107 protein-coding genes (1 of these 107 cut by a window edge) are annotated in these 111,853 nt (G+C 66.3%); 45 read left to right on the top strand and 62 right to left on the bottom strand.

What is annotated here, in order from left to right; genetic code table 11:
* The 3 genes from DBY63_RS00545 to DBY63_RS00535 form a co-directional block, all read right to left on the bottom strand.
* Positions 1–941, bottom strand: partial view of an amidohydrolase gene (locus tag DBY63_RS00545; protein WP_108581023.1) — the 5' portion only. 898 nt of this gene lie to the left of the window's left edge; the window shows 941 of its 1,839 coding nt (coding positions 1–941); its start codon is at positions 939–941; its stop codon lies beyond the left edge, outside the window.
* A 73-nt stretch (positions 942–1,014) separates the two neighbouring features.
* Entirely contained in the window at positions 1,015–1,578 is a 564-nt protein-coding gene (locus DBY63_RS00540; protein ID WP_077172561.1) for an antibiotic biosynthesis monooxygenase, read from the bottom strand.
* 66 nt (positions 1,579–1,644) lie between these two features.
* Positions 1,645–2,331 carry a hydrolase gene (locus tag DBY63_RS00535; RefSeq protein WP_027601982.1) on the bottom strand — a complete coding sequence of 229 codons (687 nt, stop codon included), beginning with the start codon at positions 2,329–2,331 and terminating at the stop codon, positions 1,645–1,647.
* Positions 2,332–2,600: 269 nt separating this feature from the next.
* Between DBY63_RS00535 and DBY63_RS00530 the strand changes: the two genes are divergently transcribed.
* Complete coding sequence (locus tag DBY63_RS00530) at positions 2,601–3,062, top strand: Rid family hydrolase (RefSeq protein WP_027599740.1); 462 nt, start codon at positions 2,601–2,603, stop codon at positions 3,060–3,062.
* On the opposite strand, the gene DBY63_RS00525 is transcribed toward DBY63_RS00530, so the two are convergent.
* Positions 3,059–3,997, bottom strand: coding sequence for a LysR family transcriptional regulator (locus DBY63_RS00525; protein WP_223855448.1), 939 nt, complete (start codon positions 3,995–3,997; stop codon positions 3,059–3,061). The two genes, DBY63_RS00530 and DBY63_RS00525, sit on opposite strands and share 4 nt — an antisense overlap.
* Before the next feature lie 336 nt (positions 3,998–4,333).
* Here DBY63_RS00525 and DBY63_RS00520 point away from each other — a divergent pair, with 336 nt between their 5' ends.
* On the top strand, positions 4,334–4,555 hold the full coding sequence (locus DBY63_RS00520) for a hypothetical protein (protein ID WP_108581022.1): 222 nt from the start codon (positions 4,334–4,336) through the stop codon (positions 4,553–4,555).
* Positions 4,556–4,684: 129 nt separating this feature from the next.
* Here the strand turns inward: DBY63_RS00520 and DBY63_RS00515 are convergent, their stop codons facing one another.
* The 11 genes from DBY63_RS00515 to DBY63_RS00460 form a co-directional block, all read right to left on the bottom strand.
* Complete coding sequence (locus tag DBY63_RS00515) at positions 4,685–4,930, bottom strand: hypothetical protein (protein WP_108581021.1); 246 nt, start codon at positions 4,928–4,930, stop codon at positions 4,685–4,687.
* 270 nt (positions 4,931–5,200) lie between these two features.
* Positions 5,201–6,790 carry a gamma-glutamyltransferase family protein gene (locus tag DBY63_RS00510; protein ID WP_108581020.1) on the bottom strand — a complete coding sequence of 530 codons (1,590 nt, stop codon included), beginning with the start codon at positions 6,788–6,790 and terminating at the stop codon, positions 5,201–5,203.
* A gap of 11 nt (positions 6,791–6,801) precedes the next feature.
* On the bottom strand, positions 6,802–7,674 hold the full coding sequence (locus DBY63_RS00505) for an ABC transporter permease (protein ID WP_042133579.1): 873 nt from the start codon (positions 7,672–7,674) through the stop codon (positions 6,802–6,804).
* Positions 7,671–8,618 carry an ABC transporter permease gene (locus tag DBY63_RS00500; RefSeq protein ID WP_027599735.1) on the bottom strand — a complete coding sequence of 316 codons (948 nt, stop codon included), beginning with the start codon at positions 8,616–8,618 and terminating at the stop codon, positions 7,671–7,673. The genes DBY63_RS00505 and DBY63_RS00500 overlap by 4 nt, the downstream gene beginning before the upstream one ends.
* Before the next feature lie 2 nt (positions 8,619–8,620).
* On the bottom strand, positions 8,621–10,123 hold the full coding sequence (locus DBY63_RS00495; protein ID WP_027599734.1) for an ABC transporter substrate-binding protein: 1,503 nt from the start codon (positions 10,121–10,123) through the stop codon (positions 8,621–8,623).
* Positions 10,120–11,208 carry an oligopeptide/dipeptide ABC transporter ATP-binding protein gene (locus tag DBY63_RS00490; protein WP_108581019.1) on the bottom strand — a complete coding sequence of 363 codons (1,089 nt, stop codon included), beginning with the start codon at positions 11,206–11,208 and terminating at the stop codon, positions 10,120–10,122. Before DBY63_RS00490 ends, DBY63_RS00495 begins: the two co-directional genes overlap by 4 nt.
* Complete coding sequence (locus DBY63_RS00485; RefSeq protein ID WP_108581018.1) at positions 11,205–12,191, bottom strand: ABC transporter ATP-binding protein; 987 nt, start codon at positions 12,189–12,191, stop codon at positions 11,205–11,207. The genes DBY63_RS00490 and DBY63_RS00485 overlap by 4 nt, the downstream gene beginning before the upstream one ends.
* Positions 12,188–12,910, bottom strand: coding sequence for an FCD domain-containing protein (locus tag DBY63_RS00480; RefSeq protein ID WP_027599731.1), 723 nt, complete (start codon positions 12,908–12,910; stop codon positions 12,188–12,190). Before DBY63_RS00480 ends, DBY63_RS00485 begins: the two co-directional genes overlap by 4 nt.
* Before the next feature lie 990 nt (positions 12,911–13,900).
* The gene (locus DBY63_RS00470; RefSeq protein ID WP_108581017.1) at positions 13,901–15,124 is read right to left on the bottom strand and encodes an MFS transporter; all 1,224 of its coding nucleotides are present in this window, start codon (positions 15,122–15,124) and stop codon (positions 13,901–13,903) included.
* 387 nt (positions 15,125–15,511) lie between these two features.
* The gene (locus DBY63_RS00465) at positions 15,512–16,426 is read right to left on the bottom strand and encodes an EthD domain-containing protein (RefSeq protein WP_108581016.1); all 915 of its coding nucleotides are present in this window, start codon (positions 16,424–16,426) and stop codon (positions 15,512–15,514) included.
* 168 nt (positions 16,427–16,594) lie between these two features.
* Positions 16,595–17,320 (bottom strand): SDR family oxidoreductase, encoded by a 726-nt coding sequence (locus DBY63_RS00460; RefSeq protein ID WP_108581015.1) that lies wholly within the window; start codon positions 17,318–17,320, stop codon positions 16,595–16,597.
* A 103-nt stretch (positions 17,321–17,423) separates the two neighbouring features.
* On the opposite strand from DBY63_RS00460, the gene DBY63_RS00455 reads away from it, so the two are divergent.
* Positions 17,424–17,816, top strand: coding sequence for a helix-turn-helix domain-containing protein (locus DBY63_RS00455; protein ID WP_027599725.1), 393 nt, complete (start codon positions 17,424–17,426; stop codon positions 17,814–17,816).
* Positions 17,817–17,998: 182 nt separating this feature from the next.
* Here DBY63_RS00455 and DBY63_RS00450 read toward each other — a convergent pair whose 3' ends face one another.
* Both DBY63_RS00450 and DBY63_RS00445 read right to left on the bottom strand, forming a co-directional pair.
* On the bottom strand, positions 17,999–18,724 hold the full coding sequence (locus DBY63_RS00450) for an RNA methyltransferase (RefSeq protein ID WP_108581014.1): 726 nt from the start codon (positions 18,722–18,724) through the stop codon (positions 17,999–18,001).
* Positions 18,724–20,373 (bottom strand): NAD(P)/FAD-dependent oxidoreductase, encoded by a 1,650-nt coding sequence (locus DBY63_RS00445; protein ID WP_108581013.1) that lies wholly within the window; start codon positions 20,371–20,373, stop codon positions 18,724–18,726. The genes DBY63_RS00450 and DBY63_RS00445 overlap by 1 nt, the downstream gene beginning before the upstream one ends.
* A 244-nt stretch (positions 20,374–20,617) precedes the next feature.
* Here DBY63_RS00445 and rlmE point away from each other — a divergent pair, with 244 nt between their 5' ends.
* Together rlmE and DBY63_RS00430 are read left to right on the top strand one after the other, a co-directional pair.
* Complete coding sequence (gene rlmE, locus DBY63_RS00435; protein WP_007158737.1) at positions 20,618–21,238, top strand: 23S rRNA (uridine(2552)-2'-O)-methyltransferase RlmE; 621 nt, start codon at positions 20,618–20,620, stop codon at positions 21,236–21,238.
* 351 nt (positions 21,239–21,589) lie between these two features.
* Complete coding sequence (locus DBY63_RS00430) at positions 21,590–21,961, top strand: hypothetical protein (protein WP_027599722.1); 372 nt, start codon at positions 21,590–21,592, stop codon at positions 21,959–21,961.
* Positions 21,962–22,083: 122 nt separating this feature from the next.
* On the opposite strand, the gene DBY63_RS00425 is transcribed toward DBY63_RS00430, so the two are convergent.
* Entirely contained in the window at positions 22,084–23,742 is a 1,659-nt protein-coding gene (locus tag DBY63_RS00425; protein ID WP_108581011.1) for a methyl-accepting chemotaxis protein, read from the bottom strand.
* A 297-nt stretch (positions 23,743–24,039) separates the two neighbouring features.
* Positions 24,040–24,936: a LysR family transcriptional regulator gene (locus DBY63_RS00420; RefSeq protein ID WP_058790529.1), complete on the bottom strand. Its 897-nt coding sequence runs from the start codon at positions 24,934–24,936 to the stop codon at positions 24,040–24,042.
* A gap of 107 nt (positions 24,937–25,043) precedes the next feature.
* Here DBY63_RS00420 and DBY63_RS00415 point away from each other — a divergent pair, with 107 nt between their 5' ends.
* Together DBY63_RS00415 and DBY63_RS00410 are read left to right on the top strand one after the other, a co-directional pair.
* Positions 25,044–26,519, top strand: coding sequence for an MmgE/PrpD family protein (locus DBY63_RS00415; protein WP_108581010.1), 1,476 nt, complete (start codon positions 25,044–25,046; stop codon positions 26,517–26,519).
* Between the two features lie 72 nt (positions 26,520–26,591).
* Entirely contained in the window at positions 26,592–27,203 is a 612-nt protein-coding gene (locus tag DBY63_RS00410) for an NIPSNAP family protein (protein ID WP_108581009.1), read from the top strand.
* A gap of 24 nt (positions 27,204–27,227) precedes the next feature.
* Here the strand turns inward: DBY63_RS00410 and DBY63_RS00405 are convergent, their stop codons facing one another.
* Together DBY63_RS00405 and DBY63_RS00400 are read right to left on the bottom strand one after the other, a co-directional pair.
* On the bottom strand, positions 27,228–27,977 hold the full coding sequence (locus DBY63_RS00405) for a BPL-N domain-containing protein (protein ID WP_108581008.1): 750 nt from the start codon (positions 27,975–27,977) through the stop codon (positions 27,228–27,230).
* Positions 27,978–28,110: 133 nt separating this feature from the next.
* Positions 28,111–28,863 carry a DeoR/GlpR family DNA-binding transcription regulator gene (locus tag DBY63_RS00400; RefSeq protein ID WP_108581007.1) on the bottom strand — a complete coding sequence of 251 codons (753 nt, stop codon included), beginning with the start codon at positions 28,861–28,863 and terminating at the stop codon, positions 28,111–28,113.
* 104 nt (positions 28,864–28,967) lie between these two features.
* Here DBY63_RS00400 and DBY63_RS00395 point away from each other — a divergent pair, with 104 nt between their 5' ends.
* Positions 28,968–29,564 (top strand): NUDIX domain-containing protein, encoded by a 597-nt coding sequence (locus DBY63_RS00395; protein ID WP_027599718.1) that lies wholly within the window; start codon positions 28,968–28,970, stop codon positions 29,562–29,564.
* 80 nt (positions 29,565–29,644) lie between these two features.
* Here DBY63_RS00395 and DBY63_RS00390 read toward each other — a convergent pair whose 3' ends face one another.
* The 7 genes from DBY63_RS00390 to DBY63_RS00360 all read right to left on the bottom strand — a co-directional run bounded on the left by DBY63_RS00390 (position 29,645) and on the right by DBY63_RS00360 (position 35,741).
* Positions 29,645–30,205 (bottom strand): DUF1993 domain-containing protein, encoded by a 561-nt coding sequence (locus DBY63_RS00390; RefSeq protein ID WP_108581006.1) that lies wholly within the window; start codon positions 30,203–30,205, stop codon positions 29,645–29,647.
* Positions 30,206–30,246: 41 nt separating this feature from the next.
* Positions 30,247–30,879: a pyridoxamine 5'-phosphate oxidase family protein gene (locus tag DBY63_RS00385; RefSeq protein ID WP_027602000.1), complete on the bottom strand. Its 633-nt coding sequence runs from the start codon at positions 30,877–30,879 to the stop codon at positions 30,247–30,249.
* A 367-nt stretch (positions 30,880–31,246) separates the two neighbouring features.
* Entirely contained in the window at positions 31,247–31,717 is a 471-nt protein-coding gene (locus tag DBY63_RS00380; protein WP_044342831.1) for an Lrp/AsnC family transcriptional regulator, read from the bottom strand.
* A gap of 15 nt (positions 31,718–31,732) precedes the next feature.
* Positions 31,733–33,028 carry an FAD-binding oxidoreductase gene (locus DBY63_RS00375; RefSeq protein ID WP_108581005.1) on the bottom strand — a complete coding sequence of 432 codons (1,296 nt, stop codon included), beginning with the start codon at positions 33,026–33,028 and terminating at the stop codon, positions 31,733–31,735.
* A 75-nt stretch (positions 33,029–33,103) separates the two neighbouring features.
* Positions 33,104–33,883, bottom strand: a complete 780-nt coding sequence (locus DBY63_RS00370; protein ID WP_256326379.1) for a transporter substrate-binding domain-containing protein — start codon at positions 33,881–33,883, stop codon at positions 33,104–33,106.
* A 114-nt stretch (positions 33,884–33,997) separates the two neighbouring features.
* Positions 33,998–34,762: an amino acid ABC transporter ATP-binding protein gene (locus tag DBY63_RS00365; protein WP_044342828.1), complete on the bottom strand. Its 765-nt coding sequence runs from the start codon at positions 34,760–34,762 to the stop codon at positions 33,998–34,000.
* Between the two features lie 13 nt (positions 34,763–34,775).
* On the bottom strand, positions 34,776–35,741 hold the full coding sequence (locus tag DBY63_RS00360) for an amino acid ABC transporter permease (protein ID WP_044342827.1): 966 nt from the start codon (positions 35,739–35,741) through the stop codon (positions 34,776–34,778).
* 476 nt (positions 35,742–36,217) lie between these two features.
* Between DBY63_RS00360 and DBY63_RS00355 the strand changes: the two genes are divergently transcribed.
* Positions 36,218–36,922 carry a glutathione S-transferase family protein gene (locus tag DBY63_RS00355; RefSeq protein ID WP_074582955.1) on the top strand — a complete coding sequence of 235 codons (705 nt, stop codon included), beginning with the start codon at positions 36,218–36,220 and terminating at the stop codon, positions 36,920–36,922.
* Between the two features lie 58 nt (positions 36,923–36,980).
* Here the strand turns inward: DBY63_RS00355 and DBY63_RS00350 are convergent, their stop codons facing one another.
* On the bottom strand, positions 36,981–38,996 hold the full coding sequence (locus DBY63_RS00350; RefSeq protein ID WP_108581004.1) for a U32 family peptidase: 2,016 nt from the start codon (positions 38,994–38,996) through the stop codon (positions 36,981–36,983).
* 358 nt (positions 38,997–39,354) lie between these two features.
* Here DBY63_RS00350 and DBY63_RS00345 point away from each other — a divergent pair, with 358 nt between their 5' ends.
* Positions 39,355–40,728, top strand: coding sequence for an MFS transporter (locus tag DBY63_RS00345; RefSeq protein WP_108581003.1), 1,374 nt, complete (start codon positions 39,355–39,357; stop codon positions 40,726–40,728).
* Between the two features lie 81 nt (positions 40,729–40,809).
* On the opposite strand, the gene DBY63_RS00340 is transcribed toward DBY63_RS00345, so the two are convergent.
* Positions 40,810–41,709: a LysR family transcriptional regulator gene (locus DBY63_RS00340; RefSeq protein WP_027602003.1), complete on the bottom strand. Its 900-nt coding sequence runs from the start codon at positions 41,707–41,709 to the stop codon at positions 40,810–40,812.
* Positions 41,710–41,806: 97 nt separating this feature from the next.
* Here DBY63_RS00340 and DBY63_RS00335 point away from each other — a divergent pair, with 97 nt between their 5' ends.
* Together DBY63_RS00335 and DBY63_RS00330 are read left to right on the top strand one after the other, a co-directional pair.
* Positions 41,807–42,427 carry an RraA family protein gene (locus tag DBY63_RS00335; RefSeq protein WP_027599711.1) on the top strand — a complete coding sequence of 207 codons (621 nt, stop codon included), beginning with the start codon at positions 41,807–41,809 and terminating at the stop codon, positions 42,425–42,427.
* Positions 42,428–42,442: 15 nt separating this feature from the next.
* On the top strand, positions 42,443–43,312 hold the full coding sequence (locus DBY63_RS00330; protein ID WP_108581002.1) for an NAD(P)-binding domain-containing protein: 870 nt from the start codon (positions 42,443–42,445) through the stop codon (positions 43,310–43,312).
* 59 nt (positions 43,313–43,371) lie between these two features.
* Here the strand turns inward: DBY63_RS00330 and DBY63_RS00325 are convergent, their stop codons facing one another.
* Positions 43,372–44,280 (bottom strand): LysR family transcriptional regulator, encoded by a 909-nt coding sequence (locus DBY63_RS00325; RefSeq protein ID WP_108581001.1) that lies wholly within the window; start codon positions 44,278–44,280, stop codon positions 43,372–43,374.
* Positions 44,281–44,383: 103 nt separating this feature from the next.
* On the opposite strand from DBY63_RS00325, the gene DBY63_RS00320 reads away from it, so the two are divergent.
* Both DBY63_RS00320 and DBY63_RS00315 read left to right on the top strand, forming a co-directional pair.
* Complete coding sequence (locus DBY63_RS00320) at positions 44,384–45,910, top strand: NADH-quinone oxidoreductase subunit L (RefSeq protein WP_108581000.1); 1,527 nt, start codon at positions 44,384–44,386, stop codon at positions 45,908–45,910.
* Positions 45,907–48,354: a DUF2309 domain-containing protein gene (locus DBY63_RS00315; RefSeq protein ID WP_108580999.1), complete on the top strand. Its 2,448-nt coding sequence runs from the start codon at positions 45,907–45,909 to the stop codon at positions 48,352–48,354. Before DBY63_RS00320 ends, DBY63_RS00315 begins: the two co-directional genes overlap by 4 nt.
* Positions 48,355–48,440: 86 nt before the next feature.
* Here the strand turns inward: DBY63_RS00315 and DBY63_RS00310 are convergent, their stop codons facing one another.
* From DBY63_RS00310 to DBY63_RS00220, 19 genes are all read right to left on the bottom strand, one after another.
* Positions 48,441–48,857: an NUDIX domain-containing protein gene (locus DBY63_RS00310; RefSeq protein ID WP_108580998.1), complete on the bottom strand. Its 417-nt coding sequence runs from the start codon at positions 48,855–48,857 to the stop codon at positions 48,441–48,443.
* A 120-nt stretch (positions 48,858–48,977) separates the two neighbouring features.
* A complete protein-coding gene (locus DBY63_RS00305) occupies positions 48,978–49,247 on the bottom strand; it encodes a hypothetical protein (RefSeq protein WP_223855445.1) in 270 nt (89 codons plus the stop codon).
* Between the two features lie 140 nt (positions 49,248–49,387).
* Positions 49,388–50,071 carry an urea carboxylase-associated family protein gene (locus DBY63_RS00300; RefSeq protein WP_108580997.1) on the bottom strand — a complete coding sequence of 228 codons (684 nt, stop codon included), beginning with the start codon at positions 50,069–50,071 and terminating at the stop codon, positions 49,388–49,390.
* Between the two features lie 19 nt (positions 50,072–50,090).
* A complete protein-coding gene (locus DBY63_RS00295; RefSeq protein ID WP_074582922.1) occupies positions 50,091–50,750 on the bottom strand; it encodes an amino acid ABC transporter permease in 660 nt (219 codons plus the stop codon).
* Positions 50,750–51,403 carry an amino acid ABC transporter permease gene (locus DBY63_RS00290; RefSeq protein ID WP_218125371.1) on the bottom strand — a complete coding sequence of 218 codons (654 nt, stop codon included), beginning with the start codon at positions 51,401–51,403 and terminating at the stop codon, positions 50,750–50,752. The genes DBY63_RS00295 and DBY63_RS00290 overlap by 1 nt, the downstream gene beginning before the upstream one ends.
* Before the next feature lie 3 nt (positions 51,404–51,406).
* Positions 51,407–52,048, bottom strand: a complete 642-nt coding sequence (locus DBY63_RS00285) for an urea carboxylase-associated family protein (RefSeq protein ID WP_108580996.1) — start codon at positions 52,046–52,048, stop codon at positions 51,407–51,409.
* Positions 52,049–52,058: 10 nt separating this feature from the next.
* The gene (locus tag DBY63_RS00280; protein ID WP_108580995.1) at positions 52,059–52,676 is read right to left on the bottom strand and encodes an urea carboxylase-associated family protein; all 618 of its coding nucleotides are present in this window, start codon (positions 52,674–52,676) and stop codon (positions 52,059–52,061) included.
* Positions 52,677–52,684: 8 nt separating this feature from the next.
* Positions 52,685–53,533, bottom strand: coding sequence for a transporter substrate-binding domain-containing protein (locus tag DBY63_RS00275; RefSeq protein WP_108580994.1), 849 nt, complete (start codon positions 53,531–53,533; stop codon positions 52,685–52,687).
* A gap of 201 nt (positions 53,534–53,734) precedes the next feature.
* Positions 53,735–54,619 carry a MurR/RpiR family transcriptional regulator gene (locus DBY63_RS00270; RefSeq protein ID WP_108580993.1) on the bottom strand — a complete coding sequence of 295 codons (885 nt, stop codon included), beginning with the start codon at positions 54,617–54,619 and terminating at the stop codon, positions 53,735–53,737.
* Between the two features lie 156 nt (positions 54,620–54,775).
* The gene (locus DBY63_RS00265; protein ID WP_108580992.1) at positions 54,776–55,483 is read right to left on the bottom strand and encodes a FadR/GntR family transcriptional regulator; all 708 of its coding nucleotides are present in this window, start codon (positions 55,481–55,483) and stop codon (positions 54,776–54,778) included.
* Positions 55,484–55,547: 64 nt separating this feature from the next.
* Positions 55,548–55,886, bottom strand: coding sequence for an L-rhamnose mutarotase (locus DBY63_RS00260; protein WP_027602017.1), 339 nt, complete (start codon positions 55,884–55,886; stop codon positions 55,548–55,550).
* 29 nt (positions 55,887–55,915) lie between these two features.
* The gene (locus DBY63_RS00255) at positions 55,916–56,926 is read right to left on the bottom strand and encodes a zinc-binding alcohol dehydrogenase family protein (RefSeq protein ID WP_108580991.1); all 1,011 of its coding nucleotides are present in this window, start codon (positions 56,924–56,926) and stop codon (positions 55,916–55,918) included.
* A 112-nt stretch (positions 56,927–57,038) separates the two neighbouring features.
* Positions 57,039–58,055 (bottom strand): aldo/keto reductase, encoded by a 1,017-nt coding sequence (locus DBY63_RS00250; protein WP_108580990.1) that lies wholly within the window; start codon positions 58,053–58,055, stop codon positions 57,039–57,041.
* Positions 58,056–58,069: 14 nt separating this feature from the next.
* Positions 58,070–59,014, bottom strand: coding sequence for an ABC transporter substrate-binding protein (locus DBY63_RS00245; RefSeq protein WP_044342583.1), 945 nt, complete (start codon positions 59,012–59,014; stop codon positions 58,070–58,072).
* Between the two features lie 30 nt (positions 59,015–59,044).
* The gene (locus DBY63_RS00240; RefSeq protein WP_027599698.1) at positions 59,045–60,031 is read right to left on the bottom strand and encodes an ABC transporter permease; all 987 of its coding nucleotides are present in this window, start codon (positions 60,029–60,031) and stop codon (positions 59,045–59,047) included.
* Positions 60,032–60,068: 37 nt separating this feature from the next.
* Positions 60,069–61,619: a sugar ABC transporter ATP-binding protein gene (locus DBY63_RS00235; RefSeq protein WP_108580989.1), complete on the bottom strand. Its 1,551-nt coding sequence runs from the start codon at positions 61,617–61,619 to the stop codon at positions 60,069–60,071.
* Positions 61,620–61,973: 354 nt separating this feature from the next.
* Positions 61,974–63,209 carry a nucleoside permease gene (locus DBY63_RS00230; RefSeq protein ID WP_074582887.1) on the bottom strand — a complete coding sequence of 412 codons (1,236 nt, stop codon included), beginning with the start codon at positions 63,207–63,209 and terminating at the stop codon, positions 61,974–61,976.
* 48 nt (positions 63,210–63,257) lie between these two features.
* On the bottom strand, positions 63,258–64,328 hold the full coding sequence (locus DBY63_RS00225) for a sugar phosphate isomerase/epimerase family protein (protein ID WP_108580988.1): 1,071 nt from the start codon (positions 64,326–64,328) through the stop codon (positions 63,258–63,260).
* A 2-nt stretch (positions 64,329–64,330) separates the two neighbouring features.
* The gene (locus DBY63_RS00220; RefSeq protein WP_108580987.1) at positions 64,331–65,503 is read right to left on the bottom strand and encodes a Gfo/Idh/MocA family oxidoreductase; all 1,173 of its coding nucleotides are present in this window, start codon (positions 65,501–65,503) and stop codon (positions 64,331–64,333) included.
* A 163-nt stretch (positions 65,504–65,666) separates the two neighbouring features.
* On the opposite strand from DBY63_RS00220, the gene DBY63_RS00215 reads away from it, so the two are divergent.
* Complete coding sequence (locus DBY63_RS00215) at positions 65,667–66,662, top strand: LacI family DNA-binding transcriptional regulator (RefSeq protein WP_108580986.1); 996 nt, start codon at positions 65,667–65,669, stop codon at positions 66,660–66,662.
* 24 nt (positions 66,663–66,686) lie between these two features.
* Here DBY63_RS00215 and DBY63_RS00210 read toward each other — a convergent pair whose 3' ends face one another.
* From DBY63_RS00210 to DBY63_RS00200, 3 genes are all read right to left on the bottom strand, one after another.
* A complete protein-coding gene (locus DBY63_RS00210; RefSeq protein ID WP_108580985.1) occupies positions 66,687–66,923 on the bottom strand; it encodes a hypothetical protein in 237 nt (78 codons plus the stop codon).
* 398 nt (positions 66,924–67,321) lie between these two features.
* A complete protein-coding gene (locus DBY63_RS00205) occupies positions 67,322–67,534 on the bottom strand; it encodes a hypothetical protein (protein ID WP_169742406.1) in 213 nt (70 codons plus the stop codon).
* 294 nt (positions 67,535–67,828) lie between these two features.
* Positions 67,829–68,716, bottom strand: coding sequence for a LysR family transcriptional regulator (locus tag DBY63_RS00200; RefSeq protein ID WP_108580984.1), 888 nt, complete (start codon positions 68,714–68,716; stop codon positions 67,829–67,831).
* Between the two features lie 202 nt (positions 68,717–68,918).
* Between DBY63_RS00200 and DBY63_RS00195 the strand changes: the two genes are divergently transcribed.
* The 5 genes from DBY63_RS00195 (at position 68,919) to DBY63_RS00175 (ending at position 75,531) form a co-directional block, all read left to right on the top strand.
* Positions 68,919–70,301, top strand: coding sequence for a glutamine synthetase family protein (locus tag DBY63_RS00195; RefSeq protein WP_027599688.1), 1,383 nt, complete (start codon positions 68,919–68,921; stop codon positions 70,299–70,301).
* Between the two features lie 11 nt (positions 70,302–70,312).
* Complete coding sequence (locus DBY63_RS00190) at positions 70,313–71,806, top strand: aldehyde dehydrogenase (protein ID WP_108580983.1); 1,494 nt, start codon at positions 70,313–70,315, stop codon at positions 71,804–71,806.
* 55 nt (positions 71,807–71,861) lie between these two features.
* The gene (locus DBY63_RS00185) at positions 71,862–73,139 is read left to right on the top strand and encodes an FAD-binding oxidoreductase (protein WP_108580982.1); all 1,278 of its coding nucleotides are present in this window, start codon (positions 71,862–71,864) and stop codon (positions 73,137–73,139) included.
* A gap of 45 nt (positions 73,140–73,184) precedes the next feature.
* Complete coding sequence (locus DBY63_RS00180) at positions 73,185–73,931, top strand: gamma-glutamyl-gamma-aminobutyrate hydrolase family protein (protein WP_108580981.1); 747 nt, start codon at positions 73,185–73,187, stop codon at positions 73,929–73,931.
* 79 nt (positions 73,932–74,010) lie between these two features.
* On the top strand, positions 74,011–75,531 hold the full coding sequence (locus tag DBY63_RS00175; protein ID WP_256594338.1) for an APC family permease: 1,521 nt from the start codon (positions 74,011–74,013) through the stop codon (positions 75,529–75,531).
* Positions 75,532–75,561: 30 nt separating this feature from the next.
* Here the strand turns inward: DBY63_RS00175 and DBY63_RS00170 are convergent, their stop codons facing one another.
* Positions 75,562–76,707, bottom strand: a complete 1,146-nt coding sequence (locus DBY63_RS00170) for an MFS transporter (RefSeq protein WP_177411420.1) — start codon at positions 76,705–76,707, stop codon at positions 75,562–75,564.
* Between the two features lie 173 nt (positions 76,708–76,880).
* Between DBY63_RS00170 and DBY63_RS00165 the strand changes: the two genes are divergently transcribed.
* Positions 76,881–77,492, top strand: a complete 612-nt coding sequence (locus tag DBY63_RS00165; RefSeq protein ID WP_108580978.1) for a TetR/AcrR family transcriptional regulator — start codon at positions 76,881–76,883, stop codon at positions 77,490–77,492.
* Positions 77,493–77,508: 16 nt separating this feature from the next.
* Here DBY63_RS00165 and DBY63_RS00160 read toward each other — a convergent pair whose 3' ends face one another.
* Both DBY63_RS00160 and DBY63_RS00155 read right to left on the bottom strand, forming a co-directional pair.
* Complete coding sequence (locus tag DBY63_RS00160) at positions 77,509–78,048, bottom strand: nuclear transport factor 2 family protein (RefSeq protein WP_108580977.1); 540 nt, start codon at positions 78,046–78,048, stop codon at positions 77,509–77,511.
* A 204-nt stretch (positions 78,049–78,252) separates the two neighbouring features.
* The gene (locus tag DBY63_RS00155) at positions 78,253–79,959 is read right to left on the bottom strand and encodes an amidase (RefSeq protein ID WP_108580976.1); all 1,707 of its coding nucleotides are present in this window, start codon (positions 79,957–79,959) and stop codon (positions 78,253–78,255) included.
* 228 nt (positions 79,960–80,187) lie between these two features.
* On the opposite strand from DBY63_RS00155, the gene DBY63_RS00150 reads away from it, so the two are divergent.
* On the top strand, positions 80,188–81,126 hold the full coding sequence (locus DBY63_RS00150; RefSeq protein ID WP_044342573.1) for a cation transporter: 939 nt from the start codon (positions 80,188–80,190) through the stop codon (positions 81,124–81,126).
* A 7-nt stretch (positions 81,127–81,133) separates the two neighbouring features.
* Here the strand turns inward: DBY63_RS00150 and DBY63_RS00145 are convergent, their stop codons facing one another.
* Together DBY63_RS00145 and DBY63_RS00140 are read right to left on the bottom strand one after the other, a co-directional pair.
* On the bottom strand, positions 81,134–82,390 hold the full coding sequence (locus tag DBY63_RS00145; RefSeq protein ID WP_108580975.1) for a DUF2254 domain-containing protein: 1,257 nt from the start codon (positions 82,388–82,390) through the stop codon (positions 81,134–81,136).
* Positions 82,391–82,396: 6 nt separating this feature from the next.
* Positions 82,397–83,029: a cyclodeaminase/cyclohydrolase family protein gene (locus tag DBY63_RS00140; RefSeq protein WP_027599677.1), complete on the bottom strand. Its 633-nt coding sequence runs from the start codon at positions 83,027–83,029 to the stop codon at positions 82,397–82,399.
* A gap of 184 nt (positions 83,030–83,213) precedes the next feature.
* Here DBY63_RS00140 and DBY63_RS00135 point away from each other — a divergent pair, with 184 nt between their 5' ends.
* The 4 genes from DBY63_RS00135 (at position 83,214) to DBY63_RS00120 (ending at position 86,650) form a co-directional block, all read left to right on the top strand.
* The gene (locus DBY63_RS00135) at positions 83,214–84,581 is read left to right on the top strand and encodes a gluconate:H+ symporter (RefSeq protein ID WP_108580974.1); all 1,368 of its coding nucleotides are present in this window, start codon (positions 83,214–83,216) and stop codon (positions 84,579–84,581) included.
* Between the two features lie 13 nt (positions 84,582–84,594).
* Complete coding sequence (locus tag DBY63_RS00130) at positions 84,595–85,146, top strand: chromate transporter (protein ID WP_027602041.1); 552 nt, start codon at positions 84,595–84,597, stop codon at positions 85,144–85,146.
* Positions 85,143–85,667, top strand: a complete 525-nt coding sequence (locus tag DBY63_RS00125; protein WP_007158686.1) for a chromate transporter — start codon at positions 85,143–85,145, stop codon at positions 85,665–85,667. The genes DBY63_RS00130 and DBY63_RS00125 overlap by 4 nt, the downstream gene beginning before the upstream one ends.
* Positions 85,668–85,738: 71 nt before the next feature.
* The gene (locus DBY63_RS00120) at positions 85,739–86,650 is read left to right on the top strand and encodes a bestrophin family ion channel (protein ID WP_074582849.1); all 912 of its coding nucleotides are present in this window, start codon (positions 85,739–85,741) and stop codon (positions 86,648–86,650) included.
* 409 nt (positions 86,651–87,059) lie between these two features.
* Here DBY63_RS00120 and DBY63_RS00115 read toward each other — a convergent pair whose 3' ends face one another.
* Together DBY63_RS00115 and DBY63_RS00110 are read right to left on the bottom strand one after the other, a co-directional pair.
* On the bottom strand, positions 87,060–87,245 hold the full coding sequence (locus tag DBY63_RS00115; protein ID WP_256594337.1) for a DUF1272 domain-containing protein: 186 nt from the start codon (positions 87,243–87,245) through the stop codon (positions 87,060–87,062).
* A gap of 25 nt (positions 87,246–87,270) precedes the next feature.
* Positions 87,271–88,257 (bottom strand): DJ-1/PfpI family protein, encoded by a 987-nt coding sequence (locus DBY63_RS00110; protein ID WP_007158683.1) that lies wholly within the window; start codon positions 88,255–88,257, stop codon positions 87,271–87,273.
* A 137-nt stretch (positions 88,258–88,394) separates the two neighbouring features.
* On the opposite strand from DBY63_RS00110, the gene scpB reads away from it, so the two are divergent.
* Complete coding sequence (gene scpB, locus DBY63_RS00105) at positions 88,395–89,141, top strand: SMC-Scp complex subunit ScpB (RefSeq protein ID WP_108580972.1); 747 nt, start codon at positions 88,395–88,397, stop codon at positions 89,139–89,141.
* 631 nt (positions 89,142–89,772) lie between these two features.
* Here scpB and gap read toward each other — a convergent pair.
* Positions 89,773–90,777, bottom strand: a complete 1,005-nt coding sequence (gap, locus tag DBY63_RS00100) for a type I glyceraldehyde-3-phosphate dehydrogenase (RefSeq protein ID WP_007158681.1) — start codon at positions 90,775–90,777, stop codon at positions 89,773–89,775.
* Positions 90,778–90,913: 136 nt separating this feature from the next.
* Between gap and edd the strand changes: the two genes are divergently transcribed.
* The 12 genes from edd (at position 90,914) to DBY63_RS00040 (ending at position 104,421) form a co-directional block, all read left to right on the top strand.
* Entirely contained in the window at positions 90,914–92,743 is a 1,830-nt protein-coding gene (gene edd / locus DBY63_RS00095) for a phosphogluconate dehydratase (RefSeq protein WP_007158680.1), read from the top strand.
* Positions 92,740–93,717, top strand: a complete 978-nt coding sequence (locus DBY63_RS00090) for a glucokinase (protein WP_007158679.1) — start codon at positions 92,740–92,742, stop codon at positions 93,715–93,717. The genes edd and DBY63_RS00090 overlap by 4 nt, the downstream gene beginning before the upstream one ends.
* A 105-nt stretch (positions 93,718–93,822) precedes the next feature.
* Positions 93,823–94,563, top strand: a complete 741-nt coding sequence (locus DBY63_RS00085) for a response regulator transcription factor (RefSeq protein WP_007158678.1) — start codon at positions 93,823–93,825, stop codon at positions 94,561–94,563.
* Entirely contained in the window at positions 94,553–96,001 is a 1,449-nt protein-coding gene (locus tag DBY63_RS00080) for an ATP-binding protein (protein WP_108580971.1), read from the top strand. Before DBY63_RS00085 ends, DBY63_RS00080 begins: the two co-directional genes overlap by 11 nt.
* 124 nt (positions 96,002–96,125) lie before the next feature.
* Positions 96,126–97,388 carry an ABC transporter substrate-binding protein gene (locus tag DBY63_RS00075; RefSeq protein WP_027599668.1) on the top strand — a complete coding sequence of 421 codons (1,263 nt, stop codon included), beginning with the start codon at positions 96,126–96,128 and terminating at the stop codon, positions 97,386–97,388.
* Positions 97,389–97,551: 163 nt separating this feature from the next.
* On the top strand, positions 97,552–98,469 hold the full coding sequence (locus tag DBY63_RS00070) for a sugar ABC transporter permease (RefSeq protein ID WP_027599667.1): 918 nt from the start codon (positions 97,552–97,554) through the stop codon (positions 98,467–98,469).
* Positions 98,462–99,292, top strand: coding sequence for a carbohydrate ABC transporter permease (locus tag DBY63_RS00065; RefSeq protein WP_108580970.1), 831 nt, complete (start codon positions 98,462–98,464; stop codon positions 99,290–99,292). The genes DBY63_RS00070 and DBY63_RS00065 overlap by 8 nt, the downstream gene beginning before the upstream one ends.
* A gap of 11 nt (positions 99,293–99,303) precedes the next feature.
* The gene (gene ugpC, locus DBY63_RS00060; RefSeq protein WP_042133683.1) at positions 99,304–100,404 is read left to right on the top strand and encodes a sn-glycerol-3-phosphate ABC transporter ATP-binding protein UgpC; all 1,101 of its coding nucleotides are present in this window, start codon (positions 99,304–99,306) and stop codon (positions 100,402–100,404) included.
* A gap of 128 nt (positions 100,405–100,532) precedes the next feature.
* Positions 100,533–101,438 (top strand): carbohydrate kinase, encoded by a 906-nt coding sequence (locus DBY63_RS00055; protein WP_007158672.1) that lies wholly within the window; start codon positions 100,533–100,535, stop codon positions 101,436–101,438.
* Positions 101,439–101,478: 40 nt separating this feature from the next.
* A complete protein-coding gene (locus tag DBY63_RS00050; protein WP_108580969.1) occupies positions 101,479–102,690 on the top strand; it encodes an AGE family epimerase/isomerase in 1,212 nt (403 codons plus the stop codon).
* 64 nt (positions 102,691–102,754) lie between these two features.
* Positions 102,755–104,155 carry a carbohydrate porin gene (locus DBY63_RS00045; RefSeq protein WP_007158670.1) on the top strand — a complete coding sequence of 467 codons (1,401 nt, stop codon included), beginning with the start codon at positions 102,755–102,757 and terminating at the stop codon, positions 104,153–104,155.
* A gap of 92 nt (positions 104,156–104,247) precedes the next feature.
* Positions 104,248–104,421, top strand: a complete 174-nt coding sequence (locus DBY63_RS00040) for a DUF1289 domain-containing protein (protein WP_007158669.1) — start codon at positions 104,248–104,250, stop codon at positions 104,419–104,421.
* Positions 104,422–104,745: 324 nt separating this feature from the next.
* On the opposite strand, the gene DBY63_RS00035 is transcribed toward DBY63_RS00040, so the two are convergent.
* Positions 104,746–105,615, bottom strand: a complete 870-nt coding sequence (locus DBY63_RS00035; RefSeq protein WP_108580968.1) for a LysR family transcriptional regulator — start codon at positions 105,613–105,615, stop codon at positions 104,746–104,748.
* 141 nt (positions 105,616–105,756) lie between these two features.
* On the opposite strand from DBY63_RS00035, the gene leuC reads away from it, so the two are divergent.
* From leuC to DBY63_RS00005, 6 genes are all read left to right on the top strand, one after another.
* Positions 105,757–107,181, top strand: a complete 1,425-nt coding sequence (gene leuC, locus DBY63_RS00030; protein WP_027602049.1) for a 3-isopropylmalate dehydratase large subunit — start codon at positions 105,757–105,759, stop codon at positions 107,179–107,181.
* Between the two features lie 11 nt (positions 107,182–107,192).
* Positions 107,193–107,837 carry a 3-isopropylmalate dehydratase small subunit gene (leuD, locus tag DBY63_RS00025; protein WP_027599661.1) on the top strand — a complete coding sequence of 215 codons (645 nt, stop codon included), beginning with the start codon at positions 107,193–107,195 and terminating at the stop codon, positions 107,835–107,837.
* Positions 107,838–107,882: 45 nt separating this feature from the next.
* Positions 107,883–108,647, top strand: coding sequence for a methyltransferase domain-containing protein (locus DBY63_RS00020; RefSeq protein WP_027599660.1), 765 nt, complete (start codon positions 107,883–107,885; stop codon positions 108,645–108,647).
* Positions 108,648–108,666: 19 nt separating this feature from the next.
* Positions 108,667–109,749 (top strand): 3-isopropylmalate dehydrogenase, encoded by a 1,083-nt coding sequence (gene leuB, locus DBY63_RS00015; RefSeq protein ID WP_027599659.1) that lies wholly within the window; start codon positions 108,667–108,669, stop codon positions 109,747–109,749.
* A gap of 56 nt (positions 109,750–109,805) precedes the next feature.
* A complete protein-coding gene (gene asd, locus DBY63_RS00010; protein WP_007158663.1) occupies positions 109,806–110,918 on the top strand; it encodes an aspartate-semialdehyde dehydrogenase in 1,113 nt (370 codons plus the stop codon).
* Positions 110,919–110,994: 76 nt separating this feature from the next.
* Positions 110,995–111,853, top strand: an 859-nt coding sequence (locus DBY63_RS00005) for an aspartate-semialdehyde dehydrogenase (protein WP_112298111.1), incomplete at its 3' end; no start/stop codon positions are given.

Genomic DNA, 111,853 nt, shown 5'->3' with positions numbered 1-111,853 from the left:
GGCCGGGGTTCGAGAAAGTCCTCGAAGTCGGCGGCGGAAAACACTAGCATCTCGCCGGCGCCGTTGTGTCGGAGAAAGTCGGTGCCCTGGTGCAGGGTGACGCTGCTCGTCCAGTGCTTGAAGTCGTTCAGCTCCTCCTTGGGCTTCTGCGTGAAGAGGTTGTAGGCGATGCGCACGGTGAGCTGGTCGTTGTCGGCCAGCTGCTGGATCACCTGGTAGTCCTCCGGGTAGTTCTGGAAGCCGCCGCCGGCATCGATGGCGCTGGTGACGCCCAGGCGATTGAGTTCGCGCATGAATTGCCGGGTGGAGTTGACCTGGTATTCCAGCGGCAGCGTGGGCCCTTTGGCCAGGGTCGCGTAGAGGATGAGGGCGTTGGGCCGGGCGATCAGCATGCCGGTGGGATCGCCCTTGGCATCGCGCTGGATCTCGCCGCCGGGTGGGTTGGGGGTGTGACGGTCATAGCCCACCGCCCGGAGCGCCGCTCGATTCAACAACGCGCGATCGTAGAGGTGCAGCACGAAGACCGGCGTGTCCGGCGCGGCCCGATTCAGTTCCTCGACGGTAGGCATGCGCTTTTCGGCGAACTGGAATTCCGTCCAGCCACCCACCACCCGCACCCACTGCGGCGTGGGCGTGCGCTCGGCCTGCTCCTTGAGCATACGCAGGGCATCCGCCAGCGACGGAACACCCTCCCAGCGCAGCTCCAGGTTGTAGTTGAGGCCGCCGCGGATCAGGTGCAGGTGCGAGTCATTGAGGCCGGGGATCACACAACGCTGCCGCAGATCGATCAGCCGCGTCGCCGTGCCACGAAAGGCCATGGCCTCGGCATCGGTGCCCACCGCGATGAAGCGGCCATCCCTGATCGCCACGGCGGTGGCCTGGGGTTGCTGGGGATCGACGGTGTGCAGGCGGCCATTGAACAGAATCAGATCGGCGCTCATGGGTAGGGTCCTTGTGAACGAACGGAAGGGTTGTAGAGGGCGAAAGGGTGAGGGCAGGGGCCGGGGCCACGCCCTAGGCGGGGTCGGCGGTCAGCCAGGGATCCAGCATCCGCGTGGCCAGCGGCATGAACAGGTACACCACCAGCACCACGATGCTCAGGGTGATCAGCAGGTTGCTCATCAGGTAGCCGGCCAACCAGGGCGCCACGCCGAATACCGGTTGCCAGAGCGCGGGTACCAGCAGGCTCAGGGGCAGAATGACCAGGAAGCTGACGACCACCTGCTTCCACCGCGGCGGTGCCTGCTCGGCCGGCCGGGGCGCGAACCAGAAGTCCTTGCCGAGCCGGACCTCGGTGTTGTCGCCGTCCTGCAGCCATCCCTGTGCCTGGCTGACCAGCCACTGCCGGGCGGAGGACGCGAGCCATTCCTGCAGGTGCTGCATCTCGTCGAAGCGCAGCACCGAGGTGAACTGCAGGGCATCGCCATGGCGCTCCCGGCCGACGTCCACCCCGAGGTGCCCCGGGAATTGACTGGCGGCCTCGATGGTCTGGTGCAGCCAGGTTTCGTAGCGCTGTTCGTGCTGCGGATGGACCTGGTGGCGGACGACCAGGGTCGCGGTAGTAAGAGCGGGGTTCATGAGCAGGACTCCTGCCTGGACTGGGGAAGCGCCAGCCCCGCCTGATACGGTGGGGCTGGCAGGGGCTCAGACGGCGGCGGCGACCGGGGCCAGGGTGGGGCCGTGGGCGATACGCTCGGGGGCCTTGTGCACCATGGTGTAGGCGTAGTCGACGCCCATGCCGTAGGCGCCGGAATGCTCCTTCACCAGGGCCATGACGGCGTCGTAGGTGTCGCGGTTCTTCCAGTCGCGCTGCCATTCCAGCAGGACCTGCTGCCAGGTCACCGGAATCACGCCGGCCTGGATCATGCGCTGCATGGCGTAGTCGTGAGCGGCCTGGGTGGTGCCACCCGAGGCGTCGGCGACCATGTAGATCTCGTAGCCGGCATCGTGCATGGCGGAGAGGGCGAAGGTGGTGTTGCAGACTTCCGTCCAGAGGCCGGAAACGATGATCTTGTTGCGGCCATTGCGCTTGAGCGCATCGCGCACCTTCTGGTCGTCCCAGGAGTTCATGGAGGTGCGCTCCAGCAGCGGCGCCTCGGGGAACACGGCGAGCAGCTCGGGATAGGTGTGGCCGGAGAAGCTTTCGGTTTCGACCGTGGTGATGATGGTCGGCACGTTGAAGATCTTGGCGGCCTTGGCCAGGCCGACGGTGTTGTTCTTCAGGGTCTGGCGATCGATGCTCTGGACGCCAAAGGCCATCTGCGGCTGCTGGTCGATAAAGATCAGCTGGCTGTTCAGGGGGGTCAGGACTTCGGTTTTGGAGTTGTTCATGGCTTCACCTATCGATTGAGTGTGGTTTGGGATGTGCTCCGGGCGGCGATCTGGGCGGCTCGCCTTCAAGGGGGCGATGGCCTCGGTCGCAGCGGTTGTGACCGGAACTGCTATCCAAGGTAAGGGATCAATCGAGGCTGTGCTTGTGCACTTTTGCGCCTTTGAAAGCGCAAATTTGCGCCATTGGATTCGCCTGGGGGCTGCTAGGGTGTGGCCTTCCAATCACCCGGATTCCACAGCGCGAATCCACTTTCCGCGAGGAACAGGCAATGGCAGCAGCACAGTTGAGGGACAAGGACACGGCGTACTGGGGCGTACCCTGGGAGCAGGCCTACGGCTATCCGCAGGCCCGTCGGGTGGGTGACGAAATCTTCGTCTCGGGGCAGTTCAATCACGACGCGGACGGCAATCTGGTAGCGCCGGCACCGCTGGACAGCGAGGGCCGCCCCAGCGACTTTTCCACCATGGGCGAGCAGATGCGCACCGCCTACGACAACATCGCCACACTGCTCGCGCTCTATGGCGCCACCCTGCAGGACGTCGTCGAGGAAACCCTCTATGTGCTGGACATGGACGCCGCCTTCGCCGTCGTCGGCAAGGTGCGCAAGGCAGCCTACGGCTGCGAGGCACCGCGCTGCGCCAGCAACATCATAGGTGTTTCGCGGCTGGCCCAGCGCCCGCAGCTGATCGAGATCGCCTGCCGGGCGGTGATTGGCAGTCGCGCGCGCTAGGCAGAGGCTTCGCGCTCTTCGGGCGCAGTGGCAAACGGGCGCTGACCTTCCACCAGCGCCTTCTGCTCGGCCACCGCCGCCGCACAGAACGCCATGAAGGCCTTAACACGCCAGGACTTGCGGATGTCCTGATGGGTCAGCAGCCAGAGTTCGTCGTTGAGCTCCGGCACCACCGGCCCCACGCGCACCAGGCCGGGCGTGGTATCGCCCAGCATGCAGGGCAGAAAGCCGAAACCCAGCCCCGCCACGATGGCCGCACTGGCGGCGGCGACCGAATCGGTACGGTAGGAGACATCCTCAGGCGCCACCCGGCATTCCAGATAGGCAGCCGCCTTGAGGTTGGCCAGGGCGGAGGTGTAGGACACCCAGGCCTGACCGGCCGCATAGGGATCCTCCTGCCGCGCACCGCCACGACTGCCATAGGCGGCCCAGGCGATGGTGGCCAGCTTGCGCCCGACCAGGCTGTCGGCGGGCTTTCTAGTGGCCCGGATCGCGATGTCTGACTCGTCGCGGGCCAGACTCAAGGTCTGATTCCCCACCAGCACCTCGATGGTCATGCCATCGTTCGCCGCCTTGAAATCGGCGATGATGGGGGTCAGGAAGTACAGCAGCAGCGAGTCGCTGGTGGTGATGCGCAGCTTGCCCAATGGCCCCTGGGCGGCGCGGGATACCCGTCGGGCGACGCTGACGATATCCAGTTCGACCCGCTCGCCCAGGGCGCGGAGCTCTTCGCCTTCGACGGTCAGCTGGTAGCCGGAGCGACGATGGTCGAACAGGGCGACACCCAGGGTTTTCTCCACCTGTGCGACCCGTCGGGAGACGGTGGAGACGTTGATGCCCAGTTTCTTGGCGGTCGCCGCCCGATTGCCGGACTCGCTGAGGGCCTTGATGATGCGCAGGTCGTCCCAGGACAGCTGGCTGACCGCCGCCCCCACATCCCAGCGCGCTGCAGCCTGATCAGGTTGGCTTGGAGAAGCCGGTTTTGCTGAGGCGTCCACACCTGAGGTTCCGTCGGTTGTTGTCGGGCATCATACGAAAAAGGCCATGGCAGAACCACGGTCGGGCAAGGGCGCTGGCGGTACCTGCAGCCATGCGGGCCTTCCACGGGCGTATTTGGTGGGCGGTCACTGGCGATTCCCCCCGGCCAAGTGCCGCTCAGTCATCAATATGGACAGTTCATGCGATAACTGATGTATTCATCAGGCCATCACGAAAGATGATGGCAATAAGCCAGTCGGCAATCGACAGCAGTGCTTTCAGGTAAGACCACCATGGGCATCGACGACACCGAATTTCCACCTCGCTTCACCCTGACCAGTCCGCTGGACCTGAACCGGGTCATGGATCAGGCCCGCCTCGATCAGGGCTTCATGCGCCGGGTCATCACGGTGCTGGAAGAGTGTGGTGTGGACGATCGTACCGACGACGAAAATGCCCTGCTCGAATGGGCACGCAGCTTCCAGCGCCGGCAGCCGGGCGAGGTTGAAGGTTAGGGGACCAGAGGTGCCCGCGCCGGGCGTTGGCCCGCCTGGTTCAGGCATTGCGCCTGGTCCGAGCCTTTCCGCGGCCGACCGATCCTTGGAGGGGCAGCCACGGCCTCCCGATCCGGCGTAGACGTGGCGTCAGCCCTGATCCGGGCTTCCCGTGGGAGCCGTTTCCGCCACCAATCCCAGAGGCACAGGCGCCAGCAGCGCCGTCTCGGCCACCATGTCGGCCACCCGTTCGTTGAGATCCTGTACGGCCTGGAGCACAGCCTGGACGTTCGGATCGTCGCAATCGACCTTGCCCAGCCGCCTGGCATTTTCCTGTAGCTGACGATGGAGGCCGAGCAGGGCCTCCCGGGCTTGGCTCTGGGGATCAGGATGCATGGCGAGGTCTCAGGCTCTTGTTTGGTTGATGGCGCCTGGCCACTATGTCCACATTGCTTTGGTATCGCAATAAACATTAAGGCGATTCCGCTACCTTTCGACGGGTGGCGGCAGGAGCAGGGGAGCGGATAGCCACGGTGTGGCTGAAACGTTCTGGCCAGATTTCCAACCACACCCTGGCACGCCCAAGCCCGACCAATCTCGGCGCCTCAAGCTAAGGTCGAACAGCCTGAGCCGCCGTGCCTGGCCTGGGGGCCGCCGCTTTCGGCTTCAGTAGCCGGCCACCAGGCCATCCTTGCGCGGATCGGAGCCGCCCACGTAGCCACCGGCGACGCGCTGGATGATCTGGGCGCCGCCGAAGGCGAACACGCCGGAGGGCTCCTCCACCGTCACCTCGTGGCCCAGGGCCCGCAGTGCTTCCAGGGTGGCCGGGTCCAGGCTGCTTTCCACCGCGACCCGGCGGCCGCCTTCGAGGCGCCAGCGTGGTGCGTCGGCGGCGGCCTGGGGATTCTGCCGGTACTTGAGGATGCGCAGCATCAGTTGCAGGTGCCCCTGGGCCTGCATGGGGCCACCCATCAGGCCGAAGGCCATCAGCGGGGTGCCGTCGGCATTCATGGCGAAGCCGGGGATGATGGTGTGGAAGGGCCGCTTGCCCGGAGCCACGCTGTTGACGTGGTCCGGTGCCAGGGTGAAGCCGGCGCCGCGATTCTGCAGGCTGATGCCGGTGCCCGGCACCACCACGCCCGAGCCGAAGCCCATGTAGTTGGACTGGATGAAGGAAATCATCATGCCGCTCTCATCAGCCGCCGACAGGCAGACGGTGCCGCCGGGGCGTGGGGCGCCATAGCCGGGATCGCCGGCACGCGACCCGACCAGCCCGGCGCGTTCGCGCAGGTAGGCCGGGTCCAGCAGGTGTTCGGCCTGGATGCGCATGTGCGCGGAGTCGGTGACGTGCTGGTAGAGATCGGCCAGTCCCAGCTTCATGGCCTCGATCGAGCGGTGCAGGGTGGCGGGGCTGTCCACGGGATCCGCGCCGATGCCGGCGGCTTCAAGGATGCCCAGGCCGGCGAGGGTGGCGATGCCCTGGCCGTTGGGCGGCAGCTCGTGCACCACGGCGCCGGCGAAGGGTACCGAGAGGGTGTCGATCCAGTCGGCCCGGTGGGCGCGCAGATCCTCTTCGTCCAGCACCGCTCCGTGCTCGCGGGCATGGCGGGCCATGGCCTGGGCCAGTTCGCCCTGGTAGAAGGCAGCACCGTTGCTTTCAGCGATGGCCTCCAGGGTTCGCGCGTGGTCGGGCAGGCGCACCAGGGTGCCGGCCCGGGGTACGCCGTTGGCCAGGAAGCAGGCGGCGAAACCGGGTTGGTCCTTGAGCTGCTCGGCCCCGCGGCGCCAGAGTTCTGCGATCACCGGGGTGAGCAGGAAGCCATCGCGGGCATAGTGGATCGCCGGGGCGGCGAGGGTGGTCAGCGGCAGCTTGCCGTAGCGCTGGGCCAGGGCGACCCAGGCCGAGACAGCCCCGGGCACCGTGACCGCGCCCCAGCCGCGGGCCGGCATGGCGCTCTGGCCGGCGAAGTATTCCGGCGTCCAACCGCGCGGTGCGCGGCCGGAGGCATTGAGGCCCTGCACCTTCTCGCCGTCCCAGACGATGGCGAAGGCGTCGCTGCCGATGCCGCAGCCGGTGGGTTCCACCACGGTGAGCACCATGGCGGCGGCCACCGCGGCGTCCACCGCGTTGCCGCCGCGGCGCAGCATCTCCACGCCGGCCTGGGCGGCCAGCGGCTGCGAGCAGGCCACCAGGTTGCGGCCCATGACCGGCGAGCGAGCCGAGGAATAGGGGTTGTGATAGTCCAGATCGGGCATGGCGAAGGGTCTCATTGGTGACGAGGATCAAGGGCGTCGCGCAGGCCGTCGCCCAGCAGGTTGAAGCCGAGGACGGTGAGGTAGATGCAGACGCCCGGGGCGATGGACATCCAGGGCGCCTGCTCCATGAAATTCTTGGCGGTGTTCAGCATGGAGCCCCAGGAGGGCATCGGCGGTTGCTGGCCGAGGCCGAGAAACGACAGGCTGGCCTCGGCGAGGATGGCGGCGGCGATGGTCAGGGTGGCCTGGACCACCAGCGGCGAGAGGATGTTGGGCAGGACGTAGCGCCAGAGAATCCAGCGATCCGGCAGGCCGATGGCGCGCGCTCCCTCCAGATAGTCCTCGTGGCGGATGGCGAGCACCTGGCCACGGGTCAGGCGGGCGAACACCGGCATGGCGGACAGGCCGATGGCGATCATGGCGTTGCCCAGACTCGGGCCGAGAAAGGCGCCCAGGGCGATGGCGAGGACCAGGAAGGGACAGGACAGCAGGGCTTCGACCAGGCGTGAGACCACGGCGTCCAGCCAGCCGCCGAAGTAGCCGGCGACCAGGCCCAGGGGCACCCCCACCAGCAGGGCGATGGCCACCGAGACCACGCCCGCCAGCAGGGAACTGCGCGCGCCCCACAGCAGGCGCGAGAGCAGGTCGCGCCCGAGTTCGTCGGTGCCCAGCCAGTTCAGCGCCGAGGGCGCCTTGCGTACCGCCAGGAAGCTGGTCTTGAGCGGATCGAAGGGGGCCAGCCAGGGTGCCAGCAGGGCGGCCAGGGCGAAGGTCAGGATCAAGGCGGCGCCGAGCAGCGCGCCGCGATTGGCGCTGAACTTGCGCCAGAAGGGCGAGCGCGCGGGTCTCAGGGTGGCCGGGCGGGGCAGGGTCAGGGCGTTCATGCGGCGTGCCTCAGGCGCGGGTTGATCAGGCGGTAGAGCAGGTCGGCCACCAGGTTGAGCAGCACGAAGCCCACCGCCACGCAGAGCACCACCCCCTGGACCACCGCGTAGTCGCGGTTGAACACGGCGTCGACGATCATCTTGCCGAAGCCGGGGATGCTGAAGACCTGCTCGGTGAGCACCGCACCGCCAAGCAGTTCGCCGAACAGCAGGGTGGTGAGAGTGACGATGGGCATCAAGGCATTGCGCAGGGCATGGCGCAGGATCACCACGCGCTCGCGCAGGCCCTTGGCTCGGGCGGTGCGTACGTAGTCGGCGCGCAGCACCTCCAGCATGGCCGCTCGGGTATGGCGCATCAGGGTGCCGGAGAGGCCGGCGCCCAAAACGAAGGCCGGCAGGATCAGGGTGCGCAGGTTGCGCAGCGGGTCCTCGTGGAAGGGCACGAAACCGGAGGCCGGCAGCCACTGCAACTTCACCGCGAAGAGCAGGATCAGGAGTATGCCGAGCCAGAAGTGCGGGATGGAGATGCCGGACAGGGCCACCAGGTTGGCGCCGTAGTCGACCGCCGTGCCCCGGCGTACCGCGGCGAGGATGCCGGTGGGGATGCCGATGAGCAGCGCGATGACGATGGCCAGCAGCGACAGCTCCAGGGTCACCGGCAGCTTTTCGGCGATCAGCGCCGTCACCGGCTGGTCGGTGCGCAGCGAGATGCCCAGGTCACCCCGCAGCACCCCGCCCATCCAGTGCAGGTACTGCACCGGTACGGGATCGTTCAGCCGGTATTTCTCGCGCAGGAATTCCAGCACCTGGGGATCACGCTCCTCGCCGGCCATGGCCAGCACCGGATCGCCCGGCAGCAGTTGCTGCAGGGTGAAGACGAACAGCGACACCAGCAGCAGGGTGGGCAGGGCACTCAGCAGGCCACGCAGGAAGAGGCGCAGCATGGCTATTGCCCGCGGGTGACGCCGGCCAGGCGAATCAGGCCGTCGGGATTGGGGACGAAGCCCTTGAGATCGGCGCGGGTGGCGATGATGCGCGGATCGAAATAGAGATAGAACACCGGCAGCTCCTCGCGCAGCAGGGTCAGGGCCTGGGCATAGAGCGCCTGACGCTGGGCCTGGTCATTGATGGTGCGAGCCTGGTCGAGCAGTTGATCCAGCGCGGCGTTGCAGTAGCGGCCGTCGTTCTGGTTGCCCTTGCAGGTGACGAATTGATGCACGTTGCCATCCGGATCGGGGCGGCCGGACCAGGCGCTCAGGCCGAGCTGGAAGTTGCCGGCGTGCTGTTCGGCCAGCAGGGTGGCGTATTCGGTGGCGACCAGGTTGACCTCGAAGCCGGCCTCGGCGGCCATGGCCTGGATCAGCTGGCCCACCTGCTGGGCGATGGGGTTGTTGGCGATCTTCAGCTCCACCTTGACCGGCAGGCTGACGCCGGCGGCCTTGAGCAGCGCCTGGCTGCGCGCCACGTCGCGGGCCGGCACGGCGAAGGCCTTGTCGTAGTAGGGGCTGCTCTGCGGGAAGGGCTGCACGCTCGGCGCATAGAGGCCTTCGAACACCACCTGGTTGAGCGCCTCGCGATCCAGCGCCAGGTCGAAGGCCTGACGCACGCGCTTGTCGCCGGCGAAGGGATTCTTCGCCCGGTCGCCATTGGCCATGTTCACCATCAGCTGCATGTAGCCCAGGCCCGGGGTGTTGTAGAGGGTGAAGCCGGCCTGGCCCTGCAGGCCCTTGACGTCGGTGGGCGCGACCCGCTCGACGATGTCCAGGTCGCCCGAGCGCAGGTTGGCGAGGCGCACCGAGGTGTCCGGGATGGGCAGGAAGATCAGCCGGTCGAAGTGGTAGGCGCTGGCGTTCCAGTACTGGGGGAAGCGCTCCAGCACGATGCGGTCCTGCTGCACCCGCTGCACGAAGCGATAGGGACCGGAACAGACCGGCTTGCTGCCCACGTCGCCGGTGGACGCCTTGGGCGCCAGCATCATGCCGGCGCGGTCGGAGAGCTGGGCGAGCAGGGTGGCGTCGGGTTGCTTGAGGCGGATGCGCACGGTCTGGGGATCGACCACCTCGACGGTATCCACCGAAGCCAGTTCGCTCTTGCGCAGCGAGTCGGGCAGGCTGCGGGCGCGGTCCAGGTTGAATTTCACCGCGGCGGCGTCGAAGGTCTCGCCGTCATGGAAGGTCACGCCCTGGCGCAATTGCAGCGTCAGGCTGCGGTTGTCGTCGCTCCACTGCCAGGCGGTGGCCAGTTGGGGCACCAGCTCCAGCTGTGGCGAGACGTCTACCAGCTTGTCGCACAGGGCGGTGTAGACCAGCCGCCCCGAATAGGTCCGCGAGCGGTGCGGATCGAGCACGTCGGGATCGTCCTGGATGCCGATGCGCAAGGTGGTCTCGGCCAGGGCGGAGCCGCCGGCCAGGAGCAGAAGGGTGGCGGTGAGCCAGGCGGAGGCTTTCATGGGGTGGACTCCAGAAGGGATTGATGACGGTTGAACAGGGCCAGGCGGCGCGTGAAGGCGGCGCTGGTGGCGATCAGCGGCGGCGGTGAGGAGCCCGCGCCGGCGATCTCGCGCCAGAAGTGGCAGGCCACCCGGCCTTCGCCGGCGGCGGATTCCAGCAGCGGCTTGGCCTCGCGGCACAGCGGCCGGGCGTGGGGGCAGCGGGTGTGGAAGCGGCAGCCGCTGGGCGGCGCCGTGGGGCTGGGCAGGTCGCCGCCGAGCAGGGTGCGTGGCCGCCGCGCCCGCGGATGGTTGACCGGCACCGCGGCCAGCAGCGCCTGGGTGTAGGGATGCAGGGGCGACTCGAACAGCGCCTCCACCGGCGCCAGTTCGACGATCTCGCCCAGGTACATCACCGCCACCCGGTCGCTCATGTGGCGGATCACGCCGAGGCCGTGGGCGACGATGATCAGGGTCAGCCCGAAGCGCGCCTTGAGGTCTTCCAGGAGGTTCACCACCTGGGCCTGCACCGAGACGTCCAGCGCCGACACCGGCTCGTCGCCGAGCAGCAGCCGCGGCTCGGCGGCCAGGGCGCGGGCGATGCCGATGCGCTGGCGCTGGCCGCCGGAGAATTCATGGGGATAGCGCCCCGCCAGTTCCGGCGCCAGGCCCACGGTGCGCAGCAGCTCGGCCACCCGCTCGGCGCGCTGGCCCCGATTCAGCGGCTGGTGCAGCCACACGGGCTCGCCAACGATGTCGGCCACGCTCATGCGCGGATTCAGCGAAGCGAAGGGGTCCTGGAAGATGATCTGCAATTCCTGGCGGACCTGGCGCAGCGCCGCCGGGCTGAGATTGCCCAGGTTGCGGCCTTCGTATATGACATCGCCGGCGGTAGGGGCGAGCAGGTTGAGCAGTAGCCGGCCGAGGGTCGACTTGCCCGAACCGGACTCGCCCACCAGCGCCAGGGTCTCGCCGCGGCGCACCGCGAAGGAGACATCGCTGACCGCCTGCACCGGTGGTCGTGGGCGTTGCAGGAAACCGGCCTGGCCACCGAAGTGCTTGGTCAGGCCGATGGCTTCGAGGATGGGGCGTTCCACGGCGGTCATGCAGGGGTCTCCAGGTGCTGTTCCAGGGGCGCGCGCAGGCAGGCCACCTGCTGCCCGGGAGCGAGTTCCACCAGGGGTGGCGGCGCGACGCGACAGGCATCGAGGACGAAGGGGCAGCGGCTGGCGAAGCGGCAGCCGGCGGGCATCTCGGCGGGCGTCGGCACCCGGCCGGCGATGGTCGCCAGGCGTCCCGTGCGCGGTCCCAGCGAGGGCATGGAGCCCATCAGGCCGAGGGTGTAGGGATGCTGCGGATCGTCGAACAGCTGGGCGACCGGGCCGGATTCCACCACCCGGCCGGCGTACATCACTGTCATCTCGTCGGCGACCTCGGCGACCACGCCGAGGTCGTGGGTGATGAGGATCATGGCGCTGCCGGTCTCGGCCTGCAGACTGGCGATGAGTTCGAGGATCTGCGCCTGGATGGTCACGTCCAGCGCCGTGGTGGGCTCGTCGGCGATGATCAGCGCCGGGTCGTTGGCCAGCGCCATGGCGATCATCACCCGCTGGCGCATGCCGCCGGAGAGTTCGTGGGGATAGGCCGCCAGTCGCTGGGTCGCCGCCGGCACCCGCACCTTCTCCAGCATCTCCAGGGCGCGCTGCCGGGCAGCCGACTGACTGCCACCACGATGGCGCAGCACGGTTTCCATCAACTGTTCGCCGACGGTGAAGGCCGGATTCAGCGAGGTCATCGGCTCCTGGAACACCATGGCCAGGCGATCGCCGCGCAGGTCGCGGCGGCGCGCCTCGGGCATGCCCAGCAGGTCCTCACCCATGAAGCTGGCTTGATGAGCGCGGACCTCGGCGGTGGCCGGCAACAGCCCCATCAGCGCCATGGAGGTCACGCTCTTGCCACAGCCTGATTCGCCCACCAGGGCCAGGGTGCGGCCCGGCTGCACGGTAAAGCTCAGCCCTTCCACCACCGCCGCCGGGGCGCCGGCGAAACGCACGCTGAGATCGTCCACCACCAGCACCGGGGCACTCATAGGGCCTGCTCCAGGGTCTGTTGCAGCACGCTGTCCAGTGCCAGTTGCAGGGCGCGCAGATGGGCGCGCATCACCGCCGCGGCGCGGACCGGATCGCGGGCATCGAGGGCTTCCACCAGGGCCTGGTGGTCATCGTGGTAGGCCAGCAGGCGCTGGGCATTGCGCGCCCGGTGGCGCAGGTCGCGCCAGATCGGGTCCAGGCGGATGGCGTCGAGCATCTCGAACAGGTCCAGCAGCAGGCGATTGCCGGCGGCCTCGGCGATGCTGCGGTGGAAGGCGCTGTCCCACAGCTCGATGGCATCTGCATCCTCGCTGCTGCCCAGGCGTTCGAAGGCGGTGCGCTCGGCCATGCGGCGAATCAGGGCGCGCTGTTCGCCACTGGCGCGCTGGGCGGCCAGGGCGGCGAGATTCGGCTCCAGGTGCAGCCGTGCCTCCATCACCTCGCTGAAATTGGTGCGCGCCGACAGCTGGGTCAGGGTGAGGGCTGCGCTCGGCGGCGTGGGCCCGACGTAGGTGCCCTTGCCCTGGCGGCGCCACACCTGGCCCTCGGCTTCGAGCACCGCCAGGGCGCGGCGGATGGAACGCCGGCTGACGCCGAATTCACTGGCCAGCTCGCGCTCCGGCGGCAGGGGTTTGTCTGGTAGGTTGCTCTGCTGGGCCACCAGGTTGCGCAAGGCATCCAGGGCCAGGCGGGCACTGTCGTCGGTGTGGATCTGCATCGAACCTTTGCCTCTTAGGTCTGGGCCGTCTCCCGCTGCGAAACGCGCTAACAACGCGATCGCAGGGGAGATGCGAATACCTGAGGCGGGTGCAAGGCCGATGCCATTTGAAATTGGTTCGCTGGACCTTTCAGCGCGAGGCTCTGGGGCGATGCCTGGATTCCGGTCGCGGTCCGGACCCGCAGCATTGGTTCGCGTCTGGGCGAACCTTTGTCCGGCTACTCACGAGACGCTGCGCCAGGATGGAGCCCGGTTGCACCGGAGCGGCGCGTTGGGAATGTCACTCAGCGCCTGCCCCGATACTCCGCCTCCCACGCTGAGCGGATCGATGCAAGGGATAGCCAGATCTTCCTCGTGCTGCCGGACCCTACGTAAATGTTCGGTCCCGCTGCCGAGCGCTGAATGGACAAAGCCGCGGAAGAGTCTTCGTGGCGGTCAGTGTCCAGGCCTCGCCCAGGAGAGCGTCGATAAGGACCATTAAAGGGCTACATGTCTCGCCACTGCACATGGCTGTGCCGAATGCCTGGATGGTCTACTCGGCATTCGGCTGCATGCGCTTCTACGTCTGGTCCAACACCACCCGCGGGGACGTCGCCGCTCGCCTTATCAAATGACGGCCGACTGGCATCAGGGCGTCAGCCGATGGGCAGTTCACCGGGCACGATGACGATGAACAGGCCGAACATCGGTAGCGATCTTGAAGAATTCCTTCTGGTACTTGCCGAAGGTCATTTCCGTTCGATTCATCAGCAGGAACAGCCAGGCGACTGTAGGACTCGGATAACGCTGAGGTAGAGAGTCATTTCACCATTTTCGGCGGCGAACACTGTTCAAGTGGGTAACGCGGATGGCGATGGGCTCCGCCATCATGAGGTGAGGGTGCTGCCTATCCTGACGCCCTTCTGGCACGCGACTACCACTTTCTCGCTACTTCGATTCAGCGCTCAGAGGGGTGTTGATCGTGGTAAGCCTTACCTGCGAATCGGCATTTCATTCCTTTTTGGCATTGAGATGGCTTTCCACTGCACGGAACGTAAGCAACAGCAGACCGGCAATGCCGAGCGTGAGGGGGGCGCCTAGGGCGCTGGCGAGCAAGCCGGCGAGCAGGCCACCCACCGCCTCGAAGCCGAAGCGCATGGCGATGTACAGGGCGATCACGCGGCCACGCAGCGCTGCCGGGGCATCGCCCTGCAACAGCATGTTGGTGCTGACGTTGTTGGCGGTGATGCCGAAGCCCAGCAGGGCCAGCAACAGTAGCGCCAAGGGAAGCGGCAGCTGGAACGCCAGCAGGCACAGGGCCAGGGCACAGCACAACTCGGCGATGAAGATCACGCGCCTCAGGCGGTGCAAGGCGCCGGCGAGGGCGAGCATGATCGTGGCGACGAAGGCACCCGCACCGGCGGCTCCCCATAGCCACCCCAGCATCCGGGCATCGCCGAGGTAGAGCGTCTTGGCCAGTACCGGCAGCAAGACGCTGTAGTTGGAGGCCAGCAGGTTGACGGCGACCACCCCCAGCATCAGGCGCCGGACCGAGAAGGTATTCCAGACGTAGTCCAGGCCTTCACGAAACATCTGACTGGTCGAACCGCTGGCTTTGGCGGTCGCGCTGCCCTGAACCTTCGTCAGGCCCAGCAGCAAGGTAGCAAAGGCGATCGCCGTGATCAGGAAGCACAGCGCTTCGCTACTGGCGGCGATCAGGGCGCCGGCCAACGGCGGGCCGATGAAGCGCGCGGCGTTGATCAGCATGGCATTGAGGGCGAGGGCGTTGGGCAAATCGCTGGCGTCGGCCACGAAGCTACCGATGAGTGCCTGTCTGAGCGGTGTTTCCAGGGCATTCAGCAAGCCCAGGAATAGAGCCATGGCGATCAGGATCGGCGCGTCGATCCAGCCTTGCCAGCTCAAGAGCGCGAGCAACAGCGATTGGATGGCCAGCAGCGACTGCGCCGCGATCAGGCAACGGCGTTTGTCGTGGCGGTCGATCCAGGCGCCGGCGATCGGACCTACCAGCAATTGCGGGGCGAGCGTCAGAAAGGTGATGACGCCCAGTAGGGTGGCGGAAGCGGTGACGTGATAGGCCATCCACGACAGCGCGACCTGTTGCACCCATTTGCCCAGGGTCGACACGCCCTGGCAGGCGAAATAGATCTGGAAGTCACGATGGGCGAGCGCCCGTACAGCGGTGGGCCAACGGGAGGGCTGTGCAGGTTTCGCCAAGAAGGCTGTCTCCAGATTGACTCGGCAGGCAGCGGCCGGTCCGGCAGGTCAAGTGCGGCACCGCGACAACCAGCACGGCGATGCTTGGGACAAGAGCGGCTACCCCCTGGCGCTCATGCCATACAGGGCGGGCAGTGCGCAGAACCCGTCATCAGGCCGGCCGTTTAAGTTGCGGGGTAACAACCAGCTATGAGCTGGCTTTTTAGAATGTCATTTCGTTTTGTTGTTTGCAATGGCAAGCCCGCCAGCCCGAGCAGCCGGGCTGGCAGACATTTGCCTGACGTGGGCGAGACGGAAGTCTCCTCGTCCGGCCCTAGCGGCCGGCACGGCGCCGTTGTCGAGCATGGGGTGAACAATCAAGCCGGCCGGAAGTAGGACCGATGGCCTTCAGTCTTGGAGTGGGGTCGATGCCGAGGAGGGCGCATCGTTTTCCGGTAACGCGCCGTGACGAAGCAGATGCACGACTTCGTCCTGCGTCTGGTTGACCGCCCCGAGGCGTTCGATCAGTTCGGCCGCGCGACTGCCGCGCAGGCCGGCGGTGGTGAGCTGGCCGGCATGGACGTAGGTGTAAACCCCGGACACGGCGAATGCCTTAAGGCAGGCGATGTGCCGCGCCTGTTCGAGCAGGCTGCTGCGAAAAGCTTCGCTGGCGAAGAAACGTCGGCGTTCCAGTGGCGAGGCGAAGACGATCTCCACCATCGACAGCGCCGCGCGGATGGCATCGGCCCGGTGCGCCACGTCGGGCGACGGCGGATGCTGACCGTCGTTGACGAAGGGCACGCACGGGTGGACGCGCACTTTCAGGACGGCCGCTTGGGTGGCCAGCCACGGGCCCAGGTGGCTCAGCAGATAATTGTTCAGGTCCTCGAGGCTGTCGCGGGGATGCAGATGGAGCTGCAGGCGATCCAGCTGGTCGGGACCGTTGTGCTGCTCGTCCGCCAGCGTGTTCTTGAAGGCGTGGGAGCCATGGGGCAGATCATAGGCAAGCGTCTCGGCGAACATGTTCTGCTCGTCGCTGAACAGCACGGGGCTGGCGGCCTGGAAGATACGCTGATGCGCCTCGTCAGCGAAGCCGATCTCGACCATTCCATCCAGTTCGTAGTCGGGAATCTCGCGGATGCCCTCGGCCAGCGGCCACAGATGGGCGTCCTGCTCTCGGTCGAAGTGGTATTGGACGTAGTGACCGAGCCCCGGCAGACGGGCGCACAGGGGACCGTGGACATCACGCCAGTATTGCGCGAACAGGTCATGGGGCACGCGTTCGCGACGCTTGACCGTGGTGTAGCTGTTGAGAGTGATCATGGGGGCGCATTCCTGGACGCGAGGCTTGGAAAGTGGACCCCTGATGTTGGCGATAAGCTCCGGACGTTCGCGAGCGAGATCCCGGGCCATGGTGCGTACCTACCCGCCCGGACCCGGACGCGCTCGATCCGTGGAGCGCGTCCTGCTCGTCCAGGCGCGAAACGGCTGTCAGACCTGCGCCATGCCACCGTCGACCGGCAACTCGGCGCCGGTGATGAAGCTGCTCTGGTCGCTGGCGAGAAAGAGCGCGGCCGCGGCCACTTCCTCGACGCGTGCCATCCGGCCAAGTGGGATCAGCCTGTTCAGCTGCTCCCGTACCTCCGCCGAGGTCGCCGCCATCATGGCGGTGTCCGTGGGGCCCGGCGCGACGACGTTGACGCGGATGTTGCGGGGCGCCAGTTCATTGGCCCAGGTCCGCGCGAAGGAGCGTACCGCCGCCTTGCTCGCCCCATAGACGCCATAGCCCGGGGTGCCGATCGCGGCGGCGATGGAGCCGATCAATACGATGGTGCCGCCAGCGGGCATGATCGCCGTCGCCGCCTGGGTGGCGAAGAGCAGGGCGCGTACGTTGAGCGCGAAGGTGCGGTCGAAGTGCTCTGCGGTGAGGGTCTCGAGCGGTGCGAACTCCGAGAGGCCGGCGTTCACCACCAGCACATCCACCCGCCCGGCTTCGCGCCGCACGCTGTCGAAGAAGGCATCAAGGGCCGTCACATCGGACGCATCGAGGCTGCGCTCGAGCAACCTGCCCGCGCCGCGTTCGACGTCGCGGGCCTGGGTGCGTCGACTGCTGGCGTACACCGTGGCGCCCTCGGTCGCGAAGCGTTCCGCGATGGCCCCACCGATCCCGCCATGACCACCGATCACGACGGCGACTTTTGCTGAAAGTATGCTCATGGATCCTCACCCGGTTGCTGTGGCTGTCCAGGAGCACGGTATCATTCGTATATCTGATCGCAAGAACGCACCTGAGGGTGCCTAGATATCCAGGCGGATACCCATGTCCAGCAACGAGCTCGAACTCCCGCTCGACGTCAGCGCGACGCGTCCCATCCTCGAACACATCGGCAACAAGTGGGCCGTGCTGATCCTGAGCGTCCTGTGCACGCAGCCGGCGCGCTTCAACGATCTCAAGCGCCGCCTCCACGGCATCACCCACAAATCCCTTTCCGAGGCCCTGAAGCGGCTCGAGCGCAACGGCCTGATCAGTCGCAAGGTACTGCCGACACAGCCGATCGGCGTCGAATACACCATCACCCCGCTTGGCAGCTCGCTGCGCGAACCCTTCGCCGCGCTTTATAGCTGGGCCCTGGCCCATGGCGCCGCCATGGAAGAGGCGCAACGGGTCTACGACGAGTCGCGAAAGGGAGAAGGGCAGGACGAGGACCTCTAGCGCCCGTCATCTGGGTTCGCCGCTCTTGCCAGCGTAGCGGACGGGCGTGGCGCTTCAGGGACTGCCGGTGAATCCCCGGCAAGAGGCTTGCTGAGTCATGAGCGCGGGCGGGACGGACTCTCCCTCGCCTGGGAGGCGCCTCGCCGCCCTCTGGAACGGCCACCACGCGGCGTGCGTCAGCGCTAGCGACTCAACTCATAGGCGCACATGTTCACCGTGGCCGCCAGATTCAGGGACTCGATGGCGCCCGAGCCGCCGATGGTGAAGGGCTGGGCGTTCAGCGCCGCCAGCTGCTCGCGCGGAACGCCGCGGGCTTCGTTGCCGAACAGGTAGCAGTCGAAGGCTGCGAAATCAGCGGACTGCACCGGCGTGCCCTGCATGTCCAGGCAGGCGATGCGAGGGAAACGCTCGGCCAGCCCGTCGAGTTCGACGTCGAGTTCCAGCGGGGTGTGGAAGATGGCGCCCATGCTGGCGCGGACCACCTTGGGGTTATAGGGATCGACGCTGCCCGGGCTGAGCAGGCAGCGGAAGCGCCCGAACCAGGCCAGGGTACGCAGGATGGTGCCCAGGTTGCCTGGATCCTGGATCTCGTGCAGATAGACGGCGCGCTCGCCCTCGACCGCTGCTGCCACGGGCTCCCGGGGCATGGGTACCACCGCAAGGATGCCCTGCGGGGTCTTGGTGTCGGCGAGCTGCGCCATCTGGCGGTCGCTGATCAGGTGCGTGCGGAACGGACTCTGCCAGTGTTCGTAGGCGCCCGTCACATAGAGTTCGGCGCGCTGCAGCGGGGGATGCTGCAGCGCGGCCTTTTGCAGTTCCAGCGCCAGGTGCTCGCCCTCCACCAGGAAGTGGCCGAATTCGGCGCGGTACTTCTTCTGGTGGAGCTTCTTGATGTCGTCGAGCTTCATCAACCCGCGGCCCGAACCAGCGGCGCGTCTTGCGCGTCGCCTTCCGCGAGCATCGCCTTGGCCAGGGCCTCGGCGACCTTGATGCCGTCCACGCCGGCAGAGAGGATGCCGCCCGCGTAGCCGGCGCCTTCCCCGGCCGGATACAGGCCGCGTAGATTCAAACTCTGCAGGCTGTCGTTGTCGCGGGTGATGCGCACTGGCGAAGAGGTGCGGGTCTCGATGCCGGTCAGGATGGCGTCATGGCGGTCGAAGCCGCGGATCTGCTTGCCGAAGGCGGGCAGGGCTTCGCGAATGGCCTCGATGGCATAGGCGGGCAACGACGGCGCCAGATCGCCCAGGCGCACGCCGGGCTTGTAGGAGGGCTCGACTTCACCGAATTCGGTGGAGGGCACGCCGCGAATGAAGTCGCCGACCAGTTGGCCGGGCGCGCAATAGTCGCTGCCGCCCAGTTCGTAGGCGCGCGATTCCAGGCGCTCCTGCAACTCGACGCCGGCCAGCGGATCGCCGGGGAAGTCCTGCTCGGGATTGATGCCCACCACGATGCCGGAGTTGGCATTGCGCTCGTTGCGCGAGTACTGGCTCATGCCGTTGGTGACCACCCGGCCCGGCTCGGAGGTTGCGGCCACCACGGTGCCGCCCGGGCACATGCAGAAGCTGTAGACGGCGCGGCCGTTCCTGGCGTGATGGACCAGCTTGTAGTCGGCGGCGCCCAGTTCCGGGTGGCCGGCGTACTTGCCCAGGCGGGCCTGGTCGATCATGCCCTGGGGGTGTTCGATGCGGAAGCCGACGGCGAACGGCTTGGCTTCGATGTACACGCCCTGGCGGTGCAGCATGCGGAAGGTGTCGCGCGAGCTGTGGCCCAGGGCGAGCACCACATGGCGGCTGTGCAGGGTTTCGCCGCTGGCGAGCACCACGCCCTCGAGCTGGCCGTCATTGATCACCAAGTCGGTCACCTTGCTCTCGAAGCGGACTTCGCCGCCGAGGGCGATGATCTCTTCGCGCATGGCGGCGACCACGCCGGTCAGGCGGAAGGTGCCGATGTGCGGCTTGCTGACGTATAGGATCTCTTCCGGCGCGCCGGCGCGGACGAATTCGTGCATCACCTTGCGGGCGTAGAACTTCGGATCCTTGATCTGGCTGTAGAGCTTGCCGTCGGAAAACAGTCCCGCACCGCCTTCACCGAATTGCACGTTGGATTCGGGACTCAGCACCTTCTTGCGCCACAGCGCCCAGGTGTCCTTGGTGCGGCTGCGCACGTCCTTGCCGCGCTCGAGCACGATGGGCTTGAAGCCCATCTGGGCCAGCAGCAGGGCGGCGAACAGGCCGCAGGGACCGAAACCCACCACCAGCGGGCGCTCGGTCAGGTTGGCCGGCGCCTGGCCGACTGGGTAATAGCCGGTGTCCGGCGCCGGACGCACGTGCAGGTCATTGGCGAAGCGCGCCAGTACCGTCGTCTCGTCGCGCACTTCCAGGTCGATGATGTAGATGAACAGGATGACGCTGTTCTTCTTGCGCGCATCGTAGCTGCGCTTGAACACGGTGAAATCGAGGAGGTCGGCGTCGCTCAGCTTCAGGCGTTCCAGGATGGCCTGGCGCAGCTCGGCGGGGGTGTGGTCAAGCGGCAGAGACAGTTCGTTGATGCGAATCATGACAATAATCCTGGCCGGTGACTCCGGCAAAGGAAGGGATGAGGGGGGTAGGGCGGCGATTGTACCCGGCGGCTCCAGCGCTGTCAGGCCGGGACGATGGGCGCTCCACTGGGCGGCCTGGCGGTCGCTCGGGCGATCCCCGATTCGTCCCCGGGCGTTATCGGCTTATAATCGCCGCCACTTTGCGGCCGGCCAGACCTGGCGCGCGTCCGCTCCTCACCCGCTTTCCCGTGGTAGCTCCAACATGAAAAGATCCAAAAGCAGCCGTCGCTGGCTGGATGAACACGTCAACGATCCCTATGTAAAACGCGCTCAGAAAGACGGCCTGCGCTCGCGCTCCAGCTACAAGCTGATCGAGCTCAACGAGAAGGACAAGCTGATCCGTCCCGGCATGCTGGTCATGGACCTGGGCTCCGCGCCCGGCGGCTGGTCGCAGGTGGCCGGCGGCATCGTTGGCGACAAGGGCCGCGTGGTGGCCACCGACATCCTGCCGATGGGAGCCCTCGACAACGTCGACTTCGTCCAGGGCGACTTCACCGACGATGCCGTCTTCCAGAAGATCCTCGGCGTGCTCGATGGCCGCCAGCCCGATCTGATCGTCTCCGACATCGCGCCCAACATCAGCGGGGTCGCGGCCGCCGACCAGGCCGCCGCCATGTACCTGGTGGAACTGACCCTCGACATGGTGCGCCAGGTGCTCAAGCCCGGTGGCAACTACGTGGTCAAGGTGTTCCAGGGCGAAGGCTCCGATGTCTTCCTGAAAGACGTACGCACCTCCTTCGAGAAGGTGTCGATCCGCAAGCCCGAAGCCTCGCGTCCCCGCTCGCGCGAGGTCTATCTGGTGGGCAAGGGTTTCAAGGGCTAGTTCTGGCCCTTGCCGCCGGCGCGGGCCTGCCAGATGGCCCGCCGAGATGATCTTCCGCCGTGCTGTTTCGTCATTAATACCTGCCGCTACCCGCCGAGTGTCTGCGCCAGCTCCTGAAGCTGCTGCAGCGCATCCGCGCGTCTTTCGAAGAGCCGCTTCCTTGCTCAGGAGACGCTGAGACCCCCGTAACCAGGGACAAGGCGAACTGACGTTGCTCTTCAGCGCTATCCCGCAACTGTTAAGGGATGTTTCCGGCAGGAGTTAATTCCTGCGCGGCTGCTAGGGTTCCTATTCATCTGCGCTCAAGCAGTTGTTGCGGCGATTTTGTGCCGAAGACTGGGAGCGGGAGAGATGAATACCTATGTGTTCGAGACGGCCAGAAGATTGCTGACGGACATCTATGGCGCCTTGTACGAGATGGAAAGCGGGCATGGTTTCAGATGCGTGAAGGCCGAGCGAGGTCAGATCTTCCTGTATCGGCCCGTGGCGGGTCTGGCCGAGGGCAATCTGGGCGAGATCGCCTTCGAGATCGAATCCCATGCCAGGCGCGCAGGCCGAGGGGTCGTCGAAACCCGACACTTCTTCAGGCAGTTGAAAGTCGCCAGCGGCCACCCCACCGAGCGTGACAGTCGCTATGACTGGCCGCGGATCGGCTTCACCGATAAGGAAGAGGTCACGGCTATCGTGCTCGAGCTCAAAGCCTTTCTCGGCGTGGGCCGCTGAGGCTTTCCAGCAGACAGCCTGGCCAGGGATCCTGACCAGCGTCCATCCGGTGTCTTGCAGGCAGAGGTGCTCACCCTGGGGTGAGCACCTCTGCCGAAGGGGACCATGTTGCCGGACCGGTCTCAGGCCGGCTCTTCGAAACGGGCATAGCCGACGGGGATGCCGCCTTGGCTGGCGTGCCGCGAGTTGTCGACGAGAGCGGCCGCCCGCTTGGCCAGCCCCGGTCCCGAGCGCTTGGTAGCGGGGCGCGACAGATCTTGGCCGGTCAGGGTGCTGTTCAGGGTGAAGAACTCCATCAGTTGCTGGAGCAATTCGGCCTGGCTGCTCATCTCTTCGGCGGTGGCGGCCAGTTCCTCGGAGGCCGAGGCGTTCTGCTGGGTGACCTGGCTCAGCTGCAGCATGGCGCTGTTGATCTGCTCGACGCCGGAGGTCTGTTCTTCCGAAGCGGCAGTGATCTCCTGCACCAGGTCGGAGGTCTTGCTGATGGAGGGCACCATCTCGTCCAGCAGCGAGCCGGCGCGCTCGGCCAGGGCCACGCTGCCCTGGGCGACGTTGCTGATCTCCTGGGCGGCGACCTGGCTGCGCTCAGCCAGCTTGCGCACCTCGGACGCCACCACGGCGAAGCCCTTGCCATGCTCGCCGGCACGGGCCGCCTCGATGGCGGCGTTGAGGGCCAGCAGGTTGGTCTGGTAGGCGATGTCGTCGATGATGCTGATCTTGGCCGCGATGGTCTTCATCGCCACCAGGGTGTCCCTGACGGCCTGGCCGCCTTCGTTGGCCTCGCGATTGGCCTTGCCGGCCATGCCATCGGTGACCTTGGCGTTCTCGGTGTTCTGGGCGATGGAGGCCGACATCTGCTCGACGCTGGCACTGGTCTCCTCGACCGAGGCGGCCTGCTCGGTGCTGGCCTGACTGATGCTCTGGGCAGTAGCAGAGATCTCTTCCGACGCGCTAGCCAGCCCATCGGAGGCACTGCGGACATCGCTGATGATCTGCGACAGGCGCTGGTTCATGCCGTCCATGGCGCGCAGCAGGGCGGCGGTCTCGTCACGGCCCTCGGCGTCGATGCGCTGGGTGAGGTCGCCGGCGGCCAGGCGATCGGCGATCTCGACGGCGGCGCGCAGGGGCCGGGTGATGCTGCGGCTCATGAGGAAGCCCAGCAGGATGCCAAAGGCCACGCCCCCCGCGATGATGCCGATCAGCATGACCCGGCTGCGGGCATAGATCTGGTCGGTGAGGTCGTTGGCGTCGCTGGCGTTTTGCTCCTTGCGCTTGGACAGTTCGGTCATCAGCACGCCCACCTGGTCGCCATAACGGCGGACACTGACCAGCTGGTTGTCCAGCTCCGGATCGGCGTCACGGAGCGTCCGCTTGCCCGCGATCGCCATGGCCTGGTCCAGTTGAGAGGTGTAGCTGCCGAGCAACTCGTCGATCTGCCGGAAATTGGCGGCCGACGCCTCGCTGCTGAACAGGGGGCGGGCCTTGGCGAGATTGTCCCGCACGTTGGCCAGGCCCAGCTTGACCTCCGCCTTGGCCCGATTGCGATCCTCTTCGGAAGTTGCCAGCAGGTAGTTGCTGCGCGCGCGGCCGATAAAGACCAGGTTCAGATTGGCCTCCTTGATATAGGACAGCCCGAGCAACTCGTTCTGATAGAGCTGAGTCGCCAGATCGTTGATCTGACTGCTGTTGCTCAGACCTGCCAACCCCACGACCAGGCTGATGGACGCCACGGCGATCAAGGACACGATGAGGCGGGTGCCAATCCGGAAATTCTTGAACATCTGAAAGCTCCTGCTGAAAGGACCAGTGAACGACACCAGTCACAAGCGACGACGGGATAGTGACGTCAATAGTTAGGCTTTCGGATCGAATATCTGGAAGTTTATGGTGGCCCTTTGCCGTGTTTACAAATGACAGCCAATTCGCCGAATTTTCCTGAAGTTTTGCCAATAAACGTTGTTGCGATAGGTTTTTCGTGCCGGTCGATCAAGCCGGGTGGACGTCTCCAGCCCCTGAATCGAGATTCTGGCTCGCTTCGTCGTAATTAACTTCTCTGCATTGCGCAGCAAAACGGAGCGCTAGATTGCAGCCACCTGCTGTTTGAGCAGCTCGCGCAAACGCTGGGCGGCCGGGCTAAGCAACTGGCCATGCCGGGTGACGATACCCAGTGATCGGGTGATCGAGGGTTCAACCAGGGGCACGGCGACCAGGCAGGTGTCGAGCGCAATGCCGGGAATGGCCAGACGCGGTACCGTGGCTACCCCTAGTCCGGCAGCTACCAGATCGATCACGGTTCTAACGTGTCGCGCTTCCAGAACCGGTTTGGGCAGGTTGGGGATCTTGGCGAGGGCCAGATCCAGCAGCATACGGTTGCCACTGGCCTTGTTGACCGAGATATATCTGTGACCCTTGAGCTCCGCCCAGTGCACTGCAGCGCGCGCAGCCAAGGGATGAGTGCGCTGGCAGACCAGCACGAAGTCGTCCTCGTGCAGAGGTTCGAACACCAGATTGCCTTCCTGGGCACCCAGGTAGTTGATGCCGAAATCCGCCTCGCCACGCGTCACTCGGGTCAGTACATCGCTGGCGCCTTCGTCCAGAAGCCGGACCAGGATGCCTGGGTATAGCTGTTGATATCGATCAAGGACCTGGGGCATGAGCTGATTGACGGCCGTGGGGACGCAAGCCAGGGTGACCTCACCGGTCAAACGGTTCGCCGCATCGGTTACGTCCAGCAGCGACTCATCGAAATCATTGAGCACCTGCCGAGCGCGACCGAGAAAGGCGCGGCCAGGCGCGCTGAGTTCGATACGCCGCGTGGTTCGGTTGAGGAGGCGCACGCCCAGGCTGGTCTCCAGCTTGATGATGCGTCGGGACAGCGCAGGCTGTGAGAGATGAAGCTCCCGCGCAGCTGCCGCGAAGCTGCCCAGCTCTGCCACGGCGACAAAGGCGCGCAGATCTCCCATCTCCACATTCATGTTTTTCATGCATGGGTCCATTTGATAAATGCAGTTAAGTTTAGCGGGCGACTCGCTCATGCTGTGAGGGCGCGCAACGCCCAGCAATCACAACATCGGAGCCTTGCATGATTCCCCTGAACCGTCGCAGCTTGCTAAAGATCAGCGCCGTCGCCTCGGCGGCCGCCGCCGCGCCCCGCCTTGCTCTGGCCGCCGATGCTGCCCCGGCCGCCACCTCGGCATCGGTGGTGGCGGAAGGCAAGGACACCACTCGCATCCTTGCGGCCTATCTGGTCAAGGCTCGCTATGAAGACCTGCCGGCGAACGTACGCAAGGAGGGGGTGCGCACGCTGCTCAACTGGGTGGGCGTCGCCGTGGGTGGGTCCCAACATGAAACGGTCGTTCGCGCCTTGCGCGCACTCCAGCCATTCTCCGGCCCCGAACAGGCCAGCCTGCTCGGCCGGAACGAGCGACTCGACATCATGAATGCCGCCTTTCTCAATGGCGTGGCGAGTCATATCTTCGACTACGACGACACTCATCTGAAAACCATCATCCATCCCGCCGGGCCGGTGGTGTCGGCCATCCTGGCGCTGGCCGAATACCGGCCGGTGAAGGGAGCGGATTTTCTGAACGCCCTGATCCTCGGTGTGGAAACCGAGTGCCGCATCGGCAATGCGGTCTATCCCGATCATTATGATGTGGGTTGGCATATCACCGGCACGGCGGGGGTATTCGGCGCGGCGGCAGCGGCCGGCAAGCTGTTGGGGCTCAATGAGCAGCAGATGGTCTGGGCGCTGGGTCTGGCCGCCTCTCAGCCGGTAGGCCTGCGGGAATCCTTTGGCTCCATGAACAAGAGTTTCAATCCCGGGCGGGCCGCCAGCAACGGCCTCTTCGCCGCCTTGCTGGCGGCGCAGGATTTCACCAGTTCCCAGGGCATGCTCGAAGCCAAGCGCGGCTGGGCCCATACCATCAGCACCAAGCAGGATTTCACCCAGATCACCGAAGGGCTGGGGACTCGCTACGAAGCAGCGCTCAACACCTATAAACCCTTCGCCTGCGGCATCGTCATCCATCCGGCGCTGGATGCGGCCATCCAGCTCCGCAACAGATACCAGCTCAAGCCCGAGCAGATCGCCGAGGTGCGCCTGCGGGTCCATCCCCTGGTGCTGGAGCTGACTGGCAAGAAGACGCCCACCACGGGCTTGGAAGGCAAGTTCAGCATCTACCATTCGGTGGCCATCGCGCTGATCCAGGGCGCCGCAGGAGAACGGCAATACAGTGATCAGGCGGTTCAGGATCCCGCTGTGGTCGCTCTGCGAGGCAAGGTGATAGCCACGGTTGATCCTGAGATCAAGCCGCAGCAGGTGGACATGACCGTCGTATTGACCGACGGTCGTCAGGTGCACCAGTACATCCAGCACGCCATCGGCAGCGTTGAATTGCCCATGACCGATGAGCAACTGGAAGCCAAGTTCAGTGATCTGGCCGAAGGCATCCTGCGCAGGCAGCAAACCCAGGCGCTTCTGAAAGCCTGTTGGCAGGTGGAGCAACTGGCGGATGCGGGCCAGATCGCCCGAGCCGCCAGGCGCAGTCCCGCCTAAGGGAGCGGCGCTAGGTTGCGCCGCGAAAGCCACGCCAGCTCGAACCCGTGATTCGTACGAGGAGGAATCGCCATGCGCTATGAGCTGACCAAGCTGACCGGCCCACTACTGAAGCTGTCCGAGATCTCGGCTGCCGCCACGAGCTGGATGGCGGGCGCAGATGTCGGGCGTGTCCTCGGTCTGTGGCATTCCGAAATCGGGGAACTCGGTGCTGTCCCGATCCTGCGGAGTTTCGCTTCGTGCGAGGAGTTGGCGGCGGAGCGCCAGCGCTGTCACCGGAGCGCCAATCCCTTCAACGGCGCTGGCCTGGTGCGGTCCCTGCAGCAGGAGAGCTACCGGGGGTTCGACTTTCTGCCGGACATCGAACCCCGCGTCTATGGCGGTCTCTACGAGTTCCGCACCTACTGGCTGAAACCCGGTGGCCTGCCCCCCACGCTCACCGCGTGGCAGGCTGCGCTGGAGCTGGCAAAGTCTTACACCGAACATCTGGTGATCAATATGATCGCCCTCGATGGACCACCGCGTATCACGCACATCTGGGGCTTCGAATCCATTCAGCAGCGCTTCGATTTGCGCGCTGAGCACTATGCCGCAGGGTTGTGGCCGCCCAAGGGCGCTCCCGAGCAGATCGAGCAGGCGACGTCCATGATCGCCCTGGCCAGTGAGCATTCGCCTCTGCGTTGACCACGAACCGCGACGTGGCCGGTCTCAGCGCAGGGTTGCATCGATGAGGTTGCGGAACAGGGCGCTCCGAGGTCTTTCTTCCGGTGGGATACCTGCCTGGTCGAACCAGCTGGTGTCGGCCTCCGGATGCGGTCCGCTCAGGGCCACCACGCCACGGCCGAAGGGATAGCGGGCCGCGGCGATGTCCCCGTTGGCATAGGTCGCCAGCACCCGAACGCCAGGCGCCTGACTGGGCGGTAGATAGGGACCGTCTTGGTAGAAGACGTTATCGTCGCGACCGGCCCAGCGTACGGCGACCGCGGCGTCGTCGATGGTGGTCACGGGAAAGCCGGGGCGTCCCACCTCCGAGTCCAGATCGTCGGGTATGAGTCTGAGATTTCCGGCATCGGCTAGGTAGGCGCCCATGCACAGTCCCAGATAGCGTCCGCCCTGAGCGACGTAGTCACGCAGCGCGGCGCTGCGCGCATCCCCAAGGCTGGCCAGGGCGGCGGGAATGTCCTGGCCGCCGCCCGGCTGTACATAGAGGCTGTAGCGGCGCAGGTTGGCGGGCGTGATATCGATGCGTTCCGCCGGGCCGACGAAGTCGACGCGATAGCGCGGGTCCAGCCGTTCGATGGCCGTCCGGACCGTTTCGGAGCAGTCGTCGCATCCCGCAGGGCCGCGGTAGACGGCCACGGCCACGGTGGGCGCCTGGGCAGCCTGGGCCAGTGGCAAGGGACCGGCCAGACAGAGGAGCGCCAGCGCGGCGCGTCTTACTCCAGTTGAAAGCGTCATCCGCGGGACTCTCTTGCAGGGGGCTCTGGGATTGGCAAGCGGCGTCAGGCTTTGGCCCCATCCATTCAAGGGCCGAAACACGCCGTTACGGGTCAGCTTAACAGGCGAAGGGCGTGCCAGGGCGGTAGGGGCGTCAGGCGTGGATCACGGAAAGCGCCGAACGCAGCGCCCCGAGCGCCTCGTCGTCAAGTGCCGCGTCCGTTACCAGGGTGCTGACATCGGCCAGCGGGATGATGCCGTAGGGAGAGGCCGCGCCGAGTTTTTCCCGCGTCGCCAGCACAAAGGTCTCCGCCGCCTGGCGGCTGATGATGCGCTTGATCGCGGCTTCCTCGGCATTGCCGGTGGTGGCGCCCGTCTCGGGATGCAGCCCGGTCACGCCCATGAAGTAGCTGTCGACCCGCACCCGGGCGATGGCCTCCGCACAGGCCGCGCCCAGGGTCACGATGGAATGCTTGAACAGGCGGCCACCCATGAGCTCGACCTCGATCAGCGGATGCTCGACCAGTTCCACCGCGATGTTCGGGCTATGGGTTACCACGGTGATCTCAAGCTCCTTGGGCAGGTGGCGGACGAGTTGGACATTGGTCGTGCCGCCATCGATAAAGACGATCTGTCCCGGTTGGATCAGGCGGATGCCCGCCTGGCCGAGCGCCACCTTGCTGGCCGTGGACGTCTCTTCACGCCTGGCGTAGTCCGCGACGGCAGCCGACGCCGGCAAGGCGCCGCCATGCACGCGTTGCAGCACACCTTCCGCCGCCAGTTCCCGCAGATCGCGTCGAATGGTGTCTTCCGACACCCCCAGCTGCTGGCTGAAGGCCTTGGCCACTAGTCGGCCTTCCTGGCGCAGCACCTGCTGGATAAGCGCCTTGCGTTCACGGGTCAGCATCGGAGACTCCTGCACGAAAATTCTTGACGTTGCACGAAACTGCACGAATTCTAGCGCGAAGGCCCAGAGCGGTAAACACCGTTCGCCAACCCAGAGGATCGCCCATGAGCATCGCCCCGCGTATTCGTGTCGAAGAGGTCGAGGTGTTGTCTGACGACTGGTTCGTCCTGAAGAAGACCACCTTCGCCTTCCTGCGCAGTGATGGCACCTGGCAGCGGCAATCGCGAGAGACCTACGATCGCGGCAATGGCGCGACCATCCTGCTCTACGATCCCCGGCGGCGCACCGTGGTGCTGACGCGCCAGCTGCGTTATCCGGCCTTCGTGAACGGGCACGACGACCTGCTGATCGAGGCGCCCGCCGGCCTGCTGGACGCGGCCGAGCCCGAGGTGCGCATCCGTGCCGAGGTCGAGGAGGAGACGGGCTTTCAGGTGCGGGAAGTGCGGCAGGTGTTCGATGCCTTCATGAGCCCCGGCTCGGTGACCGAGCGGCTGCATTTCTTCGTCGGCGAATACGCGCCAGGCGATCGCAAGTCGGCCGGGGGTGGCAATGTCGCGGAAGGCGAGGACATCGCCGTGCTCGAGGTGGACCTGGACGAGGCGCTGGCGATGATCGATGCCGGGACCATTCGTGACGGCAAGACCATCATGCTGCTGCAGTACGCGGCCCTGAAGCTCAGGCCACACCTGGCGGTCAGCTGATCGCCAAGGCTGACGACCAGGGCTCCGGCAGCCCCTCTCGAATCCGGGAGACGTGGCTCCGGGCGCTGACCGCCTGGCAACTAGGAGGACGCGCCGGGCCTCAGGAAGGGCAGTACATGGGCGACGTAGTCGGCCTTGCCCAGCTCGACGCCTTGCGCCCGGAGGATGGCGTAGGCGGTCATCACGTGAAAGTAGAACTGCGGCAGCGCCCAGTCGCGGACGTACTGTTCGGCGGTGAAGTCGAACACCAGTCCTTGGGGTAGTTCGTGAGCGACCGGCGCGCCCTCCTTGATGGGCGATCCTTCGCCGGCGATGGCCTGTACCCGGTCCAGGGTTTCGCGGATGCGGGCCTGCGCCTGGGCGAGGGTGCCCGGTTGTTCGGCGGCGTTGCGGCCTTCGTTGAGCAGGTCCGTCAGTTCGGGCGAAAAGGCCTGGTCGTGCAGTCGCAACATCCCTTCCTGGGCCTGGACGCAGGCGAAGCGGATCTGGGTGGCGAGCGGGAACATGTCGGGCGCCAGGCGGGCGACCAGCAGGGCCTCGGCGGCACCGTCCGGCCGTTGGGTCTCGGCCTTGCCGAGCCAGGCCGACAGGGCGCCGAGCAGATTCGTATAGGTGGGAACGAGGATATCGGTGAAGGTCATAGCGAGTCCTTTATGGGGGCTGGAGGCAGGGCCGGGCAGCCCTAGTAAAGCGTGCTGGCGATACGCTGCGGCAAGGCCTGGTCGTAGGCGTCGCCGTCCACCTGCGTCGGGCAGAGCTGCTTGAGGATGGTGCCGGGAGAGGGCAGCGCGCTGCGCGCCAGGTGCCTGGAGGGATCCCACAGGCCGGCCCGGATCACCGCGCGGCTGCACTGAAAGTAGACGCTGGTGACCGTGACCTCTAGTACGGTCCGCGGGCGCTGACCCTTGACCTCGAAGCGGGCCAGCAAGGCCGGATCGACCGCTATCCGGGCGGTGCCGTTGATGCGCAGGGTTTCGCCGATACCGGGGATCAGGAACAGCAGCGCCACCCGGGGATCCTGGAGGACATTGCGCAGCGTATCCAGGCGATTGTTGCCCCGGCGATCCGGCAGGTAGAGCGTCCTGGCATCCTCGACATGCACGAAGCCCGGCGCATCGCCGCGCGGCGAGGCATCCAGTCCCTGAGGCCCCGAGGAGGCCAGGACCACGAAGGACGCGGCTTCGATGAAGGGCTGGTAAACCGGGTGGATGTGATCGATCTCCTTGAGGATCGAGGGTGCCGCGACCTCGCCGTAGAGGCTTTCCAGCGCCTCCAGCGAGCTGAGGTAGTCCTGCGCGGGGTTGTCCTGCTCCATGTGCGACTCCTGGTTCGAGGTGCTTTTCGCGCCTTCTCGCGCGCGGGTTTTCCGGCGCCTGGCGTTCGCGGCAGCCGAAGGGTTGGCTGAACTGTAGCCGATAGGCGGGACGGGAGCGCGGCTCGACAAAGGAGTTCTGCGATAGTCGCCTGGCTAGCGACTTTCGCCAGCCAGACGGAGAGTCCGGCCGGCGAGCACAACTTTCCTCAGAGCCAGGATACGGGAGGTCATCGAGATCACGGGTGGACGGCTGTCGGGGGAGACGAGCTTAGGACTGCCGTTGGTTGCTGCACTGCAGCGAAGCAGCACATGAGCTATGGGTGAGGCAGTTGCTATCGAGACTGCGCTCTGGCGCGATAATGCTCGCTCAGACCGTCAGTTTCCGGCTGAACTTGGTTTCCATCACGATGTGCGAGGCCGTGTGGGCGACACCCTTGATCATGTTGATGCGGGTCAGCTCCGCATTCAGCTCGCCAAGCGTGTGAGTGGCGAGATGGATGATGAAATCGGATTCACCCGACACGGCGTACACCGCCTGTACCGAGTCCATGTTGCGCAGGTGCGTCATGACATCCGTGTAGCTCTTGTTGGTACAGGAGGTCATGGTGAAGCAGTTGATCACCTGCTGCAGGCGATCCTGATCGATGCGAACGCTGTAGCCGGTGATCACACCGGCCCGCTCCAGGCGGGTGATCCGCTCCTGTACGGCGGAGCGCGAGACTCCAAGCTTGCGCGCCAGGGCCGCAGTGGGCTCGCGGGCATTGGCCTGCAATAGAGCCAATAGCTGCCGATCCTTCTCCGTTAGTTGAAACAGCGCTCCGGTGTTGCGTGCATCCATGACCTTTTCCTCGGCTCAGCGGTGTCCGTGCGCCCGGGCTTCCTGGAATTTGTCCATCAGCTTGAGATAGGCATAGACCGTCTGCGCGGCCGCTGGCCCGACGGGACCGCCGTTCCATTCGAGGCCATAGGCGGAGAACAGCCGATAACGATCCGTCTCCCCACAGATGGCTTCCGCTATGACGCGGCCCCCGATCGGTGCGGTGTTCATACCATGGCCCCCAAATGAAGTACAGGTCCATACCCCTGGCGCCAGGCGACCGATGTGCGGCATTTTGTGGCGCGCATAGCCCATCAGTCCGGACCAGGCTTTGGCGATCTTCAAGCCCTGCAGCTGCGGATAGACTGCGAGAATGTCGCGGGTGAGCAACTGCCCCAGCCGCTGCTCGTCCTGCAGGTTGTGGGTGGTGATGTGTCCGCCCCAAAGCAGACGATCGCCGTCGACGATGCGGTAGTAGTCCGAGGCGCGTCGATTGTCACCGACCGCATCCGTGGTGGTCACGGCATTCGCGAGCCGCTCGCCCAGAGGCTCGGTCAGCACCACATAGGTGGCAATCGGCAGAAAGGCGCGGCGGAGTCGTCCGAACTCCGTACCGCCATAGCCTCCGCAGCAGTAGACCACGTCGCGGCAGATCACCGAACCCTGGTCGGTCGTGACCCGGTGCCGGTCCGCCTGGCTCACCACCTCGCGCATTGCCGTGCGCTCGTGGATCACGCCGCCGCCGGCCTCGAATAGTTCCGCCAGGCCCAGGCAGTAGTTCAAGGGGTGGAAGTGAAAGCCATGGGTGTCGCGCAGCGCCTGAAAATAGCGATCTGTCTTCAGACGCTTACGGATCTGCTCGGTGTCCAGATACTCCAGTTCGAAATCGAAGTCCCGCGCCATGCGATCGCGGGTCCGTTGCAGATTGATGCCATCATCGTAGCGCACCACGCTGAGCTTGCCGGACGTGGGCGCACACCCGGGCAACCGATGGCGAGCGATGGTGTCACGGACGATGTCGACACCTTCCAGCGATAGCCTGAACAAGGCGGCTGCGGTCTGACGACCGCAGCGCCGTTCGATTGCGGACAGACCTTCCGACCAGCCCTGCAGCACAAATCCGCCGTTGCGGCCGGAGGCTCCCCAAGCCACGCGATTCGCTTCCAGCAAGACCACTGAACGGCCACGTGCTGACAGCTCCTGGGCCGTACTCAAACCGGCCAGGCCGCCACCGATGACGCAGACGTCCGCCACCAAATTGCCTAGCAAAGGCGCACGTTGAGTGGTCGCACGCATGGTTCCTGTGTAGTAGTTGTTGCTGTAGGCAGCCATCAGTGGGTGTCCTTTTTCGGGCAGCAGTGGTCCTCGCACCCGCCGCATGACGGGCACGGGCGTCTGGAACGATGGTTACTGAATCAGGGTGAGGTCAGTGCCGTACCATTTCTGCGAGAGTTGCTTGAGCGTGCCGTCGGCTTTCATATCGGTGACGGTCTTGGCCAACTCCGCGTTGAAGGCTTCGTCGCCCTTGTCGACCGCGATGGCAAGGGGTTCGTAGTAGGCCGGTTTACCCGACACGGCGGTGATGGGGTAACCGGCCTTGATAGCGCCCAATACGGTCGGTAGCGCAGACAGGGTGGCGTCCAGCCGAGTGCCGTTGCCCATGCGCAGGTCGTCGAGCGGACCCATACTGTCGCCATAGGTCAGGACTTCGCCAGGCTCCACCTCGTAGGTGAACGCGGGTACATCGGCGGCATCGATCTTCAGACGCCTGTTGATGTAATCCTCTGAAGTGGTACCGGCCTCCACCCCGATTTTCTTGCCATTCAGCTCGGATACTGTCGTCTTGGCGGCGTCCTTGTGCACCGCGAACACATAGGGCGTGTAGTAGTAGACGGCAGGGAAATCGAGCACCCTCGCCCTGGCCGTCGTCGGCGTCATGGAGCCGACGGAGAGGTCCCAGCGATTGGCCCAACGACCGGCGGTGATGATGCCGTACTCGGGTGTCACGAAGGTCACCTTGGTCCCGAGTCGTCGCCCGATCTCGGTCGCCACGTCGATGTCGAAGCCGCGCAGCTGATTGTCCTCGCCGAGAAAGGATTGCGGTGGCCAATTTGCTGCGGTGGCTACCTTCATGACCTTGGTCTGGTGAATGCGGTCAAGGGTCGCGCCGGCCCAGGCGGAGGGCATGGCGGCTCCCAGGGCGGCAGCGGCGGCGAGAGCGGTGAGAAGGCGAGCGGCTGGGGTCATGGAATGTCTCCGGATACACGTTTGTTGTTGTCGTGAGGGGTGTAGCGGCTGTGGTCAGTGACTGAGGATCTGCGAGAGAAATTCGCGCGCCCGTGGCTCGCGTGGGTTATCAAAGAATTCGTCCGGACGGGCCTCTTCGATGATCTGGCCCTGGTCCATGAAGATGATCCGGTCGGCGACCTTGCGGGCGAAGCCCATCTCGTGGGTCACGCAGAGCATGGTGATGCCGTCCTGAGCCAGTTCGCCCATCACATCCAGGACTTCCTTGACCATCTCCGGGTCGAGCGCCGAGGTCGGTTCGTCGAAGAGCATGATGCGTGGCTTCATGCACAGCGCACGGGCAATGGCAACCCGCTGCTGCTGACCACCGGATAGCTGGCCGGGATACTTGTCCGCCTGGTTGGCGATCCGCACCCGCGCCAGGTACTGCAGAGCAAGTTTTCGGGCTTCGGTCTGATCGAGTCTGCCGACCAGTCGCGGCCCCAGCATCAGGTTCTCCAGCACCGTCAGGTGCGGGAAGAGATTGAACTGCTGGAACACCATGCCGACTTGTCGGCGGATATTGGCCACGCTGGCCGCTTCGCGGGTCAGCACCTGGCCGGCGATCCGTATCTCGCCTCGCTGGAAGTCTTCCAGCAGGTTCAGGCAGCGGATCAGCGTCGACTTGCCCGAACCGGAGGGACCGCAGATCACGACGATCTCGCCGCTACCGACGTGCAGGTCGATCCCCTTGAGGACCTGGAAGTCGCCGTACCATTTCTGCAGATCGCGTACCGAGACGGCCGCGTTCAGGTTGGAGGAAGCAGAGGTCTGATGCATGGGATGCTCCAGGTTAGCGGTGGGCGCGGTCAAAGCGCTTTTCAAGGCGGGCCTGCACGGTTTCGAGCAGGATCGACAGCACCCAATAGAGCACCGCGGCCGTGATCAGCATTTCCAGATGGCGGAACTCCGCACGCCCTTGAGTACGCGCCAGGAACATCAGCTCCCAGACCCCGATCACCGATACCAGAGAGCTGTCCTTGAGCATCGAGATGAACTGGTTGCCGGTCGGCGGAATGATGAGCCGCATCGACTGCGGCAGGATCACGCGGGTCATGGCCTGGAAGGGAGTAAGGCCGATTGCCCGGCAGGCCTCCCATTGCCCGCGCGGGATGCTGCTGATTCCGGCGCGAAAGATCTCGGTCATGTAGGCGCCATAGCACAGCGACAGAGCGAGCACCCCCGCCGGCACTGCGCCTACGACATAACCTAGTTGGGGAATGCCGAGGTAGATCAGGTAGATCTGGATCAGCAGAGGTACGCCGCGAAAGAACGAGGTGTAGAAACTCGCGATGGCGACGGCGAAGCCATTGGCCGAAAGGCGTGCGGTGGCGCCGAGCAAGGCCAGCACGAAGGCGATGGCGATTGAAAGCGCCGAGACGTAGACGGTGGTGAAAACCCCCTGGGTGATCATGAAGCCGACTTTGCTGAAGATGAAGCTGTAGGACAGATCGAAGGTATCGAAGAACAGCAGGAACAGCAGCAGCAACTCGCACCAGACGGTGACGACCTGAGCCTTCAGCGGAAACCGGCCGAGGATGAACAGGTTCAGCATCAGGGTTAGGGTCAGGGTCCCGGAGACCGCGATGTTGCGCAGCATCGGGGCTTCGAGGTCGAGCACGATCGGCCCCATGAGGCGGGCCAGACCGCCCTCTCCGACGCCATAGACGCAGGCCAGGAGAAAGACTGCGACGGCTACCATGGCCATAAAGGGAAGGCTGTCTGTCGCACGTGGTTTGACGATGTGGTCGCGATACATGGCTCGGTCCTCATGCGCTTGGCGCTTTTCTTGTTGTGAGGCCATTGTAGGGAGGCGTTGTGCAGGGCAGTACCCGGCGAAATAGGTCACTTTTCCGGTAAGTAATTGAAAATAGCCGGGTATGACCTGTCGATTTGATAGCTTGGGCTGGCGAATGGATAGAGCGGCGAACGTCACTGAACGATGCTATCCGGATACCCTGAAAGGTCAGGCCCGCTGCCTGAAGGCCGTCTCGGAGCGGTCAGCGCTCAGGCCATGACATGACATTTATCTCGAGGGTCCGATCTCCGCGGTGATGCATCCCGAGTAGCCCTTGTCGGAGAGTGGTTGCTCTTGGCCCGGCGAACCCATGCGCGCTGGACACTTGCTGTCGAGGCGTGGTCTTAGCAAGGTGTGATGAGCCGCCGCGGTGGTCCGACCTTCCTGCGGGCTGCCGTTCCTAGATGACCTGATGAACAACGACGAGGAACCTCCTGATGCCCCTTCCGCTACGCCTGTACGAACTGACCGGTGCCGACGACTTCTGCCGCTTCAGCCCCTATTGCTGGCGCATAAGGCTGGCGCTGGCGCATAAGGGGCTGCCGGTCGAGACCATTGCCTGGCGCTTTCACGAGAAGGAGGCCATCGCGGCTTCCGGGCAGGGCAAGGTACCGGTGCTGGTGGATGGCGAGCAGTGGGTGAGCGACAGCTGGGCCATCGCCGAGTACCTGGATCGCCAATACCCCGAGCGGCCCTCGCTACTGGGCGATGCTTCGCTCAAGGCCACGACGCGCTTCATCAACCAATGGGTCGCGGACAGTGTGCATCCGGCGCTGGCGCGGGTGATCCTGCCCGACGTCCATGCCGTGCTGGATGAAGCCGACCGAGACTATTTCAAGCGGACCCGCGAAGCGGCGTTTGGCGTCTCGCTGGAGGCCCTGGCTGGACAGCGCGAGGCCTCGTTGCAAGCCTTCCGCGAAGTCCTGAAGCCCCTGCGTAGCACCCTTGCCCTGCAGGATTACCTGGCAGGTGAAGCCCCGGCCTATGCCGATCACATCGTCTTTGGCGCCTTTCAGTGGGCGCGGATCGTCAGCACCCAACCCTTGCTGGCCCAGGACGACCCCATTACGGCCTGGTGTGGGCGGATGCTCGACGCCTACAACGGACTGGCGCGGCAGACACCCGCGGCAGCCGAGCGCTAGCGAATCGGGCCGGCGGATCGCTGCTGGCTAGCCAGCAGCGACGTCATGCCCTCAGGGCTCAGTGACTGTACCCGGTCGGCTTGTTGCGGATGGTCTTGAGCAGGTCTTCCGGGCTGATGCTGGCGAGCGCCTTGCCCGCGGCCTGGCTGCCCGGCAGCGGCAGGTCGAGGATGTGGCCCTTCATCTTGCCCACCACGTGCATCTCGCAGGGCTTGCAGTCGAATTTCAGGGTCAGCACCTCGTCGCCGTGGACCAGTTGCATCGGCGCGACCTTGGTGCGCACGCCGGTGACGCCCTTGGCCTGCTTGGGACAGAGGTTGAAGGAGAAGCGCAGGCAGTGCTTGGTGATCATCACCGGCACCTCGCCAGGCTCTTCATGGGCCTCGTAGGCCGCGTCGATCAGTTGTACGCCATGGCGATGATAGAAGTCGCGGGCCTTCTGGTTGTAGACGTTGTAGAGAAACGACAGGTGCGACTCGGGATACACCGGCGGGGGACAGCTCTCGGCCTTGCGGCTGCCGCGCGGGTGGGCGGCGACGCGGGCAGCGGTCAGCTGCTCGATGGCCTCGCGGCGCAGCGCCTTCAGTTGCGAATTGGGCACGAAGAAGGCCTGGGGTGCATCCAGGGTCACATCCAGGGCGTGGTATTCGGTGGTGCCCAGCTGGGTTAGCAGATCGCGCAGGCCATCCAGCGCCTGCTCCGGCTTGTTGGCGGCACCGAAGGGACCGTCCAGGGCAACCGAAACACTGACGCCTTCCTCACTGGTGACGGTCAGCTGTAGCCGCTGCTCGCGCAGCTCGGCCTGCCAGTGCACGCCGATGCGGCGCTCGGCGCTGGTCTTGAGCAGGGCCTGCTGCCAGTTGTGGTCCAGGTTGCGCGACAGCGGATGATTCGGGCGCAGGCGGAACAGCCCCTCGGGCATCTCGTTGGGTTCGACGCGATAGCGATAGCGCTTCTGGCCGTCCTCCTCGAATTCGCCCTTGAGCTCGGCGACGTTGGCGCGAAAGCCCACCACCTCTCGCTTGACCAGCACATTCAGGCCGTCGCCGTTGGACAGCGGCTCCTCGGTCACGGCAATGAAGTCGCGCTTGCCGACCTTTTCCACCTGACCCACTGGCAGACCGGTAAAGGTCGGCGAGTCGAAGGCGCCGATGTCCACCTTGCGGTCGGTGACGAAATAGTCGGTGCTGCCGCGATGGAAGGTCTTGTCCGGATCGGGCACGAAGAAGTGCGCCGTGCGACCGCTGGAGGCGCGCGCCAGGTCGGTGCGGTCTTCCAGGATCTCGTCGAGCAGCTGGCGGTAGTAGGCGGTGATGTTCTTCACGTAGCCCATGTCCTTGTAGCGGCCCTCGATCTTGAAGGAGCGCACGCCGGCCTCGACCAGGGCGCGCAGGTTGGCGCTCTGGTTGTTGTCCTTCATCGACAGCAGGTGCTTCTCGAAGGCCACCACCCGACCCTGGTCATCCTTCAGGGTGTAGGGCAGGCGACAGGCCTGGGAGCAATCGCCGCGGTTGGCGCTGCGACCGGTCTGGGCATGGGAGATGTTGCACTGGCCGGAGAAGGCCACGCAAAGGGCGCCATGGATGAAGAATTCGATGGCCGCGTCGGTCTCGGCGGCGATGGCCGAGATCTCCTGCAGATTCAGCTCGCGCGCCAGCACCAGCTGGGAGAAGCCGGCCTGGTCGAGAAACTTGGCCCGCGCCAGGGTGCGGATGTCGGTCTGGGTGCTGGCGTGCAACTCGATCGGCGGGATGTCCAGTTCCAGCACGCCCAGGTCCTGCACGATCAGCGCATCCACGCCGGCGTCGTACAGCTGGTGGATCAGCTTACGCGCCGGCTCCAGCTCGTCGTCATGCAGGATGGTGTTGATCGTGGTGAACACCCGCGCATGGTAGCGGCGGGCGAATTTCACCAGCTCGGCGATCTCGCTGACCTCGTTGCAGGCATTGTGCCGCGCACCAAAGCTCGGCCCGCCGATGTAGATGGCATCGGCCCCATGCAGGATGGCCTCCCGGGCGATACCGACATCGCGGGCAGGGCTGAGCAATTCCAGATGGTGCTTGGGCAGGGACATGGCGGTTCTTCTCGATCAGGCGTGGCACGGCAAGGCGCGCATTGTAGCGGGCGAGGGGGAGGAGGGCCCGCCCGGGGTGCTGGGTGGTTGGGCCAGTGCATCAACCGGGGGGGGGAGTCACAGACCCGCCGGCTGACCGACAGTCATCCGTGTTTCCGACCCTTATTCCTGCCCGGGGAGTGCAGTGATCGCGACCCGCAAGCCGGCTGCCAAGGGCTCAAGCATCGCTATCCCGCCGACTGGGGCGCTGCTCATTCCTAAGAGGAATGAATGCCTGTGCCTCTTTATCGCTTTTTTCCATTAATGGGCCGTCGTAAAACCTCCGTCACCTTTAATAAACATAAAAATCGGAGGACTCATGACCGAATCCCTGGCTTCAAAGCCGGCACCGGCAGTGGCGGAACGGGCAGCGCTACAGACGCGGTCCAGGACCCGCTATCGCTGGGTGGTACTGGCGGTCATCGTGGTCGTATACATGCTCGCTGCAGCCGATCGGGCCAATATCGGGATCGCCTTGCCCTATATCCAGAAGGAGTTCGGCGCGACCAATGCCGAGGTGGGGCTGCTGGTCAGTGCCTTCTTCCTGTTCTACTCGCTCGGTCAGATACCGGCGGGCTTTCTGCTGAGTAAGGTCAGCGTGCGCGTGGTCGCCCCCGCGGCGATTGGCCTGACGTCGCTCGTGACGCTGCTGATCGGCACCTCCCACAGCATCGGTATGCTCAAGATCTATCGCTCGGCGCTGGGCGTCGCAGAAGCCGCCTTGCCCCTGTCGATGTTGAGCACCATCAACCGCTGGTTTCCGCCGCGGGAAAAGGGCACGGCTACCGGCGCCTTCCTGTCCGCCGCCAAGATGGGCGCGGTGATAGCACCGCCATTGGGGGCAGCGCTGATTCTGCTCGATGGCTGGCGCACCATGTTCATCGCCTTCGCCCTGCCAGGCGTGCTGCTCGCCTTGCTGTGGTGGTGGCTCGTCCCCAATGATCCGAGAGCCTGCAAGCAGGTGAGTGACGCCGAAGCCGAACACATCGAAGACCAGACGACCGCGCACAGCGAGTCGGTCCGTAAGCACCGGGATTTCGGCAGGCTCGACCGCGCGCTGCGCTATGAGCGCACCCCCCTCCTGGATACGTCCCGCTCCGTGTTCAGGTCCTGGAACATCTGGGGCTGTGGATTGGGCTACCTGCTGATGACGGGAGTGGTGAACGTGCTCCTGGCCTGGCTCCCCAAGTACCTGGGCGAGGTAAAGCACTTCGAACTGATGCAGGTCGGCTTCGTGGCGTCCTTGCCCTTTGTTGGCGGGGTGCTTGGCAATATCGTCGGCGGCTGGCTGTCGGATCGAATCCTGGACCGCCGTCGCAAACCGACCATGATGATCAGCGCGGTAGCGACCTGCGTGATGATGGTCGCTCTGGTTTACGCACCCAACGGGCTGCTCGCGGTCAGCCTGTTGCTGTTTGGTACCGGCTTTCTGCTCAATATCGGCTACTCGTCGTTCTCGGTCTATTCGATGGGACTGACGACCAGAACGACCTATCCGGTGGCTGCATCCGTGGTCAACAGCGCGGGCCAGGCGGGGGGCGCCATGGCGCCGCTGATCACCGGCTTCCTGCTGGATAGCTACAGCTGGACGGCGGTGTTCATCTTCCTCGGCGTCTGCTCCCTGGCCGCCCTGGCGTTCGTGCTGACCATTTCCGAACCGGCTACCGCGCCGGTCGAGGCCTCTGCTGGCTAGGGGGCGGAACCTTGGTCCAGGATCACGGCCGTCTGCTGCGCTGTCGCTCTGGTAGCCGCAGGGCGGTCTGGCGATAGCGGGCTAACGCTGCAACTGTTTCGTGAAGTCGCAGAGTTGCGTCGCCAGCGTGGCGATCTCGGCGACGAAGGTCGAGGGCCGATCATTGCGGTACATCGCCATGTAGGGAACCGGTGGCAGCTCGGGATCGGTCTCGACGATGACGAGTTTGCCTTCGTCCACCAGCGGGCGGAAACATTCGCGTGGCAGGTAGGTGACGCCCAGGCCCGCCGAAGCAAGACCGAGCATGGCGGTGAGGCTGTCGGAGGAGAGGATCCTGGGCAGCTCTATTCCGCGTGCATGCAGCCAGCGATTTACGAACAGGCCCGATCCTGACTTCTTGCCCTGCATCAGCATGGGATACTTGGCCAGCTCGGCCAGGCCCACCACGCCTGAACTCCGGACCAGTCCCGGCGCGGCCATCCAGGCATTCTCCACGGTGGCGAGGGGTACGCTGGTGACCTCGGGCGCCGTGAAGGTGTCCGGTATCACGATGAGGTCGACCAGGTCGTCCATCAGCCGCTCGTGCAGATTGCGACTCATGTCGACTTCCGGCTCCACCGTAAGCCCGGGGAAGTCGGCGACCAGGCGCGTGACCAGGCGCGGTAGCCAGGTCCAGGCGGTAAGTTCGGTAACGCCCAGTCGCAGACGGCGGGTGGTGACGTGCTTGCCGTCCTTGAGCGAGGTGATGCGCTCGTTCAGATCGAGCATCTCGCGCGCAATGACCAGCAGCTCCTCGCCCTCGGCGGTGAAGCGGGCACCCCGCTGCGAGCGATCGAACAGCTGCAGGCCGGTGGAGGACTCCAGCTCCTGCACCCGTTTCGAGATGGCTGACTGGGTGGTGTTGAGATGCTCGGCGGCCCTTTCGAAGGTACCCAGACGTTCGATCCAGTGCAGCGCCAGCAACTGGCGTAGCGTGACCATTGGCATTCCTCCAGGGCATGAATGGCCATACCTTAATATCGCTTTTTCTATTTGGCCACGGGCCTATCCTCGACGTTATCCAACAAGAGGAGCCCTTATGAACGTCAACGCTTCCAGTCCGACCTCGCTGGTCGAAGCCTTCGCCCGTACCTCCACCTCGATCATCAGCGACTGTCTCGACCGGCTTCCAGGCGCTCCGCTGCGGCCCTTCCATCGGATCGAAGGCACCATGGCCGGCCTTGCGCTCACCGTCAAAGTACCCGCCGGCGACAACCGGGCGATCCACCAGGCGCTGGAGCTCCTCGTCCCTGGCCAGGTGCTGGTGGTCGATGGCGGTGGCGACCTGAGTCGCGCCCTGATGGGCGACATCATGGCGGCTATCGCGGAAAAACGCGGTGCCGCGGGCGTCGTTGTCGATGGGGCGATTCGCGACCTGGCGACGATCAGCAAGGGCAGCTTCCCCATCTTCGCTCGCGGGGGCTATCACCGTGGCCCCTACAAGAACGGTCCGGGGGAGATCAACGTGCCGGTGAGCATTGGCGACATGATCGTTTCACCAGGAGACCTCGTCGTGGGTGACCATGATGGCATCGTCGCCTTTCCCCTGGCCCAGGCGGCGGAGCTGCTCGACCGTTGCCTGGCGACCGAGCGCAAGGAAGCGGAAATGCTCGCCCAGATTGCCGCGGGAACCTACCGGGGCGCCTACGCGGCCCACTGATTACGGAACAAGCAAATGAAACTAGCGATTATCGGCGCAGGCGAAGTGGGCCTTACCTACGCGCACCCCTGGGCGGCAGCAGGCCACGAAATCCTCTTGTGTGACCTCAAGCCTTCACCCAGGGCCCAGGCCTTCGCGAAAGAGCATGACGTGGCTCTCGTCACCTCGATGGAGGATGGGGTAGCCGATTGCGATGTCGTTGTCTCCTGCGTATTCGGCACTGTCTCGCTGCCAGTCGCCGAGCAGGCGCTCGCCCTTATGCGGACGGGTGCGCTGTTTATCGACATGACCACCGCGGATCCGGAGCAGATCAGACGAGCCGCGGCCATCGCGGCCGAGCGCTCCATTCCCTATGTGGACGTGGCCATCCTGGGGGCCATCGCCTTGACGCACGCGAAAACCAATCTGCTGGCCGCCGGTATCGGCCTGGAGCGTGCGGTCGTCCTCTTTGCCGAAGCCGGGGCACCGCTCAAGCCCGTCGAGGGCGGCGCCGCGGGCGATGCAGCCGCCCTGAAGATCTTACGCAGCGTGTTCACCAAGGGACTGGAAGCCTTGACCATCGAGTGCTTCATGGCGGCCGAGAAGCAGGGTGTCACGGAAAAGCTTCATGACGCCCTGAGCGATATCGACCAGGCCTCATTAAGAGACTTTCTCGGCGCCCTCATTAGGACGCATGTCGTGCATGCCCCGCGCCGTCTCAAGGAAGTGGAAGAGGCCGAACGCCAACTGCGGGCCGCCGAGCTACCGGTGGCGGTGCTGCCTGGGGTGAGGGAGGTATTCGCTCGGACATCCGCGCAGCTGGCACACGCGCCTATCGACACGGCATCGCCGAGTCTTGGCCAGGCCTTCGATTGGCTGTTCAAGGCCAATGGCGTGATGAGGTAGCGGGGCACTCGATGTGACGCCGAGCGAATGTCACCGCTCGGCGATCTCGTTAACCGGGATCAAAGCGCCTCTGGCGCTGAGGCGGCATCCGGCACCCCTGGCTGCCCCAGCAACTCCTCCAGAATGCTCAGCCTGAACTGCCGCTGCAGGGTCACCGCATAGAAGCGTTCGGCGATCTGGGGCACCTCGGCGTAGAGCTGCAGGGCGCCGCTGCGCAGTTCGTCCTGGACCACCACGGCGGGCAGCAGGGCCATGTCGCCGGAGTCGCGGGCGAGCAGGCGCAGCAAGGCCATGTCGTCGACCTCGGCGCAGATGCGGGGCGTCAGCCCCTGGCCGCTGCAATAGACGTCGAACTGGCTGCGCACGTCGCTGCTGCGACCGGGCACGATCAGGCGGGCCTGTTGCAGGTCGCGGTGGAGATCGAAGGGGCGACTGTCCTGGCGCGGCGGGCCGATCAGGCACACCGGCTGGCGATGCAGCAGGCGGCATTGCCAGGTGCGCTGGCTGTCGGCGCTCACCGCCTGGTTGGTCAGCACCACGTCCAGCTTGTGCAGCGCCAGGCGCTCCAGCAGTTCGTCCACGCTGCCGGATTCGAGGGTCAGCACCAGGTCTTCACGACCGAGGAAGGGGCGCAGCAGGTTTTCCTGGAAGTTGCGCGAAAGGGTCGCCACGGAGCCGATGCGCAGCGTCTGGTTGGCTTCCTGGGTGTTCTGCAGGGTGTCCTGCAACTCGCTGCCCAGGGCGAAGATGGTCTCGGCGTAGTCCAGCACCAACTGCCCGGCTTCGGTCAGCCGCAGGCTGCGTCCGGAGCGGATGAACAGGGGGTGGCCGAGCTGATCCTCCAGGACGCGGATCTGGGTGGAGAGGGCGGACTGGGAGACATGCAGCGCCTCGGCGGCGCGGGTGAGATTGCCTTCCTTGGCCACGGCCCAGAAGTAGTGCAGGTGATGAAAATTGAGCCGGCGCATGCTTCGTTCTTCAAAAGTGAACGTTAGGTTCTGATCAATCTATTTTAAATAATTCGTACACATCCTGAAACTGTCGGTATCTGGTGTTCATGGAGTGTGCACGATGTCTAGCCCGCCGTTTTCCCTGGCTCCCTTGTTGCCCTGGGTCTATGCCCTGGCGCTGTTGCCCGCAGCCGTCCTCGCTTCACCCAGCCGACTCTGGCTACCCGCACGGGTCGTGGGTTATCTGGGCGTCTTCCTGGTGCTGGCGGCCTGGCTGCAGGCGCTCCACGACACCCGGCACCCCGACCGCCTGGGTCTGGCGATGGCCGGACTGGTTAGCCTGCTGGCGCTGGTGATCATCGAGTATTCCCGACGCTATCTGGAGGGGGAGGCCGGGCAGCGGCGCTATGTGCTCGCGCTGCTGGGCACCCTGGCGGCGGTGGCCACAGTGGTCACCAGCGGCAACCTCGTGCTGGTGGCAGGTGCCTGGATCCTGTCCAGTCTGTGCCTGCATCTATTGCTGACCTTCTACCGCGAACGCCCCCAGGCGGTCGTCGCAGCCCACAAGAAATTCCTCGCCAGCCGCCTGGCCGATGTCAGTCTGCTGCTGGCGACCCTGCTGCTGGTACAGGCCGGCGGGAGCAGCCAGATTTCGCTGATCCTCGCCGCCGTGACCGCCCAGGTGCAGGCGGGTGGTTCGCTCGGTTGGGAGTGGCAGGGCGCGGCGCTGCTGCTGGCGCTGACGGTGATCCTCAAGTCGGCGCAGTTGCCGGTGCATGGCTGGCTGATCCAGGTGATGGAGGCCCCCACGCCGGTCTCGGCCCTGCTGCATGCCGGGGTGGTCAACCTGGGCGGCTTCGTGCTGCTGCGCTTCGCCCCGCTGTTTTCCGCCGCGGTGCCGGCGCAGAGCCTGCTGGTGCTGGTCGGCGGCCCGACCGCGGTCCTGGCCGCGCTGGTGATGATGACCCGGATCAGCATCAAGGTCCGCCTGGCCTGGTCGACCTGCGCGCAGATGGGCCTGATGCTGCTGGAATGCGGGCTGGGCCTGTACGAACTGGCGCTGGTGCACCTGCTGGCCCACTCGCTCTACAAGGCCCATGCCTTCCTCGCCGCCGGCGAGACGGTGGCCCACGCCCGCCAGCATGCCCTGCAGCCGCCGGCACTCGCGCTCGAACTGGGCGCCCTGCTGCGGGCGCTACTGGTGGCCGCGCTGGCGCTGCTCCTGTTGCAAGGCCTCTGGCACTGGCTGCTGCCCAGCCATGAGCTGCCCCTGGTGGCTCTGACGCTATTGGCAATCGGCCTGGCGCCCTGGTGCCTGCGCCGCGACCAACCCGCCCATGGCCTGCTCATGTTCGGCCTGCTACTCGGCGCTTACCTGCTGTGGCACCAAGCGGCCGGTTGGCTGCTCGACCAGCACCTCGCCACGGCGCCGCTGCCGCTGACCGTGGTGGCGATGGTCATGCTGGTCGGACTTTACCTGGTGCAGGGCCTGCTGCTGGCCCGACCGCACGGCGCCCTGGCGCAACGGCTCTACCCCCTGGCTTTTGCCGGCTTCTACCTGGACGAGCACTTCACCCGCCTGACCTTTCGCCTTTGGCCGGCGCGTGCGCCCCAGCCGCTGAACGCAACCCTTGGAGACCGCGCATGACCGTCCTCGAAACACTTCCCAGCCTTGAGCACCAGGCCCTGCATGAGGCCGCCCGCCAGGCCTGTGCGCGCATCGCGCCTACCTGGCCGCTGGATCGCATGATCGCTGTGAACCCGCTGTGGGAGCGGCGCGACCAGGCCTGGCAGGCCGTGGCCGCGCAACTCTGGCAACGGGCCGGCAGCCGCCTGACCCTGGAAGCGGCCGACTATCGCCAGGCCTGGCGGGAGGGGCGTATCGCCGAGCGTCATCTACAGCAGGCGCTGGCCGAGCAGGGGCTGTCCTGTAAGTCAGCACGACTGCTGGAGACGCTGGACGCCCCTGCCGAGGCCGGCCAGGGGCTACCGCTGCTGGAAGATCTGGCCGAGCCAGGGATCCCGCTCCCAGGCTGGCCGGCGCTGATCACTCACCAGATCGGCCAGAGTTGCGCGGCCTGGTTCGATCACGAACAGGCGGATTGGCGTCCGTCAGACGGTGACGGGCTCTATCAGACCTGGCGCGCCAGCCTGATGGTTGATCGGGGTTTGAGCGTACTCAGCGGTTGTCGCGAGCTGCACAGGCGGATCGCCGAATTGCCGGCACTACCCGAGGCGGCCCTGGAGGCGGCAGTCGACCGTCTGGGGCTGCCGGCACGAGACTGGGCCGCCTGGTTCGACTGCCTGCTGCTGCGCAACCTGGGCTGGGCCTCCTGGTGCGCCTATCGGCGCTGGCAGGCCCGGCTGCAGGGAGAGGACGACCGCACGCTGCTGGAGTTGCTGGCCATTCGCGCGGCCTGGGAGTGGCTGGTGGATGATCGGCGGCGCGATGCCGACAGTCGTTGGCAGTGCTGGCGGGCGGCTTGGGAGGAGGGCTTGCAGCGGATGCCTTCGGCCAATTGGCAGGCCCTGCAGCTGTGGCAGCGCGCCGACGAGCTGGCCTGGCAGGAGCACCTGCAGCAGGCGTTGTGCCACAGCGTACCGGCAGCCTTGCCCCCGGCGCCGCTGGCCAAGCTGTTCTTCTGTATCGACGTCCGCTCCGAGCCCCTCAGGCGCGCCCTGGAGCAGACCTGCCCGGCCCTGGAGACCGGCGGTTTCGCCGGCTTCTTCGGGCTACCCATCGCCTTTACCCCGTTGGGTACCGGTGCCACGCGCCCGCAATTGCCGGGCCTGCTCGCGCCGCAACTGCAGGTCAGCGAGGGCAGTGGCGATGCCATACGGGATCGGCAATTGGCACAGGTGCGTCAAGGTCGTCTGGTGCGGCTGGGTCGCTGGCGGCTGTTCGAGCGGCTGCCGGCCTCGACCTTCACCCTGGTGGAAAGCGTCGGGCTGGGCTATGCCGGGGCGCTGTTGGGACGGACCTATGGCCTGGCCGGTGGCGCGTCTTCGCCCGAACTCAGCGCCTGGCGCCGCCATGAGCGGCAACAGCTGCAACCACAGCTACCGGAGATGTCACAGCTGCAGCGGGTCGACTTGGCCGAGCGTATCCTCAAGGCCATGGGCCTGAACGGGCCGTTGCCGCCCCTGCTGGTGCTACTCGGCCATGGCAGTCAGAGCGCCAACAACCCTCAGGCGGCGGGTCTGGATTGCGGCGCCTGCTGTGGTCAGAGCGGCGAGATCAATGCGCGGCTGCTGGCCGGCCTGCTCAACGATGCCCAGGTGCGCGCCGGGCTGCGGGTGCGCGGACTCGACCTGCCGCCGCACTGCCAGGTACTGGCCGGGCTGCACAACACCACGACGGATGAGGTGCAGGTCTTCGGGTGCGAGTCGCTTCCGGCAGAGCTCCAGCCCAGCTGGCAGCGCCTGCGGCTGGCACTGGACAGCGCCAGCGCCGAGGTGCGGCGGCAGCGGGCGGGCAAAATGGGCCTGGCGCCGCTGCCGGCGCAGCCGGAAAGATTGCTCGGCCAGCTGCGCCGGCGGGCCCGTGACTGGGCGCAGACCCGGCCGGAATGGGGCCTCGCCGGCAATGCCGCCTTCATCGCCGCACCGCGGGCGCGCACCCGCGCGGTGGACCTGGAGGGCCGCGCCTTCCTGCACGACTACGACTGGCGGCAGGACCAGGAGGGCAAGGTGCTGGAGCTGATCATGACGGCGCCCATGGTGGTGGCGCACTGGATCAACCTGCAGTATTTCACCTCGACCACCGACAACCTGCGCTTCGGCAGCGGCAACAAGTTGCTGCACAACGTGGTGGGCGGCCATATCGGCGTGTTCGAAGGCAACGGCGGCGACCTGCGCACCGGTCTGGCGCGGCAGTCGCTGCACGACGGCCAGCAATGGATGCACCGGCCGCTACGCCTGCACGTGGTGATCGAGGCTCCGCGCGCCATGATCGATCAGGTGATCGCCAACCACGCCGTCGTGCACGATCTGGTGCGCAACGGCTGGCTGCACCTGCTGCGTCTGTATGGCCTGCCGGCTTGCTTGGAGGTACGCACGGCCGGCGGGTGGCAGCCGTTGCCCAGGGGCTGACGCTTGCCGGCGCCAGGCTGCCTGCTGCTGCAGACGGCCTGGTATGGCACGGCTGGCATCCCTGACCCAGAGATCGAGGCCGGGTGCTAAGGGGTCAGCAGTTGCTGCCTCAGCAGCGGAAGGATCACGTCGCGGGTCAGGGGCGCCAGCGGCAGATCGCCGGGTTCGTCCACTGCGACCCATACCGCCTCTTCGATCTCGGCGGCAGGCACCGCCTGGTCCCCCGCGCGCAGGGCGACCTGATACAGCGCGCAATCGACCCTGAACCCGGGTTCGTTGGCGGCGGGCGCCTGGTGATTGCCGAGAAAGGTCGCAGCCTCCGCGGTGATGACCAGGCCGAGTTCTTCCCGCAGTTCGCGGATTAGGGCTTCCAAGGGTTGCTCCCCCGGATCCACCTTGCCGCCCGGTTGCATGAAGGCGGTGGTACCGCCCTTGCGTACCAGCAGCACCTGCTGACGTTCGTTCAGGAGGATGGCAGCGGCGATGTGGAGGGTAGGGGTCAAGGCAGGCGTCCCGGTAAGCGTGGGCGGATCACCCTGCAGTGAACCGATCGAAAAGGCAATCGTCGGCGCTCCTGGCTACGCCTGGTCATGAGGGCGCGTGACGGCCGTCGAAGATCTATTTCAGCGATCGCTGTGTAGCGCATAGCCATTGAACCCTGCCGCGAACAGCAGGGCGCCCCAGAGGAATAGGTCCGTCTGCAGGAATTCGCGCCTTATCGAAGCGAACCTGATGCCACGTTGCAGTGAAAGGGAGGGATCGATCAGCCACCCCAGAAGGACGATAGCCAGGCCCAATATCATGGCGATCGCGCCGATGCTCTTCAGGACGTGCCTCACCTCGGTAACCCTCTGCGCGAAAACGGCATTCAGCGAATCATCGCCGGGGGTCAAGGGTATCGATCGATAAAGGGCCGCGTGTAAAACTTCCTGAACGCTTGTAAACAAGTGTTAAAGCGCGACCTCAGGCACCAGGGCAGAGTCACCTGGCAGCGACCGGCGTCACCCGAGGTGACACCTGCGCATCTGGCGGCTCAGCCCGATCGTGCTGCCAGATGCGCAGGTACCCAGGGACCGCGGAGCGGGATGTGTGGATAGGCGTCGTCGAGGATGCGCAGCTCGGCGTCCTTGGGCGTGTTGTCGCCTTCCCCCTGAATGCTGACGATATCCTGGGGACAGGACGAGAAGGCGACGAAGCAATCCATTTCCGCGCGAAGGGTGATGAAGTCGCCTGGGCGGGTCACTGTGGGCAGGGTGGCCAGGTGGATGTTGTCCGGCTGTACCCGGATGTTCATGAAGATATTGAAGGAAGCGAGGCTGCGCCGGGGCGGCGTGACGCCCAGTTCCAGCATGCCCTCGACCAGGTTGTCGGTGCAGTTCCTGTGGTAGTGGGTGCAACCGAGCAACTCGTAGCGCCGGCGGTCGCAGGCCGCCATGAAGGTATCGTGGACCCCCGGGGAGGTGTCTTCGACCACGGTCAGGATCGGGTGGCGCTCGCTGGTGACGAAGCTGTCGCCGACCACGGGATTGAGGTGCTGGGTATAGACCCGAGTGGCCTCCATGCACATGTATTCGTTGAGGTCATAGGCGTTCCAGGCCCAGCAGTCGACGACCTGGGTACCGTGGGTATTGATGACCTGCACGCTTTGGCCGGTGCGTAGCCGGATGGCCTTACCGTGACCGGCGGGTATGACGATGGAAGCGGCGGGAGAGGGCATGGATGAACCTCGTGGATGACTAGGGGATACGATGGCGGGTAAGGCGGCGCTCCCAGGCGCCGGCGGCCGCGTCGATGGCGAGCGTGACCAGCCAGTAGCTCAAGGCGACCGCCAGATAGATTTCCAGGGGGGCGTAGCTTTCCGAAATGGCCTGCTTGGCCGCGTACATGAATTCCTCGACCGATACCACCGACAGCAATGCCGAATCCTTCAGCAGGCCGATGAACAGGCCCGTCGCCGGTGGCAGGGCCACGGGTAGCGCCTGGGCCAGGGCGACATGGCGAAAGCTCTGCCAGCGCGACATGCCCAGGGCGCTGCAGGCCTCGAATTGCCCGGGAGGAATGGCCGCGAAGGCGGCGCGCAGCACCTGGGCCAGATAGGGACCGTAGTACAGGGTCAGGGCCGTCACCCCCACGAGGGGCGAGGACAGGGTGAGGCCGTACTCCGGCAGGATGAAGAAGAGCACATAGATCAGCACCAGCAGCGGCAGGCCCAGGATGAGGTCGGTGTAGCCGCGCGCCAGCGTCTGCAGCAGTGGATTGCGGCTGCGCAGCCGGATCCAGGCTAGCAGGGCGGCCAAGAGCAGGGCGGGCAGCGCCGTGACCAGGGAGAGCTGCAGGGTGTAGACCAGTCCGGCGAGCAACGACGGGGCGTAGGTCAGGATGATGCCCAAATCCATCAGGGGTTCCTCGCGGTGGCGAAACGCCCTTCCAGGCGCCGCGCGAGCAGCAGGATCGGCCAGCACACCAGCAGGTAGCCGGCGACGACCGGTAGCATCACCGGACCGGCCTCGTAGGTGCGGGCGATGATCAACTGTCCGGCATAGGTCAGCTCGGTCACGGCGATCACGGACGCCAGGGGCGTGGTCTTGACGATCAGCGTGAATTCATTGACCAGCGCTGGCAGGCTGCTCCGCAGCGCCTGGGGTGCCAGGACGTGGCGCCAGCACTGCAGGCGGGAGAGTCCCAAAGCGAGGGACGCCTCGGTCTGGCCGCTGGCCAGGTTGCGATAGCTTCCCCGCAGGATTTCCGCGGTATAGGCGGCGCTGTTCAGGCCGAGCGCGAGCACCGCGGCCAGCAGCGGCTTGCCGCCCAGGCCGAGCAGCGGCAGCGAAAAGAACACCAGGAACAGCTGAACGATGGAGGGCGTTCCGCGCATCAGACTGATGTACAGGCGTCCCAGTCGGCTGGGCAGCCAGGCCTGGCGCTGGCGCAGCCACCAGACGATGTGGCCGACGCTGAAGCTGAGCAGCGCTGCGGCCAGCGTCAGCTCCAGCGTGACCAGCAATCCGGGACCCAGCTCCGGCAGGATCTTGAGCATCTGTTCCAGCACGGGTTACTCCGGGAAGTCGCTCAGGCTTTCCGCGACCGAAAGTGCCACGGCGCCGACCTGATCGTTGCCGGGAATGCCGGTGCAGCAGGTTGAGACGACGAAGAGCATGTCCTGCACCACGCGACAGATGATCCGGTCGCCCGCTTTCGTCCGGTTCGGCTGGGGATGCAGGCTGCCATCGCGTTCCAGCACGACATGCATGAACAGGTTGATGGGATCCGGAAGCTTGGGCGGTTGTCGACCCAGGCGTGCGAGTTCGGCCTGTACCGCCTCGACGCAGCCGGGTTGCGCATAGCCTTGGCTGCGTAGGAAGGCGCTGGTGGAGGCGGGCAGCAGCAGGTCGTGGGTGCCCAGGCTGTCCTTGCCCAGGACCATCACCGGGCGCCGCCGGTTGTTCACCAGCCGCATGCCCGAGCTTAGAACATAGGAGTTACTGAATACCCGGGTGTGGTGGACCGAGAGATGCACCATGGGATCCTCCTCGCTGAAGCCGAACAGGCTGGCCACCGTGCCGGCGTCAAGGGCTTCGATCCGCAGCAACTGACCTCGCTTCACAGCGATCGAACCGGCACTTCCGGCAGGGACGTCGACCCGCTGCAAGGGCAGCGGCGCGCGCTCGGCGAGGTGTTCTTTCATCAACAGCATGGGGCGGTCCTCAGGCGGGGGTGGGAGCGGTGTCGGCAATGCGGATATCAATGGGCGTCACGTGCAGGCCATTGCCCGGAATGATGTCCTGCGGACAGGAGGACACGGCGCAGACCAGGTCCTTGAGCGCCCGGAACACCACGTGATCGCCCGCCCTGCTCCTGGGGTCGGTGACCTGCATGCGGCCGTCCGCGGTCACCGGTCCGTTCTGGAACAGGTTGAAGGGCTCCGGCACGTTGACCGCCAGCAGGCCGTAGCCGGCCAGACCTTCGTGCAGGTTGTCCAGGCAGTTGCGGTGGCCGTCCACGCCGAAATCCACGCTGAAGCGGGTCGGATCGCAAGCCGGCACGTTGGCATCGTGGACGCCGATGGTGTCGGCGATCACCTCCAGCAGCGGCTCGTCGGCCGTGGAGTAGAGGCAGTCGCCGACCGTGAAGAACAACGAATTGAGGCGACGGCGGGTGTGTACCGGGGACAGTTGTTCCTCGAGCTGGCCCAGCACGACGGCGACGAAGTCCGCCGCCTGCTGCCCGTCGGTGTCGATGATGGTGAGGTACTGGCCGGCACGAACCTCGAAAGTCCGGCCGTGCCCGGCCGGGACGTGCACGTGATGGGTTGGGCAAGGCATGGGAAGACTCACTGGCGGGGGATGAAGTCGGTGGTGGGCAGGTCGAAGCTGACCCCGAGGTAGCGCTGTTGCAGCGTTTTCAGTTCGCCGGATTGCTCGAGGGCGATGATTTCATCGCTGATCACCTTGTTCAGGCGCTCGTCGTCCTTGCGGGTGGCCCAGCTGATCCATTGGCTGTCGCCCAGTTCGCCGACCTGCTTGACCTTGCCGGGCAGTTGCTTGGTCAGACCGCCCAGCACGGTGAGATCGTCGAAGACGAAATCGGCGCGGCGGGTCATGAGCGCGGCCAGGGTTTGGTCGACGCTGTCGACACTGATGATCTTGATCGGCGGGCGCTGCTGAGCCTTCAGCTGGGCATTGAACTGCTTGAGCAACTGCTCGGGCGCAGTGGTAGCCTTGACCGCAGCGGTCAGGCCGGAGAGGGCTTCGACGGTGAGCGGGGAGGCCGTCACCCGGGTTTCGTCGGCACGCACCAGGACCGCGTTGACGCTCTTGCCGAAGGGCACGGTGAAGAGCACCTTGGCGGCGCGCTCGGCGGTGACGTTGAGCGAGGAGCCTTCGGCGTCGACGGAGCCGGCGATCAGTGCCGGAATGATCCCGCTGAAGGCCATCTTCTGGTACTCGAGTGCGACGCCCAGCCGGGCGGCCACCCGCTGCATGATTTCCGGTGTGTAGCCGACGATGGTGCCGCTGGCGTCGGTGTACTCGTAGGGCGCGAAGGTGGGATCTATGGCCACGACCAGCTTGCCCCTGGCTTTCACGTCATCGAGGGTATCGGCGCTGGCGGCGCCCAGAAGGCCGAGCCCGAGGGCCAGGGCGGAAAGCGTCAGCGCACAGCGGTAAGGGAGAGAAGTCATGAGAGCGCCTTGGTCGGGTGGGGTGACCCAAGCGTCATCGCAGAAAGCATGCCACGTCAGCCGAGCGGCGGAGCGACTGCCGCAACCTGTTGAAGAAACTAATGTTTCTTATAATTTATATTTGAAATTTATGTTTCTGATGCCTGGGCGCACGTCTGATCCGCTGCCTTGATCCGGTGCATGACGAATTGAAATGGTGCGTCAGCGTGAGTTATCCAGCTCTTCCAGCTGCTGGTGCAGACGCTCGGCAGTTTCCAGGTGGGAGGTCTTGCGGGCCGTCAGTTCTTTGCCGACCAGGGAGCAGAGCAGATTGGTCATGGCCGAGACGCTGCTGTTGCTGTCGAACATCAGGGTGCTTTCGGTGTGGCAGCGGATCACCCAGGTCGCCAGTTGTGCGGGGCTGCCGGCCAGGACATCGGCCAGGTAGAGCATGCGGACCCCCAGCTGGCCCATCACGACCATGGTCTTCTCGAGTTGCGGCATCCGTCGCCGCAGCCCGATGCAGATGGCCACATCGTCTGGCCCCAGGCCTGCGAGATATTCGGCCAGGCTATCGCCGGGCGAGGGCAGCAGCAGGATGTCGTCGCGAACCTGGATCAGGTGGCTGCGGAGCATGTGGGCGATGGTCTGGCTATGCCGAAAGCCGATGATGACCACCCGCCGGGCACCCACGATGGCGTGCACGGCAGCAAAGAGTTCGTCCCTGTTCAGCGACTGGTAGGTCTGCCGGACGTTGGCCAGTTCCTGCTCCAGATGATGCTGCAGGAGGTCATCCACCGTGCGTTCGGTGGCGCCGCGATCCTGCAGATAGAGCGGTGAGCCCTCTCCACGCAGCACTCGGGCCTGGCGCCGGGCTTCGTCGTAGGAGGCATAGCCCAGCGTCCGGAAGAAGCGAGTGGCGGTGGCCTTGGAGACGCCGGCACGGGTAGCCAGCTCCGTCGCCGTTTGCATGGCGAGCTGGCCAGGGGCGGCCAGGATCACGTCGGATAGCTTCTGCTCCACGACCGACATCTGTTCGTAGCGTGCCTTGATCCGACTCTCCAGGGAGGTGGGGGTCGGTAGCCGAGTCTTGTCGGATGGCAGCATCGAGCGGCTCTGATCTGCGAGGGGAGGCTGCAGTCTAGCGGCAAAGGCGTTGCCGAGCGTAGTGCTCCGCCCGGGCATTCGGCGAGGCCAGTAGACGAAGCGCCTGGGAGGCGTGCCAATGGCAGCGACGGATGTCCTGGCGGTCGTGCTTCCTCCTCACTCCTCGCTGGACGCGAACCCCTCCAGCCAGCGCGCTTCCGAGCAGAGCAGGTGGTGGCGCATGGCGGTCTGGGCGCCGATCAGGTCGCGGGCTTCCACGGCGCGCAGGATGGCCTCGTGTTCGGCCACGGCGACGCCCCAGGTCTTCTGGCTTTCGGTCTGCTCGGCGACGTGGGTGGAGATGGGGCTGTGGCGCTCGTCGAACAGTGAGGTGATGATGCGCACCAGCGTGGAGTTGCCGCTCATCCGGGCCAGGCGGCAGTGGAACCTGCGATCGTCCTCCATGGGCGACAGCCCCTGGGCAATCTTGTCGCTCATGTTCTGGATGCACTTTGCCAGGTAGCGGTAGTCGGCCTTGCCGCCCAGGGAGCAGGCCAGGACGATGGCCGCGCCTTCGATGATCGCCCGGGCGTGCATCAGCTCCGAAGGACTCTCGCCGAGGGTGGAGGTCCGCGCGCCGTTGTTCAGCAGGGCCGCGTTCACATAGATGCCGGAGCCCTGGCGGACCTCGATGCTGCCTTCGATTTCCAGGGCGATCAGGGCTTCGCGCAGCGACGGCCGGGAGACGCCCAGCAACTGCGCCAGGTCGCGCTCCGGGGGCAGGCGGGTGCCGGCTTCGATGGCGCCCTCGCGGATGTGCTGGCGCAGGCGGTCCGCGATCTTCTGGTAGAGCTTTCTTTCGGTGGTGGCAGTGGGCAGCGTCATCGATGAAACCTGCATCTTCAAGGGCTTCAGTATCTCATGGGCTACCCGGATCGGCGCCAGCGACCTAGGGCAGGGCCGCCAGCTCGAACAGCGGGGTCGCCAGCTGCCACTTTTCCGATCCCGCCTCCGGCGAGGACAGCTGATAGCGCGCCATCAGGGTTTCCCATTCCTGGACCTTCGGATTGCGCTGTTCCAGCTCCTGCATGCGGGCGAAGGAGAAGTCCGGCCCCGCCTCGAGCAGCATGGTCAGGCGGCAGCCGAGGCGCCAAATGGTCATGTTGGCGACGCCGGCTTCGCGCAGATGGGCGATGACCTCGGGCCAGACCGCCGCGTGCTGGCGTTCGTATTCGGCGATGAGTTCGGGGTCGTCCCGCAGGTCCAGCAACAGGCAGTAGCGTGTCATGGTCTCGCTCCTCGGCCAGGTCAGGCCCGTTAGATTTCGACGATGGCTTTGACGACACCGCGGGCCGGGTCCAGCAGCTCGGCGAAGCGGGTGGGCAACTCGGCCAGTTGCAGGCGATGGGTATTGAGCGCCTGGTCCGGGATCAGGCCTTCGCTCAGGCAGCGCTCGACGTGCTGGAAGTCCTCGGCGGTGGCGTTGCGACTGCCGAGCAGGGTGGTCTCGCGCTTGTGGAATTCGGGGTCGGCGAAGCGGATGTGGTCCTTGACCACCGAGATCAGCACATAGCTGCCGGCATGGGCGACGAATTCGAAACCCCGCTCGATGGCGCGGGCGTTGCCGGTGGCGTCGAACACCACATCGAAGAAGTCGCCATCGGTCAGCCGCGCCAGTTCGTCCTTGTCGCCGTCACCGACGGTGACCGTGGCGGCGACCTTCAAATGCTGGCGACAGAACGCCAGGCGATCGGTGCGGGTGTCGAGGACGGTGACCTGGGCCCCGGCGATACCGGCGAAGATGGCCGCAGCCATGCCGATGGGACCGGCGCCCACCACCAGCACGCGCTGGGCCTGGCCCAGGCCCGAGCGGCGCACGGCATGGGCGCCGATGGCGAGAAATTCCACCATGGCCGCCTGGTCGAGGCTGAGGCCCTCGGCCTTGAAGACGAAGCGGTCGGGCAGGCTGAGGTATTCGGTGAGGGCGCCGTCGCGATGCACGCCCAGCACCGCGATCCTGGTGCAGCAGTTGGTCTTGCCCTGGCGGCAGGCGATGCACTGGCCGCAGGACAGATAGGGCACCACGTAGACGATATCCCCGGCCTGCAGGCGCCCGCTGTCGTCGGTTTCCTCGACGACGCCGGAAATCTCGTGGCCCATCACCCGTGGGTATTCCAGATAGGGCTGGTTGCCTTCGTAGATGTGCAGGTCGGTGCCGCAAACGCCGACCCGGCGGATGCGGATCAGGGTTTCGCCTTCGCCACGGGCGGGCTTGGGGGTATCACGCGAGACCAGCAGGCCGGGTTTTTCACAGATGACGGTCAGCATAGGAAGACTCCGCATCGCATCGGGATGCACGTTGGATTCAGGGCCGGGCGCTCGTTGGGAATGGCAGCGAGCGTCCGTCGCCACAGAGGCGGGTGGAAAGGGCGGTGCGGCTTCATGCCGGGGCTCCCGCCACGGGAGCGTCGGCGTCCAGCAGGCCGCGCTGCTTGAGGGTGCTCCAGAACTCCGCCGGAATGGGCGCCTGCAGCCAGGCCAGGTTGCTGGCGACCTGCTCGGCGCTGCGTGCGCCGATGACCGCCGAGGCGACCGCCGGATGGGCCAGGGGAAATTGCAGGGCGGCGGCGGCCAGGGGGACCGCGAATTCCTGGCAGACCGCCTGCAGCGCCCGCACCTTGGCGACCACCACCGGCGGCGCGGCGCCATAGTCGAAGTGCTGGCCACCGGCGAGGATCCCGGAGTTGAACACTCCGCCGGCGACGATGGCGTGGCCCTGGGCCCGGCAGCGATCGAGCAGGGGCTTCAGGCTTTCCTGTTCCAGCAGGGTGTAGCGACCGGCCAGCAGGGTGCAGTCCAGCGGGCACTCCTCGAGGCTGTCGACCACCACCTCCCATTCGTTGACGCCCAGGCCGATGGCCTGGATCTGGCCACTGCTGCGCAGCTCTTCCAGGGCGCGGAAACCGCCGCCCCGGGTCAGCGCCTGCCAGTGCAGGTCGTGCCGCTCGCCATGGGTGCGGCGGCCGATGTCGTGCACATAGAGGATGTCGATCCGCGCCAGCCCCAGTCGCTGCAGGCTGTCTTCGTGGGACCTCAGGATGGCGCCGTAGCGGTAGTCGTAGACCGGCTTGAAGGGCAGCGGCCGTTCCCAGCCGTCGCCGTTGGCGCGCTCGCTGCCATTGGGCGCGAGCAGCCGGCCCACCTTGCTGCTGAGCACGAAGTCATCCCGTGGCTGTTCGTCGAGAAAGGCACCGAGGCGATGCTCCGAGCGGCCATAGCCATAGAAGGGCGCCGTGTCGAAATAGCGGATGCCCTGCTGCCAGGCGCCGGCCAGGGTGTCGACGGCCTGCTGCAGCGGCATGTCCCGGTACAGCCCGCCCAGCTGGGAGCAACCGAGCCCCAGCACCGGCAGGGCCAGCGGGCTTTTCGCCAGGGGACGCCGTTCGGAGAGATTCATCGCCAGGCCTCCGCTCAATAGAGCACGTTGCGTGCGTCAGGGCTGTCCAGGTTGGCCTTGTCAATGAGCAGGACGCCGGTGTCGATGAACTTGGGCACCTTCTGCTTCTCGATGACCTTGATCACCGTGGCGACCGATTCCAGGCCCATGCGATAGGAACTCTGCACCACGATGGCGTCCAGGGTGCCGTCGCGGACGAAGCCCTGCAGGTCTTCGTTGCCGTCGAAGCCGATGGCCTGCAGCTTGCCGGCCTTGCCGGACTGGGTGATGGCCCGCGCCATGCCGACCGCGGTGGGTTCGTTGGCGCCGTAGATGCCCTTGAGGTCGGGATTGGAGGCCAGGACGTCGGTGGTCTGGTTGAGGGCGTTGGCCATCTGCGACTGGGAATAGAAGGGGCCCACCACGGTCAGCTGCGAATGCTGCTCCAGGTACTTGCGGAAGCCGCCGACCCGGCCCACTTCCGAACCGGTGCCCGGCACATAGGACATGATGGCGATCTTGCCGGTCTTGCCGACCTTTTCGATCATGCGCTGGGCGGACAGCTCGCCGGCCTTGTTGTTGTCGGTGGAGAGAAAGGACTGGTAGTAGGGCGCGCCGCTTTCCGCCACCGAGGAGTCGATCAGCACCACCGGGATATGGGCTTCCCAGGCCTGCTTGATGGCCGGGACCAGGGCATCCGGATCAGACGGCGCCAGCACGATGCCCGAGACGCCACGGTTGACGGCGTTGACCACCATGTTCACCTCGTCCGCGATCGCCGATTCCGACGCCGGTCCCTGGAAGGTGACCTTGTAGTTGGCGTGCTGTTTGGCCGTTTCCTGCACGCCCTTCTGCACGTTCTGCCAGTAGTTGGAGTTGGCACTCTTGACGATGACGGCGATCTCGCCGTTACCGGCCAGCGCCAGGGAGGTCGCGGCGGAGAGGGCGACACCCAGGACCACTTTCTTGAAGTTTTTCATCGGTCGTTCCTTGTTGTTGTTATCGAGGGTTCACTTCTTGCGGTTGCGGAGCTGGTCGATACAGACGGTCAGCAGGATCACCAGGCCGATGATGATCTGCTGGGTGAAGCTGGAGACGCCGAGCATGTTGAGGCCGTTGCGCAAGACGCCGATGGTGAAGGCGCCGATCAGGGTGCCCGACACGCTGCCGATGCCACCGGAAAGGGAGGTGCCGCCGATCACCGCGCTGGCGATGGCGTCCAGTTCGTACATCACCCCTTCGTTCGGCTGGGCGGTGACCAGGCGTGACATCAACACCGCGCCGGTCAGGCCCGCCAGCACACCGGACAGCACATAGGTGAAGAGAGTGACCGCGCGCACCTTGACCCCGGAGAGGCGGGCCGCCTCGGCGTTCGAGCCCACGGCGTAGATGTGGCGCCCCAGGCGGGTGCGGCTGAGCACCAGCCACAGGGCGATGGCCAGCACGATCATGATGATCACCGGGTAGGGGATGCCCGGAAAGATCACGTTGGGAAAGCCGTCGTCGCCGATGCGTTCGATGCGCCCCAGGGTGCCGTTGCCGAGCGTGCCGAAGGCGGCGCCGAGGCCGGAGATGGGCTGGGCATCGGTCAGTCGCAGCGCCAGGCCGCGGGCCACCAGCATCATGCCCAGGGTGGCGATGAAGGGCGGCAGCTTGACCAGGGTCACGAACAGCCCGTTGATCGCCCCGCAGATCCCGCCGACGATCAGGCCGACCAGGATGCCCACCTCGATGGACGCGCCGGCCTTGACCGCCATGGCGTTGGCCACGCCGGCCAGGGCTAGCACCGAGCCCACCGAGAGGTCGATGCCGCCGGTAATGATCACCGCCGTCGCGCCGAGGCCGAGAAAGGCGATGGAGGTGACCTGCAAGGCCACGCTCATGCCATTGCCCATGGTCAGGAAGGCGCTGCTCATGGAGGAAAACACCGCGATCAGCGCCAGCAGGCTGACCAGGGCGCCAAACTTCTGCAGGAATTCTTTTTGTTTTTCGGTCATTTCTCTGTCTCGCTCGACACGCGTGGGCGAGCTGCCGTCAGTGCGACGTGCAGCCGGAGGCGTAGTGCATGATCTGGTCCTGGGAGGTGGCCCGGGTCTCGACGTCGCCGGTCAGGCGACCTTCGTGAAAGACCAGGATCCGATCGCTCATGCCGAGCAATTCCGGCAGCTCCGAACTGATCAGGACGACGCCGATGCCCTGGGCCGCCAGCTGGTCCATCATTTCGTAGATGGCGTACTTGGCGCCGACGTCGATACCCCGGGTGGGCTCGTCGAAGAACATGATCCGGGCGTCGCGGAACAGCCATTTGCCGATGATGATCTTTTGCTGGTTGCCGCCCGAGAGATAGCGGGTGACCTTGTCGATCGAGGGCGTGCGGATGTCCAGCCGCCGCACGTAGTCCTGGGCGATCCGCGCCTCCTCGCCGAAGCGAATGAACCCCAGCGGCCCGCAGAGGGCGTCCAGATTGGCCAGGGTCAGGTTGTGCGCCAGGGTCATCTTGACCGCCAGGCCGTCCTTCTTGCGGTCCTCGGACAGGTAGGCGATGCCTTCATCGATCCCGTCGCGCGGACTGCGGATGGTGACCGCGCGGCCGTTGATCTCCACCTCGCCGGCATCCAGCCGGTCGGCGCCAAAGATCGCCCGGGCGATCTCGGTGCGGCCGGCGCCCATGAGGCCGGCGAAGCCGAGGATCTCGCCGCGGCGCAGCTCGAAGCTGATGTCCTGGAAGACCCCCTTGCGGGTCAGGCCCCGCGCCCGCAGCAGCACCTCGCCGGTGGGCACGGCGGTGCGTGGCGGAAATTTCTCGTCGAGGGAGCGCCCGACCATGCCCGCTACGATGGCGTCGACACTGGTCTCGGCGAAGCGCTGGGTGGAGACGTAGCGACCGTCGCGCAGGATGGTCACCCGGTCGACGATGTGGCGCATCTCGTCCAGCCGGTGCGAGATGTAGAGCATGCCGACGCCGCGCGCCTTGAGGTCCTGGATGACCTTGAACAGCGCCTGGGTCTCGCTTTCGGTCAGGGAGGAGGTCGGTTCGTCGAGGATGAGCACCCGGGCGTCCAGCGACAGCGCCTTGGCGATCTCCACCATCTGCTGCTGGGCCACCGACAGCTTGGAGACCGGCGCGCGGGGGCTGATGGCCACGCCCAGGCGCGCCAGGCAGGCTTCGGTGTCCGCCTGCATCTTGCGTCTGTCGATCAGGCCGAAGCGCACCGGCTCTCGGGCCAGAAAGATGTTTTCCGCCACCGTGAGGTGGGGTACCAGGTTGAGCTCCTGGTGAATGATGGCGATGCCCACCTGCTCGGCTTCCGATACCGACTTGAACTGCCGCTCTTCGCCCAGGTAGCGGATCCGCCCATCGTCCGGCGGCTGCTGGCCGCTGACGATTTTCATCAGGGTGGACTTGCCGGCGCCGTTCTCGCCGCAGATGGCGTGGACTTCACCCGGGTAGAGGCTGAGGCTGACATCGTTGAGGGCCACGACGCCGGGAAAGCGCTTGGAGATGTTTTCGAGCGTCAGACAGGGCGCGGGCGCAGCCGGTAAGGGGCCGCCACCTTCGCCGCGGGGCGATGGGGTATCCAGCATGGTGCTCTCTCTTGTTGTTGTTCTAGGGTCGCTGCCCTATGTGAGATCCATGGCAGGGAAAGCTACACCCCAGCCTGGATATCTGGCAAGACCAATTGGATTTTTTCGAATTGGTCTTGCCAGAGTGCGGTCTGATTAGTGAAAGCCTTCTTGCGCAAGGCAGGCGATGGGCGCGGGAGGGGCAGGCGCTCGGGCCAGCGTGGCCTTGCTGTAGAGGAGGGCGCGGGAGGGATAGCCCCAAGGCGCAGACCGGCAGCCGCAGCGCCTGGGCCACGGGTCCAGCGGGATCGTCGGGGAGGAAGGCGCTGATCGGAGTCCCGACCCAAGTCGAGTCGGGCCTCCGATCGCAATGTCCTAGCGCACGGGCGCAGCCGCCGCGGCGCGTGCCGGGCGGGCGTCGCGGAAGGTAACCAGGAAGGCCAGCAGCACGCCCAGGGAGAACAGCGCCGGGAACAGCCAGATGCCCTGCCAGTCATGGCCGGCGGCGCTGGCATAGTGGTCCGAGACCATCCCGGCGACCCGGAAGCCGACCAGCATGCCCACGCCATAGGTGGCCAGGGTGATCAGGCCCTGGGCCGCGCTCTTGTTCGCTTCGCCGGCCTTGGCGTCGGTGTAAATCTGCCCGGAAACGAAGAAGAAGTCATAGCAGACGCCATGCAGGGCGATGCCCAGCAGCAGGTAGGCGAGGGCGTCACCCTGGGCGCCCAGGGCGAAGCAGCCATAGCGCACCGCCCAGGCCAGCATCCCCACCAGCAGGGTGCGCTTGAGGCCGAAGCGGCGGATGAACAGCGGCAGCAGCAGCATGAAGCCCACCTCCGACACCTGGCCGAGGGTCATCATGCCGGTGGGATTGGCCACCCCCAGTTCAGCGAGAAAGAGGTTGGCGTTCTGGTAGTAGAAGGCCAGCGGAATGCAGATCAGCACCGAGGCGGCAAAGAACACCGCGAAGCTGCGGTCCTTGAGCAGGCGCAGGGCGTCCAGGCCGAGCATCGCGCCCAGGCCGCCGCGGGTGGCCGGCAGCGGCGCGGTGCGCGGCAGGCTGAAGCTGTAGAGACCGAGGATGAGCGAGGCCGCGGCGCCGAGCAGGAAGGTGTTGCGCAGGGCCCCGGCGGCGATGCCGCTACGGCTGTCCCAGGCGAAGACGAAGCTGATCGCCAGGCCGGCGGCAATCCAGCCCAGGGTGCCCCAAACCCGGATCTTGGCGAATTGCCGGGCCGGATCGGCCAGGTGGCGGAAGGCCACGGAGTTGGCCAGCGCCAGTGTCGGCATGTAGCAGAGCATGTAGGCCAGTACCAGTGGATAGAAGGTGGTGAAGTCGGCCGCCGCATAGAGCTGGTAGAGCAGCACCGCGCCGGCCAGGTGCAGCAGGCCGAGGATGCGCTCGGCGTTGAAGTAGCGATCGGCGATCAGGCCGATCACGAAGGGCGCCAGGATCGCGCCCCAGGACTGGGTGGCGAAGGCCTGGCCGATCTGGCCGCCATTGGCGCCCAGGGTATTGCCGAGAAAGGTCGCCAGGGTGACGAACCAGCTGCCCCAGATAAAGAACTGCAGGAACATCAGGGTGCTCAGGCGTAGCGAAAGTGCGTTCATCGTCGATTCCTTGTTGTGGGTTATGTGACGAAAAAACGAGGCGGATCCTTACTCCAGGCCGAGCATCTGCCGATTGCGCGCCGGGTCGGCGTCGCTGCCGGCGAAGTCGTCGAAGGCGCGGGTGGCCGGCTGGATCAGGTGGCGCTGGATGAAGGGCGCTCCTTCGGCCGCGCCCTGGGCCGCGTCCTTGAGGCAGCACTCCCATTCCAGCACCGCCCAGCCGTCGAAGCCGTACTGGGTGAGCTTGCTGAAGATGGCGCCGAAATCGACCTGGCCATCGCCCAGGGAACGGAAGCGTCCCGGCCGCTCGGCCCAGTCCTGGTAACCGCCATAGACACCGCTGCGGGCATCGGGACGGAATTCCGCGTCCTTGACGTGGAACATGCCGATGCGCGCGTGATAGCGGTCGATGAAGCCCAGGTAGTCCAGTTGCTGCAGGACGAAATGGCTGGGGTCATAGAGGATGCGCGCGCGGGGATGGTCGTCCACGGCCGCCAGGAAGCGCTCGAAGGTGGCGCCGTCGTGCAGGTCCTCGCCCGGATGCAATTCGAAGCAGAGGTCGATGCCTTCTTCGCCGTAGACGTCGAGGATCGGTCGCCAGCGCCGGGCCAGTTCGGTGAAGCCCTCGTCCACCAGGCCGGCGGGCCGCTGCGGCCAGGGATAGACATAGGGCCAGAGCAGGGCACCGGAAAAGCTCGCCACCGCCTTGAGACCGAGGCGGCGACTGGCCTTGGCGGCCAGCTTGAGCTGCTTGACCGCCCAGGCCTGGCGCTCGTCCGGGCGGCCACGGAGCGCCGGCGGGGCGAAGCCGTCGAAGGCCTCGCTGAAGGCCGGATGCACGGCCACCAGTTGCCCCTGCAGGTGGGTGGAGAGTTCGCTGATGGCCACTCCGGCTTCGGCGCACTGCCCGAGCAGTTCGTCGCAGTAGTCCTGGCTGGCGGCGGCGCGTTCCAGATTCGGGCACTGGGGGCCCAGCGTCGGCAGCTGGATGCCGCGGTAGCCGAGGTCCGCCGCCCAGCGCGCCAGGTTGGGCAGGGTGTCGAAGGGCGGCTTGTCGTCGAGAAACTGGGCGAGAAAGATCGCCGGGCCCTTGAGGCCGGGACGAGCGTTGGCGGCCATGTTCAGGCTCCTAGGTTCGGTAAGGGGGTCCAGGCGCCCTGGCGCCGATGGCTGGCCAGGGCGGTTTCGATAAAGGCCAGGCCGCGCCAGCCGGTGGTGATGCCGGGCAGGCCCGGCGCGGGATCGGCGGGATCGCGAATGGCCGCGGCCAGCTCGCGATAGAGATTGGCCAGGGCTTCGAGATAGCCCTCCGGGTGCCCGGCGGGCAGGCGCAGGCGCTGCTGGGTACCGGCACTCAGCCAGGGCAGACCGAGGCCGGCGCGCAGGGTCTGTGGCGGTTGGTCGAGGCTGCGCTGCAGCAGGCTGTTGGGTGCCTGCTGCTGCCACTCCAGACTGCCGCGCTCTCCGTAGAGGCGGATGCGCAGGCCATTCTCCTCGCCAATGCAGACCTGGCTGGCCAGCAGGCTGCCGCTGGCGCCCGCGGCGGTTTCGAACAGCACCATGACATCGTCGTCCAGCCGCCGACCGGGCAGGTGGCTGCGCAGGTGGGCACTGAGGCGGGTGATGGGCTGGCCGCCGATGAATTCGGCGAGGCTGAAGGCATGGGTGCCGATGTCGCCCAGGCACCCGCCCGGGCCGGAGAGGGCCGGATCGTCGCGCCAGGCCGCCTGCCGGTTGCCGGTGGCGGCCAGGTCTTGGGCGAGCCAGCCCTGGGGGTATTCCACATGGATCTTGCGCAGCGCCCCCAGCTCGCCGCGGGCGACGCGCTCGCGGGCTTCCCACACCAGCGGATAGCCGAGGTAGGTGTGGGCCAGCGCATAGCGCAGGGGCCGGGGCAGGGCGGCCAGCGTTTCCGCCAGGCGCTGCACCTGGGCCAGGGAGATGCCCGCGGGCTTTTCCGAAAAGACGTGGAAGCCGGCGCTGAGGGCCGCCTGGGCGATGGGCACATGGAGATCGTTGGGCGTGACGATCACCAGCAACTCGACCCGTTGCTCGGGGGGCAGCCGGGCTTCGCTGGCCAGCAGGGTCTCCCAGGAGGCATAGACCCGTTCGGGCGCCAGACCCAGCTCGCGACCGGTCGCCTCGTTGTTGGCCAAATCACGGCTGAAGGCGCCGCAGACCAGTTCGAGCGCGCCATCCAGGGCCGCCGCGCGCCGATGGGCCGCGCCGATGAAGGCGCCCTGGCCGCCACCGATCATGCCGTAGCGGACCCTGCCGCCGGTTTCAGCCTGCATCCTTTTACCCTCGGTTTGTTATTGTGTTGAGTGTAACCGGTTACATCTGCGGGTATTTGGAGCCTGCGGCGATCGTTTAGTCAAGCGCCCGGCGGACGTACGGCTTGCCCGCACGCCGGGCTTTGCGCACAGTTGCACCCTTTCCCACGCCAACCGAGGCCGCATGTCCAATATCCGCAGGGTCGCCGAACTGGCCGGGGTATCGGTCGCGACCGTATCGCGCACCCTGAAGAATCCCGAGGTGGTGGCGCCGGCGACTCGCGAACGGGTGCAGGCCGCCGTGACCGCGGCCAACTACCGGCCCAACGCGATGGCGGTGCAGTTTCGCTCGCGCCGCACCGGCAATCTGGTGGTGCTGGTGCCGGTGATCGCCAACAGCTTCTTCGCCCGCGTCATCGCCGGGATCCAGCAGGCGGCCCAGGCGGCGGGGTATCGGGTGCTGCTGTGCGATACCGCGGGCGACGAGGCCCGCGAGCGCGAGTACGCCGAACTGGTCTATGCGCGGCAGGCGGATGGGGTGATCCAGCTGCGCGCCTTCGATCCCTTCGCCGGTGACCCCGACGCACCGCCGGTGGTGAATGCCTGCGAGGTGCTCGCCGAGCACCCCTGGCCCAAGGTGCGGCTGGACAATCGTGCCGCCGCCCGCTGCCTGACCGAACATCTGCTGGCGCTCGGTCACAGGCGCATCGCCCTGATCAAGGGACCGGAACGCAGTCCGCTGACCTTGGAACGCCTGGCGGGTTATCAGGAGGCGCTCAACCAGGCCGGTGTCCCGCTGGATCCTGACCTGCTGCACCCGGGTGATTTCACCCTGGCCGCCGGCGCCGCCGCGGCGCGGGCGCTGCTGCGGCTATCGGAGCGGCCGACGGCACTGTTCTGCTGCAGCGACGAGATGGCGATCGGCGCCCTCCAGACCCTTCGCGGCGCCGGGCTGCGGGTGCCCGAGGATCTGTCCCTGGCCGGCTTCGACGACATCGCCTTCGCCGCCTACAGCGATCCGCCGCTGACCACCATCGCCCAACCCGCGGAGGCCTTCGGCCAGCGCGCGGTCGCCCTGCTGCTGGAGACCCTCGCCGGTTCGCCACCGCCCTGTCGGGAGGTGGTGCTGCCCTTCGAGCTGGTGGTACGGGGCAGTACCGGCCCCTGCCGCCCTGGCTGAGAGGCCGGTTGCGCGGAGGTCCGCTCAGACGCGGGAGGCGCGCACCAGCGCCAGCCGTTCGCGGATGTAGCTGTCGTTATCGATCGCCTGGACATCGAAGGGGATGGCGATCGCGCGCCGGTCGGCGCGCGAATACAGGCGCGCAAAGATCGAGCCGTCCGGGCAGGTCGGGCTGACCAGCACGGTCCAGCCGTCCAATTCACGCGTCAGGCGCTGCATCAGGAATTGCGTGGGCAGGGTGGTGAGTTTGGCGTTCTTCATCGGTCTGGCCTTGGATGCTTGGTGATGACTTCATTGGGGGCTCGGCGCCGCTCGGCATCGCGCTCGCCGGACGTGCTCGAGCCAGCCGTGCGGCGCAGTCGCTCCAGCAGTCTGGACAGCGTCGGACGCCTCGCGGGGTGGCGCCGCGCCGGGGCGCTGGCGAAGACGGGTGGCTGCCGGCTGCCGGTCGTGTCGTTCAGCTTTTCGAGAACGGAATCGAGCCGGCAGCTCTTGATCTGCGAATGGACGCTCCTGCTGGACGGAGCCTGATCGTGCGCGCCTTCCGCCTTGAGGGCGACGTTACCCAAGGTCTGCTTTTGCCGGCAGCGGCACGGATCACCAGGAGGCGTTTCGCCTAGGAGTGCCGCGCCGTCCGGATTTGCACTGTCAGTCGTCAGCTAGCTTGTTTCCGTGGCAAGTCGAACTGCGACTTCCTCCACCAGTTGGATAGTTTCCGCCGTCAGGGCTTCGAACTGAAAGAGCATGTCCTGTAGTTGCGGACTGCCCATATCCACATTGCGCAGTTGATCGATTCTCAACGTCAGCAATCTGTGGATCTGCAGCAGGCAGTCACGATCGGGATTCTCGGGGATGACGAACAGGCGGCTCATCGTTGTCTCCATGGACAGGTTCCTCACGCCCATCGATATCGCCTAACCCGCTTGTTTTTTAAGGCAATTCGTCGCCGACGATCTACTTGGAAAGAGCGCCTTGCGTGCTTGACTCTGGTTGTCGGAAGAGCGCTTGAGGGCTCTTGGTCGCATTAGCGACCTTATCTTCAAAAAGCTCGTGAAGAATGCGTGAAAAATTCGTTAAAACCTTTTTAGGTGGTTGTTTAAGTGGGACGTGGTGTTTCAAAAGTTTTAGGCAAGTTGGCAGCAAAACGGACGAACGAACGCTTCGTTTCAGGCCTGACAGACATCCGCTATCCGCGCCTTCAACAGATTCGCCAACTCATCGAAGAGGATCTGCACCGAGCGCAGCGACAGATTGTCCGGGCGGGTCAGCAGCCAGATATCGGTGTCGCAACCGGGCAGCGCCGGACCCAGGCGTTCGACGCCCTCCAGGCTGCTGATCATGAAATCGGGGAGGGCGCCCACCCCGAGACCGGCGCCGACCAGGCTGCCGACCGAGGACATGCTGCTGCAGCGATAGCGCGGGGTGAGGCTGGGATAGGCCTGGCGCAGCCAGGTCACCGAGACGTGATCGGCCAGGGAGTCGTCCGGGGCGATCCAGGGCAGCTCGGTGGCCAGCTGGCCGTAACCGCTGCGATAGCGTTCGTGACCGCAGACGAAATACGAGCTGCGACCGAGGCGGCGGCCGATCAGGTGTTCGGGCGGGGCGTTGGACAGGCGCAGGGCGATGTCCGCATCCCGTCGGCTCAGGCTGGCGAAGGTGTTGGAGGTGGCGACTTCCAGGGCGACCGCGGGATAGCGCGGCATGAGGTCGGCGAGGCCGGGCAGCAGCAGGCTGCGCAGCACGGCATCGGTGCAGGTCAGGCGGACCGTGCCGCTGATGACGTTCTCGCCTTGGGTGAGGGCGATGCGCGCCGCGTCCAGCGCCTGTTCGGCACGCTCGGCCTGTTCGGCGAGGGCCTTGGCGCTCTGGGTCGGGGTGTAGCCGCGGCGGGTCTTGTCGAACAGCGCGACCTGCAGATTGGCTTCGAGCTTGCGGATGGCGCGAAAGACCGTGGAGACGTCCACCTGCAACTGTTCCGCCGCGCGGGCCAGGGTCCTGCCGCGGACCAGGGCAAGGATCAGCTTGAGATCGGCATGACCTATCTGATATTGCATCGGTGCATTCTTCCTTTGCCGATTCGCCGATATGGGTTGCGCTCATGCCAATTTATACTGGCCCGGCCCCCCAAGGGCAATCAGGTGGAAGGGCGGACCTTGCAGACAGGGTCGGCGCCTGCAGCAACCACCGCCCACAGCCACGCTGCCAGACCCGCACGAGCAAGCACAACGAAGCGGGCCAGCGTCAAGGATGCCTCCCATGAATTCGATATCCCCCCGCGTCGTCCAGCTCACCGAAGCCAACGGCTTTCTCAAGGAGCACCCCGAGATCCAGTACGTCGATCTGTTGATCACCGACATGAACGGCGTCATCCGGGGCAAGCGCGTCGAGCGGGCCAGTCTCTCCAAGGTCTATGAGCGCGGCATCAATCTGCCGGCCTCGCTGTTCGCCCTGGACATCAACGGCTCCACGGTGGAAAGCACCGGTCTGGGCCTGCACATCGGCGACGCCGACCGCACCTGCTTTCCGATTCCCGGCACCCTGAGCTACGAACCCTGGCAGAAGCGCCCGACCGCGCAACTGCTGATGACCATGCACGAACAGGACGGCTCGCCGTTCTTCGCCGATCCGCGCGAGGTGCTGCGCCGGGTGGTGAAGAAGTTCGACGACCTGGGGCTGACCATCTGCGCCGCCTTCGAACTGGAGTTCTATCTGATCGACCAGGAGAACGTGAACGGCCGGCCGCAACCGCCGCGCTCGCCGATCTCCGGCAAGCGACCGGTCTCCACCCAGGTCTATCTGATCGACGACCTGGACGAATACGTGGATTGCCTGCAGGACATGCTGGAAGGCGCCAAGGAGCAGGGGCTGCCGGCCGATGCCATCGTCAAGGAATCCGCGCCGGCGCAATTCGAGGTCAACCTGCATCACGTCGAAGACGCCATCAAGGCCTGCGACTACGCGGTGCTGCTCAAGCGGCTGATCAAGAACATCGCCTACGACCATGAGATGGATTCCACCTTCATGGCCAAGCCCTATCCCGGCCAGGCGGGCAACGGCCTGCACGTGCACATTTCGCTGCTGGACAAGCAGACCGGGCAGAACATCTTTGCCACCGACGATCCCGAGCACCATGCGCCGCTGCGCCATGCCATCGCCGGCATCCTCGAAACCCTGCCGGCGTCGATGGCCTTCCTCTGCCCGAACGTCAACTCCTATCGCCGCTTCGGCGCCCAGTTCTATGTGCCCAATGCGCCGAGCTGGGGTCTGGACAACCGTACCGTGGCGGTGCGCGTGCCCACCGGCAGCAGCGAGGCGATCCGCATCGAACACCGGGTCGCCGGGGCCGATGCCAATCCCTATCTGATGATGGCCTCGATCCTCGCCGGCATTCACCACGGCATGACCCAGCGCCTGGAGCCCTGCGCCCCGGTCAGTGGCAACTCCTATGAGCAGCTCGAACAGAGCCTGCCCAACAACCTGCGCGACGCCTTGCGCCGGCTGGACGACAGCGCGGTGATGAACCAGTACATCAGCCCCGAGTACATCGACATCTTCGTCGCCTGCAAGGAAGCCGAGCTGGAGGAGTTCGAGACGACCATCTCCGACCTCGAATACAACTGGTACCTGCACACCGTCTAGGAGGCCTGATCATGACCGTGCTGACGCAACAGGACTGGGAGCAGCGTGCCCAGGCGTTGACCATCGAAGCCCGTGCCTTCATCGACGGCCGCTACCAGGCCGCCCAGGGCGGCGCGACCTTCGCCGACCTGAGTCCGGTGGATGGTCGCCCGCTGGCCCGGGTGGCCAGTTGCATGGCCGAGGATGCCGAGCTCGCCGTGCAGGCTGCGCGGGCGAGCTTCGCGCGAGGCGACTGGGCCCATCGGGCACCGGCGCAGCGCAAGCGGGTGCTGATCGCTTTCGCCGATCTCTTGCTGGCCCATGCCGAGGAGCTGGCCCTGCTGGAAACCCTGGACATGGGCAAGCCGATCAGCGATTCGCTCGCCATCGACGTGCCGGCGGCGGCCAATGCCATCCGCTGGAGCGCCGAGGCCATCGACAAGGTCTACGACGAGGTGGCGCCCACGCCGCGCGACCAGCTCGGTCTGGTGACCCGCGAACCGGTCGGGATGGTCGCGGCCATCGTGCCCTGGAACTTCCCGCTGATGATGGCCTGCTGGAAACTGGGGCCGGCGCTGGCCACCGGCAACTCGGTGATCCTCAAGCCGTCCGAGAAGTCGCCGCTGACCGCCATTCGCATCGCTGCCCTGGCGCTGGAGGCCGGCATCCCGGCGGGCGTGTTCAACGTGTTGCCCGGCTACGGCCACACCGTCGGCCAGGCGCTGGCGCTGCACCCGGACGTCGACACCCTGGTCTTCACCGGTTCCACCCGCATCGCCAAGCAGCTGCTAGTCTATGCCGGCGAGTCGAACATGAAGCGGGTCTGGCTGGAGGCGGGTGGCAAGAGCCCCAACATCGTCTTCGCCGACGCCCCGGACCTCAGGGCCGCGGCCGAGGCAGCCGCGGCAGCCATCGCCTTCAACCAGGGCGAGGTGTGCATCGCCGGCTCGCGGCTGCTGGTCGAGCGCTCGATCAAGGCGCATTTTCTGGCCCTGGTGGCGGAGGCGCTGCAGGCGTGGACGCCCGGCCATGCCCTGAATCCCGATACCCGCGTCGGCGCCCTGGTGGACGAGGGCCATCTGCGCACCGTGCTGGAGTTCATCGAGGCCGGCCGCGCCGAGGGGGCGCGACTGGTGAGCGGCGGCGAGCGGGCCCTGAGCGAAACCGGTGGCAGCTACGTCACGCCGACTATCTTCGAAGGCGTGGACAACGCCATGCGCATCGCTCGGGAAGAGATCTTCGGCCCGGTGCTGGCGGTGATCGACTTCGATGGCGAAGCGGAGGCCGTGCGCATCGCCAATGACACCCCCTATGGCCTGGCCGCCGCCGTCTGGACGAGCGACCTCTCCCGCGCTCATCGCGTGGCCCGCGCCTTGCGTGCGGGCAGTGTCTGGGTCAACCAGTATGATGGCGGCGACATGACGGCGCCCTTCGGCGGCTTCAAGCAGTCCGGCAACGGACGCGACAAGTCGCTGCACGCCTTCGACAAATACACCGAACTCAAGGCGACCTGGATCAAGCTCTGAACAGGCGCGGCGGCCCGGGCGTTCGCGCCGGAGCCGCAGGCAGAGGAATTTCACCATGCAACAACACGTCGGCAGTTACTACGCGGCTTCGCGCAACATCCACACCGAATACCCGGTGCTCCAGGGCAGTGTCGACAGCGACGTCTGCGTCATCGGCGCCGGTTACACCGGGCTTTCCACCGCGCTGTTCCTGCTGGAGCACGGCTTCAGCGTGACGGTGCTGGAAGCGGCGCGGGTCGGCTTCGGCGCCTCCGGGCGCAATGGCGGCCAGATCGTCAACAGCTACAGCCGCGACATCGATACCATCGAGCGCCAGCTGCCACCCAGGCAGGCGCAACTGCTGGGCGAGATGGCCTTCGAAGGTAACCGCATCATCCGCGAGCGCGTCGCCCGCTACGACATCCAGTGCGATCTCAAGGACGGTGGCGTCTTCGCCGCCCTGACCGGCAAGCAGCTCGGTCACCTGGAAGCCCAGCAGAAACTTTGGGAGCGCTACGGCCATACCCAGCTGCAGCTGCTCGACAAGGCCGGCATCGGCAAGGTGGTCGGCACCGATCGCTACCTGGGTGGCCTGCTGGACATGAGCGGCGGCCATATCCACCCGCTCAACCTGGCCCTGGGCGAGGCGGCGGCCGTGGCGTCCCTGGGCGGCAAGATCTACGAGCAGAGCGCGGCCACCCGCATCGACCGCGGTGCCAACCCCGTGGTGCACACCGCTCAGGGTCAGGTGAAGGCGCGCTTCGTGGTGGTCGCCGGCAACGCCTACCTGGGCGGGCTGGTGCCGGAACTGGCCGCCAAGTCCATGCCCTGCGGCACCCAGGTGCTCACCACCGAGCCGCTGTCCGAGGAGCTGGCGCGCAGCCTGCTGCCCCAGGACCATTGCGTCGAGGACTGCAACTACCTGCTCGACTACTTCCGCCTCAGCGCCGATCGCCGGCTGATCTACGGCGGGGGCGTGGTCTATGGCGCGCGGGATCCGGCGGACATCGAGGCCATCATCCGGCCGAAGATGCTGCAGACCTTTCCGCAACTCAAGGGCGTGAAGATCGATTTCACCTGGACCGGCAACTTCCTCCTGACGCTGTCGCGCCTGCCCCAGGTGGGCCGCCTCGGCGACAACATCTACTACTCCCAGGGCTGCAGCGGTCACGGCGTCACCTACACCCACCTGGCCGGCAAGGTACTGGCCGAGGCCCTGCGCGGCCAGGCCGAGCGCTTCGATGCCTTCGCCGGCCTGCCGCACTATCCCTTCCCGGGCGGGCAACTCCTGCGCGTGCCCTTCACCGCTCTGGGCGCGACCTACTACCAGTTGCGCGATCGCCTCGGTATCTGACCCTGTCCGCCCGCCGCGTACCGGCGGGCACTCTGGAGATAAGCCATGTCCCCTATGCCCCTGATCGGCGTGACGGCGTGCCGGCAGACGCTCGGCAAATACGATTCCCATACCGTCGGCGACAAGTACGTCGAGGCGGCGGGTCATGCCGGCGTGCCGGTGGTGCTGCCGGCGCGCAGCGTGCCGAGCGATCCGCAGGCGCTGCTGGCGCACCTTGACGGCCTGCTGTTCACCGGCTCGCCATCCAATGTCGAGCCCCATCACTACCAGGGACCGGCAAGTCTCGCCGGCACCCACCATGATGCCGCGCGCGACGCCTACACCCTGCCGCTGCTGCGCCTGGCCATCGACCGCGGCATTCCGGTGTTTTGCATCTGCCGCGGCTTTCAGGAGCTGAACGTGGCCCTGGGTGGCAGCCTGCACCAGCGCGTCCAGGAACTGCCTGGGCATGCCGATCACCGCGAGCCCCAGAGCGAGCTGCTCGCCGAGCAGTACGCGCCCACGCACCCGGTCACCGTGCCGCCTGGGGGGGTGTTCGAGCGCCTCGGCCTGCCGGCCAGCTTCCAGGTGAATTCGCTGCACAGCCAGGGTATCGCGCGCCTGGCGCCCGGGCTGCGCATCGAGGCCCAGGCGCCGGATGGGCTGGTGGAAGGGGTATCCCTGGCCAATGCTCCGGGCTTCGTCGTCGGGGTGCAGTGGCATCCCGAGTGGAATTTCCGCGACAACCCCGAATCCCTGGCGCTGCTGGACGCGTTCCGCTACGCCTGCCAGCGCCATGCGGCCGCGCGCTAGGCACCTTGCCGCACACGCCGCACTCTGAATAACAAGACCAACAGCAGGACAGAGACCTATGACTGAACAGCGCAGGGGCATGCCGACTGGCGGCTCGGACACCGCCGGGCCGGCCGCCCTGGCCGATCCGTCCGCCAAGGGCCTGGCCGCCGGCTCCCTCGGGCTGCTCGCCTGCGTGGTGCTGGGCATCTCCACCATCGCCCCCGTCTACACCCTGACCGGCGCCCTGGGCCCCACCGTGCGCGAGGTGGGCGTCTATCTGCCCGCGGTCTTCATCGTCGGCTTCCTGCCGATGCTGCTGGTGGCCCTGGGGTATCGCGAGCTGAACGCGGTTGATCCGGACAGCGGCACCTCCTTTACCTGGTCGACCCGCGCCTTCGGTCCCATGATCGGCTGGATCGGCGGCTGGGGCCTGGTCACGGCCACCACCATCGTGCTGTCCAACCTCGCCGGGGTGGCGGTGGACTTCTTCTACCTGTTCCTCGCCCAGCTGAGCGGCCGGGCCGAGTTGGCGGCGCTGTCGCAGCACCTGCTGGTGAACGTCGTCACCTGTTGCGTCTTCATCGCCATCGCGGTCTGGATCAGCTGTCGCGGCATCGGCCTGACCATGAGCGTCCAGTACGGTCTGGTGGCCCTGCAGCTGCTGGTACTGATCGGCTTTTCCCTGGCGGCCTTCAATGCCGCGCCCGAGGCGGCGCCGGTGGTCTTCCACCCGGAGTGGTTCAATCCCTTCAATGTCGAGTCCTTTTCCGCCTTCGCCGCGGGTCTGTCGCTGTCGATCTTCATCTTCTGGGGCTGGGATGTCTGCCTCACGGTGAGCGAGGAATCGGTGGGCAGCCAGAAGGTGCCGGGGCGGGCGGCCACGGTCACGGTGCTGCTGATCCTGCTGCTGTACCTCTTTACCGCGGCGGCGACCCTGCAGTTCGCTGGCATCAGCGAAGCCGGCCTGGGCCTGGGCAATCCGGAGATCCAGGAAAACGTCTTCGCCCACCTGGCCGGTCCGGTAATGGGGCCGCTGGCGATCCTGATGTCTATCGCAGTGCTCGCCAGTACCGCCGCCTCGCTGCAGTCCACCTTCATCTCCCCGGCACGCACCCTGCTGGCGATGGGGTACTACGGCGCGGTGTCGCGGCGTTTCGCCCACATCTGCCCGAGATCGCGCACGCCGCGCTATGCCACCATCGCCGCGGGCATCGCCACCGGCGGCTTCTATGTGGTCATGCGCACCCTGAGCGACAACGTCCTCGCGGACACCATCACCGCCCTGGGCATGATGATCTGCTTCTACTACTCGCTGACCGCCTACGCCTGCGTCTGGTACTTCCGCCGCAGCCTGTTCGACAACCTGCGCCATGCGCTGCTGCGTGGCCTCTGCCCGTTGCTGGGCGCCATCATCCTCTCGGTGATCTTCTGGCAGACCGCCATCGCCAGCCTCTCGCCGGACTTCGGCAGCGGCTCCCACCTCGGCGGCATCGGCCTGGTGTTCATCATCGCCGTGACGATCCTGGCACTGGGCCTGGTGCTGATGCTGTTCGCCCGCTGGCGCGCGCCGGCGTTCTTCCAGGGCGAGACCCTGGAGGCACAGCCGCACCAGGGCTGAAGAGGCGGGCAGGGCGCCCGCACCCCGGGGTCAGTGACCCATGACCGCTGAGCCGCTCGCCCGGGTGCCGGCGGGAAAGCCGTGGCGCCGGGCAGTGGCGGCGATGGCCAGGGCGCTAAGGGACAGCGCCACCACCGCCCAGCTCAGCGCCTGGGGGCCGATGCCGTCCAGCAACAGGCCGCCGAGGATGCCGCCCCCGGCGATGGCGCTGTTCCAGGTCACCACGTTCATCGCCAGAGCAGCATCGGCGCCACTCCCCGCGGTATCCGCCAGGGCGGTCTGCAGCAGGGTGGCCGCACCGCCAAAGGTCAGGCCCCAGCCAAAGACGCCCAGGTACTGCAGCGGCGCCGAGTCAGGGTTGAGCCCCAGCAGCAGCGCGATCGCGGCGAAGCCGAGGAGACTCAGCAGCACCGCCCGCCGCAGGCTGTGGTCGACGATCCGCCCGGTGATCCAGATCCCCGCCAGTGACGCCGCCCCGAAGGTCAGCAGCACCCGGTCGACCTGGTCGCCCAGCCCGGCCTGGGCGACGAAGGGGGCGATATAGGTGTAGAGCAGGTTGTGCGCCAGCATCCAGGTAAAGACCACGCCGAGGATGGCGCGAATGCCGGGCGTGGCGAACACCTGGCGCAGCGGCAGGCGCTGCCCCTCGGTCTGCCCCGGATAGTCGGGCACCTTGGCCAGCACCCAGACGATCAGGCCGAGGGTGAGGGCGGACATGCAGGCAAAGGCCAGCCGCCAGCCCAGCAGCCCGCCCAGCCAGGTCCCCAGGGGTACGCCCAGCGACAGGGCGACCGGCGTGCCGAGCATGGCGATGGCCATCGCCCGCCCTTGCAGGCGCGGCACTACCAGGCGCCGGGCATAGCCGGCCAGCAGACTCCAGGCGAGGCCGGCCGCGGCCCCGGCGGCGAAGCGGGCGACCAGGGTCAGCGGATAGCTGGAGGAGAGCGCGGTGAGGGTGTTGAACAGCAGAAAGCCCAGGATGGTCGCCAGCAGCACCCGGCGGCGCCGCCAGCGCGCCGTCGCCAGGGTGAGGGGAATGGCGGCAGTCAGCGAGCCGGCGGCATAGGCGGTCACCGTCTGCCCGGCCAGGGCATTGGAGACCTGGAGTCCCTGGGCGATCCCGGGGAGCAGGCCGGCGGGCAGGGTCTCGGTCATGATGCAGATGAAGCCGGTCATCGCCAGCGCCAGCAGCGCGGCCACTGGCAGGCGTTCAGGGTTGGGGGTCGCGGTCACGGCTAGGCTCCTTAGATATGTATCGATCGGTATATATCTAAGCAGCAGGTCCTCCGGCTGGTCAATGAATTCTGTATCGTCTAGTATAAAAATCGATTTTGACGAGGAGTACGGCTGTGGCTCAGGTGGGGCGTCCGCGGTCCTTCGACCGCACCCAGGCAATCGATGACGCGATGCTGCTGTTCTGGCGCTATGGCTATGAGGCGACCTCCCTGAGTCGGCTCAAGGCGGCGATCGGCGGCGGCATCACCGCGCCCAGCTTCTATGCGGCCTTTGGTTCGAAGGAGGCGCTGTTCAAGGAGGTAGTCGCCCGCTACATGGAGACCCATGGCCGGGTGAACGATCCGCTGTTCGACGAGACCCTGGCCCCGCGGGAGGCGATTGCCTCGGCCCTGTCTCGCTCGGCGCGGATGCAGTGCGACGAGCGCCTGCCCAAGGGCTGCCTGGTGGCGCTCGGCACCCTGGGCTCCTATGCGGATGAAGACTCCAGCATTCCGCTGCCCCTGCGCGAGGCCCGTGCCCGGATCCGCGCCGGTCTGCTGGCCTGCGTCAGGCGCGGTATCGACCGTGGCGATCTCGCGGCGGGCACCGAAGCGCCTGTCCTGGCGACGCTGTTCGAAGGCTTGCTGCTGGGCATTTCACCCATGGCGCGGGATGGCGTGGCGTTGCCCGTGATCGAGGGCGCCATCACCCTGGCGCTGACGCTCTGGGACGCTCATCGGCCGTGATCGCACGGGGGTGGCGTCAGGGCGCCTGCCGTTCTGCGCTGGGCATGGCGGGCGAGGGGGCTGCCAGGGCTATGCGGTCGATGACGTCCTGGTAGGGGACGAGATCGAGAAAGGCCTCGACCTGGGTCGCCCGTGCCCCGTTCATCCTGAAGATCCACACGTATTCGTTGCGATAGGGCGCGCCATCGCGCGCGGTGGCCGTGCCCATCCAGCGCACCACGACCTGATCCTCGCGTGCCCAGATGCCCTCGACCCGGGGCACGATGGGCGTGGCCAGGCGCTGCGCGAAGGGGCGTACGGCGCGTTGCAGAAAATCCTCGCGGCCATGGTAGGTGCCCGCTGCCGGACCGCTGCCCCGGATGGTCCAGACCACCGTGGGCGAGAGCAGGTCGTCGAACAGACTGCCGCGGCCCGCGCTCCAGTTCGCGAAGGCCCGTTCGACCAGGCGTTGGTTGCGTTCAGCGGTGGATTCGGCGGCTGCGCCGCCGCTCCAGAGAACACTCAAAAGGGCGAGCGCCAGCAGCGCGCTTCCGGTCAGACGTTTGGCTGGATTCATGGCGGTAGCCTCGTGCAGGACGGAGTGGAGGTGGGCAGCGGCGCCGGCAAACGGCACCTGCCTGGAACCCACCTTAGGCCGCTGACGGCGTCCGCATAACCGGCCCGGGGCTGGACACTCCGGTTAGCGCGCCTTGACGCCAGGGTCACCCTCCGATTCCGGCCGTCGGGTGAAGCCTGGCGGCCAGCGTCCACGCCTTCTGTCTCAACCCACCAACGGCGGCGTCCGCGGCGGTATCTGGCGCTTGGAGCCGGTCGCCTCATAGGCGGCGGCCAGGCGCAGCAGGTTGGCGTCGTCATAGGCGCGACCGGCGAAGGTCAGGCCCACCGGCATGCCGATGTCGGCCATCACGCCCATGGGCACGGTCACGGTCGGCACGCCCAGGTGGCGGATGGCGAGGTTGCCGTTGGCGACCCAGACGCCGTTGCTCCAGGCGATGTCGGCCGAAGCGGGATTGATCTCGGCATCCGCCGGGGCCACGTCGGCCACGGTGGGAAAGAGCACCGCGTCCAGGCCCTGGGCCTCGAGCCAGTCTTCCAGATCCAGTTTGCGCGTCCGTTCCAGGCCGCGCAGGCCGTCGGGGAGGGTGGTGATCTGCTCCAGGGTCTTGAGCCCCCGCTCGGCCATGCGCACGTATTCGGCCATGCCGGCGGCCAGGTCGCCTTCCCGATTGGGCAGGGTGCCGGGCTCGTGGGGAAAGATCAGCTCGCCGTCGACGTCCACCAGGCGATTGAGCCTGGGATCGTTGTTGTCGCGCAGGAAGGTGTCGAAGCCCCAGGCGGACAGGTCCCAGAGTTCGTCATGGAGAAATTCCCGGGAGACGATGCCGCGGTTGAACACCGTGGGTGCGCCGGGGCGGTCGCCTTCGCAATTGGAGACCAGCGGGAAGTCCACCTCGATCACGCTGGCGCCGGCGGCTTCCAGCGCCGCGCGGGCCTGTTCCCAGAGGGCGATCACCGAGTCGCGGGTCTGGATGCGCTGGCCGGTGGGACCGCCGATGCCGGGATTCTCGCTGGTTCCGGCGTCCGGATCCTGGTTGATGAACATGCGCGGCACGCCCAGGCGCTTGCCGGCCAGAGCATTGGGACCGGTGGCCAGGGCCGGGTAGGACGCTGGACGTACCGTCGAGGCCAGCGGCAGCGGCACCCAGGGTTGCAGGCGCCAGAGGTCGCCGGAGGTATCGGGATCGTCGGCCACCACCACGTCGAGCACTTCCAGCAGATCGGCCATGGTGCGGGTATAGGGCACCACCACGTCCATGGTCGGCGTCAGGGGCCAGTTGCCGCGCACCGAGATGATTCCGCGCGAGGGGGTGTAGGCGCACAGGCCATTGTTGGACGCCGGGCCGCGGCCGCTGGACCAGGTTTCCTCCGCCAGACCGAAGGCGGCGAAGCTGGCTGCGGTGGCGGTGCCGGCGCCATTGGAAGAGCCGGAGGCGAAGGGCGCGGTCAGGTAGCCGGCGTTGTAGGGGCTTTCGGCGCGGCCATAGACGCCGCGCTGCATGCCGCCGTTGGCCATGGGCGGCATGTTGGTCTTGCCCAGGCAGATGGCGCCGGCGGCGCGCAGCCGCTCGACGGTGAAGGCGTCGCGCTGGGCGACCAGGTCCTTGAAGGCCGGGCTGCCGGAGGCGGCGGTGAGGCCCTTGACCAGGTAGCTGTCCTTGGCCGTGTAGGGGATGCCGTCCAGCGGCCCGAGGGTCTCACCGCGGGCGCGCCGGCGATCGGACGCAGCGGCTTCGGCCAGGGCCTCGGGATTGCGCACCACCACGGCATTGAGCGCGGTGGCGCTGCTGGGTGGATCGTAGGCGTCGATCCGGGCCAGGTAGGCCTCGACCAGTTGCACCGCAGTGGTCTGGCCGGTTTCGAGTGCGCGACGCAACTCGGCGATGGAGCGTTCGGTAACTTCGATCATGGTGGGTCGCCGTTGAGGATTCCACGGTACGGGAGAGGCGGCTGCCAGAGATCCCGGGAGAAAAAAGCACCGCTGCAGTGTACACCCGAAGCCCACCGCCTTTTGATTGCGTCCGCGCATGGAAGCCTTGCCGGACCGCCCATGCAGGTTGAGCTGTCGACCTCTATGCTTGGCGTTAACTCAACCCGTTGGCCACGCCGGGAGGCGATCCCGTGGCCGGAGTCGATCATGCTGAAATGGCTGAGCAACGAGCGCAGGGTGCTGCGCTTTTCCATTGCCGTCACGGTGCTGCTGGCGGCCGTGGGTATCGCCTTCGGGGTGCTGTCCGGTTCCTATGCCATCGTCTTCGACGGCTTCTATTCGCTGACCGACGCCTTCATGAGCGGCGTGGCGCTGCTGGTGGCCATGCTGATCCACCGGCATGCGCAGGAACCGGAGGGCGATCGGCGGTTGGCCGAGCGCTTCAACATGGGTTTCTGGCACCTCGAACCCATGGTCCTGGCGCTCAACGGCAGCGTGCTGTGCATCGTGGCCTGTTACGCGCTGGTCAACTCGATCATCAGCCTGATGAGTGGCGGCAAGGCACTGGCATTCGGCATGGCGCTGCTCTATGCGCTGGTCGCGGCCTTGAGTTGCTTTGGATTCGCCGCCCTGGTGCACCGGTTGAACCGCGACATCCAGTCGGACTTCCTCAGGCTCGACATCAAGAGCTGGATCATGTCGGGCAGCATCTCGGCTGCCCTGGTGGTGGCCTTCCTGATCGGCGCGCTGGCCCAGGGCACGGTCTATGCCTGGATCACGCCCTACATCGATCCCCTGGTGCTGTCGATCATCTGCGTGCTGATCATCCCCATACCGCTCAGGCTGGTCTGGCAGGCCGTCAGGGAGATCCTCATGGTGACCCCGCCGGAGCTCAAGCGGCAGGTCGATGAAGTCGCCCGGGGCATGGTCACGCGCTTCGGCTTTCTCGACTATCGCGCCTATGTGGCCAAGGTCGGCCGGGCGCGGCAGATCGAGCTGTACTTCATCGTGCCCCTGGGGTGGCCGGCCAAGACCCTGGACGAATGGGACGCCATCCGCGACCAGATCGGCGAGGCCATCGGCGGCGAGGGGCCGGACCGCTGGCTGACCATCGCCTTCACCACCGATCCGGCCTGGTCGCGCTAGCGCTGCACTACTGGCGCGCCGTGCAGAGGCGTTCGACGTCCGCGGCCAGCTGCTGGAGGATGACGCGGTCCTCGGCCTGGCCAAGGGTGGCCTCGGCGCGGGCCAGCGCCAGGCGCGAATGGCGCAGGCACTCGCGCCTGATCCGGGCATCGCCCTGGACCGCCAGGCGCGCCAGGGCTTTCTGCAGCCGCATGCCCACTTCCACCAGCGGCGCCGCATCGCGACCCACCGGCAGGAAGAAGTCGTCGAACAGGTCATCCAGCGACAGCTCCGGCACCTCGATCCGCGGATAGCGGGGCTCGACCGCATCCCGCGGTTCGGTGAGCGCCGTCAGCAGCCGTTGCGCGCGACCGAGGATGGCGATGGCGGTGCCCGAGTCGCTGCGCGAGGGCACCAGCGCCCCGGTGGCGATCTCGCCGAGCACCGTCAGGCCGAAGCGCGGATCCTGGTCGTGTACCCGCCGGGCATCCAGGGTGAAGGCGGTGCGCAGACGCTGGTCCTTTTCCGGTGGCAGGCCCTCGACCCAGAGCAGCGGCTGCGCCGGATCGAGAAAGGCGCCGGGCAGGGCGGCCAGGCGCAGGCGACCCTGGTCACCGCAGAGGTCGGCCAGCAGTGGCATGTCCACCCGTTGCAGATAGCCGGTGCGATCGGCCATGACCGGGCGGCCGCTGGCGGGCTCATCGACGGGCGCCGCCACCCCGCCCAGGTAGGGCTGGGCCAGCCAGCGCTGCAGACTGTGTCTGGCGGCGTCCTCGATGCTGTCGCTGGTGGCATCCAGTTGGCCCAGTCGCGAGAGATGGTCGATCCAGCGCAGCAGGGTAAAGACGATCAGCAGGATCACCACCAGGGTCACGGCGAAGAGCACCACCCGGCCGTTGTCGCCGTAGAGCCCGGTGCTCAGGGCGATGATGCCGACCAGGCTGAACAGGAAGGAGCCGAGAAAGGTGGCCAGGGCGTTCTGGGTGGTGCTGTCTTCCAGGAGCAGCGGATAGGCACGGGGCGTCACGCTGCTGGCGGCGGCGTTGTAGGCCGTCACCATGGTGCTGAGGGAAAAGGTGGTCACCGCCAGCATGCTGCTGGCGATGATGGTGAGGATCTTGTCGACCGCATCGGCGCCGACCTTGGCCGGCAGCGAGGTCGGGATATGGTCGCGCAGGAGCAGGGCGAGGAGGGCGGTCGCCACCCCGGCGACCGAGAACAGGGTGGCGCGAAACCACAGGCGTCGCTGCAGTCCGCGCAGGACCCAGCCCAGGCGGGCCAGCACCGCGCGTCAGCCCATGGCCGGCGGTACGGGGGTGGCGCTCAGCTGGGCGAGACGCTGGTCGGCCTGCTGCTGGAGCTTGTCGCGCATCTGCCGGGCGGCTTCGCGGGCGTCGCCGGATTTCAGGCCATTGCGGTCGGCGTCCACGGTGGTGAGCACCGCGCCTAGGGCACCATGGACCAGGCGGCCACCGGCCAGGGTGTCGCTGCGCAGCGGCTCGACGGTGAGCGGCGTGGCCGTGACGGCCAGGTCCAGGGCCTCCAGGCATAGCTGGGCGGTGGCGATGGGGATCTGCACGGCATTGGCCGCGGCCAGATTGAGCGCCTGCTGGCGGCGTTCGCCCTCGGCACTGGCGCCGCTGGCCTGGCGATCGGCTTCCAGGTAGTTGGCGAAAGCCTGCACATCGGCATCGGCACAGGTGCTCAGGGCTTCCTGCAGGCGCTCGCCGACGGTGATCAGGTCGGCGTGGCGGGTCACCGGTTGGCGCTGCTGGCTGAGCTTGAGGCCCTTGAGGATCAGGGCGACACCCAGGCAGGCCGCCACGGTAGCCGCCGCGCCACTGCCCGGGGTGGGCAGGGTGGAGCCGGTGCCGTCGCGGAACTGGGCGAGGGTCTGCTGCCAGAGAGTAGAGGTTTCGTTCATGCCAACCGCCTGCAAGCAAAGGGTAAGGGATTCGGTCACGACCGAACGCTGTTTGGATCGTGCGAAACGGCTGAGGTTCGCAAGCTAAGTGCAATAAGCGACAGGCTTTATTTCGATTTACGTCGTACCTCGGCCGGCGTTCGGTTAAGGTAATCCTGAAACAATAAGTTACAAGGAGTCACCTGTGGATCCTGCTGCGCTCGCCTGGATCGCCCACGACACCCGGCTGATCTCTTGCTGCCTGGCCGCCATCCTGGCCATCGTCCTGCTCATCGGTGTCACCCGTCTGCCCCCCTTCCTGTCCATTCTCATCGGCACCTTCATAGCCGGGCTGGGCGCCGGCTTGCCGGCCGAAGCCGTGGCCAAAGCCTTCAGCAAGGGCGCCGGTGGCATCCTCGGCGAGGCCGGCATCATCATTGCGCTGGGCTCCATGCTCGGCGCGCTGATGGCCGAGTCCGGCGCCGCCGACCGCATCGCCAGTACCCTGCTGGGGCTGGGCAAGGGCCGCAGCCTGCCGTGGGTGATGGCGCTGGTGGCCATGGTCATCGGCCTGCCGCTGTTCTTCGAAGTGGGCCTGGTGCTGATGGTGCCCATCATCTTCGTCATGGCGCAGCGCTCCGGGCAGCCGCTGCTGCGCATCGCCATTCCGGCGCTGGCGGGCATGACCACCCTGCATGCTCTGCTGCCGCCGCATCCTGGTCCGCTCATTGCGGTCGGGGCGCTGCACGCGGACCTCGGTCTGACCATGCTCCTGGGGCTGGCGATCGCCATCCCGGCGGTGATCCTGGCCGGGCCGCTGTACGGCGGCTGGCTGTCGCGGCGCATGACCATCCAGCCGCCGGCGGAGCTGGGCGAGCTGTTCAGCGCCCGCGACCAGCACGCCCGCCAGCCGGGTTTCGGCCTGTCGCTCCTGGTGATCCTGCTGCCGGTGCTGCTGATGCTGGGCAGCACCTTCGCCAAGGTCGCCCTGGATCCCCGTAGCGGTCTGGCGGAGGGGCTGAAGTTTCTCGGTGAACCCTTGATCGCCCTGGGTCTCGCCGTGCTGGCGGCCACGGTGCTGCTCGGCTGGGGCAGCGGCATGCCGCGCGAGCGCGTCGGCGGCGTGCTGCGCAAGAGCCTGGCGCCCATTGCCGCGCTCCTGCTCACCATCGGCGCCGGTGGCGGCCTCAAGCAGACACTGCTCGACGCCGGCGTCAGCCATACCGTGGCCAAGGTGGCCGAAGGCGCCCATCTGCCCTACATCCTGCTGGCCTGGCTGATCGCCGTGGCGCTGCGCCAGGCGACCGGTTCGGCGACGGTGGCCACCACCACCACGGCCGGGATCCTCGCGCCAGTAGTGGCCGGGCTGGCCGGTCCCCAGGCTTCGCTGATCGCCCTGGCCATCGGCGCCGGCTCGGTGTTCTTCTGCCACGTCAACGACGCCGGCTTCTGGATGGTGCGCGAATACTTCGGCCTGGAGCTCAAGCAGACGCTGTGGGTCTGGTCGGTGCTGCAGACGCTGGTTTCCGTCACCGGCCTCGCGGGTACGCTATTGTTGTCGCTCTGGCTCTAGCTGAGAGGTGCCCATGGAGACCGCTCCCACCCTGAACCGCCCGCGCCGCCGCGATCTGTTCCTGGGCTTCTTCGGCCTGGGTATCACGGCCTTCGGCGGGGTGTTGCCGCTGGCGCGGCGCTACCTGGTGGAGAAGCGGCGCTGGCTGTCGGCGGAGGAATTCACCGAGTTGCTCGGTCTCTGCCAGTTCCTGCCGGGTGGCAACATCATCAATCTCTCGGTGGCCGTGGGCATGAGATTCGCCGGCTGGAGCGGCGCCCTGGCCGCTGCCGCCGGACTGCTGGTGGGGCCGACCCTGGTGGTGGTCGGCCTGGGCGTGCTCTATGACCGCTACCACGACGATCCGCTGGTGGGGCGCGCCTTCGCCGGACTCGCCGCCGCGGCGGCCGGGCTGCTGGTGGCCATGGCCGTCAAGCTGGTCCAGCCCCTGCGCGGTCGCTGGCTGGCCCTGGGCATCGCCTGCCTGGCCTTTCTCGCCCTGGCGCTGCTCAAGCTGCCGCTGCTCTGGACCATGCTGGTGCTCACCCCCATCAGCGTGCTGCTCAGCTATCGGCAGGGCCTATGAGCACGACCCTGCTGGCCCTGGCGCTGATCTTCACCCAGCTTTCGCTGCTGGCCTTTGGCGGCGGTAACTCGGTGCTGCCGGAGATGCAGCGCCAGGTGGTGACGGTGCACGGCTGGATGAGCGCCGCCGACTTCGCCGCCCTGTTCGCCCTGGCCCAGGCCGCGCCCGGTCCCAATCTGATGATCGTGCCGCTGATCGGCTGGCACGTGGCCGGCTGGCCCGGGCTGCTGGTGACCTCCCTGGCCAAGTTCGTGCCGTCCTCGCTGCTGACCCTTGGCGTGCTACACCTCTGGCAGCGCTTCGCCGATCGCCCCTGGCGGCGGCATCTGCAGGCCGGGCTGGTGCCGGTCACCGTCGGCCTGGTGGCGGCCAGCGCCTGGCTGGTGGGCAGCAGCGTGGCCACCGCGCCGCTGTGGGTGCTGATCCTGGCCGCAGGCGCCCTGGGCTCGCTGTTCACCCGCTGGCATCCGCTGTGGCTGCTGGCCGGCGGCGCCCTGGTCGGGGTGCTGTTCGGACCCTGAACCGCGAGGGGCCCCAGGCACTGCCGGACGCGGATAGCGTCGAAGTCCTTACCTCAATCGAGAACACCGCTGTGATCACCCGTCCCCAGAATCCCTCGCTGCGCGAGCTGCTGTTCACCGTGCGCGGCTCCATCGTCCAGGCGATTTGGCCCAAGCTGCTCTATGTGGTGGCGCTGAGCCTGGCGGTGACCCTGAGCCATGACGTCTTCCTGCGCTTCGACTTCGGCCTGACCACCACGCCGCTGACCCTCTGGGGTCTGACCCTGGCGATCTTTCTCGGCTTTCGCAACACCACCGCCTACCAACGCTTCTGGGAGGCGCGCGGTCTGTGGGGCGAATTGCTGATCGCCGGGCGCAACCTGGCGCGCCAGGTCGAGACCCTGCTGCCGGGGCTGAGCTCGAACGAGCGCCGCCAACTGCTGACTCCGCTGCTGGCCTTCGGTTATGCCCTGCGTGACCACCTGCGTCGTGAAGCGCCGTCGGCCGATCTGCAGCACGTGTTGGTGGGAGAGGATGCTTTGCTCGCGGCACCGCACCGACCTAGCGCGCTGATCCGCCGGCTGGGCACCCGGCTGGTCGCCAGGGCCCGCGAAGAAGGCCTCGGCGATCCGCTGATCGCCAACCTCGACCACCAGCTGGACCGGCTGACCGCGGTGCTCAGCGGCTGCGAGCGCATCCGCCAGACGCCCATTCCCTATCCCTACATCCTGATGCTGCACCGGGTGGTGCACGTCTATTGCTTCCTGCTGCCGTTCTGCCTGGTGGACAGCCTGGGCTGGTTCACGCCCCTGGCGGTGCTGGTGCTGGCCTACACCTTCTTCGGCCTGGACGCCCTGGGCGACCAGATCGCCGACCCCTTCGGCACCCAGCCCAACCACCTGCCACTGGACGCCCTCAGCCGCGGCCTGGAGATCGCCGTGCTGGACCTGCTGGGCGAGCCTACGCCCGAGCCGATCCGGGCGGAGGCGGGGTTGTTGCGGTGAGGGCAGGGCGGATAGCCCCCTATCCCCGTGGGAGAGGGCTGGAGTGAGGGCACGCCTCACCGCGGACACTGGGCACGACAGTGCGCCCACGGTGATAGCCCGATGACCGATTGGCAGCTACCGGTTCCGCAAGCGCCGAACGCCTGCACGAATAGCCCCCTCTCCCCGTGGGAGAGGGTTGGGGTGAGGGCACGCCTTACCGCTGACACTGGGCACTACAGTGCGCCTACGGTAATAGCCTGACGATCGATCGGGAGCCTACCGGTTCCGCGAACGCCGAACGCCTGCACGAATAGCCCCCTCTCCCCGTGGGAGAGGGTTGGGGTGAGGGCACGCCTCACCGCGGACGCCCAGTGCAAAAGGCTGCGCCGTTTTCCACGCTACGGCTATCGATATTCCTGGCGTCGACTCAGTCCATTGTGTCCTTTGGTACCCGCCGCGGTCGCCTGAGCAACTCCCCCTGGCAATTCGGGCAGCGCTGCTGTAACGGTCCTGCGGCGCACGCTGCGCAAAAGGTGCACTCATAGGAGCAGATCAGCGCCTCTTCGCTCTCCATCGGCAGCGCCTTGGCACAGTGTTCACACGAGGTACGCATGTCCAGCATGACTGTCTCTCCCTGATCAGGCGCCAAAACGCGCCGCGTAGTCCTGGGGGCTGACCGCCAGGTGCTTGTGAAAGGTGCGCCGGAGATTTTCCGGATGGCCGAAGCCGCACAGGCGTGAGACCGTGGCGATGGAGGCCTGGCCGTCCTGCAGGAGCACCCGCGCCGTCTCCAGGCGGACTTGCTCTACATAGCGCCCCGGTCCCATGCCCACCTCGCGGCTGAACAGGCGCGACAGGGTGCGCGGCGCCATATGGGCGCGTTCGGCCAGGCGCTCAAGACCCAGGTCTTCCCCCAGGTGACCGGGAATCCAGTCGAGCAGGGCGGCCAGTCGCGGCGTCCGCCCCGGGTCAGGGGCCAGGCAGGCGCTGAATTGCGCCTGGCCACCGGGGCGGCGCAGGAACATCACCAGCCGGCGCGCCACCGCCAGGGCCAGAGGGCGCCCGAGATCGGCTTCCACCAGCGCCAGCGCCAGGTCGATGCCGGCGGTGACACCGGCCGAGGTGAAGACATGGGGATCGCCATCGCGTCCCTGGGGATCGTAGGTATGCAGGCGATCGCCCTGCACCGCGATGGCCGGAAAGGTTGCGAGTTCGTCGACATAGGCCCAGTGGGTGGTGGCGCGCCGGCCGTCCAGCAGCCCGGCACTGGCCAGCAGCAGGGCGCCGGAACACACCGAGCCGAGTCGTCGTACCCGGGGTTCCAGGTCGCGCAGCCAGGCCAGCAGCCCGGCGTCCTGGCGCAGCGTCTCGATGCCCAGGCCGCCGGGGACGAGCAGGGTGTCCACCTCGCCCACGTCGAGGTCGTACCAGCTCTGTTCGGCCTGGATGCCGATCCCGGCGGAGGTACGCACCAGCCCTTCGGCGGCGCCCAGCAGGCGCAACTGATAGTGGGCGGGCAGCCCCTGGCGCTCCCGTTCCAGATTGGCCGAGGCGAACACCTGCAGCGGACCGGTGACGTCCAGACTCATGACATCGGGATAGAGCAGGGCGGCGATCAGCGGCATAGGTGGCTCTCCGTAGCGATCTGGCGAGGATGCCCTGGCCGCCAGGCTGGCGACAAGGTCAAACACCCCACGGATCTGGCCATCCTGCGACAGGTTGGATTTGGCGGCACCCGCGCCCGGCCTTATCATCGCCGCCCATGAACTACACCGATCCCAAGCAACTGGCGCCGCTGCTGGAAGCCATCCTGCTCGCCGCCGGCCGACCTCTGACCCTGGAGCGCCTGGCCGAACTCTTCGAAGAGTACGAACGCCCCGAGCCCGCCCACCTGCGCGCCGGCCTCGCGGTGCTCGGCGGCTCCTGCCGCAAGCGCGGCTTCGAACTCAAGGAAGTGGCCTCCGGCTATCGTCTGCAGGTGCGCGAAAAGTACGCGCCCTGGGTCGGACGGCTCTGGGAAGAGCGCCCGCCGCGCTATTCCCGCGCCATGCTGGAGACCCTGGCGCTGATCGCCTATCGCCAGCCCATCACCCGCGGCGAGATCGAGGAGGTGCGCGGGGTGGCGGTCAACAGCCAGATCGTCAAGACGCTGCTGGAGCGGGACTGGATCCGCGTGGTCGGCTATCGCGACGTGCCCGGGCGCCCGGCTATGTTCGCCACCACCAAGACCTTTCTCGACTATTTCGACTTGCGCAGCCTCAACCAGCTGCCGCCCCTGGCCGAAGTCCGCCAACTGGAGCCCGAGCCGGCCTCGGTGCTGGAAGACCCCGAACTGAGCCTGGCGGCCCTGGGCGTCGGTGATGCGCAAGAAGTGGAGGAGGGCACCCTGGTGCTTCCCGAACGCACCAGCTTCCGCACCCTGCTCACCGAGCTGGACGCCATGGAAACCGGCCTCAAGACCGATTTCGATGATCTGCAGCAGGCGGTGGACGAGGAAGACCAGGGTTGAGTCGGGCCCGTTGGGCTTCGCGTTGCTCAACCCAACCTTCACGCTGAACCGCCCCTTTCCCGCCGAAAGCAGACCCCTCGCTCGAACAGCCCCCTCTCCCTCGGGGAGAGGGTTGGGGTGAGGGCACGCTTCACGATGAGGGCCCAGGCGGAAAAGGCTGCGCCGTTTTCCACGCTACGGTGCTTTCCTGGCCGCGGAAGGCCAACCGCTCGCTCGAACAGCCCCCTCTCCCTCGGGAGAGGGTTGGGGTGAGGGCGCGCTTCACGATGAAGGCCCAGGCGGAAAAGGCTGCGCCGTTTTCCACGCTACGGTGCTTTCCTGCCGCGGAAGACCAACCGCTCGCTCGAACAGCCCCCTCTCCCTGGGGGAGGGTTGGGGTGAGGGCAGGGCTCACCTTGGGTGCTTGCCCGGAACAGGCTCCGATGCGTATCGCGGCCATGCCGGTGCGCCGTAGCGACCGCTCCTACAGAAGATCCAGCTGCTGTAGGAGCGGCCCATGGCCGCGATAAAGACAGTGGCTCTTATCCTCGGAACTCCCCCGTAGGAGCGGCCGCATCCGTGGACCGACCTTGCCACAACCGAAAACGAAAAAAGCGCCCGAAGGCGCTTTTTCAGCTGAGTCCTACAGACCTCAGGCCGGCGCGTTGACCAGCGCTTTGCAGGTATCGAGCATACGGTTGGAGAAGCCCCACTCGTTGTCGTACCAGGCCATGATCTTCACCAGCTTGCCGCTCACCTTGGTATGGTTGGCGTCGAAGATCGACGACAGGCGGTTGTGGTTGAAGTCGATGGAGACCAGCGGCTTGTCGTTGTAGCCCAGTACCGGCGAGGCTTCGGCCGCGGCCTTCATGAAGGCGTTGATGGTCTTGGCGTCGGTTTCCTTGGCGGTCAGGATGGTCAGATCGACCAGTGACACGTTGATGGTCGGCACCCGCACGGCCATGCCGCTAAACTTGCCTTGCAGCTCCGGCAGTACCAGGCCCACGGCCTCGGCGGCACCGGTCTTGGTCGGGATCATCGACTGGGTGGCCGAACGCGCCCGGAAGGGGTCGGAGTGATAGACGTCCGACAGGTTCTGGTCGTTGGTGTAGGCATGGATGGTGGTCATCAGACCGTTCTCGATGCCCAGTTCGCGCTGCAGCACCTGGGCGACGGGCGCCAGGCAGTTGGTGGTGCAGGAGGCGTTGGAGATGATCTGGTGCGACTGGCGCAGGATGTTGTCGTTGACGCCATAGACGATGGTGGCGTCCACGTCCTTGCCCGGGGCCGAGATGATCACCTTGGAGGCGCCGGCTTCCAGGTGGGCGGCGGCCTTGTCGCGGTTGGTGAAGAGACCGGTGCACTCGAACACCACGTCGACCTTCATCTCTTTCCACGGCAGCTCGGCCGGATTGCGGATGGCCGTCACGGCGATGCGATCGCCATTGACCACCAGCTTGTCGCCCTCGACGGACACCTCGGCAGGGAAGCGGTCATGAACGCTGTCATACTGTAGGAGATGCGCATTGATGGCGGCGTCGCCCAGGTCGTTGATCGCGACGACCTCCAGGTCCTGGCGATAGCCTTCGGTATACAGCGCCCGCAGCACGTTGCGGCCGATGCGTCCAAAACCATTGATGGCAATACGAATACTCATTGAGAGAAACCTCGCGATAGCTGGGTTTTGTTGTAAAAAACATTACACATGACGCGTGCTAAGCGGAATAATAGCGCCAATTTGGCTGTGAATGTTTTAAATAACAACAAATTTAGCCCGGTGGAGAATCGAAACCATGCATCCTCGCGTCCTCGAAGTCACACAGCGGTTGGTGGAACGCAGTCGTCCGACCCGTGAGCGTTACCTCGCCATGATCCGGGCCGCCGCCAGCGACGGTCCGCAGCGCGGCAAACTGCAATGCGCCAATTTCGCCCATGGCGTCGCCGGGTGTGGATCCTCGACGGATAAGCAGCGCCTCCGTTTGATGGACCAGGCCAACGTCGCCATCGTTTCCAGCTACAACGACATGTTGTCGGCTCATCAGCCCTATGAGCACTATCCGGAGATCATCAAGCAGGCCCTGCGCGAGATCGGCTCCGTTGGTCAGTTCGCCGGTGGCGTGCCCGCCATGTGCGACGGCGTGACCCAGGGCGAGGCCGGCATGGAGCTGAGTCTGGCGAGTCGCGAAGTCATCGCCATGTCCACCGCCGTGGCCCTGTCGCACAACATGTTCGACGCCGCGCTGCTGCTCGGCATCTGCGACAAGATCATTCCCGGGCTGATGATCGGCGCGCTGCGCTTCGGCCATCTGCCGATGATCTTCGTCCCGGGCGGCCCCATGCCGTCGGGCATCTCCAACAAGGAGAAGGCGCGCGTGCGCCAGGCCTTCGCCGAGGGCAAGGCGACCCGCGAAGAGCTGCTGGAATCGGAGATGAAGTCCTACCACAGCCCCGGCACCTGCACCTTCTATGGCACCGCCAACACCAACCAGGTGGTGATGGAGGTCATGGGCCTGCACCTGCCGGGTTCCTCCTTCGTCAATCCCTACACCCCGCTGCGCGACGAACTAACCCGCGAGGCGGCGCGCCAGGTGACCCGCATCACCCACCAGGGTGGCAACTTCATGCCGCTGGGCGAGATCGTCGACGAGAAGTCCATCGTCAACTCGGTGGTGGCCCTGAGCGCCACCGGCGGCTCGACCAACCACACCCTGCACATCCCGGCCATCGCCCAGGCCGCCGGCATCCAGCTGACCTGGGACGACATGGCCGAGATCTCGGCGGTGACCCCGACCCTGGCCCAGGTCTACCCCAACGGCAAGGCCGACGTGAATCACTTCCACGCCGCCGGTGGCGTCAACTTCATGGTGCACACCCTGCTCGAGGCCGGGCTGCTGCACGAAGACGTCAACACCATCATGGGTCGCGGCCTGTCGCGCTACCTGCAGGAGCCCTTCCTGGTGGACGGCAAGCTGGAATGGCGCACCGGCCGGGCCGAGAGCCTGGACGAAGACATCCTGCGTCCGGCCAGTCGCCCGTTCAACGAGGAGGGCGGTCTGCGCGTCATGCAGGGCAACCTCGGTCGCGGCGTGATGAAGGTGTCGGCCGTGGCGCCCAAGCACCAGCTGGTGGAAGCCCCGGCGCGGGTCTTCCATGACCAGAGCGAACTGGCGGCGGCCTTCAAGGCCGGCGAGCTGGAGCGCGATTTCGTCGCGGTGGTACGCTTCCAGGGACCCAAGGCCCTGGGCATGCCCGAGTTGCACAAGCTCACCCCCTACCTGGGCGTGCTGCAGGATCGCGGTTTCAAGGTGGCGCTGGTCACCGACGGCCGCATGTCCGGCGCCTCGGGCAAGGTTCCGGCGGCGATTCACGTCTGCCCGGAAGCCATCGATGGCGGTCCGCTGGCCAAGGTCTGTGATGGCGATCTCATCCGCGTCGATGGGCGTACCGGAGAGCTGAAGATTCTGGTCCCGGCGGACGAATGGATGGCCCGCCAGGCGGTCGAAGCGCCCCAGGGCACCGGGGTAGGCTGTGGTCGTGAGTTGTTCGCCTTCATGCGCGGCGCCATGAGCACGGCCGAATCGGGTGCCAGTGCATTTACTTCCAGCCTGGAGGCGCTGAAATGAGTTTGGCTTTGGTTGGCGACATCGGGGGCACCAATGCCCGCTTCGCCCTGTGGCGCGACGGTCGCCTGGAGGCCATCGAGGTCTTCGCCTGTGCGGATTACGCCTGCCCGGAAGACGCCGTGCGCAAGTACCTGGCGCAGACCGGCGTGGCGCTGGACGACATCACCGCCGTGTGCCTCGCCTGTGCGGGCCCGGTGGGCGAGGGTGACTTCCGCTTCACCAACAATCACTGGGTGATCAAGCGCGAGCAGTTCTGCCGCGAGCTGGGCCTGACCCATCTGCTGCTGATCAACGACTTCACCTCCATGGCCTGGGCGATCGCCCGCCTGGATCCGGCGGACTCCGTCCAGGTGCGCGACGGCATTGCCCTGCCGACCCGCCCGCGCCTGGTGATCGGGCCGGGCACCGGCCTGGGTCTCGCCAGCCTGGTGCCGAGCGGCAAGGATCGCTGGATCGTGCTGCCCAGCGAGGGCGGTCATGTCGACCTGCCGATCAACACCCAGCGCGAATTCGATATCTGGAAGATCCTCAAGCGCCAGTTCGGCAACCACGTCTCCGCCGAGCGCGTGGTGTCCGGCAGCGGCCTGGTCAACCTCTATCACGCGAGTTGCGAACTGGACGGCCGGACCGCCGCCCTGCACAGCGCGGCGGACATCTGCGAGCTGGCGCTCAAGGGTGATCCCTATGCCGACGCCGTGCTGGAACAGTTCTTCATCTGGCTGGCGCGGGTCGCCGGCAACGCGGCCCTGACCCTGGGCGCCCTGGGGGGCGTCTACATCGCCGGCGGGATCCTGCCGCGCTTCGTCGAGCGCTTCCAGAGCGGGGCCTTCGCCCATGCCTTCGCCGACAAGGGCAAGACCAGCAGCGCCTACCTCAAGGACATCCCGGCCTGGCTGGTGACCGCCGAGTACCCGGGCCTGTTCGGTGCCGGCGTTGCCCTGGATCAGACCATCGCCGAGGCACGGCAGGCCTGATCCATCCCCGGGGTCGGGCGACTACTCAAGGTCGCCCGACCCCGGTATGCTGCCGGCACTACCGGTAGCTGGCCTCCGGCCAAGACAACAAGAGCGAACATCGCCATGTCCACCCTGGGCAAATCCCTCCTGGTCGTCGACGACGACGGGGAAATCCGTGAGCTTCTCGACGCCTATCTCACCCGTGCCGGCTATTTGGTGCGCGCCGTCGGCGACGGCCGCGAACTGCGCCGGGCGCTGGGCGACTTCGTCCCCGATCTGCTGATCCTCGACGTCATGCTTCCCGGCGAAGACGGCTTCGCCCTCTGCCGCTGGATGCGCGAGCAGTCGAGCTGCCGCCAGGTCCCCATCATCATGCTTACCGCCAGTTCCGACGAAGCCGATCGGGTGATCGGCCTGGAGCTGGGCGCCGACGACTACCTAGGCAAGCCCTTCAGTCCGCGTGAATTGCTGGCACGCATCAAGGCGCTGCTGCGCCGGGCCGGCTTCGGCGAGACGCGCCCGGCGGCCACCGGTCTGCTCACCTTCGACGACTGGCGCCTGGATCCGGTCAGCCACCGGCTGTTCCATCGCGACGGTGAGGAGGTGATCCTCTCCGGCGCCGATTTCACCCTGCTCAAGCTATTTCTCGACCATCCCCAGCAGATCCTCGATCGCGACACCATCGCCAATGCCACCCGCGGGCGCGAGGTGCTGCCGCTGGAGCGCATCGTCGACATGGCGGTGAGTCGCCTGCGCCAGCGCCTGAGAGACACCGGCAAGTCGCCGCGGCTGATCCGCACCGTACGGGGTTCCGGCTATCTGCTCGCCGCCGAGGTCAGCGGACTGGTCGCCGATGCGGTGTAGCGGTCTGCTCGCGCGGCTGGTGCCGCGTTCCCTGTTGGCGCGGATGCTGCTCCTGACCCTGCTGGCGGTGCTCCTGGCCCAGGGTGCCTCGGCACTGTTCTGGTCCGCCTCCCTGCGCAGCGACCGCAACCAGGGCCTGCAGACGGCGGCCCGCAGCCTGGGCTATTCCATCGCCGCCAGCGTGCGCTACTTCAGCCTGCTGCCGCCGGCCTATCGGCCGCTGGTGCTGGAGCAGTTGCGCAACATGGGCGGCACGCGCTTCTTCGTCTCGCTCAACGAAAAGCCGCTGACCATGCAGGCGCTGCCGGATACGCCCGGCCGCCGGGCGGTGCTCCAGGGGGTCGAGGCGGTACTGCGCGAACGCCTGGGCGCGGCCATGCCGATGTACGTCGAATTCATCGGCCCGCAGCAGCTGCGGCTATTCAACGGCGCCGTGGCGCTCGACGAACTGCCGCGCTCCTGGGCACACTACGCCCTGAGTCTGGAGCCGCTGGAGCCGCCGGTGCTGGTGACCCAGATCCGCATCGGCGAAGGGGAGTGGGTGTATCTCGCCACCCTGATGCCGGCGCCCTACTACAGCCTGGACGAGTCCTGGCTGCCGCTGCAGCAGCTGCTGTTCATGGTCTTCAGCAGCGCCTTCCTGCTGCTGTTCATCGGCCTTCTGATCCGCTGGCAGAGTCGCCCGCTCAAGCGGCTGTCGCGTGCCGCGCGAGAGCTGTCGCTGGAGGTGCATACGCCGCCGGTGCGCGAGGAGGGCGCCCAGGAGATCCGCGAGGTCACCCGCGCCTTCAACGCCATGCGTGAACGCATCGCCCGTTACCTGGACGAGCGCGCCCAGCTGTTCAGCGCCATCTCCCACGACCTGCGCACGCCCATTACCCGGCTGCGTCTGCGCGCCGAGCTGGTGGACGACGAGGTGATGCAGGCCAAGCTGGTGCGCGATCTCGACGAGCTGGACCTGCTGGTCAAGGGCGCCCTGCAGTGCGTCAAGGACACCGACATCCACGAGAATCTGGAGCCGGTCGACCTGCAGGCGCTGCTGCTGCAGTTGGTGGAGCCCTTCACCCAGGAGCAGCCACCGCGGGTGCGCCTCACCGGGGAAGCCCGGGGCACCCTGCTGGGCAAGCCGCTGGCGCTGAAACGCTGCATCGGCAACCTGCTGGACAATGCCCTCAAGTATGGCTATCGCGCCCACCTGCAGGTGGAAGACGACGGCCAGACCTTCGTCCTGCATGTCGACGACGAAGGCCCGGGAGTGCCGGAGCGGGAGCTGGAGCAGGTGTTCCAGCCCCATGTCCGTCTGGCCACCGACCGCCAGGGTTATGGCCTAGGCCTGGGCATCGCCCGCAACCTGGCCCATGCCCATGGTGGCGAGGTGGAGCTGCGCAACCGGCGCGAGGGCGGTCTGCGGGTTACCCTGACCCTGCCGCGCAGCTAGGTAGCCGTCTTTCGCTATGTCACCAGCCCGTGACAAATCTCCTTCCCTTCGTTACCCACGGCCGCAGTCGTCTGACTAGACTCGGCCCAGCTCCAATAAAAAAACAACAAGGAACGACCCCCTCATGAATGCGTTGAATCGTCTCGCTCTCGCCGTTTCCCTTTCCTGCGCCGCGCTCGCCGCCCCCCTGACCGCCCATGCCGGTGAGGTCGAGGTGCTGCACTGGTGGACCTCCGGTGGCGAGGCTCGCGCCGTCGATGTCCTCAAGCAACTGATGCAGAAGCAAGGCGATACCTGGAAGGACTTCGCCGTGGCCGGTGGCGCCGGCGAGGCCGCCATGACCGTGCTCAAGACCCGCGCCGTCTCCGGCAACCCGCCGTCCGCCGCCCAGCTCAAGGGCCCGGACATCCAGGAATGGGCCGGCATGGGCTTCCTGGCCAACATCAGCGACATCGCCAAGCAGGGCAACTGGGACACCATCCTGCCCAAGCGCGTGGCCCAGACCATGCAGCACGATGGCGAATACGTCGCGGTACCGGCCGGCATCCACCGCATCAACTGGCTGTGGATCAACCCCGCCGTCTTCAAGAAGGCCGGCGCCAAGGTCCCCACCACCCTGGACGAATTCTTCGAGGCCGCCGACAAGCTCAAGGCCGCCGGCGTCGTGCCCCTGGCCCATGGCGGTCAGAACTGGCAGGACGGCACCATCTTCGAATCCCTGGTCATGGCCATCATGGGCCCGGAAGGCTACGACAAGGTCTTCGTGCAAACCGATGCCGACACCATCCGCAGCGACAAGATGGTCGAGGTGTTCAAGACCTTCAAGCGCATCAAGGGCTATGTCGATCCCAATGCCGCCGGTCGCGACTGGAACCTGGCCACCGCCATGGTCATCGAGGGCAAGGCCGGCATGCAGATCATGGGTGACTGGGCCAAGGCCGAATTCACCGCTGCCGGCAAGAAGCCGGGCGTCGACTACGAGTGCGTGGTGATGCCGGGCACCCAGGGCGACTTCATCTACAACATCGACTCCCTGGCCATGTTCAAGATCAAGAACAAGGACAACCAGAAGGCCCAGGACGACCTGGTGCGCACCGTCATCGACAAGCCCTTCCAGGAGGTCTTCAACCTCAACAAGGGCTCCATCCCGGTACGCAACGACATCGACCTGGCCAAGTTCGACAGCTGCGCCCAGCAGTCCGCCAAGGACTTCCAGGCGGCCAACGCCGACGGTAAGGCCGAGCCGAGCATGGCGCACAGCATGGCCAACACCAGCTATGTGCAGGGTGCGATCTTCGACGTGGTGACCAACTTCTTTAACGACGCTAACGCCGATCCGAAGAAGGCCACCGAGCAACTGGTCGCCGCCATCCAGGCCGCCAAGTAAGGCCAATCGCGGCCATGGCGGTCCGCCGCTGCGGCCGCTCCTGCAGGCGCCCGAACTGCCTGTAGGAGCGGCCCATGGCCGCGATAAGCCCAGGTGCTGTGCCGCGATGCATTCTGAGACCGGCCAGCTCCATAAAAATAATACCACCCCTTGGGAGCGCCCCATGGCTCTTACCGAAACCCTTCCCGTCGCGACCGTCAGTCGACGTCCGGACCGGCTGCAGCGCCTGCTGCCCAAGCTGGTGCTGGCGCCCACGGCCATCGCCATGGTCGTCTGCCTCTATGGCTACATGCTGTGGACGGCGGTGATCTCCTTTACCAACTCGCGCTTCCTGCCCAGCTACACTTTCGCCGGCTTCGCCCAGTACGCCCGGCTCATGGAAAACGATCGCTGGCTGGTGGCCTGCAAGAACCTGGCGATCTTCGGCGGCCTGTTCATCCTGCTGAGCCTGGCCATCGGCGTCTTCTTCGCCATCCTGCTGGACCAGCGCATCCGCCGTGAAGGCTTCATCCGCACCATCTACCTTTATCCCATGGCGCTGTCGATGATCGTTACCGGCACCGCCTGGAAGTGGTTGCTCAACCCCGGCATGGGGCTCGACAAGCTCTTGCGCGACTGGGGCTGGGAAGGCTTTCGCTTCGACTGGCTGGTGGATCCCGACCGGGTCATCTACTGCCTGCTGATCGCCGCCCTCTGGCAGGCCTCGGGTTTCGTCATGGCCATGTTCCTCGCCGGCCTGCGCGGCGTGGATTCCTCCATCCTCAGAGCCGCCCAGGTCGACGGGGCAGGGCTGCCGACCATCTACCTGCGCATCGTCCTGCCCAGCCTGCGGCCGGTGTTCTTCAGCGCGGTGATGATCCTCGCCCACATCGCCATCAAGAGCTTCGACCTGGTGATGGCCATGACCGCGGGCGGCCCCGGTTACGCCTCGGACCTGCCGGCGGTGTTCATGTACCAGCACACCTTCACCCGCGGCCAGATGGGCCTGGGTTCGGCCAGTGCGGTGCTGATGCTCGGCGCGGTGCTGGCGGTGCTGGTGCCCTACCTCTACTCGGAATTGCGGAGCAAGCGAAATGGCTAAGGCTCTGAACGTCAATCGCGTGGCCATCCACGCCACCCTGATCACAGCCTGCGCGGTCTATCTGGTGCCGCTGCTGGTGATGCTGCTGACCAGCTTCAAGACCCCGGACGACGTCCGCACCGGCAACCTGCTGAGCCTGCCCCTGGATTGGACGATCATCGGCTGGCTCAAGGCCTGGGACGTGGTGCACAGCTACTTCTGGAACTCCTTCATGATCACCGTCCCGGCGGTGCTCATCTCCACCTTCATCGGCGCGCTCAACGGCTACGCCCTGTCGAAGTGGCAGTTCCGCGGGTCGAATCTGCTGTTCAGCCTGCTGCTGTTCGGCTGCTTCATTCCCTTCCAGGTGATCCTGCTGCCGATGTCCTTCACCCTCGGCCAGCTGGGCCTGGCCAACACCACCGCCGGCCTGGTGCTGGTGCACGTGATCTACGGCCTGGCCTTCACCACGCTGTTCTTCCGCAACTACTACGTGGGCATTCCCGACGCCCTGATCAAGGCGGCGCGGCTGGACGGCGCGGGTTTCTTCACCATCTTCTTCAAGATCCTGCTGCCGCTGTCCACGCCCATCGTGATGGTCAGCCTGATCTGGCAATTCACCCAGGTGTGGAACGACTTCCTGTTCGGCGTGGTGTTCGCCAGCGGCTCGTCGCAGCCCATCACCGTCGCCCTGAACAACCTGGTCAACACCAGCACCGGCGCCAAGGAATACAACGTCGACATGGCGGCCGCCATGATCGCCGCGTTGCCGACGCTGTTGGTCTACATCTTCGCGGGTAAGTATTTCGTCCGGGGCCTGACCTCGGGCGTGGTCAAAGGATAAGGAAGGCCACCATGGCAGCTCTCGAACTCAAAAGCGTACGCAAGACCTACGGCAACGCCGCCCAGGAAGCCCTCAAGGGCATCGACATCCGCATCGACGCCGGCCAGTTCCTCATCCTGGTGGGGCCCTCCGGCTGCGGCAAATCCACCCTGATGAACGCCATCGCCGGCCTCGAGGACATCAGCAGCGGCGCCATCTGCCTGGACGGCGAGGACGTCACCCAGGTCGAGCCCAAGGACCGGGACATCGCCATGGTGTTCCAGTCCTACGCCCTGTATCCGACCATGACCGTGCGCGAGAACATCGCCTTCGGCCTGAAGATCCGCAAGACGCCCAAGGAGCAGATCGACGCCGAGGTGGCGCGGGTCAGCAAGCTCCTGCAGATCGAGCATCTGCTCGAGCGCAAGCCGGCGCAGCTCTCCGGTGGCCAGCAGCAGCGGGTGGCCATGGGCCGCGCCCTGGCGCGCCGGCCCAAGCTTTATCTGTTCGACGAGCCGCTGTCCAACCTCGACGCCAAGTTGCGGGTGGAGATGCGCACCGAGATCAAGCTGATGCACCAGCGCCTGCAGACCACCACCGTCTACGTCACCCACGACCAAATCGAAGCCATGACCCTGGGCGATCGCGTCGCGGTGATGAAGGACGGCGAGGTGCAGCAATTCGGCACCCCCGAGGAGATCTACAACGACCCTGCCAATCTGTTCGTCGCCAGTTTCATCGGTTCGCCGCCGATGAACTTCGTGCCGGTGCGCCTGGAAGCGCGCGAGGGCAGGGTGGTCGCCCGCGTCACCGGTGATATCGGCGACAGCCAGGTGGACCTGCCCGATCTGGATCCAGCGCTCGCGGGGCGAGAGGCTATCCTTGGGGTGCGCCCGGAGCAGATCCAGTCGGCGCATCCGGCGGACAACGCCGTGCCAGGCATCCTGACGCGGATCCAGGTGGTCGAGCCGACCGGTCCCGATACCCTGCTGTATGCCGAGTGGAACGGCACCAAGGTCTGCTGCCGGGTGGCCCCGGGTGAAGCGCCGCGGGCCGGCGACCAGGTGCTGTGGCGGATCGATTCGCGACGGGCGGTGCTGTTCGATCCTGCGAGCGGTCGCCGACTTTCTTGAACGGAGCTCATGGCTGAAACGTTACAGCAATGGTAAGGTCCGCCCGCCGCCGCGCCTGACGTCGGGTCGCGGCCCTACCAGAGGCCAGGAGTGCAGCTCCGGCCGCCGTGACAGACAGGAGAACAACAATGGCACTACCCCGCGTTGTGGTCTTTGGCGAAGCCCTCACCGACATCGTCCAGGGTAATCCTGGCGAATGGCGGGGTTACCCGGGCGGTGCCCCCTGGAACGTGGCGCGTGGCCTGGCCCGGCTGGGCGTGGAAAGCGCCTTTGGCGGCGCCATCAGCCAGGACGGTCTGGGTGACGAGATCGCCTGGCAGTCGGAAACCGCCGGCCTCGATACCCGCTTCCTGCAGCGCGTCGCCGCCGATCCGCTGGTGGCCATCGTGCCGTCGAGTCGTCCGCCGCGCTATTTCTTCGCCGGCGAAGCCGATCTCCAGTTCGATCCGGCGCTGCTGCCCGAAGGCTGGCTGGAGGCCGCCGAGGTCTGCCATTTCAGCTGCATCAGCCTGGCCCGCTATCCGCTGGCCGACACCCTGCTGGACCTGGCCCGTCAGGCCAAGGCCGCCGGCAAGCGCCTGAGCTACGACCCCAACTGGCGCAACCTGATGGACGATCGCTATCGCCAGCAGACCTTTCCCGAGCTGGTGCGCCTGGCCGACGACATCAAGCTGTCCGACGAAGACATCCGCCAGATCTATCCGGGCCTGGACGAGCGTGCCGCGCTGGACGAATTGCGCGCCCTCAATCCCCACGCCCGCATCCTCTTCACCCGCGGCGAACACGGCCTGGTGCTCTATACGCCGGAAGGCGAGTGGCAGCAGGCCGCCATCGCCGTGGACGTGGCCGACACCGTGGGTGCCGGCGACGCCTGCATGGCGGGCTGGCTGGCCTCCGGCCTGCTGGGCCTGACCGATCTGCAGCAGCGCCTGAGATTCGCCGCGGCCAGTGCCTCGGTGTCCTGCCGCCATGCCGGCGCCTATGCGCCCACCCGCGCCGACGTCGAAGCCCTGCTGCAGGTGAGCCCCCTTTAGACCGCGTTCCCACAACAACAATAGCCGCCAAGGAAACCCGATGGACTTCCCCGATTTTCGTCGTCGCGACACCCTGCTGGAGCACGTCCGCCACACCCTGGCGTTCTACCATCCCCGCTGTGTCGATCCGCAAGGCGGCTTCTATCACTTCTTCAAGGACGACGGCACGGTCTACGACAGCCAGACCCGCCATCTGGTCTCCAGCACCCGCTTCGTCTTCGATTTCGCCATGGCCTACCGGCACTATGGCGATCCGGCCTTTCTGGACGCGACCCGCCATGGCCTGAGATACCTGCGCGAGCGGCATCGCCAGGCCAATGGCGGCTATGCCTGGCTGCTCGACGGCGACACCGTGGTGGATGGCACCAATCACTGCTATGGCCTGGCCTTCGTGGTGCTGGCCTATGCCCACGGCTTGCAGGCCGGCATCGAGGAAGCCCGCGGCTGGCTGAGCGAAGCCTGGGAATCCCTGGAGACCCATTTCTGGCGCGAAGCCGATGGCCTCTATGTCGACGAGATCAGCGCCGACTGGCAGACCGTGGCGCCGTATCGCGGCCAGAACGCCAACATGCACGCCTGCGAAGCCCTCCTGGCCGCCTTCGAAGCCAGTGGCGAGGTGCGCTACCTGGACCGCGCCGAGACCCTGGCGCGCAACATGACCCAGCGCCAGGCCGCACTGACCCTGGGGCAGGGCGGGGTGGCCGACGAGGTCCCCGGCGGCCTGGTCTGGGAGCACTACCACAGCGACTGGTCCATCGACTGGGACTACAACCGCGACGATCCGGCCAATCTGTTCCGGCCCTGGGGTTTCCAGCCGGGGCACCAGATCGAATGGGCCAAGCTGCTGCTCATCCTTGAACGCCATCGCCCCCAGCCCTGGCTGCTGCCGCGGGCCAGGGCGCTGTTCGACATCTCCTGGCGCCTGAGTTGGGATGGCGAGCACGGCGGCCTCTACTACGGCTTCGCCCCGGGTGGCTCGCCCTGCGATCCGGACAAGTATTTCTGGGTGCAGGCCGAGGCCCTGGCTGCTGCTGCGCTGCTCGCGGAGCGCAGTGGCGAGGCGCGCTACTGGGAACACTATGAGGCGCTCTGGCGCTACAGCTGGACGCATTTCATCGATCACGAGCACGGCGCGTGGTGGCGCCTGCTCGACCGTCGGAACCACAAGTACTCCGACGACAAGAGTCCGGCCGGCAAGGTCGACTACCACACCATGGGTGCCTGTTACGAAGTCCTCAACGTCCTGCCGTAAGTATTAGAGACGCGGGTTTCGGGCACCCGGGGTGTCATCACTTCAATAAAAAGGGATCTCAGTAATGAACAAGCAAAACCACAAGAATCGTCCGGGGCGCGCACTGCCCCTGGTGTCGCTGCTGGCCCTGGCGGTCGCCGCGGGTGCCCAGGCGGCGCCCCAGGCCAACCCGGGCGGCAACTTCAGTGGCGTCAACAACACCGAGGCCGCCTTCGAGCCGCTGGGCAACACCATGACCGGTGACTGGGGTGGCGTGCGCAAGGACCTGCGCGACAAGGGCTGGGACATCAAGCTCGAATACGTCGGCGAGGGCGCGACCAACCTGCGTGGCGGCTACGACGACGACCGCACCGGGCGCTGGAGCTCCCAGTACATGTTCGGGCTCTGGGGCGACATGAACAAGATCGCCGGCTGGGAGAACTCGGTGTTCAAGCTGGCCATCACCTCCCGTGACGGCCGTAACCTGACCGACGACCGCATCACCGATCCGCGCGTTGGCGGCTACTCCTCGGTGCAGGAAGTCTATGGCCGTGGCCAGACCTGGCGTCTGACCCAGCTGTGGCTGTCCAAGGGCTTCTTCGATGGCCGTCTGGACATCAAGGCCGGTCGCTTCGGCGAGGGCGAGGACTTCAACTCCTTCGAGTGCGACTTCCAGAACCTGGCGTTCTGCGGCTCCCAGGTCGGCAACTGGGAAGGCGTCTGGTACAACTGGCCGGTCAGCCAGTGGGCCCTGCGCGTCAAGTACAGCCTGACCCCCGAGCTGTTCGTCCAGGTCGGCGCCTACGAGCAGAATCCGTCGCTGCTGGAAACCGGCAACGGCTTCAAGCTCAACGGCAGCGGCACCAAGGGTGCGGTCCTGCCGGTGGAAATGGTCTGGTCGCCCAAGGTCAACGGCCTGCCGGGCGAATACCGCGTCGGCTACTACTACAGCACCGCCGATGCCAACGACGTCTACGAAGACGTCAACGGCAACTCCGCGGCCCTCACCGGGCTGGATTACAAGGAGCACTCCAGCAAGCACGGTTACTGGGTCGTGGCGCGTCAGCAGATCACCGCGCACAACGATGACCCGAGCCGCGGCCTGTCGGTCTTCGCCAACTTCACCGCCCATGCCAAGGACGTCAACAAGGTCAGCAACTACGTCCAGGCCGGCCTGGTGTACAAGGGTCCCTTCGACGGTCGTCCCAAGGATGACATCGGCTTCGGCGTCGCGCGCATCAGCACCAACAGCGATTTCCGCGACAACCAGCGCGCCCTCAACCAGGCCGCCGGTGCCACCGACTACGACGATCCGGCCTACACGCCCCTGCAGCACAACGAGTACGACGCCGAGCTTTACTACGGCGTGCACGTGACCAACTGGCTGACCGTGCGCCCCAACATCCAGTACATCAAGAGCCCGGGTGGCGTGCGTGAAGTCGACAATGCCGTGGTCGGCGGCCTGAAGGTTCAAGCGGTTTTCTAAATCGCCCCCATAGCCCGCCATCCTGCCGGATGGCGCTGGACAGGGCCCTGCAGTGGTTATACTGCAGGGCCTTTTTCATTTCCGAGGTTGCCGTGGGTAAGGTCGAAAGTCCCTGCATCAGCCAGTGCAAGATCAAGGACGAAGTCTGCCAGGGATGTGGCCGCAAACGCTCAGAGATCAAGGGCTGGAAGGAATTGAAGGACAAGGAGCGCAAGGAAGTCATCGACAAGTCCAGGAAACGCCTGAAGAAGCTCAAGAAGGGATAGGGTTGCCGGCGAATATCGTTATCGCGGCCATGGGCCGCTCCTACAGCACAGGCCAAATTACAGGAGCGGCCGCATCGGCGGACCGCCATGGCCGCGATAAAGACATCTAGCCCAGGTCGAGCCCGCGCTGTTGGAGCTGAACCCCTACTCGGACAGCCCCCTCTCCCTTGGGGAGAGGGTTGGGGGTGAGGGCGCCCCTCGCCATCAACCCCCCTTGCGGAAAAGGCTGTGCCGTCTCCACGCTACGTATCTATGCGTACGGAACCAGCCTGTAGGAGCGGCCCATGGCCGCGATCTCAGGCACGGCTAGTCCCCAATCACGGCTCAACCCGCCTCATCCAGCAACCCCATGAACGCCTGCGCCGCATTCGAATGGGTGCGCTCAGTGTGCAGGATGTACCCCAGCCGGCGTTCCAGCTGTATCCCCGGCAACGGCAGGCGACGCACCTGGTCGTCCAGCAGGGTGCGCGGCAGCACGCTCCAGGCCAGGCCGATGGACACCAGCATCTTGATGGTCTCCAGGTAGTTGGTGCTCATGGCGATATTGGGTGTCAGTCCCTGGGCATCGAACAGCCCATGCACGATCAGCCGGGTAAAGGTGTTGCCACCGGGAAACACCGCCGGATGCCGCGCCACGTCGGCCAGGGTGACTTCCGCCTGGTTCGCCAGCGGATGTTCGGGCGCCGCCACGAAATCCAGCGGATCGCTCCACACCGGCACCGCCTTGATCGGCGCCGCGGTCTGGGGTGCCAGGGTGATGATCGCCAGCTCCACCCGCCCATGCAGGATCTCGTCGTAGGCCGCTTCCGAATCGAGAAAGCGGATATCCAGGGCGACGTCGGGATAGTCCCGGGTGAAGCGCCTGAGGATCGGCGGCAGCCGGTGCAGGCCGATGTGGTGACTGGTCGCCAGCGTCAGCCGCCCGCCGATGGCACCATTGAGATTGGTCAGGGCACGCCGGGTGTCATCGATCACGCCTAGAATCTGGTAGGCGCGGTGGAGCAGGGCGCGTCCCGCCTCGGTCAGGCTGACCTCGCGCCCGATGCGATCGAACAGCCGCAGTCCCAGCTGCAGCTCCAGGGCGGCGATGCGTTTGCTCACCGCTGGCTGGGTCAGGTGTAGCCGCTCGCCCGCATCGGAAAAGCCGCCGGTTTCGGCCACCGCGACGAAGGCATTCAGATTGGCGAGATCCAAGACGTCGAATTCCTGTTAGTTATGCGCTTCATGAAAAAGATGAATTTGTTTCATGCGAGCCTAGCGCGGTATCTTTGACCCCACAAGCACCAAGGGCATGCAAAGGCCCGTGCCGTTCCACGCCTGATGAGGAATCGATCCATGGCTGGCAAGACGCTCTACGACAAACTCTGGGATATGCACCTGGTCAAGCAGCGCGACGACGGTTCCGCGCTGCTCTACATCGACCGCCACATCATCCACGAAGTGACCTCGCCCCAGGCTTTCGAAGGCCTGCGTCTGGCCGGCCGCAAGCCCTGGCGCCTGGACGCCAACCTGGCGACCCCCGATCACAACGTGCCGACCACCCCCGATCGCAAGGAAGGCCTCGACTCCATCAAGGACGAGATCTCGCGCATCCAGGTCCGCACCCTGGACGAGAACTGCGACGACTTCGGCGTCACCCAGTTCAAGATGAACGACGTCCGCCAGGGCATCGTCCACGTGATCGGCCCGGAGCAGGGCGCCGTGCTGCCCGGCATGACCGTGGTCTGCGGTGACTCCCACACCTCCACCAACGGCGCCTTCGGTGCCCTGGCCCATGGCATCGGCACCTCCGAGGTCGAGCACGTGCTCGCCACCCAGTGCCTGGTGGCCAAGAAGATGAAGAACATGCGGGTGTTGGTGGAGGGTGAATTGCCCTTCGGCGTCACCGCCAAGGACATCGTGCTCGCCGTCATCGGCAAGATCGGCACCGCCGGCGGTAACGGCCATGCCATCGAATTCGCCGGCAGCGCCATCCGCGCCCTGTCCATGGAAGGCCGCATGACCATCTGCAACATGTCCATCGAGGCCGGTGCCCGGGTCGGCATGGTCGCGGTGGATCAGACCACCATCGACTACGTCGAGGGCCGTCCGTTCGCGCCCACTGGCGCCGTCTGGGAAGCCGCCGTCGCCCAGTGGCGCGGCCTGGTGTCCGATGCCGATGCCCACTTCGACACCGTGGTCGAACTCGACGCCGCCCAGCTCAAGCCGCAGGTCAGCTGGGGCACCTCGCCGGAGATGGTCCTGGCCGTCGACCAGCAGGTACCGGACCCGGCTCGCGAAGCCGATCCGGTCAAGCGCGGTTCCATCGAGCGCGCCCTGAAGTACATGGGCCTCAAGGCCAACCAGCCGATCACCGACATCGTGCTGGACCGCGTCTTCATCGGCTCCTGCACCAACTCCCGCATCGAGGACCTCCGCGCCGCCGCCGCCGTGGCCAAGGGCCGCAAGGTCGCCGCCACCCTCAAGCAGGCGCTGGTGGTGCCGGGCTCCGGCCTGGTCAAGGCCCAGGCCGAGCGTGAAGGCCTGGACAAGGTGTTCATCGAAGCCGGTTTCGAATGGCGCGAGCCGGGTTGCTCCATGTGCCTGGCGATGAACGCCGACCGCCTGGAGAGTGGCGAGCACTGCGCCTCCACCTCCAACCGCAACTTCGAAGGCCGCCAGGGCGCCGGTGGCCGTACCCACCTGGTGAGCCCGGCGATGGCCGCCGCCGCCGCCATCGCCGGTCGTTTCGTCGACGTCCGCGACTTCGCCAACGCCTGAGGAGCCTGACCATGCAAGCCTTTACCCAGCACACCGGTTTGGTCGCACCCCTGGATCGCGCCAACGTCGACACCGACCAGATCATTCCCAAGCAATTCTTGAAGTCGATCAAGCGCACCGGCTTCGGCCCCAACCTGTTCGACGAGTGGCGCTACCTGGATGTCGGCCAGCCCGGCCAGGACCACAGCAAGCGTCCGCTGAATCCCGAGTTCGTGCTCAACCAGCCGCGCTACCAGGGCGCCAGCATCCTCCTCGCCCGCGAGAACTTCGGCTGCGGTTCCAGCCGCGAGCACGCGCCCTGGGCGCTGGATGGCTACGGCTTCCGCTCGGTGATCGCGCCGAGCTTCGCCGACATCTTCTTCAACAACAGCTTCAAGAACGGCCTCTTGCCGATCATCCTCAGCGATGCCGACGTCGATGAGCTGTTCCGCCAGGTCGAAGCCAGCGAGGGCTACCAGCTGGTGGTCGATCTCGAGAGCCAGACCGTGCGCCGTCCCGATGGCGTGGCGCTGTCCTTCGAGATCGATGCCTTCCGCAAGCACTGCCTGCTCAATGGCCTGGACGACATCGGCCTGACCCTGCAGGATGCCGACGCCATCGCGAGTTTCGAAGACCGCTATCGCCAGAGCAGTCCCTGGATGTTCCCCAGCGCCTGAACCCAGTCGCCGGCCCGCGAGGTCGGCGCTCTTTCCGGAGGCTCCATGAGCGGTGACCACGAGCAACACGTACAGCAGCAATTCGGCGCCACCGCCGAGGCCTATCTGACCAGTGCCGTCCATGCGCAGGGCGCCGAACTCCTCGAACTGCGCGACGCCGTGGCCCAGCGCGAAGGCGCCAAGGTGCTGGATCTCGGCTGCGGTGGCGGTCACGTCAGCTACAACGTGGCGCCCGTGGCCGGGCAGGTTGTCGCCCTGGACCTGGCCGAGGAAATGCTCTCGGTGGTCAAGCGCAGCGCGGCCGAGCAGGGCCTGGACAACATCAGCGTCCAGCCCGGCATGGCCGAGCACCTGCCGTTTGGCGACGCCAGCTTCGACTTCGTCTTCAGCCGCTATTCGGCGCACCACTGGCGCGACATCGGCGCGGCCCTGCGCGAAGTGCGCCGGGTGCTGCGCCATGGCGGCGAGATGGCCATCATCGACGTGATCTCGCCAGCCAACCCGCGGCTGGATACCTACCTGCAGACGGTGGAGATCCTGCGCGACATCAGCCATGTGCGTAACTATTCCTTCGCCGAGTGGCACCGCCTGCTGGACATGGCGCGCCTCGGCGTGACCCGTTGCCGTCGCCAGCGCCTGCGCCTGGACTTCGCCAGCTGGACCGCGCGCATGCGCACCCCCGAGCCACAGTGCCAGGCCATCCGCAGCCTGCAGAGCAAGATCGGCCAGGAAGTGCGCCAGTATTTCGAAATCGACCGCGACGGCTCCTTCACCGTCGACGTCATGGTTCTCTGGGCCCAGCCCATCTGATTTGGAACAGGAAAAGACAATGAGCAAGCAGATCCTCATCCTGCCGGGCGACGGCATCGGTCCGGAAATCATGGCCGAGGCGGTCAAGGTGCTGGAAGCGGTCAACCGCGACCATGACCTCGGCTTCGAACTGGTCCATGACGACCTGGGCGGCGCCGCCATCGACCGTTACGGCGTGCCCCTGGCCGATGAGACCCTGGCGCGTGCCCGCGCCGCCGACGCCGTGCTGCTGGGCGCCGTGGGCGGTCCCAAGTGGGACAAGCTCGAGCGCGACATCCGTCCCGAGCGCGGTCTGCTGAAGATTCGTTCCGCCCTGGGCCTGTTCGGCAACCTGCGTCCGGCCATCCTCTATCCGCAACTTGCCGAGGCCTCGACGCTCAAGCCGGAAGTGGTCTCCGGCCTGGACATCCTCATCGTCCGCGAGCTGACCGGTGGCATCTACTTCGGCTCGCCGCGCGAGACCCGCGTGCTGGAGAACGGCGAGCGCCAGGCCTTCGATACCCTGCCGTACAGCGAAGGCGAGATCCGCCGCATCGCCCGCGTCGGCTTCGACATGGCCCGCCTGCGGGGCCGCAAGCTGTGCTCGGTGGACAAGGCCAACGTCCTCGAATCCAGCCGCCTGTGGCGCGAAGTGGTGGAGGAGGTGGCCAAGGACTATCCGGACGTCGAACTCAGCCACATGTACGTCGACAACGCCGCCATGCAGCTGGTCCGCGCGCCCAAGCAGTTCGACGTCATCGTCACCGACAACATGTTCGGCGACATCCTCTCCGACGAGGCCTCGATGCTGACCGGTTCCATCGGCATGCTGCCCTCGGCGTCCCTGGATGCGCACAACAAGGGCATGTACGAACCCTGCCACGGCTCGGCGCCCGACATCGCCGGCCAGGGCGTCGCCAACCCGCTGGCCACCATCCTCTCGGTCGCCATGATGCTCAGATACACCTTTGGTGCCGCCGCGGCGGCCGAGGCCATCGAGGCGGCTGTGGGCCAGGTGCTGGACCAGGGCCTGCGGACCGGCGACATCTGGTCGGAAGGCAAGCAGCGGGTCGGTACCCGCGAGATGGGCGAAGCAGTAGTAGCGGCGCTCGTTAGGCGTTAATCTGATCGGCCGCCAGGGGAGGCGGCCGTCCTCAAGACAACAAAGGTGCAGTAGCGATGAAACGTGTAGGTCTGATCGGTTGGCGTGGCATGGTGGGCTCCGTGCTCATGCAGCGCATGCTCGAAGAGCGGGATTTCGACTTGATCGAGCCCGTGTTCTTCACCACCTCCAACGTCGGCGGCGAAGGCCCGGCCATTGGCAAGGGCGTGGCGCCGCTCAAGGATGCCTACAGCATCGACGAGCTCAAGACCCTCGACGTCATCCTCACCTGCCAGGGCGGCGATTACACCAGCGAGGTGTTCCCCAAGCTGCGCCAGGCTGGCTGGAAAGGCTACTGGATCGACGCGGCCTCCAGCCTGCGCATGCAGGATGACGCCGTCATCGTGCTGGACCCGGTCAACCGTCGCGTCATCGACCAGGCCCTGGCCGATGGCCGCAAGGACTTCATCGGCGGCAACTGCACCGTCAGCCTGATGCTGATGGCCCTGGGCGGCCTGTTCGAAGCCGGTCTGGTGGACTGGATGAGCGCCATGACCTACCAGGCTGCCTCCGGCGCCGGTGCGCAGAACATGCGCGAGCTGATCCGCCAGATGGGCGCCACCCACGCCGCCGTCGCCGACAGCCTGGCCGATCCGGCCAGCGCCATCCTCGACATCGATCGCCAGGTCGCCGAAACCCTGCGCAGCGAAGCCTTCCCCACCGAGCAGTTCGGTGTTCCCCTGGCCGGCAGCCTGATTCCCTGGATCGACAAGGAACTGCCCAACGGCCAGAGCCGCGAAGAGTGGAAGGCCCAGGCCGAGACCAACAAGATCCTCGGTCGCTTCAAGAATCCGATTCCCGTGGATGGCATCTGCGTGCGCATTGGCGCCATGCGCTGCCACAGCCAGGCCCTGACCATCAAGCTCAACAAGGACGTGCCGCTGTCCGACATCCATGGTCTGATCAGCCAGCACAACCCCTGGGTCAAGCTGGTGCCGAACAACCGCGACGTCAGCATGCGCGACCTGACTCCGGCTGCCGTCACCGGCACCCTGAGCGTGCCGGTCGGCCGCCTGCGCAAGCTGAACATGGGCTCCCAGTACCTGGGCGCCTTCACCGTGGGCGACCAGCTGCTGTGGGGCGCCGCGGAGCCGCTGCGGCGCATGCTGCGGATCCTGCTGGAACAGTAGGTCGACGGCTAAACGTTTGCCTAGGGAGGAGGGCCGCCAGTAAAGTGCGGCCCTCTTTCGTTGCGGACGCCCCATCATGACTGCCAGAGATATCGCCCTCGTCGGCGCCACCAGCGCCTACGGCGAAGCCATTCGTGAACTCCTCGACGAGCGCGACGTGCCCCTCGGGCGGCTGCACCTGCTCGCCAGCGGTGAGTCGGCGGGGCAGAATCTGCCCTTCCGAGGCAGCAACCTGCGCGTCACCGGGCTCGAAGGCTTCGATTTCGCCCAGGTCGGCATCGCCATCCTCGCCGTGCCCGCCGCCGTGGTGGAAAGCCTGAAGCCGCGACTGGCCGCCGCTGGTTGCGCCGTGCTCGATCTCAGCGGCGCCTCCGCCGCGCTGTCCGTAATTCCGCGCATCAATGGCGAACGCCTGGACAGCCTCGCGGCGAACGCCTGGCTCGGCGTCCCCCTGGCGGCTGCCCAGGCCGCTGCCAGCGTGGCCGCCCTGCTGGCCCGCCTGAATGCGCTCACCGATGCGTCCCTGACCGCCTGCCTGGCGGCCTCCGGCGCCGGCCGTGGCGGGGTCGAGGAACTGGCGCGGCAGGCCACCGAATTGCTCAATGGTCGCCCGGTGGAAGCCCGGCTGTTCGAAGGCCAGCTGGCCTTCAATCTGCTCGGTCGCACCGGTGCACCGGCCGCGGATGGCTATACTGCCCAGGAACATCGCCTGCTGGACGAATGTCAGCAGGTGCTGGGAGCGACCTTGCCGGTGCTGGATGTCACGGTCCTGCAGGCTCCGGTCTTCTTTGGCGACAGCCTGGCGCTGAGTCTGAGGGGCCAGGAGCAATGGCAGCTGGAGCAGGTGCTCGAGGCCCTGGGTGACGAGCCGGGTCTGGCGCTCGACGAAGACGTCGATTGTCCGTCGGCGGTCGGCGATGCGCTGGGGCGGGAGT

The sequence above is a fragment of the Pseudomonas sp. RIT411 genome, from assembly GCF_003057735.2.
GTDB classification, from domain to species: domain Bacteria; phylum Pseudomonadota; class Gammaproteobacteria; order Pseudomonadales; family Pseudomonadaceae; genus Chryseomonas; species Chryseomonas oryzihabitans.
This window is presented reverse-complemented; position numbering and strand designations above follow the sequence as displayed.

Excerpts from the sequence above, each read along its gene's own strand:
- DBY63_RS00240 (WP_027599698.1), bottom strand. The coding sequence starts at position 60,031 with ATGACCGAAAAACAAAAAGAATTCCTGCAGAAGTTTGGCGCCCTGGTC.
- DBY63_RS00155 (WP_108580976.1), bottom strand. The coding sequence starts at position 79,959 with ATGATCGAAGTTACCGAACGCTCCATCGCCGAGTTGCGTCGCGCACTC.
- DBY63_RS00050 (WP_108580969.1), top strand. The coding sequence starts at position 101,479 with ATGGACTTCCCCGATTTTCGTCGTCGCGACACCCTGCTGGAGCACGTC.
- DBY63_RS00115 (WP_256594337.1), bottom strand. The coding sequence starts at position 87,245 with ATGCGTACCTCGTGTGAACACTGTGCCAAGGCGCTGCCGATGGAGAGC.
- DBY63_RS00415 (WP_108581010.1), top strand. The coding sequence starts at position 25,044 with ATGATTCCCCTGAACCGTCGCAGCTTGCTAAAGATCAGCGCCGTCGCC.
- DBY63_RS00520 (WP_108581022.1), top strand. The coding sequence starts at position 4,334 with ATGGGCATCGACGACACCGAATTTCCACCTCGCTTCACCCTGACCAGT.
- DBY63_RS00170 (WP_177411420.1), bottom strand. The coding sequence starts at position 76,707 with ATGACCGGCTTCATCTGCATCATGACCGAGACCCTGCCCGCCGGCCTG.
- DBY63_RS00020 (WP_027599660.1), top strand. The coding sequence starts at position 107,883 with ATGAGCGGTGACCACGAGCAACACGTACAGCAGCAATTCGGCGCCACC.
- DBY63_RS00325 (WP_108581001.1), bottom strand. The coding sequence starts at position 44,280 with ATGCGCCGGCTCAATTTTCATCACCTGCACTACTTCTGGGCCGTGGCC.
- DBY63_RS00075 (WP_027599668.1), top strand. The coding sequence starts at position 96,126 with ATGAATGCGTTGAATCGTCTCGCTCTCGCCGTTTCCCTTTCCTGCGCC.
- asd (WP_007158663.1), top strand. The coding sequence starts at position 109,806 with ATGAAACGTGTAGGTCTGATCGGTTGGCGTGGCATGGTGGGCTCCGTG.
- scpB (WP_108580972.1), top strand. The coding sequence starts at position 88,395 with ATGAACTACACCGATCCCAAGCAACTGGCGCCGCTGCTGGAAGCCATC.
- DBY63_RS00375 (WP_108581005.1), bottom strand. The coding sequence starts at position 33,028 with ATGGCTGCCTACAGCAACAACTACTACACAGGAACCATGCGTGCGACC.
- DBY63_RS00500 (WP_027599735.1), bottom strand. The coding sequence starts at position 8,618 with ATGCTGCGCCTCTTCCTGCGTGGCCTGCTGAGTGCCCTGCCCACCCTG.
- DBY63_RS00530 (WP_027599740.1), top strand. The coding sequence starts at position 2,601 with ATGGCAGCAGCACAGTTGAGGGACAAGGACACGGCGTACTGGGGCGTA.
- DBY63_RS00495 (WP_027599734.1), bottom strand. The coding sequence starts at position 10,123 with ATGAAAGCCTCCGCCTGGCTCACCGCCACCCTTCTGCTCCTGGCCGGC.
- DBY63_RS00465 (WP_108581016.1), bottom strand. The coding sequence starts at position 16,426 with ATGATCACTCTCAACAGCTACACCACGGTCAAGCGTCGCGAACGCGTG.
- DBY63_RS00190 (WP_108580983.1), top strand. The coding sequence starts at position 70,313 with ATGACCGTGCTGACGCAACAGGACTGGGAGCAGCGTGCCCAGGCGTTG.
- DBY63_RS00480 (WP_027599731.1), bottom strand. The coding sequence starts at position 12,910 with ATGCAGATCCACACCGACGACAGTGCCCGCCTGGCCCTGGATGCCTTG.
- DBY63_RS00445 (WP_108581013.1), bottom strand. The coding sequence starts at position 20,373 with ATGATTCGCATCAACGAACTGTCTCTGCCGCTTGACCACACCCCCGCC.
- DBY63_RS00275 (WP_108580994.1), bottom strand. The coding sequence starts at position 53,533 with ATGACTTCTCTCCCTTACCGCTGTGCGCTGACGCTTTCCGCCCTGGCC.
- DBY63_RS00070 (WP_027599667.1), top strand. The coding sequence starts at position 97,552 with ATGGCTCTTACCGAAACCCTTCCCGTCGCGACCGTCAGTCGACGTCCG.
- DBY63_RS00335 (WP_027599711.1), top strand. The coding sequence starts at position 41,807 with ATGAACGTCAACGCTTCCAGTCCGACCTCGCTGGTCGAAGCCTTCGCC.
- DBY63_RS00455 (WP_027599725.1), top strand. The coding sequence starts at position 17,424 with ATGTCCAGCAACGAGCTCGAACTCCCGCTCGACGTCAGCGCGACGCGT.
- DBY63_RS00400 (WP_108581007.1), bottom strand. The coding sequence starts at position 28,863 with ATGCTGACCCGTGAACGCAAGGCGCTTATCCAGCAGGTGCTGCGCCAG.
- DBY63_RS00365 (WP_044342828.1), bottom strand. The coding sequence starts at position 34,762 with ATGCATCAGACCTCTGCTTCCTCCAACCTGAACGCGGCCGTCTCGGTA.
- DBY63_RS00510 (WP_108581020.1), bottom strand. The coding sequence starts at position 6,790 with ATGCCCGATCTGGACTATCACAACCCCTATTCCTCGGCTCGCTCGCCG.
- DBY63_RS00090 (WP_007158679.1), top strand. The coding sequence starts at position 92,740 with ATGAGTTTGGCTTTGGTTGGCGACATCGGGGGCACCAATGCCCGCTTC.
- DBY63_RS00345 (WP_108581003.1), top strand. The coding sequence starts at position 39,355 with ATGACCGAATCCCTGGCTTCAAAGCCGGCACCGGCAGTGGCGGAACGG.
- DBY63_RS00210 (WP_108580985.1), bottom strand. The coding sequence starts at position 66,923 with ATGAAGAACGCCAAACTCACCACCCTGCCCACGCAATTCCTGATGCAG.
- DBY63_RS00430 (WP_027599722.1), top strand. The coding sequence starts at position 21,590 with ATGAATACCTATGTGTTCGAGACGGCCAGAAGATTGCTGACGGACATC.
- DBY63_RS00215 (WP_108580986.1), top strand. The coding sequence starts at position 65,667 with ATGTCCAATATCCGCAGGGTCGCCGAACTGGCCGGGGTATCGGTCGCG.
- DBY63_RS00230 (WP_074582887.1), bottom strand. The coding sequence starts at position 63,209 with ATGAACGCACTTTCGCTACGCCTGAGCACCCTGATGTTCCTGCAGTTC.
- gap (WP_007158681.1), bottom strand. The coding sequence starts at position 90,777 with ATGAGTATTCGTATTGCCATCAATGGTTTTGGACGCATCGGCCGCAAC.
- leuB (WP_027599659.1), top strand. The coding sequence starts at position 108,667 with ATGAGCAAGCAGATCCTCATCCTGCCGGGCGACGGCATCGGTCCGGAA.
- DBY63_RS00420 (WP_058790529.1), bottom strand. The coding sequence starts at position 24,936 with ATGAATGTGGAGATGGGAGATCTGCGCGCCTTTGTCGCCGTGGCAGAG.
- DBY63_RS00200 (WP_108580984.1), bottom strand. The coding sequence starts at position 68,716 with ATGCAATATCAGATAGGTCATGCCGATCTCAAGCTGATCCTTGCCCTG.
- DBY63_RS00340 (WP_027602003.1), bottom strand. The coding sequence starts at position 41,709 with ATGGTCACGCTACGCCAGTTGCTGGCGCTGCACTGGATCGAACGTCTG.
- DBY63_RS00065 (WP_108580970.1), top strand. The coding sequence starts at position 98,462 with ATGGCTAAGGCTCTGAACGTCAATCGCGTGGCCATCCACGCCACCCTG.
- DBY63_RS00150 (WP_044342573.1), top strand. The coding sequence starts at position 80,188 with ATGCTGAAATGGCTGAGCAACGAGCGCAGGGTGCTGCGCTTTTCCATT.
- DBY63_RS00280 (WP_108580995.1), bottom strand. The coding sequence starts at position 52,676 with ATGCCTTGCCCAACCCATCACGTGCACGTCCCGGCCGGGCACGGCCGG.
- DBY63_RS00300 (WP_108580997.1), bottom strand. The coding sequence starts at position 50,071 with ATGCCCTCTCCCGCCGCTTCCATCGTCATACCCGCCGGTCACGGTAAG.
- DBY63_RS00180 (WP_108580981.1), top strand. The coding sequence starts at position 73,185 with ATGTCCCCTATGCCCCTGATCGGCGTGACGGCGTGCCGGCAGACGCTC.
- DBY63_RS00175 (WP_256594338.1), top strand. The coding sequence starts at position 74,011 with ATGCCGACTGGCGGCTCGGACACCGCCGGGCCGGCCGCCCTGGCCGAT.
- DBY63_RS00205 (WP_169742406.1), bottom strand. The coding sequence starts at position 67,534 with ATGAGCCGCCTGTTCGTCATCCCCGAGAATCCCGATCGTGACTGCCTG.
- leuD (WP_027599661.1), top strand. The coding sequence starts at position 107,193 with ATGCAAGCCTTTACCCAGCACACCGGTTTGGTCGCACCCCTGGATCGC.
- DBY63_RS00295 (WP_074582922.1), bottom strand. The coding sequence starts at position 50,750 with ATGGATTTGGGCATCATCCTGACCTACGCCCCGTCGTTGCTCGCCGGA.
- leuC (WP_027602049.1), top strand. The coding sequence starts at position 105,757 with ATGGCTGGCAAGACGCTCTACGACAAACTCTGGGATATGCACCTGGTC.
- DBY63_RS00080 (WP_108580971.1), top strand. The coding sequence starts at position 94,553 with ATGCGGTGTAGCGGTCTGCTCGCGCGGCTGGTGCCGCGTTCCCTGTTG.
- rlmE (WP_007158737.1), top strand. The coding sequence starts at position 20,618 with ATGAAAAGATCCAAAAGCAGCCGTCGCTGGCTGGATGAACACGTCAAC.
- DBY63_RS00370 (WP_256326379.1), bottom strand. The coding sequence starts at position 33,883 with ATGCCCTCCGCCTGGGCCGGCGCGACCCTTGACCGCATTCACCAGACC.
- DBY63_RS00505 (WP_042133579.1), bottom strand. The coding sequence starts at position 7,674 with ATGAACGCCCTGACCCTGCCCCGCCCGGCCACCCTGAGACCCGCGCGC.
- DBY63_RS00045 (WP_007158670.1), top strand. The coding sequence starts at position 102,755 with ATGAACAAGCAAAACCACAAGAATCGTCCGGGGCGCGCACTGCCCCTG.
- DBY63_RS00225 (WP_108580988.1), bottom strand. The coding sequence starts at position 64,328 with ATGGCCGCCAACGCTCGTCCCGGCCTCAAGGGCCCGGCGATCTTTCTC.
- DBY63_RS00195 (WP_027599688.1), top strand. The coding sequence starts at position 68,919 with ATGAATTCGATATCCCCCCGCGTCGTCCAGCTCACCGAAGCCAACGGC.
- DBY63_RS00315 (WP_108580999.1), top strand. The coding sequence starts at position 45,907 with ATGACCGTCCTCGAAACACTTCCCAGCCTTGAGCACCAGGCCCTGCAT.
- DBY63_RS00125 (WP_007158686.1), top strand. The coding sequence starts at position 85,143 with ATGAGCACGACCCTGCTGGCCCTGGCGCTGATCTTCACCCAGCTTTCG.
- DBY63_RS00330 (WP_108581002.1), top strand. The coding sequence starts at position 42,443 with ATGAAACTAGCGATTATCGGCGCAGGCGAAGTGGGCCTTACCTACGCG.
- DBY63_RS00490 (WP_108581019.1), bottom strand. The coding sequence starts at position 11,208 with ATGACCGCCGTGGAACGCCCCATCCTCGAAGCCATCGGCCTGACCAAG.
- DBY63_RS00485 (WP_108581018.1), bottom strand. The coding sequence starts at position 12,191 with ATGAGTGCCCCGGTGCTGGTGGTGGACGATCTCAGCGTGCGTTTCGCC.
- DBY63_RS00540 (WP_077172561.1), bottom strand. The coding sequence starts at position 1,578 with ATGAACCCCGCTCTTACTACCGCGACCCTGGTCGTCCGCCACCAGGTC.
- DBY63_RS00245 (WP_044342583.1), bottom strand. The coding sequence starts at position 59,014 with ATGAAAAACTTCAAGAAAGTGGTCCTGGGTGTCGCCCTCTCCGCCGCG.
- DBY63_RS00160 (WP_108580977.1), bottom strand. The coding sequence starts at position 78,048 with ATGAATCCAGCCAAACGTCTGACCGGAAGCGCGCTGCTGGCGCTCGCC.
- DBY63_RS00460 (WP_108581015.1), bottom strand. The coding sequence starts at position 17,320 with ATGAGCATACTTTCAGCAAAAGTCGCCGTCGTGATCGGTGGTCATGGC.
- DBY63_RS00265 (WP_108580992.1), bottom strand. The coding sequence starts at position 55,483 with ATGACGCTGCCCACTGCCACCACCGAAAGAAAGCTCTACCAGAAGATC.
- DBY63_RS00130 (WP_027602041.1), top strand. The coding sequence starts at position 84,595 with ATGGAGACCGCTCCCACCCTGAACCGCCCGCGCCGCCGCGATCTGTTC.
- DBY63_RS00350 (WP_108581004.1), bottom strand. The coding sequence starts at position 38,996 with ATGTCCCTGCCCAAGCACCATCTGGAATTGCTCAGCCCTGCCCGCGAT.
- DBY63_RS00405 (WP_108581008.1), bottom strand. The coding sequence starts at position 27,977 with ATGACGCTTTCAACTGGAGTAAGACGCGCCGCGCTGGCGCTCCTCTGT.
- DBY63_RS00515 (WP_108581021.1), bottom strand. The coding sequence starts at position 4,930 with ATGCATCCTGATCCCCAGAGCCAAGCCCGGGAGGCCCTGCTCGGCCTC.
- DBY63_RS00425 (WP_108581011.1), bottom strand. The coding sequence starts at position 23,742 with ATGTTCAAGAATTTCCGGATTGGCACCCGCCTCATCGTGTCCTTGATC.
- DBY63_RS00385 (WP_027602000.1), bottom strand. The coding sequence starts at position 30,879 with ATGGAGCAGGACAACCCCGCGCAGGACTACCTCAGCTCGCTGGAGGCG.
- DBY63_RS00055 (WP_007158672.1), top strand. The coding sequence starts at position 100,533 with ATGGCACTACCCCGCGTTGTGGTCTTTGGCGAAGCCCTCACCGACATC.
- DBY63_RS00110 (WP_007158683.1), bottom strand. The coding sequence starts at position 88,257 with ATGCCGCTGATCGCCGCCCTGCTCTATCCCGATGTCATGAGTCTGGAC.
- DBY63_RS00395 (WP_027599718.1), top strand. The coding sequence starts at position 28,968 with ATGAGCATCGCCCCGCGTATTCGTGTCGAAGAGGTCGAGGTGTTGTCT.
- DBY63_RS00320 (WP_108581000.1), top strand. The coding sequence starts at position 44,384 with ATGTCTAGCCCGCCGTTTTCCCTGGCTCCCTTGTTGCCCTGGGTCTAT.
- DBY63_RS00410 (WP_108581009.1), top strand. The coding sequence starts at position 26,592 with ATGCGCTATGAGCTGACCAAGCTGACCGGCCCACTACTGAAGCTGTCC.
- DBY63_RS00235 (WP_108580989.1), bottom strand. The coding sequence starts at position 61,619 with ATGCTGGATACCCCATCGCCCCGCGGCGAAGGTGGCGGCCCCTTACCG.
- DBY63_RS00255 (WP_108580991.1), bottom strand. The coding sequence starts at position 56,926 with ATGCTGACCGTCATCTGTGAAAAACCCGGCCTGCTGGTCTCGCGTGAT.
- DBY63_RS00390 (WP_108581006.1), bottom strand. The coding sequence starts at position 30,205 with ATGACCTTCACCGATATCCTCGTTCCCACCTATACGAATCTGCTCGGC.
- DBY63_RS00380 (WP_044342831.1), bottom strand. The coding sequence starts at position 31,717 with ATGGATGCACGCAACACCGGAGCGCTGTTTCAACTAACGGAGAAGGAT.
- DBY63_RS00250 (WP_108580990.1), bottom strand. The coding sequence starts at position 58,055 with ATGAATCTCTCCGAACGGCGTCCCCTGGCGAAAAGCCCGCTGGCCCTG.
- DBY63_RS00355 (WP_074582955.1), top strand. The coding sequence starts at position 36,218 with ATGCCCCTTCCGCTACGCCTGTACGAACTGACCGGTGCCGACGACTTC.
- DBY63_RS00360 (WP_044342827.1), bottom strand. The coding sequence starts at position 35,741 with ATGTATCGCGACCACATCGTCAAACCACGTGCGACAGACAGCCTTCCC.
- ugpC (WP_042133683.1), top strand. The coding sequence starts at position 99,304 with ATGGCAGCTCTCGAACTCAAAAGCGTACGCAAGACCTACGGCAACGCC.
- DBY63_RS00535 (WP_027601982.1), bottom strand. The coding sequence starts at position 2,331 with ATGAACAACTCCAAAACCGAAGTCCTGACCCCCCTGAACAGCCAGCTG.
- DBY63_RS00285 (WP_108580996.1), bottom strand. The coding sequence starts at position 52,048 with ATGCTGTTGATGAAAGAACACCTCGCCGAGCGCGCGCCGCTGCCCTTG.
- DBY63_RS00140 (WP_027599677.1), bottom strand. The coding sequence starts at position 83,029 with ATGAACGAAACCTCTACTCTCTGGCAGCAGACCCTCGCCCAGTTCCGC.
- DBY63_RS00260 (WP_027602017.1), bottom strand. The coding sequence starts at position 55,886 with ATGACACGCTACTGCCTGTTGCTGGACCTGCGGGACGACCCCGAACTC.
- DBY63_RS00450 (WP_108581014.1), bottom strand. The coding sequence starts at position 18,724 with ATGAAGCTCGACGACATCAAGAAGCTCCACCAGAAGAAGTACCGCGCC.
- DBY63_RS00270 (WP_108580993.1), bottom strand. The coding sequence starts at position 54,619 with ATGCTGCCATCCGACAAGACTCGGCTACCGACCCCCACCTCCCTGGAG.
- edd (WP_007158680.1), top strand. The coding sequence starts at position 90,914 with ATGCATCCTCGCGTCCTCGAAGTCACACAGCGGTTGGTGGAACGCAGT.
- DBY63_RS00085 (WP_007158678.1), top strand. The coding sequence starts at position 93,823 with ATGTCCACCCTGGGCAAATCCCTCCTGGTCGTCGACGACGACGGGGAA.
- DBY63_RS00185 (WP_108580982.1), top strand. The coding sequence starts at position 71,862 with ATGCAACAACACGTCGGCAGTTACTACGCGGCTTCGCGCAACATCCAC.
- DBY63_RS00220 (WP_108580987.1), bottom strand. The coding sequence starts at position 65,503 with ATGCAGGCTGAAACCGGCGGCAGGGTCCGCTACGGCATGATCGGTGGC.